This is a genomic window from Pseudonocardia charpentierae (assembly GCF_031845345.1).
In the GTDB taxonomy this organism is placed as follows: domain Bacteria; phylum Actinomycetota; class Actinomycetes; order Mycobacteriales; family Pseudonocardiaceae; genus Pseudonocardia; species Pseudonocardia charpentierae.
This window is the reverse complement of record NZ_JAVREJ010000006.1, coordinates 172,387-262,599: the sequence shown is the minus strand read 5'-3', so window position 1 is coordinate 262,599 and position 90,213 is coordinate 172,387. Positions and strand designations below refer to the sequence as shown.

Genomic DNA, 90,213 nt, shown 5'->3' with positions numbered 1-90,213 from the left:
GCTTGTCGTCCTCATTGAGCCCGTCCACGGGCCCGATCGTGTCGGTCATGCTGCCTGCTTCCCGCCAAGCCCAACGGCTCGGCGTGTCAGGCCGGATCAGCACTTACACCGAAGATCGGACAGTCCCGGTCGCGACGCTGTCGGTCATCGAAGGTCGCGGAGTTAGGTCAGCACTGCGCTCACTCGCCAGTGGCGGGCGAAGTGAGCGCGAGGTGAGGTCGGCGGCCCAGGGGTTGCCGTGGCGGGAGGCGGCGGCGAAGTCGTAGACCGCGTTGCGCAGCTGCTTGTCCGCGGCCCACCGGAATGCAGTGACATTGACCTTGCCGGACTGCGGGTCGAGGGGGTGAGGCCGGCCAGGGAGGCCAAGGATTCGGGGGTGGGGAACCGGGCGAACGCACTAAATCTCACGCCGTGGCTGGGCCGTCGTCGCGGTCCAGTATCTTCGGCGCCCCGGTCGGTGCGGCCTCACCACGGGCGGCCGCGGCGTCGTGGCTGTCGCGCGCGCGTTCGAGGAGCGCGATGAGGGCTGGTTCGTCGCGGACCTTCTGCCGGTACTTCGGCCCGAGAGCCACGATCTGGTCGCGCTCGGTGAGCAGTAGTCGGAAGATGCGTTCGCGTTCGGCCGGGTCGGCGGTGTACTCCGAGTCCAGGTACGACGCGGCGTGACGACGTGCGTTGGCGATCGCGTTTTGGGCCCTACCCGCGGGGCTGAGCAGGGATGCGGAGACGGTCACAACGAGGACCCCGAGGATCACGCTCAGGGAGAGCCCGGTGCTGATCTCGACCACCGGGACGGGCTCACCATCGTTGATGAACGGGACGGTGTTCTCGTGCAGCGCATGGAGGATGAGCTTGACGCCGATGAATCCGAGAATGGCGGCGAGGCCGTAGGAGAGGTAGATGAGGCGGTCCAGCAGCCCGTCGATGAGGAAGAAGAGCTGCCGCAGGCCGAGCAGGGAGAATGCGGTGGCGGTGAAGACGATGAAGGTGCTCTGGGTCAACCCGAAGATCGCTGGGATCGAGTCGAGAGCGAAGAGGACGTCGGTGCCCCCGATTGCCACCATCACCAGCAGCATCGGAGTCATCGCCCGCTTGCCCCCGTGCACGGTGAACAGCTTGTCGCCGTCGTAGTGAGGCGCGGTGTGGAACACCTTGCGGGCGAGCCGAATGATGACGTTGTCGGCGGAGTGGGACTCCTCACCCTCAGGCTTGAGCATGTTGCCGGCGGTGATCAACAGAATCAGTCCGAACAGGTAGAAGACCCAGGCGAAGGAGTTGATGAGCGCGGCGCCGAGGAAAATGAACCCGGTTCGGGCAATGAGCGAGAACACAATGCCGAACAGCAGGACCTTCTGCTGATCTTCGCGTGGCACCCGGAAACTGGTCATGATGATGAGGAAGACGAACAGGTTGTCGACCGAAAGCGCCTTCTCGGTGACGTAGCCCGCGAAGTACTCCGACCCGGCCTGAGCGCCACCCAAGACCAGGACACCGACGCCGAAGAGTAGCGCCAGGCCGACGTAGAGGCCCGACCAGATCGCAGCCTCACGCAGCGTCGGGACATGAGCCTTGCGGACGTGGAAGACGAAGTCGAACAGCAGGAGCCCGCCGATCGCTGCGATAGTCAGGCCCCAGACCAGCGGGGTCACCTCCATGAGGTACTCCTCCACACCTTGAGCCGGCGGCTACCCCATCAAGCTTGACACCCGACTGCCGCGGCGCCTCAGCACGGCGGAGGCGGCCCGCCTTGGTCGGGGTTTCGAGACAGGCTAGGGGTATCTCGGCCCTGGGTGCTCATAGAACCGCGGGCCGTCGCGCAGTCAGGGCGACCCCCCCTGTCGCGGCATGCCAGGCGGGACGCGACCTCGCGTGGGGCAAGGCGGAGCGAATCCGGAGCACACCGCTCGACACAGCCCCAAGCCGCACGAGCACGAACGCGCCGGTCAGGCAGCACGCGACGACACCAGACATCAGCACCCGCGATGGCGCATCGGCCTTGACAAGGAACAGGTCGCTGGTTCAATCCCAGTCTTGCCCATCACCCTGAACGGCCTGGTCAACGACTCCTGGAGAGCCCGGCAGGCCAGGCTGTTCATCATTACTGGCCCGGCTCCTCGAGCATTCCCAGGGGGAGAGCAGGGCCCGGAGGGTGGCGAGGTGACCGGGCAACTTTGGTGGTCATGCGTTCGGCGTCTCCTGGTGTCGCCGGATCCTGAAATCTGACCCCCTGGCGTTCCGCCGGACGGCATCGACGGCGGCGCGGTGGTGCCGGTGCTCTACGACCCGCAGGACCCGAGCCGGGGTCGCATCGCGACCGCGGGGTGGCCGGTGATGGACGTCCTGCTTCTGCTGCTCGGCGTCGGCGTGTCCGCGCTCCTGCCGGTGGCGATGCTGCGGGTGTGGTTGCAGGGCCGCCGGCGGCTGAGCGCTCGAACGGGGCGTCGGGAGCAACCAGCGCAGCAGGAGGCGAAGCATCTGTGGACCGGCCGCAGAGGCATCGCCGGAGGAATGACGACGCGGAGCGTGGTGGCTTGCTCCGGCAGCACGAGGAACGTACGGCCGGCGGCATGCCGTGGTTGGTTGCTCTTGGTCATGCGTCTGGGTCTCGTTCGGTCACCTGCAGCACAGCGGGGTCTAGCCCACCCGCCAGTTCGAGCATGGTGGCCAGCACCCCGTTGACGCCGGTCAGAGTCAGCGGCATCGTCTCAGGTGGCAGCGCGTCGGCGGCTGCGACAAGCGTGCGGACGCCGGCGACGTCGCAGAACAGCAGCTCTGAGACGTCCACTATGCGAACCCCGGCGCGGAAGGCGGCGTGCATCACGGAAGTGAGTCGGACGGCGTTGCTGAAGTCCAACTCCCCCCTGATCCGCAGCCGTTGGTCGACCACCCCGGCGGACCACACGTCATCTGTCACATCGCGGTAGTGCACCGCCAGCATGTCGTCCAGCAGGCCCGGGTGCTCGTGCAGTGCGTACCGGCACAGTGAACGCACTCCCGCGTCGGCCGCCAGCCGCTCGAGGGCGCGTTCATACCTTGCCAGCTCTCCTTCGTCGCGGGTGATGCTGTGCATCGCGGCCGCGTCGCCGGTCATCGCCAGTCCGGTGAATCCTCCCCGGTTTGCTTGATCCAATTGCTGCTCGTGCAGCGCGCACAGCGCCTCGTGGAGGCCGCCGGTCTCGATGTGAAGCTCGGCTGCGTCGGCCAGCTGCACCTGCCCCGACGCCAGAACGGCGGGATCCACGCCTACGGTCGGCAGTGAGCGCGCGAGCATGGTCGCCGCGTCCTCGCTGGGTGCGTGCTTGTACAGCACTTTCTCCCCACGACCGACCGCCTCAGCGATCCAGGCAGCGACCGCAGAGCAGTCCCGCCATGACGAGGCGGGCACCAGCAAGCGGTGCATCACGACCGTCCACTCGTGTCGGAAGACCCGCGCAGCCGTGACAGTACCTCCGCCTTCCGACACGCAGACAAGCCTGCCTCCGGGCCGGGGGACTGTAAAAAGGATCTTTTGACAGACCCCCGGCGGGTGAGCAGTGCGACGAGCAGGCGAGCTTCGTCAGGCCGGACGAGGTACGAGTTCGACCCACACGGTCTTGCCGTCGACGTGCTGCTCGACTCCCCATCGATGGCTCAGCGCCGCGACGAGGTGGAGTCCGGTGCCGCACCGCGGCGTGTGGCCGGTGTCGTCGATGAGAGCGGCGTGAACGGGACCTTGGTCCCGCACCGCGACGCGCAGGCCGCGGGCATCGAGCCGGATGTCGAGCCGGCACGACGTACGAGCGTGGCGAACGGCGTTCGTGACCAGTTCGTTCACAACCAGCGCAGCGTGGTCGTAGGCGTTGCCCAATGCCCAATCCATGCATGCTCTGCGGAACAGTGCTCGGGCCCGCCGCGGCGAAGCCAGGTGGGGGTCGAGGAGGTGGTATCGCGAGGTTGCGGCGGGTCTCGTTTCCAGCCGGGCCAGTGCGGCCGCAGGGTCGGCTGTCAGCGGCACCGTGTCCGGGACGTCGAGTGCATGAAGCAGTTCGGTGACCTCCGGCGAGGCCCCGCAGAGGGTCAGTCGGGCGAATGGCCAGCCTCCGGCCGCGGCAAGAGTCGAAGGGAACACTTGCAGCGCCGGAAGCCAGCCGATCTGAAGGCCCTCGAGGTCGACGATGACCCGTCCGACATCGAGGAGCAACTCCGCCAGGGTCTGGCTGATCGCGCCGACGCCGGCCCTGGTCAGCTCGCCGCTCAGCGTCACCGTGGCGTGGTCCGGTTGACGGTGCAGCGCGATCGTCAGCGTCTTGCCCGCGGATACGTCACCGCCTGATCGGCTCGATCCGGTGAGGGATGTCGTCGCGGTGTCACACTCGGGCAAGAGGCCGCGACAGGCGTGCAGACTGCTATTGAGTGAGGTGTGGACGAGCAACGCGTCCTCGCGGCAGACCCGGGACAGCACGCGGGTGATCTCGGCGTGCTCGCCGATCACTACGGAGAGGGCCAGCCCACGCTGACGAGCGCGCTCGGCCGCATACACCAGCGCGGCGACGCCGCGTACGCCGACGAACGACGACGTAGAAAGGTCGACCACGAGCCCGGCCAGCCGCGCGCTGATCTGGTTCACGAGGATCTCGTCGAGGGAAGCCATGCTGCCCGAGCCCAAGTCGCCGGTCACGCGGACCACTCGGATCCCCGCACCCTCCGCCGTAACCGCGATGTGCGCCTGCGCGTACGGGTCGACCATCCCGGAGACCTCGCTCCGCTGTGAGGTTCGACCAGCCTCGATCCAGTCAAGATCATTGGAGCCGGTGGAGCGCGACATATGCGAAGAGCCTCCAGTTGATGTCATTCAGGCCGTGCCAACAGAACGTCGTACTCCACCCGACGGTGCCGTTGTCCTTCTCCTCTGGCAGCTACCGGTATGTGATCGAGCAGCCCAACCCACCGAGGGCAACCTGGACCGAACCTGTACGCACCGTACCCCTCGACGCTCCGAGATATCGGGTTCCGAGTGAGGTAGGGCACCGCCGTTACCGCGGACCCGGAGGCCGGGCAGCGGACGTGATCGCCCGACACTCCCGGGACCTCGACGAGCAGTGCGCGCCCGTCTCCTTGGACACTGCCGATCGACGCTTCGTGCATCTCGTCGCCGTGCTCAGCTGCAGCCACAGCGAGTCGACGCCCCCGTAGCCCTGCAGGTAGGACTGTTGCTGAGCGACGGTGAACTCGATCCTCTTGTCCTTGATGCCGCCACGGCCTCGGGGCTGAGAACGTGTTTGAGAAGATCAACTGATGGTCGGGAAAGTGCGCCGTTGTTGCCGGGTCGCGGGCCGCCGCGAGCGATGCGTCGGGTGCGGCGCGCTGGTCGGCATCGCAGCGGCGCACGTGGCCGCTCTCGCGGTACGCGGTGGACCAGTTGCTGATGTTATCGCCGCAGCCGCCACGTTCGGCGCCTTTGTACTCCTCGCGCTGCGCTGAGCCGGCCCGCACGAGCCGGTGCGTGGACCCGATCATCGGATCAGCCGGACGCGGTTTCCGGCAGGGCCGCGAAGCGCCGCAGACGCAGGCTGTTCGAGACGACGAAGACCGAGCTCAGGGCCATCGCCGCGCCGGCGACCATGGGGTTGAGCAGGCCCGCCGCGGCGACCGGGAGAGCGAGGCAGTTGTAGGCGAAGGCCCAGAACAGGTTGGCCCTGACGACACCGAGGGTCCGGCGGGAGAGGCGGATGGCGTCGGCGGCCGCACGCAGGTCGGCGCGGACGAGGGTCAGGTCGGAGGCGTGGATGGCGGCGTCGGTCCCGGTTCCCATGGCGATGCCGAGGTCGGCCTGAGCCAGCGCCGCGGCGTCGTTGACGCCGTCGCCGACCACGGCGACCACTCGGCCGTCGGCCTGCAGGCTGCGGACGAGCGAGACCTTGTCGTCGGGAAGGGCGTCGGCGGACAGCATCGTGATCCCGACCTGGTGGGCCACGGCCTCCGCGGCTCCGCGGCCGTCGCCGGTGAGCAGGATTGGTTCGACGCCCAGCCGGCGCAGCGCGTCGACGGCGGCCCGGCTGGTGGGCCGGACGGTGTCGGCGAGGACGAGGACCGCTCGCGCCCGGCCCGACCATGCGACGACGACCCCTGTTCCGCCGTCCCGCTCGGCTGCGCCGAGGGCGGCTCCCAGGTCGTCGGGCAGGGCGATGTCGTGCCGCGAGAGCAGCAGGCGGCGGCCGATCACGGCGTCGCGGCCCTCGACGGTCCCGCGCACGCCGAGCCCGTCCAGCGCGGCGAAGCCGGTGACGGCAGGGAGCCCGCCGTGGTCCTGTTCAGGGCGGCCCCGTTCGGCGAGACGTTGTTCCGCCCGGCGCACGACGGCCCTGGCGATCGGGTGCGACGACGCGCTCTGCAGCCCGCCGGCGACGGCGAGGACCTCGTCGACGTCTTCACCGGGCGCGGCGACGATGTCCACGACCGTCATCTCGCCGGTGGTCACGGTGCCGGTCTTGTCGAGCAGCACGGTGTCGATCCGCCGCGTCGACTCCAGCACCTCCGGGCCCTTGATGACGATGCCCAGCTGCGCGCCGCGTCCGGTGCCGACCAGGAGGGCCGTCGGCGTGGCGAGCCCCAGCGCGCACGGGCACGCGACGATCAGGACGGCGGTCGCGGCGGTGAACGCCGTCGCGGCGAATGCGCCGACCCCGAGCCAGAAACCGAAGGTCCCGACGGCGAGCACGAGGACGACCGGTACGAAGACGCCCGCGACCCGGTCGGCGAGACGCTGTACGGCGGCTTTTCCCGTCTGTGCCTGCTCGACCAGAGCCGCGATCTGCGCGAGCCGGGTCTCGGCGCCGACCCGCGTGGCCTCGACGACGAGCCGGCCTCCGACGTTGACGCAGCCACCGGTGACGGCGTCGCCCTCGGCCACCTCGGCCGGCACCGCTTCGCCGGTCAGCATGCTCGCGTCGATCGCCGAGGCGCCCTCGACGACGACACCGTCGGTGGCCACCTTGTCGCCCGGCCGCACGACGAACCGGTCGCCGACCACCAGCCGGTCGACCGGCATCCGGACCTCGCGGCCGTGCCGGAGGACCGAGGCGTCCGTCGCCGCCAGCCCGAGCAGGGTCTGCAGCGCGGCACCGGATCGCCGCCGCGCGCGGGTCTCGGCGTAGCGGCCGGCCAGCACGAAGGTCGTGACGCCCGCGGCGACCTCCAGGTAGAGGTGCGCGGAGCCGTGCGTCCCGTCGAGGGTGAGGGCGAAGGGATGCTGCAGGCCCGGTGCACCGGCGTCACCGAGGAACAGGGCGTAGAGCGACCAGCCGAAGGCGGCGAGCGTCCCGATCGACACGAGGGTGTCCATCGTGGCGACGCCGTGTCGCAGGTTGGACCACGCGGCGCGGTGGAACGGCAGCGCGCCCCACACCGCCACCGGCGCGGCGAGCGTCAGTGACGCCCACTGCCACGAGGTGAACTGGAGCGCCGGAACCATCGCCATGGCGACAACCGGGACCGTGAGCGTCAGACAGACCAGCAGCCGGGTGCGCAACGCGGCGAGTGCGGGGTCCGGAACGGCGCCGTCCTGGTCCGGCTCGACCGGCGACGGCGGTGGCGCGGGCAGCGTCGCGGTGTAGCCGGCCCGCTCGACGGCGGCGATCACGTCGTCGACGGTCACCGGATCGGAGAAGCCGACCGAGGCCTTCTCCGTCGCGTAGTTCACGGTCGCCGACACGCCGTCGATCTTGTTCAGCTTGCGCTCGACCCGGTTGGCGCAGGCCCCGCAGGTCATGCCGCCGACGAGCAGTTCAACGGACGACTGCGGCGGTGCCTGCGGGCCGAGCGACGCGGCGGTCACGGAGCGCCGGCCTCGCGCACCGTGACCGCGTGGCCGGCCCCGACTACGTGCTCGTGGAAAGGGGCGGTCCCCGGAACGGACATCTGGGGGTCGACGAGCACGGCCATCTGGCCGAGAGCCCACCCGGCCACGAGCGCGACGACCAGACAGCCGAGATACAGAGCGAGCCGTGTCGCGACCTCCACCGCCACCTCCGTCATCGACCTGCTGCCCGGACGTCGGGACGCTAGATGCCGCCGCAGGAACGGTTGGCAAGGCTGAGCCGGTTCTCGGTCCGGCAGACGGGCAGATGCGCCGAGCGGAGTATCGCTCGCCCGAACACATGCACGGATTACGCCGAACGCCGCCCATCCGCTCTCAGGTACACGATCATCGGCGATCACGGGTCGGTCGTCGTCCGATTCGACCGCTGACGGCACACAGCCCGGTGGCCGGACAGTCAGAGCATGCTGAGGAACATCACGGCCATCAGCACGTCGAGCACCACGTGCGCGGCGGTCTCGGTGCGTACCCGGCTCACGGTCGCGGTGCCGTGGGCACCACCTACCGGGTCGGCTCGACGCGTGCCGGACGTGGTCTCCCACGCGTGCCAGGCGAAGTAGCCCGTGAGTGCCAGGCCGACGGCGACGGTGAGCAGCGACGACGAGCCCGGCAAGGCCGCGACATGCCCGGCGTGGCCGGTGGCGGCCTCGGCGGTCGAGGAAGGCGAGGACATTCCCAGGTACATGACGACCATGGCGGCGGCACCCACCGCGACGTGGGTGGCCTCGCCGGTCCCGTCCGGACCCTGGCGCAGTCGGACTGCCGCGAACCAGGCCCCGAGCACCGTGAACACCAGGATGCCGGCGAGGGTGGGGATCAGGTTCTGCCAGGGGGAGAACATGGCGGCCATGCCGGCCGCCATGAGCGTGTGAGACCAGCACGTCGCTCTGTCAGCACCGCGGCGAGCGGCGCCCTGCACCGCGAAGTAGACACCGACGGCAACGGCGACGACGGCGAGAACCGGGTACCACCAGGCCCATCCGGTCACGCGGTCCTCCTTCGTCGACGACGCCCGGTCGACCATAGGTCGCACACCTGCTCGGGCGGTATACCGATGCGGGGTACGGCCGGCCCACGTCGCCCTCCGGACCTGATGGCTGGCGGTGAGCCACGGGGCGCCGCGAACGGAACATCAGTAGGCGCCCGACCCGACTCCTGATCCGCTCACGGTGAGTGGAGTGAGACCGTCCGCCTGGTCGAGACGCCGCTCCGCCTGGCCGCGGCATCTGCGCCACGTTAGAACTACTCGACGAGAAGCGCTCAGACACCCAAGGGAGACCGGGATGACGATCGACGCACGGGTCGAGGAGCTGCTGTCCCGGATGACGCCTGCGGAGAAGGCGGGCCAGCTGACCCAGTACTTCTACTTCCGTCTGCCTCCCGGGGCGCCGGGGCCCGTGCTGGACATCGACCCCGACGAGCAGCCGCGGATGGTGGAGTCGCAGCTGGCGCAGAGCGCGGTCGGTTCGCTGTTGTTCGTCACCGACCCCGCCGAGACCAACCGCCTCCAGCGCCTCGCGGTCGAGGGGAACCGGTTGGGCATCCCCGCCCTGTTCGGCTTCGACGTGATCCACGGGCTGCGCACCGTCTTCCCGGTGCCGATCGCCATGGCCGCCTCCTGGGACCCGGAGACCATCGAGGCGGGCCAGGTCGTGGCTGCCCGGGAGGCCCGGGCGGTGGGTGTCCACTGGTCGTTCGCACCGATGGTCGACGTCGCCCGCGACCCGCGGTGGGGGCGGATCGTCGAGGGCGCCGGGGAGGACCCGTTCCTGGGTGCCGTCGTCGCTGCGGCGCAGGTCCGCGGCTTCCAGGGCCCGGAGCTGGGCACGCCGGAGCGGATCATCGCCGGCCCCAAGCACTTCGCGGGATACGGCTACGCCATCGGCGGCCGCGACTACGACGAGGTCAACATCTCCGACTCGGAGCTGTGGAACGTCGTGCTGCCGCCGTTCGTGGCGGCGATCGAGGCCGGCGCGGGCAACGTGATGACGGCCTACATGGACTTCAACGGCATCCCCGCGACCGGTAACCGGTGGCTGTTCGCCGACGTGCTGCGCGGCACGCTCGGCTTCGAGGGCTTCGTGGTCAGCGACGCCAACGCCGTGCGCAACCTGCTCACCCACGGGTTCGCCGCCGACCTGACCGATGCCGGAGCCCGCGCGGTCAACGCGGGGGTGGACCTGGAGATGGCCATCTCCGCGCCCGCCTACGCGCACCTGCCCGAGGCGCTGGAATCGGGGGCGACGGACATCGAGGCGATCGACGCGTGCGTGCGCCGCGTCCTCGAGGCGAAGATCCGGATGGGCCTGTTCGACGACCCGTACGTCGACGAGGACCGCGCGCGTGCGGTGCTCGCCGACCCCGCCCACCGCGACGTCGCCCGGGTCGCCGCCGAGCGGTCCGCGGTGCTGCTGCGCAACGAGGGCGGGCTGCTCCCGCTCGACGCGGACGCGCTCGGCTCGGTCGCGGTGATCGGGCCGCTGGCCGACTCGCCGCGCGACACCATCGGGCCGTGGGTCTTCGACTTCGACCTGGACGAGACGGTCACCGTGCTCGCCGGGATCCGAGCCCGCGCCGGAGGCAGTGACCAATCCGGCCACGACGCGTCCGCTCCGCACTCTGTGCGGAGCGGCCGCCCCGCGCCGGATCATGCTGTCCGGGTCGAGTACGCCCGCGGGGTGCCGGTCGTACAACGTGAGTTCCCCTCGCTGTTCGACATGTTCGGCGGCAACACCCCGTCCGACCCCGAGGGCTTCGACGAGGAGGCCGAGTTCCGACGGGCGGTCGATCTCGCCGCCGGGGCCGACGTCGCGGTCGTCGTGGTGGGGGAGTGGCAGAACATGATCGGCGAGATGGCCTCGCGGTCGTCGCTCGAGCTGCCCGGACGCCAGCTCGAGCTGCTGCAGGCCGTCGTCGCGACCGGCACCCCGGTCGTGCTGCTGGTGATGAACGGCCGTCCGCTGGACCTGCGCTGGGCGGCGGAGAACGTGCCGGCGATCCTCGACATCTGGTACCCCGGCACCCAGGGTGGGGCGGCCGTGGCGAACCTGCTGTTCGGCGACGTCTCGCCCGGCGGAAAGCTGCCGTTCACCTGGCCGCGGACCGTCGGCCAGGTCCCGATGACCTACGCCCACACGATCTCCCACGAGCCGGAGAACCAGGCCCGCCGGTACTGGGACGAGGCCAGCACGCCGCTGTTCCCGTTCGGGCATGGCCTGAGCTACGGCCGGTTCGCCTACACCGAGCTCACCGTCGACGAGCCCAGCACCACGACCGACGGGACCGTCACGGTGTCGGTGGAGGTCACCAACACCGGCGACCGCGAGGCAGACGAGGTCGTCCAGCTCTACCTCCACCAGCGCCACGGCACCGCATCACGGCCCGTGCGCGAGCTCAAGGGTTTCCGGCGGGTCACCCTCTCGGCGGGGGAGTCGCGGACGGTGTCGTTCCCGGTGGGCCCGGACGAGCGGCGGTACTGGAACGCGGCGGTCCGCGACTGGGTGACCGACACGTCCACCTTCGACGTCTGGGTCGGCGGCGACTCGACCGCGGAGCTCGGCGCCACCTTCGACATCACGACGTGATCGTCGATCGGGTGGGTCGCGGTCTCACTCGATCAGCAGGTGCACGACGGCGGCCACCCCGATGACGACGATCACCCCGCGCAGCACCTTGGGCGACAGCCGCTTGCCGACCGTCGCCCCGAGCAGCCCCCCGACCGTCGAGCTGACCGCCAGTACCGCGACGACCGGCCAGCTCACCGGGGCGACGAAGGCGTAGATCACCCCGGCCACGACGTTGACCACGGCCGCGAGCGCGTTCTTGAACGCGTTGAGCCGCTGCAGGGGGTCGGCCACCAACAGGCCCATAACCCCGACCAGCATGATCCCCTGCGCCGCGGTGAAGTACCCGCCGTAGATCCCCACCAGGAAGATCAGCACGTAGAGCAGCGGGGACGCCGTCCGGTTCACCGCGGTCCGGTTGCTCAGGCGGCGCGACAGCAGGGGCTGCACCAGGACGAGGATCACCGAGATCCCGACCAGGACGGGCACGATGGTCTCGAACGCGTCCGCCGGGAGCTTCAGCAGCAGGACGGCGCCGAGGATCGCCCCGAGGAGCGACGCCACCGCGTACCGCGTGAGCCGACGCCCCTGACCCTCCAGCTCGCTGCGGTACCCCACCGCGCCGGTGATGGATCCGGTGATCAGGCCGATCGCGTTGGACGTCGTCGCCGTGACCGGCGGGTATCCGAGCGCGACGAGCACGGGAAAGGTCACCAGCGTCCCGGAGCCGACGACCGCGTTGATCAGCCCGGCCCACAGCCCGGCCAGGGCGATGATCGCCCCTTCCCACCACTGCACGGCCCCACGCTAGGCGGGCACCGGGGTGTCGGGCCGGACGTGTGTCCGGGTCGAGGCCCGGCCCGGCCGGGAGACGGTCCCGGCCGGGCCTGTTCAGCGGGAGATCAGTCCGTCACGGCCGCGGTGGCCGCCGCGACCAACCGCAGGTTGTGCGGCAACGCCCCGTCGAAGCCCGGGGTGCTCATCGTCATGATCACGGTGTCGAGACGCGGGTTGTTGACGAACTTGGTGGAGAAGAACCCCTGCCAGCTGTACGCGCCCGGCCCACCCAGGTAGTGGATCGACCCCGACGGGGCGTTCTCGCCTTCCTGGATGTCGACCATGTAGCCCCACTTGTTCTGGGTCAGCTGCCAGTTCTTCAGATCGCCGATCTGGTTGGTGGTCATCAGCCGCACCGAGGCCGGGCTGAGCACCCGGGCGCCGTCGAGCTCACCCTTGTTCAGCAGCATCTGGGCGAAGCGGAAGTAGTCGGCGGTCGTGCCGTTCAGGCCGCCGGCCCCGCTGAAGTAGGTGTGGTGGGGGCTGAACGCACCCTGTGGGCCGAGCATCCCCAAGCCCAGCGGCCGCGCTTCGGTCACCTTCTCGTCGCGACCCGCCTCGTACACGGCGGCGATCCGGTGCTGCTGGTCCTCCGGGGTGAAGAACCAGGTCTCGTGCATCCGCAGAGGCTCGAGGATGTTGCGCCGCTGGTAGGTGTCGAAGTCGAGCCCGGACACCACCTCGACCAGCCGGCACAGCGTGTCCACGCTGTTGTTGGAGTAGTCGAACATCGCGCCGGGCTGCGCGATGAGCGGCATCTGCGCGAGCGTCTTGATGTTCTCCTCGAGCGTGGTGGCCGGCGCGCTCATGTCGTCGACGACGCCGGCGTCCTGGTAGAGCTGCGGCACGACCCCGTACACCGAGGGCTCGAACACGCGGTGCCACCAGGTGTTGGTCATCCCGGCGGTCATCGAGAGGAGGTCGTGCGCGGTGATCTCGCGCTCGGCCGTCACCAGCTGGGTGATCCCCCAGTCCTTCACGACGGCGACCTTCGGGTCGGCGAACTCCGGCAGGTAGGTGGAGATCGGCTCGTGCAGCGCGATCCGGCCCTGCTCGAACAGCTGCATCACGCACGCCGAGGCGACGACCTTCGACATGGACATGAGCCGGAAGATGCTGTCGGTGGCCATCGGCACGCCCTCGTCGGCCTTGCCGAAGGCCTTGAAGTAGCAGACCTTCCCGTGCCGGGCGACGAGCACGACCGAGCCTTGATAGGCGTTCTCGGCCAGGTAGCGCTCCTGGAGCGTGTCGATGTTGCGCAGGTACGCGCTGGACACTCCGACGTCTTCGGGATCGACCTGCTGGTACAGCTCCGAGCTCATATGACATTCCTCCAGGGGGCGACGTTGCCGCTTCAACCTCTCCCTGACCGTATGGTCTCGGGCTCCCGCCCGGAAGCCCAGGTGTTCGTCATTGTCGAACGGTGCCGCTTCATGAGCGGGGCGTGAGCACCTCGGACAGCACGTCGTGGACGTAGGTGTTGGGGTGCTCGCCGGTGAACCGGTCGGCGCCGGGGCCCTCCGCGGTGACGGGCACGGGAACGTCGGTGTGCTCGGTGGTGGTCCAGTCCATGACGAACGTCTGCGTGCTGCCCGCCACCGTGAAGGGGCCGTCCTCGCTGGACTCGGCGTCGCCGGTCTCGTCGTCGGAGACCGTCGGGCTCTCCAGCGTCAGGCCGCCGCACTCATGGTCACCGGTGACGACGAGCAGGGTGTCGGGATGGTCGGCGACGTACCGGCGGAGGACTCCGACGGTCGCGTCGAGCGAGCGCATCGACTGCAGCACGCGCGGGCCGTTGTTGTTGTGCGCGAACTCGTCGACGGCCTCCTCCTCGACGAACAGGAAGAACCCGTTCGGGGCGTCGTCGAGGGTGTCGAGGGCCTTGCGGGTCATGGTCGGCAGGTCCACGACCGGGCTGTAGACGTCGCCCTGGCCCTCCGGCTTCTGCTGGAACATCTCCTCGTTGGCGAACAGGCCCAGCAGCTTGGGTCCGGCGGCCTGCTGCAGTTCGGCGGCGCTACCGGCGTAGGTGTAGCCGAGCTGCCGGGCCCGGTCGACGAGATCGCCCTGCGTGCCCCTGCTGGCCTCCTCCGGGTCCTCGGCGGGTGCATCGGGGTACGTGCCGGGGACGCCGGCCGGGTGCCACCAGTCCTCGCCACCACCCAGGATCACGTCGGGCTTGGTCTCGTCGAGGTACTGGCCGGCGATCCGGTCCTGTTCGCCGCGGTCGGTGGTGTGCGAGAAGAACGCGGCGGGGCTGGCGTCGGTGACCTGAGCGGTGGTGACCAGCCCGGTCGCCTTGCCCGCGACCTTGGCCTGCACCCCGAAGATGGGTAGAGGGCGGCGGTCGAGGCCCACGGAGATCGCGCCGTTGTACGTCTTCTCGCCCGTGGCCCACGCGGTGGCCGCCGCGGCGGAGTCGGTGACCAGGGTGCTCGGGTCGCGGGAGTCGGTGGTGAGCAGACCGGCCACCGGCAGGCTGTCCATCTCGAGACGTCCGTCGAGCCCGGCGACGGCCAGCCGGCCAGCCTCACGGTGCGCGGCGGCCATGCCGTCGCCGTTGACGACGATGATGTTGCGCGCGGCGCCGGTCGACTCGGTCCTGATCGCTCCGGAGTCCGGTGCGCACGCCGTGGTCAGCACGGCGACGACACCGGTCGCCACCAGCGCCGCGACTGCTCGTGTCGCCGGGCTCGACGTGCGTGGAGTGCTCACCCGGCCAGTTCTACTGCCGGCGGGAGGTCGGGACGGGAACGCCGGGCGACGCAGGGGTGAACGGGCGCGGGCAGTCGGGTCGTCCGGTGCAGCGCGGTCCCGAATGCGAGCGAACGCGGCGTTGGGTAAGTCGGACGAATCCAACGCCGCGTTCGCTCCATCACGCCCGCGTCACCCCCCGGTCGGCGCGGGCGAAGAATCAGGCGGCGACCGCGGCCCGTTCGGCCAGCGCGCGGCCCGTCTCGGCGGCGAGCTCGTGCGCCCGCACCCGGAGCCGGTCGGCCTCGGGTACCAGCGACGCCATCGCGGGAACGACGGAGGCCAGCGTCAGCTCGGCCTCGACCACCGTCACGTCCGCGCCGAACACCGCACCGAAGATCTGCTGGAGGTACGGGGTGGCGTGGTCCCAGCCGGCGCGGGGGGTGCCCGGTCCGTACCCGCCACCGCGGGCGATCACCAGGGCGAGCGGCCGCCCGGCCAGCGGTGTGGTGCCGGGACCGAGCCGCGGATCGGTGATCAGCAGGTCGATCCACGTCTTGAGGTGCTGCGGGACGCCGAAGTTGTAGAGCGGTGCGGCGACGACGATCGCGTCGGCCGCGAGCAGCTCGTCGGCCAGGCCGGCGACGAACGCGACCGCGGCCCGCTGCTGCGGGGAGCGGTCGGCCCCGGGCGTGTACCCGGCCGTCACCGCGGCTGCCCATGCCTCGGCGGGGAGGGGGTCGCGGCCGAGGTCACGGCGGACGACCGGTCCCGGATGGTGACGCGACCAGGCCTCCTCGAGGGAGTCGGCGACCTCGCGGCTCACCGAGCCCTCGGTACGGATGCTGCTGTCGACGCGGAGCAGGGTCATCGAAGTCTCCTCGAAAGTGCGTGTCTCTCCAGATGTTCTGCTACGCAGACTATCTTGTCAACAGAGCATCTGCGACGCCGCGTTTGCCGCTATCCTCTGGGCATGACCACGCCTGCCGCCGTCGAGGCCGACCTTGGCTGGGCGTTGGGCGCTCTCATGCGGACCTATCTGCGCACCACCGCGGGCGCGCTCGCCGAGGTGCCGGGGGGCCCGCGCGGCTACCAGGTGCTCACGGCCTGCCTGCACGAGGAGCCGCCCACGCAGCTTGCGCTCGCCCGCCGCCTGGGCCTTGACCGCACGGTGATGACCCACCTGCTCGACGAGCTGGAGGGCGCCGGGCTGGTCGAGCGCCGGCCGGACCCGGCCGACCGGCGGGCGCGCCGGATCATCGCGACGAGTGCGGGCGCCGCACTGCTCGACGAGCTCGACGGGCGGCTCGCGACGGTCGAGGACACGGTGCTCACGGCCCTCGACCCCGCGGAGCGCGAGGCCCTGCGCGTGCTGCTGAGCAAGGCCGCCATCGCCGGGTGTCCGTCCGCGGACGCGTGCACGGTGGCCCGCGAGATGCAGGACGCCGGGCAGCTCGACGGCTGCTGAGCCTTCGTCAGCGCGGCATCTCGGCCGGCTGCAGGCCGTCCCACGACCAGTGCGGCATCGGCGCGGCGGTCGGTACCTCGGCGTCGACCGGGGAGTAGACGAGCACGTCGGCGACGGCCCACTCCATGTAGGCGCGCAGTGCGTCCCGGAACGCGGGATCGGCGGGCAGGCCGACGTCGTCCGCCGCCGCGACGAAGCACGCCACGAACCGCTTCCCCAGGTCGCCCATGTCGCCGTTGTGCGCGTGCATGAGCAGGACGGCGGAGTGGTCGCCGCACTCCTGCGAGAACCGCGGTGGGCCGCCGAGCACCTCCGCCCAGTACGCGCCGAGCCGCGCAACGTGCTGCGGGTGCTGGCCGGGATGGGAGAACGGGTGGTTCAACTCGGGGTCGGCGAGGCACCGCGCGTGATGCGCCGCTGCGAGGGCGAGGAACGCGGGCTCACCCCCGGCGAAGGCGAAGAGCGACGGGCGCACAGGGTGACCGTCCCACTCGGCGGCGGTCCTGTCACGGCACGGGGGAAATATCTGATCCAGAACAATTCTGAAACAGAGCTACAGTGAGGTCGTGTCCGCTCACGAACCCCTGATCGACGCGCTGCTTCCCGCGCTCGGTTCCGTACGCCGCACCCTGCGCCGGGTCGCCGGCTCCGCCGTCCGCGACGACGCCCTGACCGCCGCCGAGCGCGAGGTCGTCCTCCTCGTCGGGCGGCGACCGGCGCGGCCGGTCTCGGACGTGGCCCAGGACCTCGGGTTGGCGCCCAACACCGTCTCCACGATCGTCTCCCGGCTCGTCGCGCGTGGGCTGCTCGTGCGCGATACCGATCCCGCCGACCGGCGCGTGGGGCGGCTCAGCCTCACCCCGTCCGCGCAGGAGAGCGCGGACGCCGCGCGGGCCCGCCGCCGTGAGGTCCTCGCCGCGGCGCTCGACGCCCTCGACCCTGCACAGGTGGAACAGTTGCGGGCCGGCGTCACCGCACTGGGCGCGCTTGCGGAACAGCTGGAGCGGGCGGGGCGGCCCGACGAGGTCGGGGTGGGCGCACGATGACCACCCCTGCGGTCGAGATCACCGGACTCGTGCACCGCTTCGGCGGCGGGGCCGACGCTGCCGCCGCCGTCGACGGGCTCGACCTCACCGTCGCGGCCGGTGAGGTATTCGGGCTCCTCGGCCCCAACGGGGCAGGCAAGACCACCACGCTGCGGGTGGTCAACACCCTCCTGCCGGTGCAGCAGGGCGGGGTGACGGTGTTCGGCCTCGACGTCTCCCGGCACGCCACGCAGGTGCGCCGGCTGCTCGGCTACGTGCCGCAGCAGCTGTCGGTCGAGGGTGCACTGACGGGCCGGCAGAACGTCGCGTGGTTCGCCCGCCTCTACGACGTGCCGCGCCGCGACCGGGCCGCGCGTGTGGACGAGGCGCTGGCGGCCATGGACCTGTTCGACGTCGCGGACCGGCTCGCCGGCACCTACTCCGGCGGGATGATCCGCCGTCTCGAGCTCGCCCAGGCGCTCGTCGGCGACCCCGCGCTGCTCGTGCTCGACGAGCCGACGGTCGGGCTCGACCCGATCGCCCGCGACGGGGTGTGGGACCGCGTGCGGGCGATGCGCGCCGAGCGCGGCATGACCGTGCTGCTCACGACCCACTACATGGACGAGGCCGACGAGCTTTGCGACACCGTCGCGCTGATGCACCGCGGCCGCCTCGCCGCGGCCGGGTCGCCCGCGCAGCTCAAGGCCGACCTCGGACCGGACGCGTCGCTCGAAGACGTCTTCCGCCACCACGCCGGCATCGACCTCGCCGCTTCCGGGAAGGAGGGCCTCCGTGACGTCCGTCGCAGCCGTGCCACCGCGCGCAAGCTGGGTTGAGCCGCCGCTCACGCTGATCCGCCGCACTGCGGCGCTGAGCCTCGTCGAGCTGCAGAAACTCCGCCACGACCACACCGAGCTGCTCACCCGCACCGTGCAGCCCCTGCTGTGGCTGCTGGTGTTCGGCCAGATCTTCTCCCGGATCCGGGCGATCCCGACCGGACCGGTGTCGTACCTGGCCTACCTCACCCCGGGCATCCTCGCGCAGTCCGCGCTGTTCGTCGCGATCTTCTTCGGGATCCAGATCATCTGGGACCGCGACGCCGGGATCCTCACCAAGGTGATGGTCACGCCCACGCCGCGCCAGGCGATCGTCGCGGCCAAGGCCTTCGCGGCCGGGGTGCGGGGGCTGTCGCCGGTGGTGGTGCTGATCCCCGTGGCGCTGCTGCTCGGCGTCTCGGTCACCGCGAACCCCTTCAAGATCCTGGCCGCCGCGGTGGCGGTCATGCTCGGCGCCGGGTTCTTCGCCTGCCTGTCGATGGCGATCGCCGGGCTGGCCGGCACGCGCGACCGGCTCATGGGCTTCGGCCAGGTGCTCACGATGCCGCTGTTCTTCGCGTCGAACGCGCTGTACCCGATCGAGATCATGCCGACCTGGCTGCAGGTCGTCAGCCACGTCAACCCGCTGACCTATCTCGTCGACGCCCTGCGCGGCCTCCTGATCGGGACGCCCGCGCACCTCACGCTCGACTTCGCGGTGCTGCTCGGCGCGACCGCCGTGGGCATCTGGGTCTCCGGCGCGCTGCTGGGGCGCCTGGTGCGGTGAGAGCGGAACCGGGCGGGTAACCCGGACGTTGAGCGAACGATCGGTCCGGTTTGCGAACTTCGGGAGGACATCTCCAATGGGTCTGTTCGACAAGCTCAAGGAGCGGCTCGCGCCCTCCGCCCCGCCGCAGGCCCCCGCACCGCAGGGATCCGGTGGTCGGCGGCCGGGCGGCGCGGCGAAGGACCCGGACGAGGCCGCCGTCGAGCGCTACCGCTACATGCTGCGCACGGCGCCGCCGGAGACGATCGAGCAGGCCCACGCGGAGGCGTTCGCGAAGCTCACCCCTGAGCAGCGGCAGAAGGTGCTCGCCGACGTCTCGGCCGAGCTGCCGCCGTCGGAGCGCGCCATGTCGGACGACCCGCGGTCGCTGGCCCGGATGGCCACCCGCGCCGAGATGCGCAACCCCGGAACGATGGAGCGCACCCTCGGCGGCGGTCGGGGCGGCGGCATGGGGATGGGCGGGATGATCGCCGGGACGCTGCTCGCCAGCGTCGCGGGTGCGTTCATCGGCACGGCGATCGCCGACGCCTTCCTCGACGACGAGGGAGCCGGCGACGCGGGCGGCGAGGAGATGGCGGCCGCCGAGGACCCCGGCGTGGAGGACCCCGGAGCAGGCGACTTCGGCGGAGACTTCGGTGGCGGAGACTTCGGGGGCAACTTCTAGCCGCGCGCTCTAGTTCCGGGCTGCGGCGGCGACCCGCGCCAGCGCCGGTCCCCACGGGGCGTGCGTGCTCCAGCTGCGCACGCCCCACCGCCGCTCCCGCCGGGCCAGCTCCGCGGCGGCATCCTCCGCCGTCTCGGCGAACAGCACGAACGGGGTGTCGAGCAGCAGTTCGGGAGTCAGCCAGCCCATCCCGTGCTCCGTGGCCTCGCGCGACGCGCCCGTGGCCGTCTCCTCGGGATCCGCGTCGAGCACCACCTGCTGCAGCAGTACATCCAGCTCGGGTGCGCGGCCGTGCGCGGCCGCGACCTCGCGGACGAGCCCGACCCGCTCGTCGGTCGTGGCGGTGTCGGTCAGGGTGAACGTGCCGGCGGGGCGGCCCGCCACCTGCACGGCCCCTGCGAGGCCGACGATGTCGGCGTGCTCGGCCGCCACCCGCAGCGCGCGCTCGCCCATCCCGGCCACCAGCATCGGCACCGGCTGCTGGACGGGCGCGGGAACGTGGCTCTTGTCGGCGAGGCGCCGCCGGACCTCGGCGACCACCGCCGCCGTGTGCGCCCAGCGCTCGCCCACCGCCGGGAACGGCAGGCCGGCGTCGACGTGCTCGTGGCGCATGTGTCCCGCACCGATCCCCAGCTCGAGCCGCCCGCCGGAGAGCAGGTCCAGGGTGGCGGCCTCGCGGGCGAGCAGCGCCGGGTTCCAGAAGTAGGCGTCGAGCACGTAGGTGCGCAGGCGCACCCGTGACGTCACCGCCGCCGCGGCCGCCAGGACCGCGAACGGAGCGGTGTGGCCGAGGTGGTCCGCGACGGTGACGGTGTCGAATCCCGCCCTCTCCGCGGTCCGCGCCGCAGCCAGCAGAGCGGGGCCGTCGGACCAGCCCGCGAGCGACACCCCGAAGCGCAGATCGGCCATGTGGCGCATCCTTCCGCCCGTCGGGCGCACGCGTCGAGGGTGTGACGGAGGAGATCGTTTAGCACATTCCGGCGGCTGGTACAACGGGTCAAGATGACACCATCGTGCGGTGGGTAGGGGGTCCGCGGCGCAATGGGCCGGGTAACCGGGCTGTGCGGAGGGTGCCCAAGCAGATGCACAGAGTGATCGGCTTGGACAGCAGTCTCAGCACGAGGTCGTGCGTCGGCAAGCCCTGCGCGCACGGCCAACCCACGGTCTGCGTAGCGAACGGGACATGACATGGCCGCACCGGCACCCCCACGCATCGCCATCGACGGCGACGACGGAAGCACCCTCGCCGTCGCCACGATCGACTTCATCGACCCGGACGTGGTCCGGGCGGCACTGCACGTGAGCCCCGGGCACCTCCCGCCCGGCACCCGCACCCGCCTCGTCGACGCCGTGTTCGACGACCCGGACATCCGGTCCCGGCGTCAGGTGCAGGTCTCGCTGCCCCTGGGCGACACCGAGATCCTCGACCGGCTGCGCGAGCGCGGCGTGCTCACGACCTTCCGTGCGGCCGGCTCGACCTGCCTGGTCGAGGCCGACCTGCCTCTGGCCTGACCGGGCCGCGGGCGCGAGGATGCCTCCGTGCCGTCGCCCCGCACGACCTTCCTCGGCGCCGCCGCCGCAGTGGCCGGCCTCGTCGACACGATCCCCCCGACGGCCTGGGACGGCCCCGGCCTGGGTGTCTGGGACCTGCGCGCCCTCGTCGGCCACACCAGCCGCGCGCTGGTCACCGTGGTGACCTACCTGGCCCGGCCCGCGGCCGCGGAGGAGGTTGCGACCCCCGAGGCCTACTACGCCGTGATCCGCGCCGGCGGCGCCGACCCGGCGGCCGTCGCCGAACGCGGCCGGGCCGCCGGTGCCGCACTGGGTGCCGACCCCGCCGCCGGCTTCCGGGCCCTGCTCGCCGACGCCACCGCCGCGCTGGACCGTGCGGGCGACGACGACCTCGTGACGACCGTCGCGGGCGGCATGCGCCTCCTGGCCTACCTGCCGACGCGGACCTTCGAACTGGCGGTGCACGGCGCGGACATCGCCGCCGCGACCGGCCTGCCCGTGACGATCCCGCCCGCGGTACTCGCCGAGGCCGCGGCACTCGCCGCGCGGACCGCGGTGGAGGTCGGGCAGGGCCCGGTGGTGCTCGCGGCGCTCACCGGCCGGACCGTGCTCCCGCCGGGGTTCTCCGTGGTGTGACCTGACGCTGTGCCCTGACGAGATGCCCGGCCGCGCCGGTCGGCTAGATTCCCGGCGCGCCACCGAGGGCGCGCGGAGGGGAGCGGACCGTGATCGGACGGGGCGTGGTGGCCGCAGGCCACCCCGAGTCCGCGGCCGCGGGTGCCGCGGTGCTGCGGGCGGGCGGCAACGCCGTCGACGCCGCCGTCGCCGCTGTGCTCACCTCGTTCGTCGCGGAGCCGCTGCTCACGGGGCTCGGGTCGGGGGGCTACCTGCTGGTCGTGCCGCCGGGCGGCGAGGCGGTGCTGCTCGACTTCTTTGTCGAGACCCCCGGCCGCGATCGCGACCCGGCCGGCCGGGCCCCGCTGCGGGCGGTGACGGTCGACTTCGGTGACGCCACCCAGGTCTTCCACGCCGGCGCCGCGTCCTGCGGCACCTACGGCACGCCCGCAGGTCTTGCGGCCGCCGTCGCCGACTTCGGGCGGGCGCCACTGGCCGAGCTGACCGCGCCCGCCGCACGGCTGGCCCGCGCCGGGGTGCGGGTCACACCGATGCAGGAGTACCTCTACGCGCTGCTCGCCGAGATCAACGCCGCCACGCCGGCCGGGCGTGCCCGCTACCTGCCCGGCGGGCAGCCACCCCGCACCGGCGACGTGGTGACCGACCCCGAGTTGGCCGACGCCCTCGACCGCTTCGGCGCCGAGGGACCGGCACACTTCTACACCGGCGACGTCGCCGCGGCCGTGGTGGACGAGGTCCGTGTGCAGGGCGGCCTGCTCGGGACGGCGGACCTCGCCGGCTACGAGGTGCTGCGCCGGGATCCCGTCCACGTCCCCTACCGCGACACCGTGGTCTGCACGAATCCGCCGCCGAGCGCGGGCGGGGTGCTGGTGGGGCGGGCGTTGGCCGAGCTGGACGCTCGACCGGGGCCACCGGACGCCGCCGCACTGATCGCCGCCATGGCGGCGGCGGAGCGGGAGCGGACGCCGGAGTTCCTCGCAGGCCTCAGCAGCGCCACCCGGGCGGGCGCGAACCGGCTGGGGTCGACGACCCACGTCTCGGTGCTCGACGCCGACGGCTGGGCGTGCGCGGTGACGACGTCGAACGGCGAAGGCTCGGGAGTCGTCGTACCGGGCACCGGGGTCCACCTCAACAACGTGCTCGGCGAGGAGGACCTGTCGCCGCTGGGGTTCCACACGCAACTGCCCGGCTCCCGGCTGCCGTCGATGATGGCGCCGACGGTCGTGCTGCACGATGGCGCGGCCCGGCTCGTCGTCGGATCGGCGGGCAGCAACCGGATCCGCAGCGCGCTGCTCCAGGTGATCGTGAACGTGGTCGACCGGGGGCTCGCCGCGCAGGCCGCCGTCGACGCGCCGCGCGTGCACTACTCGCCCGAGGGGCTGTTCGCCGAGCCCGGGATCCCGACGGAGGACCTGGCCGCGACCGGGCTGCCCGTGACCCTGTTCCGCGACGCCAACCTCTACTTCGGCGGCTGCCAGGCGGTGGTGTGCGACCCGGCGACGGAGGTCCTGACCGGCGGGGCGGACCCGCGGCGCGGTGGCGGGGTCGCGGTCGCCTGACCGGGCTCAGGTCAGCCGGGCGAACACGACGACGTTGTCGCGGTAGTGGCGGGACACCTCGTCGAACTCGCCGCCGCAGGTGACGAGCCGGAGTTCGGGGCCGTCCGTGTTGCCGTACACCTCCGCGGTGGGGAACGCGGACTTGCTGAACCGCTCCACGCGGTAGGCCGTGAACCGGGCCGTGGCACCGTCGGACCGCGTCACCTCAGCCGTGTCGCCGACCTTCATCTCGCGCAACCGCGCGAACACCCCGGGCACCCTCTTGTAGTCGACGTGGGCGGCGAGGACAGCGGGGCCGACCTCGCCGGGAACCGGGCTCAGGGCGAACCAGCCCGCAGTGGCGGCGTCCTGGGGGACGTCCAACGCTCCGGACGGGGTGAGCCCCAGGTCGACGAGGCCGGTGGTGTGCACGTCGATGGCGGGCACGTCGAGGGCGACGGGCGTGCTGCGGGCCCGGACGTTCGTGGTCGCCGGCGCCGCGGACCGCGCGGCCGGCCTGGGCGCCGCCCCAGCGGCGCTGTCCGCCGGCGGCGCAGACGACCCGGTGCCGGCGTTCTGGCCGCACCCGGCGACGACGAGGAGGAGCAGGATCGCCGCGGCGCGGGTCGCCCACGCCCGCTCACGCATCGGCAGGCCCTCCGCCGGTGTCGACGCCGCCGCTGGGATGCACCTGGACCTGCTGGCCCGCGTTGCCGAAGTGGTCTTCGCAGGCGATCCCGTCGACGTCCGCGTCGAGGTGGTCGGGGTCGCTCAGGTCGGCGTCGAGCGCGGCCTGGGCGTCGGCCTGTGAGGCGAAGTCGCCGCAGTCGCGGTCGTCGCCGGAGGTGGCGGACGACGAGGAGTCGTCGTCGGCGTCAGAGTTCGACTCGGAGTCCGAGTCCGAGTTCGATCCGGCGTCGGAGTCGGACCCGGTGGTCGTGCTCGTCTTCGTGGAGGACGTCGTCTCCTCCGTGGTCGTCGTCGACGACGACGTCGTGGTCGTCGCGGTGCTGTAGCCCACGGGAGCGGCCGTCGCGGAGGTCGTCGTCGCCGTCGGGGTCGTCTTCGTGGTCGTCGTCGCCGTTGTCGGCCCGCCCGAGGAGCGACGCGGCAGCGACTCGCAGGCGATGCCATCACCCTCGTCGTCGAGGTGGTTCGGGTCGCTGCGGTCGGCGTCCAGGACGTCTTGCGCTTGCTCCTGGTAGGTGAAGTCCCGGCAGTTCAGGTCCTTCGCGTGTGCGATTCCGGGCAGGACGAGCAACACGATGACGGCAGCGAGCAGCGTGGCGACCGCCAGAGCGGCGGCGCTGCGCGCGGTGCGGACGATCATGCGGTCCGGAGGTCCTCTCCACAGGAGCGACGGGCCACAGCGTGATCACGTGCGGCACCCTTCGGAGTGTCGAGCCGCCAGGAGGCGCCGTTACCCCCGAAACCAGGGGGTGGCCTGGCACGATGTCGACATGGCGACGCGCCTGCTCGAACGCGACAGCGAGCTGCGGGTGCTCGATGCCGCCCTCGACGGTGCCGCCGGGGGAGCGGGATCCGTCGTGCTCGTCTCCGGTGAGGCGGGCATCGGCAAGACGAGCCTGGTACGGGCGTTCACCCGCTCGCTGCGGGCCGGGCGGGTGCTCGCGGGTGCCTGCGACGACCTGCTGACCCCGCGGGCGCTCGGTCCGTTGCGCGACGCGGCGCGGCACGTCCGCGGGCCGCTCGCCGCCGCGCTGGCCGCGGACGACCCCGGCGGGGTGTTCCCGGCCGTGCTCGAGGAGCTGGCCGACCCGCACGGTCCGACGGTGCTGGTCGTCGAAGACGTCCACTGGGCCGACAGCGCGACCCTCGACCTGCTGCGGCACGTCGGCAGGCGCGTCGACGACGTGCCCGCGCTGCTGCTCCTGACCTACCGGCCCGACGAGATCGGCCGCGAGCACCCGTTGCTCGGCGTGCTCGGCAGCCTGGCGGGGCGGGCGGTGCGCCGGCTGTCGCTGGGCGGGCTCTCCCCGGACGCCGTCGCGGAGCTCGCCGGGGGTTCGGCGGTCGACGCGCAGCGCCTGCACCGGGCCACCGCGGGCAATCCGTTCTTCGTCACCGAGGCACTCGCGTCCCCGGACGACCCGGTGCCGCGCACCGTCGTCGACGCCGTGCTGGCCCGGGTGCACCGGCTTTCCCCCGCGGCGCGGGCGGTCGTCGAACAGCTCGCGGTCGTGCCGTCGCGGGTCGAGCCGGCACTGCTGCGCGCTCTTTGCCCGGACCTCGTCCCCGTCACGGAGGCGGAACGGCTCGGGGTGCTGGAGGTCCGTACCGACGCGGTCGCCTTCCGCCACGAGCTGGCCCGGCGCGCCGTCGAGCAGTCGTTGCCGGTCACGATCCGGTTCGAGCGCAACGCCCGCGTCACCGCAGCGTTGCTGGACGCACCGACGCCCGACCGCGCGCGCGTGCTGCACCACTGCGTCGAGGCCGGCGACGACGCGGGCGTCGTCCGCCACGGGCCGTCGGTGGCACGGGAGGCGTCGCGGGCCGGGGCGCACCGGCAGGCCGTCGCCGCCTACGAGCAGGTGCTCGCCCGCTCGGCCCTGCTCGACCCGGCCGAACACGCCGCACTGCTCGACGCGCACGCCTGGAGCCTTTACAACGTCAACCGCCTGCACGACGCCGCCGCGGCGGCCCGCGCCGCCGTCGCGCTCGCGGACCGGCTCGGCGACCGGGCGCTGATCCGCTACCTGGTCACGTTGTCGCGCCAGCAGTGGTTGCTGCGGCACACGGCGGAGGCGCTGGCGGACGCCCGCCGCGCCGACGACCTCGCCGCCGCACCCGACGTCGCAACGGCCGACCGCGCGACGGCCCGGGTCAACCTCGGTGCGGTGCTGGTGCTGGTCGACCGTGAGGAGGAGGGCCTGTCCCACCTCGACCCGGACGGTGGCGACGCGGAGCTCGCCGTGCTGGCCCGCAACTACCGCGGCTCGGCGCTGCTGCAGCTGGGCGACCTCGGCGGGTGTGCCGCGCTGCTCGACAGCGTCGCGGTCGCGCGCGAGCTGGGGCAACACGAGTACGTCATGCGCGGGTACTACAACCTCGTCGAGGGCCTCTGGCGGCTCGGCCGCCACACCGAGGCGGCGCGGTACCTCGACGCGGCCGACGAGTACGGCCGCGACCGCGACTTCCAGGCCCACACCTACTTCTTCACGGCTCGTCGTCAGCGGCTGCTGCTCATGCGGGGGAAGTGGGGGCCGGCCGAGGACGTGCTGCGCAGCCTGCTCGCCGAGCGTCCCGACCCCGGCATGCTCGGGCGGGAGACGATGCCGGTGCTGGCCCGGCTGCTGGTCCGGCAGGGCGCGGACGAGGCGGCGCAGATGCTGGCGGCGGCCGACCGCGCGGCCCGCGAGGCCGACGTCCTGGAGTGGCTGGTGCCCACCGGCATGGCGCACCTCGAGCACGCCTGGCTCACGTCGGCGCCGCGCGCCCCGCTCTCGGGCGCCGCCGGCGCCTGGGCCGCCCTGCTGCGCGTGCGGACCGACCGGCCGGGCGCCGCGCACCTCCGCGGCGAGCTGCTGCGCTGGCTGTGCCGCCTGGGGGAGCCGGTCACGTCGTTCCCGGGCTGCCCGCCGGAGTTCGCGGCGGGGATCGGCGGCGACTGGCGGGCGGCCGCGGCGGAGTGGGAGCGCGTGGGCGACCCCTACGAGCGGGCCCTGGAGCTGCTCGAGTCCGGGGAGGCGGAGCCGACGCTCGAGGCGCTCACGGTGCTCGACGGGCTCGGTGCCCGGCCCGCGGCGACGCTGGCTCGGCGCCGGTTGCGCGAGCTCGGTGTCGTGCAGGTGCCGCGGGGCCCGGCGGCGGCGACGCGGACGAACCCGGCAGGGCTCACGGAGCGGCAGATGGAGATCCTGCGGCTGCTGGCGGCGGGGATGACCAACGCCGAGATCGCGGGGCGGCTGGTGGTGTCGGTGCGGACGGTGGACCACCACGTGTCGGCGGTGTTGCAGAAGCTCGGGGTCGCGACGCGCCGCGAGGCGGCGGCCGCCGTCGCGACCCTCGGGCTCGGCTGACTGCTCGTCCGCGTCAGGGCATGCTCGGGCGCATTGTGGCCGGAGGCAGGATCCGGGCGCCGAGCTGGAACAGCCGCTGGAGGTCCGCGGCGTTGCGCCAGATCCTCGCGACGAGCCCGTCGACGATCTGCATCGTGAACGTCGCGGTGAACACCTGGACGATCCCGCGGCCGGGGACGCCGAAGAAGCTGTCCTGCTCGCAGTGGTTGGTGGCGCGAACGACGACCTTGTCGCCCTCGGCGATGACGTCGTCGATCGTCCACCGCTGTTCGACCCCGCCGATGTGGGCGAAGAGCACCCGGATGCCCTCCTGGCCGGCGGGCAGGTCCGGCGGGCCGCCCTCCATCGTCCAGGTGGGGGTGATCATGGCGGTGAGCGCTGCGACGTCGCCGTCGCTGATCGCGTCCAGGAACGCCACCGCCAGACGCTTGTTCGCGGTGAGGGTGTCGGTGTCGGGTGTGGTCGTCGCGGTGATGGTCATTGCGGCCTCCTCGGTCGGGTGGACCGAGGATGGCGCGCCCGGGGCGGCGGGCGGATCGGGGAGCGATGCCCATCCCGCGCCGGGGATTGCCCATGCCGGGCCTGGTCGGCGTCGTGCTCAGGCCCAGGCGTAGCAGGTGACGGGGAACCGGTAGTGGCGGAAGAGCAGGTGCTGGGCCGCCGGGATGGCCTCCACGGGAGCGTCGACTCCGAGCAGCACGCCTCCGTCGCCGGTCGGTTCGACCATCCGGACCGTGACCCCCCGGCGGTGCCAGGTGAACAGGTCGCGGGCCACGGCGGCGACGGCGGTGGTGCACCGGTCGGTGGCGGCGGGTTCCCGCCACGGTGCGCCTGTCCGGGGCATCGCTAACTCCTTCGGTCGGTCGGCTTTCGGGGAGCCCGACGGGGGGAGAGGAACTGCTGGGGTCAGCTCCTTCCTCGATCGACAGTAGGGAACGCCGACACCGAGGGCCACGCCGCAAACACGGGGTGCTAGTACCTGGTGCCCTCCCCCTCATCCGGGGTGGGCTCAGATGTTCGAGTGGTCCGGGGGGACGTCCTCGGGCAGCTCGGCCGCGTCGTCCGGCCCGTCGCCGTCGACCTGGCAGGGCAGGTCGAGGGTGTAGGCGGTCATCGACAGCGAGCCGTAGGCGTAGCCGTCGACCAGCACATCGGTGCTCCCTCCGGCTGCCCGCCCCGCGTCGGCCAGCCCGGCGAGGTAGAGCAGGGGCAGGAAGTGGTCGGGGGTCGGGACGGCGGTGCCGAAGTCGCGGTGCGCGTCGAGCCCCGCGACGGCGGCGGGGTCGTCGAGCATGCGCTCGCGGGCGTCGTCGTCGAAGCGGTGGGCCCAGTCGTAGCCCTCATGGGCGAGCCGGCGGTCGATGCCGCCGAGGTTGTGGACGATGTTGCCGCTGGCGACGACGAGGACGCCGCTGTCGCGCAGCGGGGCGAGCTTCGCCCCGAGCCCGAGGTGGTAGTCGAACGGCTTCTCGGAGTTGATGCTCAGCTGCGCGACGGGGATGTCGGCCTCGGGGAAGGCGTGCACGAGCACGGACCAGGTGCCGTGGTCGATGCCCCAGGAGTCGACGTCCGCCCCCACCCAGGTCGGCTGCACGGCGTCGGAGACCTCGTGCACCAGCTCGGGCATCCCGGGCGCGGGGTAGTCGATGTCGAACAGGCGCTGGGGGAAGCCGAAGAAGTCGTGGATCGTCCGGGGGCGGTGCATGGCGGTGACGGCCGTGGCGTTGATGTACCAGTGCGCCGAGACCACCAGAATGGCCCGCGGCCGGGGAACGGCCTGTCCGAACGCCCGCCACGCCCGCGTGTAGCGGTTGTCGTCGAGAGCGTTCATCGGGTTGCCGTGGCCGAGGAAGGCGGCGGGCATCCTCGTGGGCGTTGCAGTGGTCACGGGCGAGATTGTGCGCTCAGCGGCGCGGCGTGTCGCCGTCCAGACGGCCCAGGATCGTGTCGCCGAGGGCGCTGAGCTGCCCCAGCTGCTCCGGGTCGAGCGCGTCGATCACGTAGGCGCGCACGGCGTCGACGTGCCCGGGGGCGGCCGAGGCGAGCTTGGCGAAGCCGTCGTCGGTCAGCGTGGCCAGGGTGGCGCGCCCGTCGTCGGGGCACGGGTCGCGACGCAGCCAGCCACGCCGCTCGAGGCGGGCGACCACGTGTGACAGGCGCGACAGCGAGGAGTGGCACAGCGCTGCGAGCTGGCTCATCCGCAGCACGTGGTCGTCGGCGTTGGAGAGGTTGACCATGACGGTGTACTCGAAGTGGCTCAGACCGGCGTCGCGCTGCAACTGGGCGTCGAGTGCGGCGGGGAGCCGGATGATGACGCCGATCAGGCTCAGCCAGGCGTCGCGCTCGATGCCTTCCAGCCAGCGCGGCTCCGGCGCCTGCGTCGGAGCCGCCAGGTCGGCGACGTCGTCCTGCTTCACAGCGTCCACTCCACCATGGTGTCATCCGGACGAGTGGGCGCGCGCCGCGCGGGCACGGACCGTGTGCCCGGCGACCGGTTTGTGCGTTGTGGATCAGTTGAGGTGGACGCGGCCGGCGGCGCCGTCGACCGTGACCCTGGCGCCGGTCTCGATCCGCGACGTGGCGTCCGGCACGCCCACGACCGCGGGGATGCCGTACTCGCGGGCCACGACCGCACCGTGCGAGTTGGCCCCGCCCATCTCCATCACCAGCGCGCCCGCCGTGAGGAACAGCGGGGTCCAGCCCGGGTCGGTGGACGGCGCGACCAGGACCTCGCCGGGCTCGAGCCGCGCGCCGACCGGGTCGAGGACGACGCGCGCCGGTGCCGTGACCGTGCCGGCCGAGGCCGGGGTGCCGATCAGCGCGCCGTCGTCCGGGACGTCGGCGCGGGCGAGCGCCTCGGGCTCGGTGCCGTCGGAGAGCAGCACCCGCGGGATGTGCCGGCGGCGCAGCTCCCGTGCGTACTCCTCGCGCCGGCCGGCGACGAGGTGGCGCTGGTCGACGCCGTCGATCGAGGCACGGATGGCGCGCAGGTCGAGGAAGAAGACGTCGCCGGGGGCGTCGAGGAGTTCGTGTTCGGCCAGTTCGGTGCCGACGGCGGCCAGCTCTGCGCGGGCGAGGGCGATCAGGCGCACGAGATGGTCCTTCGGGGCCTCGCGCAGCCCGACCAGCTCGCGCACGCGGCCGAGGGCGAAGCCGACGGCCCGGGCGCGCCACCGTGAGCGGCGGCCGACCCGGGCCACGACGTCCGCGAGGGCCTGCCGGGCGACGCGCTCGCCTGCGGCGAAGCGGGCGTCGGGGGCGGCGTCGGGGTCGTCCAGCCGCAGGTAGTTGGCCAGCGCGCCGAGCACGTGTTCGGGCTGCTCCGACCACCGCGGCATGCCGATGTCGATCTCGGCGACGGCCCGGTGGCCGTAACGGCGCAGGAAGCCGGCGAGCCCGTTCTGCAGGGCGGTCGGCAGGGTGCCGGCGCGGAACAGTGCGGCGAGTGCGGCGAGGTCGGCGGTGTCGCGCAGGGCGGCGGCCGACGTCGGGTCGGCGCGCACCTGCTGCGCCAGGGCCCACAGCTGCAGGTCCATCTCCGTGGTGACGTTGTTCGGCAGCGAACGCAACACCGCGTCCATGGTGACGTCGTCCAGGTCGTCGCCCGCCAGGCGGCGCGCGACCACCCGCATGAGGAACCCACCCGCGAAAGCGGGCGCGCTGCGCGGGAACACGTGGAGGGCGGTCGTGAGCGTCTGCGTCGCCCGGTCGACACGCTCGGTGGACGTGGCGTCCGGAGGGGAGGCGGGGACGCGCGCCGCCCGGGCGCCGAGCGCAGCGACGCGGTTGCGGGCGGCGGTGGGGGAGGCGACGGCCTGCAGCATCACCAGCGGCACACGGAAGCGCACGAGCACGGGAACGACCCGGCGGACCGCCCGCCACCGAGCTCGGGGCACCGGTGCGAACGCGGGATCGGCGAACAGGTCGCGCAGCACCACGCCGGTGCGTGCCTCCATGATGCCGAGGATGCGCGTGGCCGCCGCCCGCCCGACAGGGCTGCGCAGCCCCGCCGTGATGTCGACGAAAGCGCGTCCGCCGACCGCGGCGAAGGCGGGCGGGGGAGCGACGGGGTCGGTCGTGTGCGGGCCGGGGAGGCCGAACAGCCGGGCCGCCGTGCCGCCGATGACGCCGAACGCCGACAGCCCCATCGGCGTGATCGGCCGGGTCAGCCCCTGGGCCAGGCTGACGCAGACGAACGCGCGCAGCGCGCCGTCGCGCGACACGGGCACCGGGTAGAGGCTGGTGATCGGCCGGGCCTGGGTGAGCCAGATCGCGCCGGCACCGTCGAGCGCCCATTCGATGTCCTGGGGGACACCGAAGTGCCTCTCGACGCGGCGCCCGAGCGCGGCAAGCTCCAGGGCCTGCCGGTCGGTCACGCACGCGTCCGCCCCGCTCGCGAGCTCCACCCGCTCGGTCCCTCCGCCCGGCAGTGCCCGCACCGCGACGGCCTTGTCGCCGAGCCGCCGGTCGACGACCCGGCCGCGCTCGACCGCGAGGTGGTCGGGGTTGACCATCCCCGACACGACCGCCTCACCCAGGCCGGGGCTCGCGTCGAGCACCGCACGGGTACGCCGCCCGCTCACCGGGTCCGCGGTGAACAGCACCCCGGCCACCTGCGCGTCGACCATCCGCTGGACGACCACCGCGAGCCGCACCTCGGCGTCGTCGATCCCGAGCTCCGCCCGGTAGGCGACGGCGCGGTCGGTCCACAGCGACGCCCAGCAGCGGCGCACCGCGTCGAGCAACGCCTCGGTCCCGACGATATTGAGGTAGGTGTCCTGCTGCCCCGCGAAGCTGGCGGTCGGCAGGTCCTCCGCGGTCGCGGACGACCGGACCGCCACGGGCACGTCGCCGAGCGCCCGGTGCGCCGCCGTGATCGCGGCGGCGATGTCGTCGGGCACCGCGACCGTGCGCAGGAGGTCGCGGGCTCGGCCTGGATCGGTGGTGTCGACGTCCGCGGCGGCCCGCGCGTAGGCCTCGGTCGTCACGCAGAACCCGCCGGGCACCGGGAGCCCCGCGGAGATCAGCTCACCGAGGTTCGCCGCCTTCCCACCCACCCGTGGAAGGTCGGTGGACCGCAGCTCCCCGAGGTCGACCACCAGCGGCGAGCCGACGGGGGACGTCGCAGCGGAGCGCTCGGCAGTGGCCATACCCCACGCTAGCGCCGCCCGCCCCGGAACTCAACAGGCGATGAATAGCCCGCGGGTCCGTCGGTTCGTCAGCGCGAGTCCGCCGTTTTGGCACCGCGAGGACAACCCGCGGCCAGTCCCAGAATGGCGACTCGCGCTGACGAAGTCGCGGACTCGCGCTGACGAAGTCGCGGACTCGCGGGGGTCGGGCTCGCTCAGGTCCAGGGGCGGGCGGAGCGGGCGGCCCAGTAGGTGGCCGGGTCCTCGGCCAGGCCGGCGAGCTCGGCCGCCACTGCGTCGGGCAGGGCGAGGTCGGCCGCGGCGGCGTTGCTCGCCACCTGTGCGGGGTCGACGGCGCCCGACAGCACGCGCCAGGCCCACGGCTGCGCGAGGGCCGTTGCGATCGCGAGCCGGTCGACGGTGGTGCCGAGCTCCACCGCCAGGTCGGCAACGCGCTGCGTGGCGGGGGAGTCCGCGCCACCCGGGGCCAGCCGGCCGTTCGCCACCGACTCCTTGACGATCACGTACGCACCCGCGTCGGCGGCCTCGGCCAAGGCCGGCGCGGCGGAGGGCTCGAGGACGTTCCACGTGCTCTGGAACGACGTGAACAGCGGGGCGCCGTCGACCGTCACCGTCAACGCCTTCCGCACGGCGTCCGCCTGGTGCGGGCCCGACGTCGAGATCCCGACCCGCACGCCCCGGTCCCGCAGCCCGGCCAGCGCCCGGTGCACGGCGGCGTCGTCCAGCACGCCGCTGTCCAGCGTCGCCGAGTGCACGTGGTAGACCCCGACGCGCCCGCCCAGGAGCTCCGACGTCTGCGCCCACTGCGCCGTGAACGCCTCGAGCGAGTGGTCCTTGATCTCGTGCACCTCGGCGTCCATCCGCCAGTCGCCGACGTAGCGGTAGCCCCACTTCGAGCCCACCACCACGTCGTCGATCTCCGGACGGGCCACTAACCAGTCGGAGAGGAACTCTTCGGCCCGTCCGTACGAGCGGGCGGCGTCGACGTAGCGGATCCCGGCGGCGTAGGCGGCGTCGAGCACGGCGAAGGCGCGGTCACGGAAGGTGACAATGTCGCGCTCTGCGCCGAGATCCGAGGCCCTCCCGCCGGTGATGTACGCGGGACGACCGACTGCAGCGAGTCCGATCCCGAGCCGTTTCCGATCACTGGTTCCCGTCGCGGTCACGTCGGCGTAGCTTACGGATCGATCGTCGCCGAGAACGGGAGCTCCGATGAAGAAGCTGATCAACGATCCTGCCGACGTCGTCAGTGAGGCGTTGCGTGGGATAGAGCTCGCGCACCCCTCACTGCGGGTCGACCATGAACACAAGATCATCTACCGGGCGGACGCCCCCGTGCAGGGCAAGGTCGGGATCGTCTCCGGCGGCGGGTCGGGGCACGAGCCACTGCAGGGCGGCTACGTGGGCATGGGCGGCCTGGACGCGGCCTGCGCGGGCGAGGTGTTCACCTCGCCGGTACCCGACCAGATGCAGGCGGCGACGAAGGCCGTCGACAGCGGGGCCGGCGTGCTGCACTTCGTGCTCAACTACACCGGCGACATCATGAACTTCGAGATGGCCGCCGAGCTGGCTGCCGAGGACGGCGTCACGGTCGAAACCGTGATCATGAACGACGACGTCGCCGTCGAGGACAGCCTCTACACCGCGGGGCGCCGCGGCGTGGCCGGCGGGATCCTGCTCAACAAGATCGCCGGCGCGGCCGCCGAGGAGGGCCGCGACCTGTCCGCGGTCGCCGAGGTGTCACGGAAAGTGATCGGCAACGTGCGCAGCATGGGCATGGCGCTGACCTCGTGCACCGTGCCCGCGGCCGGTCGGCCGACCTTCGACCTCCCCGACGACCAGATGGAGGTCGGGATCGGCGTGCACGGCGAGCCCGGCCGGCGCCGGCTGCCGGTGGCCCCGGCCAAGGAGGTTGCCGCGATGCTGGTCGAGCCGGTGCTGGCCGACCTGGACTTCACCGCGGGCGACGGCGTGCTCGCCTTCGTCAACGGCCTGGGCGCCACTCCGTTGATCGAGCTCTACCTCATGTACGGCGAGGTGGCGGCGATCCTCGAGAAGGCCGGGGTCCGGGTGGCCCGCACGCTGGTCGGCAACTACTTCACCAGCCTGGACATGGCCGGCGCCTCGGTGTCCCTGCTCAAGCTGGACGACGAGCTGCTGCGTCTCTGGGACGCGCCGATCAACACCGTGGCGTTCCGGTGGGGGGTCTGAGCGTTGCCACAGGAAATCGGGCAGGAGACGGTGGGCTCGGCCGAGCTCGGGCGCTGGCTGCGGACGTTCGCCGACGAGGTGACCGACCACGCCGACGAGCTGACGAGGCTCGACTCGGAGATCGGCGACGCCGACCACGGCTCGAACATGCGCCGCGGGATGACCGCCGTGGTCGGCAAGCTCGACGCCGCCCCGGACGCCGCGCCGGCCGCGCTGCTCAAGTCCGCAGGGATGACGCTGGTCAGCACCGTCGGCGGAGCGAGCGGTCCGCTGTACGGCACGTTCTTCCTGCGCATGGGGACCTCGGCGGGCGACCGTGCCGAGTTCGACGGTGCGGCGTTCGCCGCAGCGCTGCGCGCCGGCCTCGAGGGCGTGCTCACCCGGGGGAAGGCGCAGCTCGGCGACAAGACGATGGTCGACGCGCTGACCCCGGCCGTCGACGCGCTGGACGCCGCGCTGGCCGACGGCGCGTCGCTCAAGGACGCGCTGCGGGCCGCGGCGACGGCCGCGCGTGAGGGCGCGGACGCCACCGTTCCGCTCGTGGCCCGCAAGGGCCGGGCCAGCTACCTGGGCGAGCGCAGCGCGGGGCACCGCGACCCCGGCGCGACCTCGACGACGCTGCTGCTCGAAGCGGCCGCGGAGAGCCTCGGGTGAGTACGCCGGAGACCACGCCCAGCGTGGGGATCGTCGTGGTGTCGCACAGCCGCGCGCTGGGCAACGCCGCCGTCGAACTCGCCCGCGAGGTGATCGGCGACGTCGACGTGCCCATCGCCGTCGCCGCGGGCCTCGACGAGATCACGCTCGGCACGGACGCCGCCGCCATCGCGACCGCGATCGCGACGTCGGACCGGGGCGCAGGGGTCGTCGTACTCATGGACCTGGGCAGCGCGGTGCTCTCGGCCGAGCTCGCCCTGGATCTGCTCGAGGACGTGGGTGCGGACCCCGCGACCCGTGGACGCACCGTGCTCAGCGCCGGGCCGCTGGTCGAGGGCCTGGTGGTGGCCGCGGCGACGGCGTCGACGGGCGCGGACCGGCACCAGGTGAGCGCGGACGCCGCGGCGGCGCTCGGACCGAAGCGCTCGCACCTGGGCCTGTCGTGGGAGCCGACGACCTGACCGGACGTCAGCGCCGGCGGGCGCCGTTCATCTCCTGGGTGCCGTTGATCCCGTAGGCGCCGCGGTAGAACAGCAGCGGGAGCGTGGCCGGGTCGGAGCCGAGGTCGTGCACGTGCCCGACGACGATCGTGTGATCGCCGCCGTCGTACTCCGACCACAGCGTGCAGTCGATCCAGGCGCTGACGCCCTCGATCACCGGCGCGCCCGAGGGCGCCGGGCACCAGTCGACGCCCGCGAACTTGTCGACCGCGGTGCCGGAGCGGGCGAAGCCGGCGCTGAGGTCGCGGTGGTCCGCGGCGAGGACGTTGACGCAGAAGTTCTTCACCTCGCGGATCCGCGGCCAGGTCGACGACGAGCGCGCCGGCGCGAAGCTGATCAGCGGCGGGTCGAGCGACAGCGACGCGAACGACTGGCAGGTGAAGCCGAGCAGGGTCCCGTCGGTCTGCCGCGCCGTCACCACGACGACGCCGGTCGCGAAGTGCCCGAGCACGTCACGCATGACGGCGGGGCTCACGGCAGGAGCGTTGGCAGGACCGGTCATGCCGTCGAGGTTAGGCCGCCCTGACCGCTCTTCGCCTGGCGGATGGCGGTGTCGTCGCCCACCGGCTCGGCGGCCCGCCGCGGATGTACCGAAAGCGGCTTTCGGTGCACTCAGTGCACCCGACGCCGCTTTCGCTACATCCGGGCCGACACACACCGGCGCCGTCCCCTCGGGGGGACGGCGCCGGTGTGGGTACAGCGCGTCAGCTGGCGTAGGAACGCAGGCGGTCCGCCCGCTCCCCGATGCGCAGCTTGGCCATCGTCTCGCGCTCGATCTGGCGCACCCGCTCGCGGGAGAGCCCGAAGCGGCGGCCGATCTGGTCGAGCGTGCGGGGCTGGCCGTCGTCCAGGCCGTAGCGCATGCGGATCACGTGCTGCTCGCGGTCCTCCAGCGTGCCGAGCACGCGGCGCAGGTCGTCGTGCAGCAGGCGCGAGATCACGGTGGTCTCGGCGTCGGCGGCCTCACCGTCTTCGATGAAGTCGCCGAGCGGGGCCTCCTCCTCGGCGCCGACCGGCATGTCGAGCGACACCGGGTCGCGCGCGTGGTCGAGCAGATCCGAGATCTTCTCGGCAGGCAGGCCGGACTCCTCGGCGAGCTCCTCGTGCGTGGCCTCGCGGCCCAGGCGCTGGTGCATGTCGCGCTTGATCCGGGCGAGCTTGTTGACCTGCTCCACCAGGTGCACCGGCAGCCGGATCGTCCGGGCCTGGTCCGCCATTCCGCGGGTGATGGCCTGACGGATCCACCACGTGGCGTAGGTGGAGAACTTGAAGCCCTTGGTGTAGTCGAACTTCTCGACGGCGCGGATCAGGCCCAGGTTGCCCTCCTGGATCAGGTCCAGCAGCGGCATCCCACGGCCCGTGTAGCGCTTGGCCAGCGAGACGACCAGCCGGAGGTTGGCCTCCAGCAGATGGTTGCGGGCGCGCTCGCCGTCGCGGACGACGAGGCGCAGGTCCTTGGCGTGGGCCGGGTCGAGCTCGACACCTTCGGCGGCCGCGCTGTCGAGGACGTGCTTGGCGAAGACGCCGGCCTCGATGCGCTTGGCGAGATCGACCTCCTGCGCTGCGGTCAGCAGGGCGGTCTTTCCGATACCATTGAGGTAGACGCGCACCAGGTCGGCGGCCGGGCTCTGGGCGTCGAGGTCCTCGGCGGACAACTCGACCGCCGCCTCGACGGCCTCGTCGCGCGTATCGTCGGTGTCTGCGCGCCGACCCGGAACGGTCTGCGGCACGGTCATTGGTTTCCTCCCCCATGGACCCGGGCGGTGGGCGTTCGGGGCACTCCGCCGGGGCTCTCGATCGGTCCAACGCCACGTCGTTCCCGAACGTTCCCTCGACGGGGGAACCATCGCGTGGGTGAGTCCCAACTCTCAGCGGGTTCTCAATCCGGACACCGCTTCGCCGCCGACTCCGACGGGTGTGTGGCCGAAAGCACGCCCCTGAGCCGGTGCGTCGGGTGGTCAATCGAGAACACCCCACCCACGCGGGGCGCCGTACCGGGATGATGGATGCATGACCGCTGCACGATCCGCCGCAGACGAGCCCGCCTCGGGTCCGGCCGACGAGACGCCGGCTGCCGCGAGCACGCCGCACAACGGCGCTGCGCCCTCGGGCTGGACCGTCCAGATGAACGCCCTGGGCGAGTTCATCCGCGCCCAACGCCAGCTGGCCAACCTGTCGCTGCGCGAGATGGCCTCGATGACCAGTGTCTCGAACGCCTACCTCAGCCAGGTGGAGCGAGGGCTGCACCAGCCCTCGCTGAAGGTGCTCCACTCGATCGCGGCCGCCCTGCAGCTGTCGACCGAGCAGCTCCTCGCGCAGGGGGGCTGGGCATCTGGTGCCAGAGAGGCCGCGGGGGGTGGCGGCGCCGAGGAGGCCATCCGCACGGACCCCCGGCTCTCTCCCGAGCAGCGTGCGGCCCTGCTGGGCGTATACCGCAGCTTCGTCGATCCCGAGTGAGTCGACGCGGTGGTGCAGACCACTAGGACCGGCGTCACACGAAACGTGATTGACATACTTAACGCTGGTGCATAGTTTGGTTAGCGACACCACCTACGATTCAGAGAGGACGTGGACGATGACCGCGCCCACCGACCAGTTCGTCGACATCGCCAACCGGAGCCAGGAGGCGGTCACGTCGGCCGTCCAGACCTGGGCCGACACCGTGCAGAGCTTCGCAAGCAAGGTGACCACCACCCCGGGCCAGCTCCCCGACCTGCCCAGCGTGGTCGAGACCTACTTCGACTTCGTCGAGAAGGTGCTCGCCAACCAGCGCGAGTTCGCCCAGCAGTGGGCGTCGGCCGCCACCAAGGCCACCGAGGCCGTGACCGAGCAGGCCCAGCGCGCCACCCAGTCCGTCACCGCGCACACGGTGAACGGCACCGAGGCGGTCGTGGACAACGCGACCGAGACCGTCAAGGTCGCCGGCGAGAAGGCGGCCTCGACCGCCCGCGCCGCCCGGAACGCCACCAAGGCCTGACCTTCGCGGGGCACCACGGCCCCCGTCCGGCATCGCCGGGCGGGGGCCGTTCCCGTCTTCACACCTCGAGCAGCACCGTGAACGGCCCGTCGTTCACCGACTCGACGGCCATCGCGGCACCGAACACCCCGGTCGCCACCGTCGCCCCTCGCGCCCGCAGCGCCGCGACCACCGCGTCGACCAGCGGCCGGGCCCGGTCTGGCGAGGCGGCCGCGGACCACGACGGCCTGCGGCCCTTGCGGGTGTCGCCGTAGAGCGTGAACTGGCTGACGACCAGCAGCGGCGCGTCCGTCTCGGCGCACGACCGCTCCCCGTCGAGGATGCGCAGCTCGTGCAGCTTGCGGGCCATGACGGCGACGGTCTCGTCGGGGTCGTCGCGGTGGACGCCGAGCAGCACCAGCAGGCCGGCGCCGATCTCGCCGACGGTCGCCCCGTCGACGACGACCGCGGCCCGCGTGACCCGGGCGACGACGGCCCTCATGCCGCGCCCGACCGGCCGAGGCGAGTGCAGCATGGTGGCTTTGCTGCGGTCGGAGTGCAGCAAAGCCACCACGCTGCGAACGCCGGCGCCACGGCCGGCCTCATGGGACCGGGACCAGCAGGCCGTGCCGCACCATCTCCCGCACCGCCGGCAGGGCCGCGCCGACCAGCGCGTCCACCGGACGGTCGTGGGCGAACGCGAGCAGCTCCACGAGCTCCCTCAACGGCAGCGCGCCCCGGCAGCCCGCCAACAGCGCGGCCGCCGGCTCGTCCACCTCGTGGCGCCACCGGGGTCCCTCCGCCCTGGCGACCGCGGCGCCCGCCTCGCTCCACCCCTCGTCGCCCGCCGTGGCGTACCGCTCGAGCAGCACGCCGTCGGTGAGCCGCAGCCGGGCATCGAGCAGAGCGTCGTCCGTCGCGTGCGCCTGCAGCCAGTCGACGCGGTCCAGCCAGCCCGCGACCTCGGGGCCCAGCGGGTCGGTGAGGTCGTCGGGCAGGTCCTCGACCACGACCGTCGGCGTCCCGGTCGTGCTGGCCCCATCGATCCGACGCAGGGTCAGGAACCCGAACCCCACGGCCTCGACCTTCTGGGCCGCCAACCAGTCGAGCCACGCCCCGGCCTGCGCACGGGCCTCGGCGGAGTGCAGGTCGAGCCCCGCGTCGCGTTGCCATGTGCCGACGTGCAGCGCCGGATCGGTCGTCTCCCGCTGCACGATCCACGCGTCGACGCCCTCGGGCAGCCACGAGCGGACGCGGTCCGGCCAGTCCTCCCCGCGGACGTGCAGCCACGACCCCAGCAGCTGCGCCACGCCACCGGGCTCCAGGTGCTCCGGGAGCGCGCGGACCAGCGCGGCGAGCGCGTCGTCGCCCGCCTGCCCGGAGTCGCGGTAGACGTAGTCGACCCGGGCCGGGCCGGGGACGAACGGCGGGTTGGAGACGATCAGGTCGAACCGGCGCCCGGCGACCGGAGCGAGCCACGGACCGTCGAGGAGCTCGACGTCGAGGTCGTTGAGCGCGAAGGTCGCGCGGGCCATCGCCAGCGCGCGGAGGGCGACGTCGGTGGCGGTGACGGCGCGGGCGTGCCGGGACGCATGCAGCGCCTGGACACCGCAGCCCGTGCCGAGGTCGAGCACGGTGCCCACGGGCGTGCGTGGCGTCGCGGATGCGAGGGTGAGGGACGCCCCGCCGACGCCGGTGACGTGGTCGCGCTCCTGGCGGCGGGCGTCGAGATCCGACAGCACCCACCACTCGCCGTCCCCCTCGTCGTCCCCGCTGTCCGCGCCGTGCGGCCGCAGATCGAGGGCGGCGGCCCAGCCGTCGTTCGCGCGGCGCAGCAGGCCGGCCGCCGCGGCGTCGACGGGCGTGAGCGGGGCGAGAGCCGCGGTGACGGCGGCATCGGGCTCGACCGCTCCCAACAGCAGCATCCGCACCAGCACCCCGAGCGCGCCGCCGTCCGCGGTGGCACGGAACGCGGGCTCGGGCTCGCCCCGCGTGAGCGCGGCGTGGGCGTCCCGGCCGAGCAGCGCCCGCACTCCGTCGGTGCGGTAGCCGGCGCGGTCCAGCGCGGTGCGCAGGGCGTCGGCGGTGGCGGGGGAGATCTCGGGCAGCACGCCCCGATCCTCGCCGACGCCCCGTCCGCGGCCTGCCGCCGGGGTGCGCACGGGTCTGGAAAGCCACGTTCCTGCAATGGCATTGCATGAAAGTGGCTTTCCTGCAACCACCGGGGCCACCGCTACGCTGGGGCTCCCCGCCGATCGGAGGAGCCGTGCTGCAGCTCGCGCAAGACCCCGACGCCGACGCGCTGCTCGACCGCGACCCGCTCGCCCTGCTGATCGGCATGCTGCTCGACCAGCAGTTCCCCATGGAACGCGCCTTCGCCGGACCCGCCGGCCTCGCCCGGCGCCTCGGCGTGGACCGGCTCGACGCGCGGGCGCTCGCCGAGTACGACCCCGAGGCCCTCGCCGCCGTGTTCACCGGCCCGCCGGCGCTGCACCGCTACCCCGCGGCGATGGCCGGGCGGGTGCAGGCGCTCGCCGCGCTGCTCGTCGACCATTACGACGGCGACGCCGCGGGCCTCTGGCGCGACGTCCCGGACGGTGCCACCCTCCTGCGCCGGATCAAGGCGCTGCCCGGATTCGGCGCGCAGAAGGCGCAGATCTTCGTCGCGCTGCTCGGCAAGCAGCGCGGGGTGACCCCGCCGGGCTGGCGGGAGGCCGCCGGGGCGTACGGCGACGACGGGTCGTTCCGGTCGGTCGCCGACGTGGTCGACGGGGCGTCGCTCGTCCGCGTCCGGGAGTTCAAGCAGGCGGCCAAGGCCCAGAAGAAGGCCGCCGCCACGACGTAGCCGCCCGCCGAGGTGGACGCGCGGTCACCCCACGACGGTGGCACGATGAATGAAGAGGGTGCAGAGCGCCGGCTTCGAGTCGTCGGAGCGGGCCCGCACCGACGAGGAGCAATCGTGTCCCATCCCCAGCGTCGGCCCGACTCGAGCTCCCCCGACGCCGTCCTGATCACCGACGCGGCGCAGTCGTACGAGGACGAGCTCAAGATCCGCAAGCGCCGTTACGGCCTGATGATGGGCATGCGGATCCCGTGCATGGTGGTCGCTGCGATCTTCTACCAGACCCCGTGGCTGGCGGTCACGCTTCTGATCATCTCGATCCCGCTTCCCTGGATGGCCGTGCTCATCGCGAACGACCGCCTGCCGCGCAAGCGCGAGACGGTCAACCGCTACGAGGTCGACCGGCGGGCGCTCGAGACACGCGCCCACCCCGTGATCGATCCCGGGACCCCGACGTTCGGCGGCTCGGTCGTCGACGGAGAGGTCCTCGACCCCGACGTCATACCCGGGAGCCGGGAGGACGTGCGCCGCGCCGGCTGACGGCCTCCGCACCCGCCGCGCAGCCCGCGTGCAGCGCGGCCTCGGGCCCGGCGCCCGAGAGCCATGCGGCGAGCAGCCCGGCGTCGAAGGCGTCGCCCGCGCCGGTCGCATCGACGACGTCCACGGCTGGAGCCGGCACCGTCCACGTGCCGTCCCGGCTCACCCAGGTGGCGCCCGCACGTCCCTCCGTGACGACCACGGCGGCGGCGATGTCCAGCAACGCCGCCGCAGACCGCGGGTCCGGTGAGCCGGTGAACGCCGCCAGCTCGGCGGCGTTCGGCAACAGCAGGTCGACGCCCCCGAGGTGGGCGAGCAGCCTGGTCGGGAAGGCGCCGGTGGCCTGCGGGTCGAGCGATGTGCTCGCCCCGGCGGTGCGTGCCGCGGCCACCGCCGCCAACCCTGCGCCACGCGACGACGCCGCACCCAGCACGTAACCCGACAGGTGCAGATGGTCGACGCCGTCGAGCGGCGGCAGGTCCGCGGGGGAGAGCCGGGCCGCGGCGCCGCGGTCCGACAGCATCGTCCGGTCGCCGCCCGATCCGACCAGCACGACGACCGTGGCGGTCGGGGCATCCGGGTCGACCGCCACCGCCGGACGCACCCCCACGGCCGCCAGCTCGGCGACCGCGGCGTGCCCCGCGAGGTCGTCGCCGACCCGTGCGACCAGCGTGACGTCGACACCGCGGGCAGCCAGCCAGGTGGCCGTGTTCGCCCCGGCCCCGCCCGCGGTCGTGACGATCCGGGCCGGCACGTCCGCCCCGGCGACCGGTGGCACCGCGGGTGTGACCAGGACGTCCACCGCCAGGTCGCCCACGACGACGACGCGCGGAACGGTCACCCTGCCAGCGCCACCGCGACCTGCGCGGCCAGCTCGGCGTTGGCCCGCACCAGCGCGAGGTTGGCCGTGAGGCTCACACCGCCGCTCGCCTCGTGGAAGTGCGCCAGCAGGGCGGGTGTGACGTCCTTGCCGACGATCCCGCGCTCCGCCACCAGCGCCAGGCCCTCGGCCAGCAGCCGGTCGTGCAACGCCGCATCCACCTCGTCCGCGGCCGGCACGGGCTGGGCCAGCACCATGCCCGCCCCACCGCCGACGTCGCGGTGGGCCCGCCACACCGCGGCCACCTGCGCCACGTCGTCCACCCGCCAGGGCACCGGGAACCCGGAGTCGCGGCGGTAGAACCCGGGGAAGGCGTCGGTGCCGAACCCGAGGACCGGCACGGACGACGTCTCCAGCAGCTCGAGCGTCGCCGCGACGTCCAGGATCGACTTGACCCCCGAGCACACGGTCAGCACGGGTGTGCGGGCCAGCGCCGCGAGGTCGGCCGAGACGTCCCAGCTCTCCCGCGCGCCGCGGTGCACCCCGCCCAGCCCGCCCGTCGCGAACAGCGCCACGCCGGCGGCCGCGGCCAGAGCGGCGGTCGCCGCGACGGTGGTCGCGCCGTCGCGGCGCAGGCCCACCGCGACGCCGAGGTCGCGGACCGAGAGCTTGACCAGGTCGCCGCCGCACACCCGGTCCAGCTCGGCCGCCGTCAGACCCACCCGGGGGACTCCGTCGAGCACGGCGACGGTCGCCGGCACGGCTCCTCGGGACCGGACGACCGCCTCGAGTTCGTCGGCCACCTCACGATTGCGGGGCGCGGGAAGCCCGTGTGCGAGCAGCGTGCTCTCGAGCGCGACGACGGGCGCGCCGTCGCGGAGCGCTGCGCGAACCTCGGGGAGGAGGACGGGACCGGTCACATGCGGCATCATGGACGACATGGCGACCCAGGTGCTGCCCGACGTCGAGACCCGCCCCGAGGGCACCGACACCACCGGCGACGACTCGCCGAAGATGTTCCACTACGTGCTCAAGGCGAAGATCGCCGAGAGCGCGGTGCTGGGGAACATGGTGGTGGCGCTGTGCGGCGAGACCTTCCCGGTCACCCGTTCCCCCAAGCCGGGGTCCCCGGTGTGCCCGGACTGCAAGAAGATCTACGAGTCGATGCCGCCCGGCGGCGACGAGTGATCTAGGGCGCGCCCAGGAACTCCGCCGCCACCCCGGCGAGCTCGCGCGCCTCGGTGATGATCGCCAGGTGCCCGCCCGGGTGGTGGTGCACGCGCGCGTCCGCGATCCCGCGTCCGAGGATCGTGGCGTTCGCGGCCGGGATGACCGGGTCGTCGGCACCCGCAATCACGAGCGTCCGCGCCCGGATCAGCCGGAGCACGGGAAGGCTCGTCCAGCCGACGGTCGCGGCGAGCTGCAGGGTGTAGCCGCGCCGGTGGCGGCGCAGGCCGTCGGCGATCTCCACCAGGGCCGCTGCGGCGCGCTCCGGGTGCGTCCGCAGGGTCCCGCCGTAGAGGTCGGCGGCGACGGCCAGCGCGGCCGTGAGGTCCCGCGGCCAGCGCGGCAGGAAGAACCGGCTGAGCACGCGCGGGCTCGCCGGCACCGAGAGCGCCCCGGTTGACGTGGCGACCAGTACGAGGCGGCGGACCTGCGCCGGACGGCAGAGGACGAGCTGCTGGGCCAGTTCGCCGCCCCACGAGTAGCCGAGCACGTCGACACGGTCGTGGCCGAGCTGCGCGACGAGATCGCCGACCACCGGGGCGAAGGTCGTAAGGTGATAGGGGAGCAGGACGTCCGGCGAGCCGCCGATGCCGGGCGGGTCGAGGCGGATGATCTCGCGGTCCGCCGACAGGGCGTCGACGAAGGGGTCGAGCAGGTCCAGCGTCGCGCCGATGCCGTTGAGGACCAGCAATGGCGGACCGGACGGCGCCTTCGGACGCCGCACCTGCACGCGCAGCCGGCGGCCCCGGACGGCCATGAGCCCGTCGGTGACGGCGGGCCGCTCGGTGCGTACGGAGATCGAGGGGCGGACCATGCGTCGAGCCTGACCGATCATCGCCGCCGGAGGGAGATCGACCGGCGGAGATCACAGGCGGCGGGCAGTCGCGCCGGTCCCGGCCCGCGCCGCGTCGTCGAGACGTCCCGCACGACCCGCAGGGGCGAGCGCACCGGCCGGACCGGCCAGACCTCCTGAACGGCGTTGTTGAGCTGAGCGCCCAGCACGATCGACAGCCCCAGCAGGAACGCGAACAGCAGGAACGCGATCGGCGTGGCGAGTGCGCCGTAGGTGTAGCCGGTGGCGGTCAGCACGGTGAGGTAGACGCGCAGCCCCGTCGCTGCGGCGATGAACACCGCCATCGCCAGCAGCGCTCCCGGCAGCAGGCGCCGCCACGGCGGGCTGTGCGGCAGGGCGGCCTGGTAGACGGTCGTGAGCATCAGCACCAGCAGCACCCCGACGCCGGGGTAGTAGAACGACTCGACGACTGCGGCGGCCGCCCCGCGCCACGTCTCGGGCAGCAGCCGGGGCAGCAGGTCCGGGCCGAGCGCGACCAGCGGCAACGTGAAGACCCCGACCACCAGCGCGGACAGGTAGATCAGCAGCGAGAACAGGCGCTGCCACACCGGGTGCCGCACGCCGTACTGACCGTGCGCCTCGGTGATCGAGTCCACGACCGACGCGATCGCCGACGATCCCGCCCACAGGGCGATGAGGAACCCGACGGAGGCCACGTCGGCCCGGCCGCGGGTGAGGATGCTCGAGGCCGTCGGGGCGATCAGCTGGTCGACCACCTCGGGGGTGAACACCCGCCGGGCGAACGCGATGATCTTGCCCTCGACGATGTCGACGGTCTCCGGCCCGAACCAGCCCCCGACGTAGCCCAGCGAACCGAGCAGACCCAGGAACAGCGGCGGCAGCGACAGGGCCTGCCAGAACGCGGCCTGCGCGGCCATCGAGAAGATGTTGTCGTCCCACGCCTTGCCCAGCGTGCGCCGCAGGACCCGCACCGCCCCGCTGCCGGCGCGGGGCGGTGCCGCCGGACCGGGCGGATCCGGCGGGTCGTCGGGATGCGGCATGGCGGTCATGGCGCGGTCCAGGATGGCCCACCGGATGCCCGCACCCGGCCGGACGGCTCCGCGACGCGCCGGATGATGCGCGACCGCAATGCCACGGCGACGCCCTCCCCGGCCCCGCCGTCCGCGCGGGTTACCCTGATGCGCCCGCCGCTCCCCCCGATCGAGCCTCCGGAGACGTGTGTCCCAGCCCGCCGTGTCGCCCGTTCAGGACCCGGCCGAACCCGGTGTCACCCCACCCGGCCGCCCGCTTCGCGCCTGGCAGCGCAGTGCGTTGGCCCGCTACCTCGCCGCGAAACCGCGCGACTTCCTCGCCGTCGCGACGCCCGGCGCCGGTAAGACCGCCTTCGCGCTCCGGGTGGCCGCTGAGCTGCTCGCGGACCGGACGATCACCGCTGTCACGGTCGTCACCCCCACCGAGCACCTCAAGCACCAGTGGGCGGCGGCAGCGGCGTCGGTCGGGATCGCGCTCGACCCTGCGTTCCGGAACTCGACGGGCTCGACGTCGTCGGACTACACCGGCATCGCGATCACCTACGCCGGCGTCGCCGCGCACCCGGTGCTGCACCGCAACCGGACCGAGACCCGGCGGACGTTGGTGATCCTCGACGAGGTGCACCACACGGGCGACGCGCGCTCGTGGGGCGAAGGGGTCCGCGAGGCGTTCGAGGGCGCCACGCGCCGGCTCACGCTCACGGGGACCCCGTTCCGCAGCGACGACAACCCGATCCCCTTCATCGACTACGTGCCGGACGCCGAAGGGCTCCTGCGCAGCCGCGCCGACCACGCCTACGGCTACTCCGAGGCGCTGGCCGACGGCGTGGTGCGCCCCGTGGTCTTCCTCGCCTACTCCGGCACGTCGAGCTGGCGGACGAGCGCGGGCGAGGAGATCACCGCGCGGCTCGGGGAGCCGCTGACGGCCGAGCAGACGGCACGGGCCTGGCGCACCGCGCTGGACCCCGGCGGCGAGTGGATCCCCGCCGTGCTGGCCGCCGCGGACCGGCGCCTGACCGGGCACCGCAACGGCGGTATGGATGACGCCGGGGGCCTGGTCATCGCCACGGACCAGACCACAGCGCGGGCCTACGCGGAGATCCTGCGCGACATCACCGGCACCCCGCCCGTCGTCGTGCTCTCCGACGAGGCGGGCGCGTCGGACCGGATCGCGGCGTTCAGCAAGTCGGACGACCGGTGGATGGTCGCCGTCCGCATGGTGTCCGAGGGCGTCGACGTGCCCCGCCTCGCCGTCGGCGTCTACGCCACCAGCGCGTCGACCCCGCTGTTCTTCGCCCAAGCCGTGGGCCGCTTCGTGCGGTCACGGCGGGCGGGGGAGACGGCGTCGGTGTTCCTGCCGAGCGTCCCGGTGCTGCTGGGGCTGGCGAGCGAGCTGGAGGCCCAGCGCGACCACGTGCTGGGCAAGCCGCACCGGGCCGCGGAGGAGTGGAACGACGAGGAGCTGGCGGCGGCGAACCGGCAGCAGGACGAACCGGGGGAGGACGAGAAGTCGTTCACCGCGCTGCACGCCGACGCCGAGCTGGACCAGCTGATCTACGACGGCACCTCGTTCAGCGCGGACGAGGAGGACTTCATCGGGCTGCCCGGCCTGCTGGCGCCCGACCAGGTGCGCAACCTGCTCAGCTCACGCCAGAAGGACTGGCTGTCGCGCCCGAAGGCCTCCTCGCCGGCCGCGGTCCCGGCGGCCCCACCGCTGCCGGCGGAGCGCCCCCAGCTCACCGTCCGCGAGCAGCTGAACAAGCTCCGGAAAGAGCTCAACACGCTGGTCGCCCTGCAGAACCACCGCACGAAGAAGCCGCACGGAATGATCCACAACGAGCTGCGGACGGCCTGCGGCGGCCCCCCGACCGCGATGGCGAGCATCGAACAGCTCGAGGAGCGCATCGCCACCCTGCGCTCCTGGCGCTGAAGCCCTGCCCCGCGAGTCCGCGACTTCGTCAGGCCGAGTGCACACCCCGGTCCGGTCGGACGCGCAGGTTCGCGCTGTCCACGTGACGGACTCGCGCTGTCGAACTGACGGACTCGCGGGGGACGGGCGCGTGGGTCATGCGGTGCGAACGGCGACGGGGCGGGAACCGGAATCGGTTCCCGCCCCGTCGGAGGTGTGCGGTGGGCTGGCGCGGATCAGCCCGACTGCACCTGGATGTCCAGTTCGCGCATCTTGTCGCCGTGGGCTCGTGCGTGGTGCCCGCAGAAGAGGAGCTCTCCACCGGAGGGCAGGACAGCACGGACCTTGGCAGCCGCGCCGCAGCGGTCGCAGCGGTCGGTAGCGGTCAACTCGGGCCGGGAAAGGGTTCCAGGCTGCACAGCGGTCTCCCTCCGTCTCGACACCGGGTGTCCCCGGTATCGCTCAATGCGACGAACCGCCTTCGCGGTACGTCCACTCTTGCAGACGCACAACACCCCGGCTCTGATTCCCGGCATGCGTCGCGACACCCGTCACGTTGTGACCCTATGGAGGTCCGGCCACCGACCGGGGATCGCCCGGGGGAGGTCCGGCCTCCAGATTCAGTTGACTACGGGTAAATGATGGGGTGCGCGATGTGACACCGCAAGGTGGGGAACGTAAACGCTGGTTACGGGCAGTGGCTACGGAGAGCGACAGAAGCGGCACCGTCACGCGGCGTGTCCCCGCGCCCGTCCTCTTCGTCCTGGGCGGGTTGTCGATGTACGTCGGCGCGGCGCTCGCCGTTGGCCTGTTCGACCGGCTGGCCCCCTCGGCGGTCGCGGTGCTGCGGTTGATCGGTGCGGCGGGCGTGCTGCTGGCCTGGCGCCGCCCGCCTGCTGCGGCCTGGCGGGGACGGAGGTTCGCGCGCGCCACCGCATTCGGTCTGGCCACCGGCCTGATGAACCTCGCCTTCTACGAGGCCATCGCGCAGCTTCCACTGGGCACGGCGGTGGCCGTGGAGTTCTGTGGACCGGTCGCCGTCGCGGCGGTCGCATCCCGGCGTCCACGCGACGTCGCGGCGGTCCTCCTAGCCGCCTGCGGTGTGCTACTCATCGCCGATGTCCGCTGGTCAGGGGCACCGTGGGGAGTGGTGTGGGCACTCGTGGCCGCGGCGATGTGGGCGGCCTACATCCTGCTCGGCGCGAGAGTGGCGACGGTCGGCAACGGGGTCGACGACATGGCGGTGGGCTTCGGTGCCGCGGCTGTGCTGCTCTCGCCGGTGCTGCTGCTGGGCAATCCCGGAGGGGTCGGAGCGCTCGTCGACCCGGTGGTGCTCGGACTGGGGATCGGCGTCGGCGTGCTCTCCAGCGTGGTGCCGTACGTGCTGGACCAGGTCGTGCTGCGGCGCGTGGGCACGGCCCGGTTCGCGGTGCTGCTCGCCCTGCTTCCCGCCACGGCCACGATCGTCGGCCTGGTGATGCTCGGCCAACTGCCCGGAGGGGCCGAGGCGCTGGGTATCGCGGCCGTCGTCGGCGCGGTCGCACTGCGGTCCCGCGACGGCGACCCGCCGTCACCACCGCCGAAAGCAACTACGGAGAGTAATACCTGACCGAGTGACGCTCTGTAGTCGCGATTACCCCCGTGTGGGTGACCGGCGAAGCCTCCGCTTCCTGGAGTCGGGTCCACGTGGTGCTCGTCGCAATCCTCGCACGAACCACGTTGGTCCACCTCGGGATGTGGTCCGGGACTGCGCCGTCGGTGGGACGCGGGACGGCGGCCTGTAGCGAGGATCACACGTTCGGAGGAGCCTGGCGACCGGCGGCCGGCCGGGGCGCGCGGCCTGCAGTTCCGCGGTCATGCACAACAAATCTGGTGCCGTGAGACCAAATCGTGATGCAATCGCGTCTACTTGAACGATCCAGTGTGGTTGGCACCACGTCATCGGACCGCATACGTTGCCGCTCACAACATTCCCGCGCCGCGGGCCCCAACGAAGTGGGAAAGGACGACGGATGCGCACGAGGACGACAGCCGTCAAGCGGACGGCGGTGCTCGCCGCCGGACTCGGCCTGACGATGGCACTCGCCGCCTGTGGACAGAATGCAGCAGCTCCGAGCAGCGGTGGCAGCGCGCCGAGCGCAGCGGCCCCGGCCGCCGGTGGCACCAAGGTGGGCGTGATCCTCCCCGAGACGCAGAGCTCGGCCCGGTGGGAGGGCTTCGACAAGCCGCTGCTCACCGCGGCGATGCAGGCCGAGGGCCTCGACGCCGACATCCAGAACGCCCAGGGCGACGAGCAGAAGTTCTCGACGTTGGCCGACGGCATGATCTCCAGTGGCGTCAAGGTGCTGGTCATCGCGTCGATCAGCAGCGAGTCCGGAGCAGCGGTGGCCGCGAAGGCCAAGGCACAGGGCATCCCGACGATCGACTACGACCGGCTGAGCCTGGGCGGCACGAGCGACTACTACGTCTCGTTCGACAACGAGAAGGTCGGCGCGCTGCAGGGCCAGGGCCTGGCGGACGCGCTGAAGGCCAAGCAGGGCGCACAGGTCATCGAGATCGCGGGCGCGCCGACGGACAACAACGCGACGCTGTTCTCCGACGGCGCGAACTCCGTCCTGAAGCCCCTCTACGACTCGGGCGCGCTCAAGCTCGTGCAGAAGCAGCCCATCCCGGACTGGGACAACCAGGTCGGCGGCACCACCTTCGAGCAGATCCTCACCGGCAACGGCGGCAAGGTGGACGGCGTCCTCGCGGCCAACGACGGCCTCGCAGGCGCAGTGATCACCGTGCTCACCAAGTACGGGCTCAACGGCCAGGTCCCGGTCACGGGCCAGGACGCCACCCCGGACGGCCTGCAGGCCATCCTGCGCGGCGACCAGTACATGACGGTCTACAAGCCGATCAAGCAGGAGGCCGACTCGACGGCCAAGCTGGCCGCCGCTCTCGCGAAGGGCGACACGGCCGCCGCGGACGCGCTCGCCACCGGCAGCGTGGACGACACGAAGGGCAACCGTCAGGTCAAGTCGGTGCTGCTCACCCCGCAGTCGATCACCAAGGACAACGTCAAGACGGTCATCGACGAGGGCCAGGTCAAGGCGTCGGAGGTCTGCGTCGGCGACCTGCAGGCCACCTGCCAGCAGCTGAGCATCAACGCCAGCTGACAGTGAGCGATCCGGCCACGACGCCACGGCGTGCGCCGGATCACCCCCCGGACCCGGGCGCGGTGAGCGGTAGGACCGCCCACCGCGCCCGTCCCACGGGTCCGGCACCGCCGCAGAGGAGGCCGCGATGCTGCTGCAGCTCAACAAGGTCAACAAGAGTTTCGGCGCCGTCCAGGTGCTGCACGACGTCGACTTCTCGGTACGGGCAGGCGAGGTCACCGCCCTCGTCGGCGACAACGGCGCCGGCAAGTCGACGCTGGTCAAGTGCGTCGCCGGGATCCACCCGATCGACGGGGGCGAGATCCTCTTCGACGACCAGCCGGTCGCGATCAACGGGCCGACCGACGCCTCGGCGCTCGGGATCGAGGTCGTCTACCAGGACCTCGCGCTCGCCGACAACCTCGACATCGTCCAGAACATGTTCCTCGGCCGCGAGCGCGGTAAGCCCTGGCTGCTCGACGAGGCCGACATGGAGCAGGCTGCGCGGCGCACGCTCGCGTCGCTGTCGGTCCGCACCGTGACGTCCGTGCGGATGCCCGTCGCCGCACTGTCCGGCGGCCAGCGACAGACCGTGGCGATCGCCAAGGCCGTGCTGTGGGACTCGAAGGTCGTGCTGCTCGACGAGCCGACGGCCGCACTCGGCGTCGCGCAGACCCGGCAGGTGCTCGACCTCGTCCGCCGTCTGGCCGAGCAGGGCCTGGGCGTGGTGCTGATCAGCCACAACATGGCCGACGTCTTCGAGGTCTCCGACCGCATCGCCTGCCTGTACCTGGGTCGGATGGTCGCCCAGGTGCCGACGCGCGACGTCACCCACGGCCAGATCGTCGAGCTGATCACCGCGGGCCGTTCGGGCGACCTCGGCCTCGCCCGGCCCGAGAACGTCGTGAGCATCTGATGGCCACCCACAGCACCCCCGAGGAAGGCACCGTGCCGCCCACCGACCCCGGACCGGGCCGCGCCGAGCCCGGGTCGACCCAGATCGACACCCAGGCCGACGCACCGACCGACACCCACCCCGTTCCTGGTCACGACGGCCCCGGCCGGCACGTCGCGGCCTCCACCGCCGACGCCGGCCACGTCTCGGCTGCCGAGCGTGCCGGGCCCGCGGCGTCGCGCGCCGCCGACTTCGGCATCGACACCACCACCAAGACCACCAGCGAGGCCGTCCGGGCCTACGTGCAGAACCTGCGCAACGGCGAGCTCGGCTCCCTGCCGGCGCTGCTCGGCCTCCTCGCGCTGTTCATCGTCTTCACCGCGCTCGACAGCGGCGGCACCTTCCCCAGCCTGCTGAACCTGGCCAACCTGCTCCAGCAGGGCGCAGGCCAGACGGTCATCGCGATGGGGCTGGTGTTCGTCCTGCTCATCGGCGAGATCGACCTCGCCGCCGGTACGGCGTCCGGGCTCGCCGCCTCGGTCCTCGCGCTGCACCTGGTGTCGGGCGGCAACCTGCTCGGTGCCATGGGCACCACGGTATTCGCCGTGTTCGTGGCGATCTTCGCCGTGGCGGTCGCGCTCGCGGCCTGGCTGCGCATCTGGACCGGCGCGGCGTTCGCGGGAATCGGGCTGCTGCTCCTGGTCGTCGGCTTCCCGCCCAACGCGTGGCTCGAGATACTGCTGGCGGTCTGCACCGGCGTGGTCATCGGTGTGCTGACCGGCTTCCTGGTCGCCAAGTTCGGCATGCCGGCCTTCGTGGTGACGTTGGCGCTGTTCATCGCCTGGCAGGGCGTGATCCTCCAGCTCATCGGCGACGGCGGCACGCTCGGCCTGCGCGACCCGGTGCTCGTCGCCGTGGCGAACGGCAGCATGTCCACCGCGGGCAGCTGGCTGCTGTTCCTCGTCGCCGCGGGCGGCTACGCAGGGGTGCTGCTGATGCGGCAGGTGCGCCGCCGGAAGCTGGGACTCGTCGCGCAGCCCACGGGCCTCGTGCTGATCAAGATCGCGGCGGTGGTGCTGCTCGCGGCGGTCATCACGTTCCTGCTCACGCTCGACCGCGGGCCGGGCACCATCCGCATCGCCGGAGTGCCCTACGTCGTCCCGATCGTGCTCGTGCTCCTCGTCGCCGGTACCTACCTGCTCGACCGGACCCGGTTCGGGCGGCACGTCTACGCGGTCGGCGGCAACCGGGAGGCCGCGCGCCGGGCGGGCATCAACGTCGTGCGCATCCGGGCGACGGTGTTCGTCATCTCCTCCGCGCTGGCGGCGATCGGCGCGATCATCTACTCGTCGAAGGTCGGCTCGGTGTCGCCCGCGTCCGGTGGCGGCAACACGCTGCTGTTCGCCGTCGGCGCGGCGGTGATCGGCGGAACCTCGCTCTTCGGTGGACGCGGCCGGATCAGCAACGCCGTCATCGGTGGTGCGGTGCTGGCGACCGTGAACAACGGTCTGGGCCTGCTGGGGCAGCCGGCGTCGGTGGTGTTCCTGGTCAACGGCGTCGTCCTGCTGCTCGCAGCCGGGGTCGACGTGCTGTCCCGCCGCCGATCGGCTGCCGCGGGGCGGTGAGCCGTACCTGGGTCGGAGGGGTCGCCGGCTCCCACGGCTCGGCGGTAACCACCGGGGCCCGGCCCGACGAGGCCCGTCGGCACAACCGCGCGGCGCTGCTGCGCCGGCTGCACGTCGACGGGCCCACCACCCGGGCGACCCTGGCGACCGAGCTCGGCCTCAACCGCAGCACGATCAAGGCGGTGGTCGACGGCCTGGCCGAGTCCGGGGTCGTCACCGAGGCCGTCCCGGTCCGCCGCACGGGGGCGGGACGGCCGTCGCTGATGGTGCTGCCCGATCCGCAGGCCGCCGTGGTGCTCTCGGTCGACGTGCGCGTCGACCAGGTGGCGATGGCGGTGGTCGGGCTCGGCGGCCAGATCCTCGGGCGGCACAGCTGGAACCTGCACCGCGGCACCCGCCTGCCGGGTGAGGTGATCACGCACATCGCGGAGTCGGCCGAGCTGCTGGCCGACGAGCTGGCGCTCGTGCCGCAGGCCGCGGGGGTGTCGGTGCCGGGGGTCGTACGCCGCGACGACGGCTTCGTGCACGAGGCCCCCAACCTCGGCTGGCGCGACGTCGCGCTCGGCACGCGCCTCGCGTCGGTGCTGAAGAAGCCGGTGCAGGTGGCCAACGACGCCGAGCTGGGCGCGCTGGCCGAGCACGTGCGCGGGCTCGCGCGCGACGTCGCGGACCTGGTCTGGGTGTCGGCGGACTACGGCGTCGGCGGCGGGGTGGTGTCCGGGGGCAGGCCACTGCGCGGGACGGCCGGCTACGTCGGCGAACTCGGGCACATGACCGTCCGCCACGACGGCCGCGTCTGCTACTGCGGCAACCGGGGCTGCTGGGAGACCGAGGTGGGGGAGCCGGCGCTGTGCCGGGCGTTGGGCCTGCCGGAGGGGACGACCCGCGGGGTGCTGGTCGCCGAGCTGCGGTCGCTGGCGACGGCGCCGGTGGCGGGGCCGCTCGACGAGTTCGCGGAGTGGCTGGCGACCGGGCTGGTGACCGTGGTGAACATGATGGCGCCGGAGCTCGTGGTGCTCGGCGACCTGTTCACGGCGCTGCCGCCGTGGGTCGTCGACCGCGTCCGGACGGCGGTGCACCGGCGGAGCCTGGTGAGCCGGGCGGTCGGGGGGACGCGGATCGAGACCTCGCCGCTGGGGCGCGACGCGAAGCTGGTGGGAGCGGCGGAGCTGGCGTTCGAGCAGGTGCTCGCGGCGGTGTGAGCGCGGCCCGGAACGAGCGAAAGCGGCGTTCGCTCCACTGGATCGAGCGAACGCCGCGTTCGGTCACCGCGGGAGTGGCGGGGTTCAGGGGGACGGCATTGAGATCAACTCGGGGCGTCACGCTGCCGTCAGCAGGGCGCGGCCCGAGTCGGTGAGGGCGACGGAGCCGGCCGTCGCCGTGATCAGGCCGGCGTCCACCAGCCGGAGCCCGGCGAACTGGTCGGCGAGCGCCATGCCGTCGACGGTCAGCGAGCTTGGTCCGGGGCATCCGCAGCGACCGGCAGCGACGGCGCGCAGGACGGAACGGTCCCGGTTGGTCAGGGAGGGGAGGGTGGTGACGGACATTGGAGGTCTCCTTCCGGGAACCGCGGTGGGCTGTCCTTGTGACTCCAAGAGTGCGCCGAACTCATCGGCGGACCCATACCGCTGCCCCCCGGGCCCGGGGGTGTGATCCCGCACACCTCAGGTGGTGCCAGCCCTACCCCGAGGTCACGCCGTGACGCGCACCTGACGGACTCCGCGCTTCAGGCCGACGCAGCCGATGCACAGCACGCAGCCCTCGCAGTCGACGCAGCCGATGCAGAGCACGCACCGGCGGCAGCCGACGCAGCCGAGGCAGCCCACGCACATGACCAGCGCCACCGAGAGCAGGCTCAGCACGGATCCCGCGATTCCGGCGCTGCCGGTCACGCCGGCGCTGCCCGCGACGGCCACGCTGCCGGAGACGGCGACGCTGCCGGCGACCGCCGCGGAGCCGGCGACCGCGACGCTGCCGGTCACGCCGGCGCTGCCCGCGACGGCCACGCTGCCGGAGACGGCCACGCCGCGGGTCACCGCGGTGCTTCCGGCGACGGCGACGCTGCCGCCCACGTCCGCGCTGCCCGCGACCGCCACGGTCCCCTCGACACCGGTGACGTCGTCCCCGTGGTCCTTCTGCACCTGACCGCCGTCGTCGTGCATGTGTCTCCTCCGCTCGTCGGGTCGGGCACAGCCTGCCGGATCCCGGCGCGCGTCACAGTCGGGTTGTCGACATCGACGCCGGGGAACATCGCCCGGCGTGCCCGCTCTCCTCTCCGCCGTCGAGGCCGCCTTCACCGCTCTCGCCCGCCTGCGTGCTGCTCGTGGCGTCCACCCGTCCGGTGCCCTGTTCGCCGGCCGGGTGGAACTCGACGCCCCGGCTTCGCCCACCGTCGCCGTGCTCGGCGCGACGATCCACCCGGCGCTCGTCCGCGTGTCGAAGGGCGCCGGCACGCGGGGCCGCCTCCCGGACCTGCTCGGCCTCGCCGTGCGGCTGACCGACCTGCCCGACGGTCCGGTCGACCTGCTGTACTCCACCGTCGGCCGGCACCGGTGCACCGGCGCGCTGTTGGCCCCGGCGTCGGGCTGGTGCACCCGGCCGTACAGCACGCTCCTGCCGTACCGGGCCGACGGCGAGCGGGTGACGTTGGGGCTGTGGCCGCAGCAGCCGGGCCGGGCGCACGGCGCCGACCCGCAGGTCGCGCGCGAGGCCGTGCGGCAGGAGCCGCTGGTGTTCGCGATGATGGAGAAGCGTGCCGGCGCCCCGTGGGCGCCGATCGGGCGTCTGCTGCTCGACCTGCCGATGCCCGACGGCGCCGTGGACGACGGCCCCCACGGCGCCGACCCCGTGACGTTCGACCCCGTCGTCCACGCGCACCCCCGACTGCGGCCGGTGCGGGCGCTCGCGAAGGTGCGGCTCGCCGCGTACACGGGGTCGCGGCGCGGCCGCGGTGCACCGGACGTCCTGCGTCCGGTGGTGAGGGCGCCCGGTCGCGGGATAGGGTCGGCCCGACCCACGGGAGCCTCGCGCCGAGGCTGAGAGGGCGGCAGGTCCGGCCGTCGACCGTTATCACCTGATCCGGTTCGCACCGGCGTAGGGAGGACACGTGGCCGTCGCGCCCATCCGCTTTGCACTGATCCTGGTCGTCACCCTCGTCCTCGCGGCTTGCGGCACGGGCGGCGCTCCGGCGTCGGGCCCGCCCGCCGGGGAGCGCACCCCGATCCGGATCGCGCTCGACTGGACCCCCAACACGAACCACACCGGCCTCTACGTCGCGCAGCAGGAGGGCTGGTTCAGCCAGGCCGGGCTGGACGTCGAGTTCGTGCCCTACAACAACACCCCGCCGGACACGCTGGTCGGCTCCGGGGCGGCCGAGTTCGGGATCAGCTTCCAGGACTCGTTCACCTACGCGAAGGCGAGCGGGGTCGACGCCGTCTCGGTGATGGCGATCGCGCAGCACTGGACGTCCCAGATCGCGGTGCGCGCCGACCGGGCCGACATCACGAGCCCCAAGGACCTCGATGGCAAGATCTACGGCGGCTTCGGCGCCGCGTACGAGGTGCCGAAGATGCAGGCCGTGATCAAGGACGCGGGCGGTGCCGGGCAGTTCCAGAACGTGGTGCTCGGCACCGCGGCGTACGAGGCGCTCTACGCCGGGCAGGTCGACTTCACCGAGCCGTTCGTGACGTGGGAGGCCATCGAGGCGCAGCTGCGCGGGCAGCCGCTCAAGACCTTCGACTACACCGACTACGGCTTCCCCGATTCCTACAACGTGCTGCTCATCGGCAACGGCGCCTGGCTGCACGCGCACCCGGACCAGGCGCGGGCGTTCGTGCAGGCCGCGCAGCGCGGGTACGAGTTCGCCGCGGACGACCCGGCGAAGGCCGCCGAGCTCCTGGAGAAGGCGAACCCGGGGGCGTTCACCGAGCCCGAACTGGTGAGCCGCAGCCAGCAGATGTTCAGCGAGCGCTACCTGCGCGACGAGTCGGGCGCGGTCGGGACGCAGACCCTCGACAAGTGGTCCGGGTTCTCGGGCTTCCTGTACGACACCGGCACGCTGGTCGGGCCGGACGGCAAGTCGTTGACGACGAGGCCGGACTTCGCGACGTGGTTCACCGACGAGTACCTGGCGGCGCCGTGACGGAGCCGCGCACGGTCCAGGCGCCGGACAGCTCCTCACGGGGCTCCGTGGTGGAGCCCGGTGCGCTTCGCGGACCGCAGCATGGTGGCTTTGCTGCACTCCGACCGCAGCAAAGCCACCATGCTGACGTCCCCCGGCGCCCGGCGGAACCGCCCGCCGTCGGCGCCCGGGGCGTCCGCCGCGCCCTCGCCGCCGTCCTGCCGTCCCTCGTCCTCGTCGCCGTCGGGCTGATCGCCTGGCAGTGGTTCGTCACCGCATCCGGGGTGCGCCCGCAGGTGCTGCCCTCCCCGCTGCGCGTCGCCGAGCAGGGGTGGGCCGCTCGCGAGCAGATCTGGGCGAACACCCTCCCGACGCTGCAGGTCACCGCCGTCGGATTCGCGGTGTCGCTGGCCATCGGCTGGGCCGTCGCGATCGCGATCGACTTCTCGCCGTGGCTGCGGCGCGCCCTGACCCCGCTCCTGGTCGCCTCGCAGACCCTGCCGATCATCGCGATCGCCCCGCTGCTGATCATCTGGTTCGGCTTCGGGTTGCTGCCCAAGGTCGTGGTGATCGCCCTCGTGACGTTCTTCCCGGTGGCCGTCGGGCTGATCGAAGGCTTCGCCTCGACGCCGCCCGCCGCCACGAACCTCCTGCGCAGCATGGGTGCGTCGCGCTGGCAGCGGTTCCGGCTGGTTCGATTGCCCCAGGCCATGCCGTCGTTCTTCACCGCGCTGCGGATCGGCATCACCTACGCCGTGACCGGGGCGATCTTCGCCGAGTACGTCGGTGCGACGGCCGGCCTGGGCATCTACATGAGCCTGCAGAAGAACTCGTTCCGCACCGACCTCGTCCTCGCCGCGGTCGTCGTCACCGCCGTGTTGTCGGTGACGCTGTTCGCCCTCACCTTCGTCGTCGAGCGCCTGGTGATCCCGTGGCACCGGCGCGCCTGACCCTCGACGGCCTGACCAAGGCCTACGGCGACCTGCCCGTGCTCGACGACGTCTCCTTCGAGGTCGGCCACGGCGAGTTCGTCGCCGTCGTCGGGCCGAGCGGCTGCGGGAAGAGCACGTTGTTCGACGTCGTCGCCGGGCTCGAGCCGCCCGACGGGGGCCGCGTGCTCGTCGACGGCATCGACGTCAGCGGCCGCACCGACGCCTTCGCCTACATGCCGCAGCAGGACCTCCTCTTCCCCTGGCGCACGGTGCTCGACAACACCACCCTCGGGCTGGAGGTCGCCGGCATGCGCCGCCGGGAGGCGCGCGAGCGGGCCCGGCCGCTGTTCGTCGAGTTCGGGCTGGCCGGGTTCGAGGGGGCGCGGCCGGGGGAGCTGTCGGGCGGGATGCGGCAGCGCGCCGCGCTGCTGCGCACCGTCGTCCAGGAGCGACCGGTGCTGCTGCTCGACGAGCCGTTCGGTGCCCTGGACGCGCTGACCCGCGCCGACCTGCAGCTGTGGCTCTCGGGCGTGCGGGCCCGGTTCGACTGGACGGTCGTCCTGGTCACCCACGACATCCGGGAGGCGGTCTTCCTCGCCGACCGGGTCGTCGTCCTCGGCCCCCGCCCGACGAGCGTGCGCCAGGAGGTGAGCGTCGAGCTGCCGCGGCCCCGCGACCTCTCGACGATCACCGACCCGGTCTTCGCGCGCGCCGAGGCCGAACTGCTCGGCGCCCTCGTGCGCTGACGGACGGAGAGAAATGGCCCGCTACTGCTTCCAGCTCCAGGTCCGACCCGAGCGGCTGGACGAGTACAAGGCCCGCCACCGGGCCGTGTGGCCCGAGATGCTGGCCGCGCTGCGCGACACCGGCTGGGGCAACTACTCGCTTTTCCTGCGCGACGACGGCCTCCTGATCGGCTACGTCGAGGCCGACGACCTGCAGGCGGCGCAGGCCGGCATGGCGGCGACGGCTGTGAACGCCCGCTGGCAGGCGGAGATGGCCCCCTTCTTCGTCGACCTCGAAGGCCGGGCGGACGAGGGCTTCCTGCTGCTGGAGGAGGTCTTCTACCTGGAAGACCAGCTCCGCACGCCTCCGCGCGGCTGACCGGCCGTCAGGCCGTCCGCGCGCTTCCCGCGGCGAGCTGCTCCACCACCGTCGCGGTGTCGAGGTGCCTGCCGCGCGACCGCATCAGCCGCAGCGACCCACCCGCCCCGGTGTGGGCCCGGTCGACGGTGCTGCGCAGGAAGTACTGGTCGGTGTCGTCGTCGACGAGCACCAGGATGCGGCTCAGTGGTACCAGTTGCGTGAGCTGCGTGATGTCGGCGGTGACCCGCTCGTGCCCGCGGGTGAAGCCGCGCAGGTCCACCAGGATGCAGTCGCTGCGGCGCACCAGTTCCTGCAGCGCCTCGCGCCACAGGTCGTCGTGGCAGAACAGCTGGTTGACCCGGTACCCCCCGTCGGGGTCGGGATCCTGGTCGAGTTCGACGACCCGCTTGCGCAGCTCCCCGGCGTTCTCCATGACCGGGCGGGCGGGCCGGCCGCGGAGCAGGTCGAGGAACTCGCGGGGCTCGAGTGCGGCGTACGCGACGTCCGTCGTGGCGATCGTCGAGATGGTGCCGACGTGGCTCCAGTACGCGCCGAGCCGGTTCAGGAGGGTTCCGCTGTACCGCCGGGCGCCGGGCGTGCGCAGGAGCAGCAGCCGGTGGGGCGGGTCGACCGGGCGGGGCCGCAGGCGCATCGCGGCGGCCAGCACGAGCCGGAACACCAGGTGGGCCGTCCAGACCGCGAGCGCCGCGCGGACCCCCGACGGGACCAGCACGACGCAGTGCCAGGCGGTGGCGAAGAGCCACCACTGGGAGATGGTCACCGTCTGGTCGCCCGCACGCTTGCGGGCGTACTGCCGCGCACTCCGCACCAGGTGCCCGGCGCCTGCGAGGCCGATCACCGCCGTGGCCAGCACTGCGAGGAACGTGCCGACCTCGGCCGAGGCGCCGAACCACACCGCCCACTGCGCCGTCGAGGGGTACAGGAACAGCGCCGTGGCGGTGAGCAGCACCGGAGTGGCGAGGAAGGGGCCGACGGCGTGGAAGGCCGGGCCGCTCAGGGTGAGGAGCGCGAGCGCGGGCGGCACGACGACGACGCCGATCAGCACGACGGTCACGGACGGCGTGATCCCGGTGCCGATCGTCGAGAGCGGGACCAGCACGCCGTACCCGACCCAGACCTGCACGCGGGTCGACCGGGACGCCGCGAGCACCGACAGCACGGTCGGGACCAGCGGCCAGGCGAACAGCACCATCAGGCCGAGCAGGTTGCGCGGCCCGATCTCCACGCGTCCCGCTGTGAGCCACACGGCTCCGTCGACCAGGCCGCAGGCGAGCCCCGCCACGACGTAGGCGGTGACGGTGGCGTGCAGGCGACGACGGGCGCGCCGCCACGGGTCGTCCGGCGGTCCGCCTCCGGCGGGCCGGTGCGCCGCGTCGAGCCGCACCACCGGTGCGGGCCGGACACGGTGGTACGTCCCGGCAGGCGCACCGACCGGGACGGGCGGGGCCGCGACCGGCAGGCGCCTCGCCCTGCTGTGCACCGAGCGGCCGACGGCTCGGCGGTGGTGCCACAGCACGAGCAGGGACAACGCCGGGGTCACGACGACCGTGGCGCTCATCGCGACGAGGAGCAGGCCGAGCGGGTCCGGGGGGTGCGGGGCCATCGTGCGTCGACTTCTCCTCCGGGTGCCAGGCCGACGCAGACGCCGATCCACGAGGAAGAGCGACCGTCGAGACACGGTGATACGCCGTTTCTAACACGTCTCGAAAGGTGCTCTGTTTCGAACGAAAGGAAAGCACTTTCGTTTCCTGGCACTTCATTGACGGTTTCCTTCGCGCCGGTTAGCTTTCCTCCACCGAGGTGACCTGAAGCACCTCACGCCGGAGCCGGCAGACGGGGGTGAGCAGGTGGCTTCGCTGGACGAGTTCTCCCGGGAGCAGGTCATCCTCTCGGCCCTGCGCACCACCGGGCGGGTGGCCGTCGCCGACCTCGCCACGCGGTTCGGCGTCTCATCGGTGACGGTCCGCAAGGACCTCGACGCGCTGGAGCGCCGGTCGCTGCTGCGCCGGGTCCGCGGCGGCGCGGTGAGCCTCGGAGCGAGCGACGAAGGGTCGTTCGAGGCGCGGTTCACCGACTCCCGCGACCGCAAGCAGGCCATCGCGAAGGCCGCCGCGACGTCGGTGCGCGACGGCGACGTGATCGCGATCGACTCCTCGACCACGGCGTTCTACCTGGCCCAGGAGATCGTGGACCGGCGCGGCCTGGTCGTCGTCACCAACGGGCTGCGGCTCGCGACGCTGCTGATGGAGCAGTCGTCGGCCCCGGTGCTGGTGCTCGGCGGGGTGCTGCGCCGGTCTGCAGGGTCGCTCGTCGGCCCGATCGGCGACGTCCTGTCGAGCCGCGGCCGGATCGCGAAGGGGTTCTTCGGCCTCGTCGGCCTGTCGGTCGTGCACGGGCTGATGGACATCTCGGCCGAGGAGGCCCAGACCAAGCAGGTCATGGCCGCGGCCTGCGACGAGGTGCACGGTCTGTTCGACTCGACCAAGATCACTGGATTCGGCCTGCACCCCTTCGCCGGCTCGGAGCGCGTCGCCGCGCTCTGGACCGACGACGAGGCGCCGGCCGGGTTCGTCACCGAATGGCGCGACCAGGGTGTCGCGGTGCACACCGCGGCCTTCCGACATCGCATCGCAGACGTCGTTCCCCTCGGCGTGCACGGCCCCGGGCACCACGGTCCCGGACGCCACCCGCAGACCACGGGCAGCGGCTGAGTCCGCACCGCAGTTCCTGAAGTTCCGCGCTCCACCCTTGCCCCGACAAAGGAGTCTTGATGCGTCCTGCACGGAAACTGACCGCCGTGGTCGCGCTCGGCGCCGCCGCCGTGTTCGCGCTGGCCGGTTGTACGAAGAAGAACGAGGAGGCCCCCGCGGCCGGCGGTGCGAGCACCGGCGCGGCATCCGGCCAGACCTACAAGGTCGCGTTCGTGCCCAAGCTGCAGGGTGTGCCCTACTTCGAGGCGATGAACGAGGGCGGCAAGAAGGCCGCCGCCGCGCTGGGCAACGTGGAGTGGCTCTACCAGGGCCCGACCCAGGCCGACGCCGCGGCGCAGGCCGACATCGTGCGGTCCTACATCCAGCAGAAGGTCAACACGCTGATCGTGGCGCCCAACGACCCCGACTCGATGGCCCCGCTGCTCCAGCAGGCCAAGGACGCCGGGATCCACGTCGCGACCGCCGACACCGACGCCCCCAGCTCGGTCCGCGAGGCGTTCGTCAACCAGGCCACCGCCGAGGGCATCGGCCAGGGACTCACGGACTCGCTGCTGCAGGCGATGGGCGGCCAGGGCAAGTACGCGATCGTCTCCTGCGGCCAGACCGCGGAGAACCTGAACTCCTGGATCGAGGTCCAGAAGTCCTACACCGCGTCGAAGTACCCGAACGCGCAGATCGTCGACATCGTCTACGCCGGTGAGGACCAGGCCAAGGCGACCCAGATGGCGACCGACCTGATGAACGCCCACCCGGACCTGACCGGTCTCGTCGGCGAGTGCACCTCGTCGGCCCCGGGCGTCGCGCAGGCCGTGCAGGACGCGAACAAGGTCGGGCAGGTCTTCACCGTGGGCCTCGGCACCCCGCAGTCGATGAAGCCCTACCTGGAGAACGGCTCGTCGACGGCGGCGATCCTGTGGGACGTCCAGAACCTGGGCTACCTGACCGCGTGGACCGGTGCCCAGCTCGCGGAGGGCAAGCCGTTCGCCGCGACGAACGACGTCAGCCCGGACCTGTCGTCGATCGCGTACGACGAGAGCAGCAAGACCCTGCTCCTCGGCCCGCCGCTGGCGATCACCAAGGACAACGTGGACCAGTTCAACTACTGAGCCGGCCCGGTCCCGGCGGGCGGCGCGTCCGCCGGGACCGGCCCTCATCCGACGACGGAGTCCGAGGACGATGACAGTCGACCAGCCCTCCCGGGCGCCGGAGGCACCGGCACCTCAGGCCGATCCCGCAGCACGCCTGCAGCTCACGGGCATCTCGAAGCGCTTCGGTGCCGTGCGGGCGATCCGCAACGCGGACATCACCATCCGGTCGGGCCGCGTGCACGCCCTCGTGGGGGAGAACGGCGCAGGCAAGTCCACGATGATCAAGATCATCTCCGGGGTGGAGTCCGCGGACACCGGGACGATCGAGTTCGAGGGGCGCCCGGTCGCCATCTCGACCACCGGCGACGCCATGGCTCTCGGCATCGCGACCGTGTACCAGGAACCGCAGCTGTTCCCCGAGCTGACCGTCTCGGAGAACATCTTCACCGGTCGCGAGATCCGCAAGGGCGGCCGGATCGCCTGGGCGGAGCAGAACGCCAAGGTCGTCGAGCTCCTCGAGCTGCTCGGCCTCCCGGCCCGCTACGCCACCGTGCCCGTCGGCGACCTCTCGATCGCCGAGCAGCAGCAGGTCTCGATCGCGAAGGCCCTCGCAGGCGACGCGACGGTGCTGATCCTCGACGAACCGTCGGCGATCCTGACCGACACCGAGATCGAGGTGCTCTTCGGCGTCGTCCGCCGGCTGACGGAGTCCGGGGTGTCGGTCATCTACATCTCCCACCGGCTCGACGAGCTGTTCCGGATCGCCGACGAGGTGACGGTGATGCGCGACGGGCAGACCATCGGCACGTACCCGATCGGCGACCTGACCGTCCGCAAGGTCGCCGAGCTCATGGTCGGCGGCATCCTGTCCGACGAGCGCCCGCAGCGCGAGATCCCGGACGGGCCCGCCGTGCTCGAGCTCGACGGCCTGGGTCGCGCGGGCAAGTTCGACGACGTCAACGTGTCGGTCCGGCGCGGCGAGATCGTCGGCCTGTACGGGCTGGTCGGCTCCGGTGTCTCCGAGATCGCCGCGTGCATCTACGGCATCGACCGCGCCACGAGCGGGGAGATGCGGCTCGACGGCAAGAGGATCGCGCCGCGGTCGCCGGGTGAGGCGCAGAAGCTCGGCATCGCCCTGCTGCCCGCCAACCGCAAGCTCGAGGGGATGTTCGGCTTCCAGTCCATCGCCTTCAACATCTCGGCCGGGCACCTCCCGCTGCTGTCGCGCTTCGGCACCTTCATCGACCGGGCACGCGAGCGGACCGTCGCCACGGACATGATCAAGCGTCTCGCCGTGCGTACGCCGCACGAGCGCCAGCCGATCAGCGCGATGTCGGGCGGCAACGCCCAGAAGGTGGTCCTGGCCCGCCAGCTCGTGGAGCGGCCGGAGGTCCTGGTGCTGGCCGAGCCGACCCAGGGCGTCGACGTCGGGGCCAAGGAGGAGATCCACCGGATCATCCGGGAGCTGGCCGACAACGGCACCGCCGTGCTGGTGGTGACCTCGGACCTGCCCGAGGCGCTGCGCATCTCCGACCGCCTCCAGGTCGTGCGCGGCGGCACCACGACCGTCGAGTTCGGACCGGACGCCACGCAGGTCGACGTGCTGGCTGCGGCCGCGGGCGCCGAGTTCGGAGCAGATACGACCGCCACCCAGGTCGACGTGCTCGCTGCCGCCGCGGGTGCGGAGCACGGGGACGAGGAGAAGACCGCATGACCGCCACGCTGACCTCGCCGCCCGCAGGCGGCCCGCCGGCGGTGCCGAAGACGCGCCGCAGCCGCATCCTGCCCTCCCCGGTGACCGGCCAGGAGCTGGTCCTGCTCGGCGTGATCGCCGTGATCTGGGTCGGCCTCGCGCTCGCCACGCCGGCCTTCCTCACCGCGGGGTCGATCCGCCCGCTGCTGGTGGCCACCGCCCCGATCGCCCTCATCGGCGTCGGCATGACGATCATCATCATCACCGGCGGCATCGACGTCTCCGTCGGTGGCGCGATCATGGTCTGCTCGGTGATCACTGCGAAGGCGCTGGTCGCGGACATGTCGCTGGTCCCGGCCGTGCTGATCTCGGTCGCCGTCGGCGGGCTGCTCGGCCTGGTCAACGGCGTGCTGATCGCCTACGGGCGGGTGCACGCGATCATCATCACGTTCGGCACCGCGAACCTCTTCCTGTTCGTCGGCCTGCAGATCTTCGGCTCGAACACGGTCAACGGCATCCCGCAGACGTTCGACATCTTCGGTCGCGGCGCGGCCGGGCAGATCCTCGGGATCCCCACCGCCTTCCTGATCACCGCGATCATCAGCGCGGCCGCCTGGTGGTACCTGCGGCACACCGCGGGCGGGCGCCACTTCTACGCCATCGGCGGCGACGCCCACGCCGCCCGCCTGGCCGGTGTGAAGGTGCAGCGCCGTCAGCTGCTGGCCTACCTCGTCACCGGCCTGCTGGTCGGGCTGGCGTCGTGCTTCGTCATCGCCCAGGGCACCTCGACGCTCGACCAGTCGGTCGGCAGCGGCAAGGAGCTCGCCGTCATCGCGGCGGTCGTCATCGGCGGCACGTCGATCATGGGTGGCCGGGGCTCGGTGCTCGGCACGTTCCTCGGTGCGCTGCTGGTGCAGTCGGTGACCTCGGGCGTCACCCAGCTCGGCTGGAAGTCGCAGCTGGCGGACCTGTTCGTCGGCATCTTCATCATCATCGCGGTGGGCACGGACCTGCTGCGCGAGCGCGCGAGGAGGACCCGATGACCGCCACCCCGACCGCGACCCCGCCCGCCGAGGCAGCGCAGAAGGAGAACGGGGCGAACGGCGAGAGCACGGGCTCCCGCATCCTGCGGGCGCTGCTCACCCAGCGCATCGCGCTGCTGGCGGTGCTGATCGTCGTCGTCATCGCCTGGTTCTTCGCCCTCGACGCGGGCGGCTACCTCACCGCGACCTACGACTTCGACTACATGTCGTCGTCGCTGATCAACGCCGTGCCGCTGGCGATGCTCGGCCTCGCCGAGCTGCTGGTGATCCTCTCGGGCCGCGGCGGGATCGACCTGTCCGTCGGGGCCATCGTGTCGCTCGCGGGCATGGTCTTCGGCTTCGCCTACGGCGAGTGGGGCTGGCCGCTGCTGCCGGCGATCCTGTTCACGGCGGTCTTCGGCGCGCTCTGCGGAGCGCTCAACGGGTTTCTCGTGGCCTACGTCGGGTTCCCCGCGCTCATCGCCACGCTCGCGACGTTCTACGGCTTCAAGTCGCTCGCCATCGTCATCAACAACCAGAGCCCGATCAGCACGCCGCCGATCCAGGCCCTGTTCTCGATCACGAAGTCGGTCGAGCTGCCGGTGTTCGGCGCCTACGTGCCCGACGTCCCGCTCGGCCTGTTCACCTTCCTGCTGCCGGCGGCCGTGGTCGTGTGGCTGCTGCTCGCGCGCACGACCTACGGCCGCAGGCTCTACGCCGTCGGCACGAACGACGTCGCCGGCCGGTGGGCGGGGCTGCCCGTGCGGGGCACCCGGTTCAAGGCCTACGTCTACGCCGGACTGATCTCGGGGCTCGTCGCCGTGGTGACGGTCGCGCAGTTCGCGTCGGCCCGGCCGGACGCCGGCGTCTCCGGCAACGGGATGGCCCTGCCGGCCATCACGATCGCGGTGCTGGGCGGCGTGGCGATCACCGGCGGCATCGGCCGCGTGGCCGGTGTGGTGCTTGCGACCCTGCTGATCGTCTGGCTCAACGCCGGGATCCTGCTCGCCTTCGTCGGCAACGAGGGGTCGCAGTACCAGCTGCTCGCCCTCGGTGTCGTGCTGATCTTCGCTGCCCTGCTCAACGGCCTCACAACCCGCCGCTACGGCGGGACGAAGTGAGGATTCGGGACCGGAAGGACCTCGCATGACCCTCGCACCCGACACGGCCCTCGCGGGCCTGGACGACTTCACCATCGAGGTCCCGAGCTGGGCCTACGGCAACTCGGGCACCCGGTTCAAGGTGTTCCACACCGCGGGCGTGCCCCGCAACCCGTTCGAGAAGATCTCGGACGCAGCCCAGGTCAACGCCGTGACGGGGCTGGCGCCGCGGGTGTCGCTGCACATCCCGTGGGACAAGGTCGACGACTACGGCGCCCTGGCGACCCACGCCAAGGAGCTGGGGGTGTCGATCGGGGCGATCAACTCCAACCTGTTCCAGGAGGAGGACTACAAGCTCGGCTCGCTCACCCACGTCGACGAGCGGATCCGCGCCAAGGCCGTGCAGCACCACCTCGACTGCATCGCGATCATGCGGGAGACCGGGTCGCGGGACCTGAAGATCTGGCTGCCGGACGGCACGAACTACGCGGGTCAGGACTCGCTGCGGGAGCGGCAGGAGCGGCTGGCCGACTCGCTGCGGCAGATCTACGCGGCCATGGACGACGACCAGCGGCTGCTGCTGGAGTACAAGTTCTTCGAGCCCTACTTCTACGCGATGGACATCCCGGACTGGGGCACCTCGCTGGTGCACTGCCAGGCGCTGGGGGAGCGGGCGCAGGTAGTGCTCGACACCGGGCACCACGCGCCGGGAACGAACATCGAGTTCATCGTGATGCAGCTGCAGCGGGTCGGGAAGCTGGGGGCGTTCGACTTCAACTCCCGCTACTACGCCGACGACGACCTGGTGGTCGGCTCGGCGGACCCGTTCCAGCTGTTCCGCATCCTGGACCAGATCGTCGACGTCAGCGGGCACCTGCCGTCGTCGGGCATCAACTTCATGCTCGACCAGTGCCACAACATCGAGGAGAAGATCCCGGGCCAGATCCGGTCGGTGCTCAACGTCGAGCAGGCGCTGGCGAAGGCGCTGCTGGTCGACCGGGAGGCCCTGGCCGCGGCCGCGCGGGCCGGTGACGTGCTCGGGGCGAACGCGGTGCTGATGGACGCCTACGACACCGACGTCCGCGGGGTGCTCGCGGACCGCCGCGAGGCCCGCGGCCTGCCGCGCGACCCGATGGCCGCGTACGCGGCGTCGGGCTACGGGCAGCGGATCGCCGAGGAGCGCGTGGGCGGCACCCAGGCCTCCTGGGGCTCCTGACCGGCGCTCGTCCCTTGCAGGAAAGCCACTTTCCTGCAACGACCCTGCATGAACGTGGCTTTCCTGCAACTCCCGAGAACCCCTGGAAGGACGTCATGACCTCCGAGGCCGTGCGTGAGCTGATCGCCCGCTCGAACCGCCTGGGCTCCGACCCGCGCAACACCAACTACGCCGGCGGCAACACCTCCGCCAAGGGCACGGAGACCGATCCCGTCACCGGGCAACCGACCGAGCTCATCTGGGTCAAGGGATCCGGGGGCGACCTGGGCACGCTGACGGAGAAGAACCTGGCGGTGCTGCGGCTGGACCGGCTGCGCTCCCTGGTGGACGTGTACCCGGGGGTGGAGCGCGAGGACGAGATGGTGGCCGCGTTCGACTTCTGCCTGCACGGCAAGGGCGGCGCCGCGCCGTCGATCGACACCACCATGCACGGGCTGGTCGACGCCGCGCACGTCGACCACCTGCACCCCGACTCGGGGATCGCGCTGGCGACCGCGGCGGACGGGGAGAAGCTGACCGAGGAGTGCTTCGGCGACCGCGTCGCCTGGGTGCCGTGGCGGCGCCCGGGTTTCCAGCTGGGCCTGGACATCGCGGCGATCAAGAAGGACAACCCGCAGGCGATCGGGGTCGTCCTCGGCGGGCACGGCATCACCGCGTGGGGTGACACCAGCGAAGCGGCCGAGGCGAACTCGCTGGAGATCATCCGCACGGCGCAGGCCTTCCTCGACGAGCGGGGCAGCGCCGAGCCCTTCGGCCCGGTCGTAGCGGGCTACGAGCCGCTGCCGGAGGCGGAGCGCCGCGCGAGGGCCGCGGCGATCTTCCCGACGCTCCGCGGGCTGGCCTCCACCGACAACCCGCAGGTCGGGCACTTCACCGACAGCGACGCCGTGCTGGAGTTCCTGTCGCGCGAGAAGCTCGCCCCGTTGGCCGAGCTCGGCACCTCGTGCCCGGACCACTTCCTGCGCACCAAGGTCAAGCCGCTGGTCGTCGACATGCCGGGCACGGCGTCGGTGGAGGAGATCCTCGCCCGGCTGCCCGAGCTGCACCAGGCGTACCGCGCCGGCTACCAGGCCTACTACGACCGCCACGCGACCCCGGACTCCCCGGCGATCCGGGGCGCGGACCCGGCGATCGTGCTCGTCCCGGGCGTCGGGATGTTCTCCTTCGGCAAGGACAAGCAGACCGCCCGGGTGGCCGGCGAGTTCTACGTCAACGCGATCAACGTGATGCGCGGCGCCGAGTCGGTGTCGACCTACGCGCCGATCGCGGAGTCGGAGAAGTTCCGCATCGAGTACTGGGCTCTCGAGGAGGCCAAGCTCCAGCGCCTGCCGAAGCCCAAGGCGCTGGCGACCCGGATCGCGTTCGTCACCGGCGCCGGATCAGGGATCGGCAAGGCCATCGCCCGCCGGGTCTCGGCCGAGGGCGCCTGCGTCGTCGTCGCCGATCTGAACCTGGACAACGCGCAGGCCGTCGCGGACGAGCTGGGCGGGCCGGACAAGGCCGTCGCGGTGAAGGTGGACGTGTCCGATGAAGGTGCAGTGGACGCGGCGATCAGCGAGGGCGTGCTCGCGTTCGGCGGGGTGGACCTGGTGGTCAACAACGCCGGGCTGTCGCTGTCCAAGCCGCTGCTCGAGACCACCGTCGCCGATTGGGACCTGCAGCACGACGTGATGGCCAAGGGATCGTTCCTGGTCTCCCGCGAGGCGGCGCGGGCGATGATCGCCCAGGACCTCGGCGGCGACATCATCTACATCTCCAGCAAGAACTCGGTCTTCGCCGGCCCGAACAACATCGCCTACTCCGCCGTCAAGGCCGACCAGGCCCACCAGGTCCGGCTCCTCGCCGCCGAACTGGGTGGCCACGGGATCCGGGTCAACGGCATCAACCCCGACGGAGTGGTCCGCGGCTCGGGGATCTTCGCCGGCGGGTGGGGCGCCAAGCGCGCTGAGGTCTACGGGGTCAAGGAGGAAGACCTGGGCGCCTACTACGCCAAGCGCACCCTGCTGGGTCGCGAGGTGCTGCCCGAACACGTCGCCGACGCCGTCTTCGCGTTGACCGGCGGGGACCTGTCGCAGACCACCGGCCTGCACGTGCCGGTCGACTCCGGCGTCGCCGCGGCGTTCCTGCGATGAGTGCGGCGGCGTTCGCGGCCGTCGACCTCGGGGCGTCCAGCGGACGGGTCATGCTCGGCCGGGTCGGGCCCGACACCCTCGAGCTGACCGAGGTCAACCGGTTCCGCAACGGCGCGATCCGGCTGCCCGACGGCATGTACTGGGACGTCCTCGGTCTCTACCAGGACATCGTCACCGGCCTGCGCGGCGCGGTGCGGCAGACCGATGTGCTGGCCGGCCTGGGCATCGACACCTGGGGCGTCGACTACGGCCTGCTCGACGCGAACGGCGCGCTGCGCGGCAACCCGCACTCCTACCGCGACCCGCGCAGCGAGGCGGCGATCGAGAAGGTCCACCAGCAGATCGACCCGACGCGGCTGTACGCCGTGAGCGGGCTGCAGGTCATCTCGATCAACAGCATCTACCAGCTGGCGGCCGAACCCGACCTCCAGCACGCGCACCGCTTCCTCCTGATCCCGGACCTGCTCGGCTACTGGCTCACCGGCCGCGAGGCCGCCGAGGAGACGATCGCCTCCACCACCGGCCTCGTCGACGCCCGCACCGGCCTCTGGGCGCCGGAGCTGGTCGAGGCGCTGGGCCTGCCCGCCGGATTGCTGCCCGAGATCGTCCCCGCCGGGCAGGTCCTGGCGCCGCTGTCGCCGACCGTGCGCGAGGAGCTGGGGACGGACCAGGAGCCGCTGCTCACCACCGTCGGCTCGCACGACACCGCCTCGGCGGTCGTCGGCGTGCCCGCCACCGGCCCGAACTTCGGGTACGTCTCCTGCGGGACGTGGGCGCTCGTCGGCATCGAGCTGGATGCGCCCGTGCTGACCGAGGACAGCAGGCGGGCCAACTTCACCAACGAGCGCGGCGTCGACGGGACCATCCGCTACCTGCGCAACGTCATGGGGCTCTGGCTCCTGTCGGAGTCGATCCGGTGGTGGAACCTGCGCGGCGGTGAGCTCGACCTGCAGGACCTCCTCGACGCGGCCGCGACCCTCCCGCCGGGCCCGCGGATCGACCTGACCGACCCGGCCCTCCTCCAACCGGGCGACATGCCGGGCCGCATCGTGCGGGCCTGCCGCGAGGCGGGGGAGCGGGTCCCGGAGGGCCCGGCCGAGGTCGTCCGGTGCATCCTCGACAACCTCGCTGCGGCGTTCGCCGAGTCCATCGACCAGGTCGAGCGGCTCTCCGGACAGCCCGTCGAGGTCGTCCACGTCGTCGGCGGCGGTTCGCGGAACGCGCTGCTGTGCCAGCTCACCGCGGACGCGTGCCGGCGTCCGGTGGTGGCGGGCCCGGTCGAGGCGACGGCGCTGGGGAACCTGCTGGTGCAGGCGCGGACGCACGGGGTCGTGTCGGGCGACCTGGCCGCCCTGCGGGAGCGGATCCGGAGCACCGTGACGCTGACCCGGTACGAGCCGCGCACCGGCTGATCGCACCCGCAGCGGGGCCCGTGCGGCGGTTCGGGAGTGCAGCATGGTGGCTTTGCTGCACTCCGACCGCAGCAAAGCCACCATGCTGAGCACCCCGCCGCGTCGCAGATCGCGTGGTGCGTCGGTCCTACCTGCCGCGCGCCGGACCGCTCACGCGTGCCCCCGTCATCCGCGCCGGGTCGGCCTGCACCGTGGCGCGTGCCGCGCGGTGTGCCGTCCACGCGAGCATCCCCAGGCTCGCGACCGCGACGACCGCGGTGCCGATCAGCGACGACTGGCTGTCCCACAGGGTGTGCAGGACCACGGCGACGACGAACGCGCCGACGAACCGGAGGATCTGCCGGCGGCGCGGGGTGGCGGCCGCCGCGTACAGGGCCGCCGCGGCGATGCCGGTCCAGGCCATGTGCCCGGCCGGGCTCAGGAATCCGCGCAGCAGCAGGATGTCGACGGTGTCGGTGATGTCGCCGCCGCTCTTGATCAGCGTGGTGAAGGCGTAGCCCATGGTCTCCAGTGCGGCGAACCCGGCGCCGCAGGCGACGCCGATGAGCAGGCCGTCCGCGGGCGTGCGGTAGCGCCGCAGCGGAATCAGCAGGGCCAGCGGGACCAGCAGCTTGCTGGTCTCCTCGATCAGCCCGACGCCGAGCATGGGTAGGCCGCCCAGCGCCCGCAGGACGTCGAACTCGAGGGTGGCGGCGACGATCGTCCCGATGACGCCGCCGAGGAACGCCGATGCCGCGACGGCCGGCCCGGGCACGCGGTAGGGCAGGCGCCGGCCGTAGACGAACGCGACGAAGGCCAGCGGGACGATGCTCGCCCCGAGCAGGATCGCCGACGGGACGAGGTTCGGGTTCTGAGTCGCGACGAGCGTGCGCTCCTCGGCGATGAACAGGGCCGTACCGACGACGAGCACCACGAGCCAGGCATGGCGGCGGGCGAAGGTCGTGGGGGGCGGGGCGGCGGGGGTACCTGCGACGGACACGGTCTCTTCTCCCAGCGGGTGGACGATGGCGGCGCACCGACGATCGCGCGGCCGGCTCCAAGCGCGGTCCAACCCGCGCGTCGACGGCGTCAGCCGGGCCGCAGCGGTGCCCGCTCGACGACGGTCACCCCGAGGTCGTCCAGGCTCATGCGGCCGCCCTGCTGCCAGGCGTCCTCGAACTCGACGCGGTCCAGTGCATCCGTGGCGCGGGCCACGAGCTCGGTGGTGATCTCCCGACTCGGCCACCGCAGTCCGGCACGCTGGCTGTGAGCGCGGGCGGCGGCGAACAGCCGCACCGCGGCGGGGGCGTCGTCGGCCAGCGCGAGCAGGTCCGCGCGGAGCTCGAGCAGCGTCGGGCCTTCGCGGACCCGCAGCGCGCGGTGCTGGGACACCATCCGGTCCGACCAGCGCAGACCGCTCTCGACGTCGCCGCCCGCCAGGGCGGCGTTCACAGCCGCCTCCGACGCCATCCATGCCACGAAGCTGTTGTCGCCGGCGACGGCGTCGTCGTAAACGGCGCTCGCCCGATCGATCACCTGCTCCGGCTGCGCCGTGCCGGCGCCGGAGAGCAGGGTGCTGAGGTCGGCGAGCAGGTCCAGGCTGCCGTCCGGGGTGGCCACGGCGATCTCCCGCACGTCGGCGGTGTTCGCCCGGCCCGCCTCGTCCTGCTCGGCGACGAACAGCGCACCCGACAGGATGGCCAGCACCTCGCCGCGCAGCGGCGCGTGCTCGTCCGGCGTACCGCGGACGGCATCGTGGCCTGCGGCGATCAGGGGGAGACCGAGGTCGGGCCGGCCGTCCATGGCCAGCGAGCCGCCGAGCATGTACCGCACCAGCGCCCGGTCCAGCGGCATGCCGTCGGCGACCGACGTCGCCCGCTCCTGCCAGTGCCGGGCCTCGACCATCATCCCGCGGTAGTACCAGTAGAGCCCGAGGCGCGAGGCGATCCGGACGCCGCACCGCGACGGGGCGTCGACGAGGTTGCGGTGCAAGGTGGCGCGCAGGGCCACCAGGTCGTCGTCGAGTGCTGCGAACCAGCCGACCTCCCCCGGACGGCCCAGCCGCGGATGCGCGGTGACGAGCTCCTCGACCCAGCGGTCGCGGCGGGCGGTCAGCGCGTCCGGGTCGGCCACCGGATCCTGCCCAGCGGCGTGGGCGGCGTGCCCGCGGACCGTCGCGAGCTGCGCGAACCGGGTGGGCCGTCCCGGACCGGCCGGGCCCAGCGAGACCAGCAACGAGCGGTGCACGAGGCGGGCGAGCAGCTCGTGGGTGTCGCCGATCGGCAGCGCCGCGAGTGCGGCGGCGAGCGCCGGTGTGAACGGACCCGGGACGACCGAGACCGCCCGGTGCAGCGCGGCCTCGTCCGCGGGCAGCACGCGGTAGCTCTGCTCGACGGCGAATCGAACCGTGCGGTGGTGGTCGGCCTTGCGGTGCTCGGGGCGGCCACGGCCGATGCGCGCCAGAGCGCTGGCGTCGGTGCCGACCTGCTCGGCGATCTCGTCGAGCGTGAACGCCCGGGCGCGTGCGGCCGCGAGCTCCATCGCGAGCGGGACGCCGTCGACGGCGCGGCAGATCCGGACGGCCAGCTCCAGGCACTGCGGATCGTCGAGGACGGTGGCGCCGAGGGCGCGGTCCGCCGCGCCGAGCCGCTCGAGGAACAGTGCGACGGCGGGGGAGGTGCGCGCGTCGGCGTCGGGATCCGGCAGGGGCAGAGGGGCGAGGCTCCAGACGACTTCGCCGTCGATGTCGAGCGGCTCGCGGCTCGTGCACAGCACGGCGAGCTCCGTGCCGTCGACGAGCAGGGAGTCGACGAGCTCGGCGACGTCGTCGAGGACGTGCTCGCCGTTGTCGAGCAGCAGCAGCATCCGCCGCCCGCGGCTGAACGCGCGCAGGGCGTCGGCGAAGGTGCCGGCGGTCGGGACGGCGAGGCCGACGGCGGACGCGATCGTCGGCAGGACCTGGTCGCCGCCCTCCGCGGTGGTCAGGTCGACGGCCCAGACGCCGTCGGGGAACCGGGGAGCAACAGCCCGCGCGGCCTCGATCGCGAGCCGGGTCTTGCCGCATCCGGCGGTGCCGACGATCGTCACGAGCGGATGCGCGGCCAGGAGCGCGGCGATGCGGTCGCGCTCGTCGTCGCGCCCGATCATCCGGGTGTGCCGGACCGGGAGGTGCACCTCGACCGCACGGTCGGGCGCCGTCTCCTGCGGTCGTTGCCGCCCGGCGACGGTGCGGGCGGGCCCGAGCAGCGCGGGATCCTCGGCCAGGATCCGGGCCTGAAGCCCCCGCAGCTCCGGACCGGGCTCGACACCGACCTCGTCGAGCAGCAGCTCGCGAGCCGCGCGGAAGGCCGCGAGGGCCTGCTCGGTGCGTCCGCAGCGGTAGGCGGCGAGCATGCGGTGGGCCCACAGCCGCTCGCGCAACGGCGCGGCGGCGATCGCGGGCTCGAGATCGGCCAGGGCGCGCTCGGGATCGCCCACGGCGATCAGCGCCTCGATCCGCCGCTCGCGCACCTGGGCGTGCAGCTCCTCGAGCCGGGCGACCGCGGGGCGGGCCCACGGCTCGTCCGAGACGGGGGTGAAGGGCGTGCCCCGCCACAGTGCGAGGGCCTCGTCGGTGCGCCGCAGGACGCGTTCGGGCTGTCCGTCGGCGAGCAGGGCGACGGCCTCGTCGGCCAGCCGGGCGAAGCGCATCGAGTCGACCTGGTCGGTGGTGGCGAGCAGCCGGTAGCCGGCGGCGTCGCGCAGCAGCAACTCGGCGGGGGCGCCGCGGCCGCGGTCCGGCTCGAGGAGCCGGCGCAGCCGCCAGATGTGCGAGTCGAGCGTCGAGGCCGACCGCGGCGTGGCCTGGCCGCCCCACATGGCCTCGGCCAGTGCGTCCACGCTGACGTGCCGTCCGGCGTGGACGAGCAGCAGGGCGAGGGCGGCGACGAGCCGGATACCGTTGACCGGCAGCGGCGTGTCCTCGCGATCCAGGACGAGGGTGCCCAGATCCCGGAACCGCACCGTGCCCGTCACGTGTGCCCCCCGAACCACATCCCGCCCCGGCTGATCGAGCGTACCGACCGGAATCGCCTGCGTAAGCACTCCGAACGGACCAGAGACGTGGGGGCGCAGCCGGGCGGGAGCGGAACCGTGCCACGATCGGCGCATGCCGTCCTTCCGTCGTCGCAGCGGCCGAGCCGGTGTGGCGGTGCTCGGCGCCGCGCTGCTGGTCGCGCTGGCGTCGTGCTCGGGGCCGTCGGCTCCCGCGCCGTCCGCGCCCGCTCCTGCCGGACCCGTGCCGCCGGCGGCGGCGACGATGCTCGACGGATGGCAGCTCACGCTGCCCGTGCCGGGGTCGAAGGGCGACGCCGAGATCGTGAAACCGGCGACCCTGACGCCGCCCTGGCTCACCGTCGACGACCGCGGCCACCTGGTCTTCTGGGCGCCGGTGAACGGCGTGACGACGAAGAACTCCGAGCACGCGCGCACCGAGCTGGGCCGGCTGGAGAACTTCGCCGCCGGCAGCGGACGGCACACGATGACCGCGTCGCTGACCGTGGCGCAGGTGCCCACCGAGGTGCCCGAGGTCATCGTCGGTCAGATCCACGGCGCCGCGGACATCAGCTCGGTGCCGTTCGTGATGCTGTTCTACGACGGCGGCACGGTGAAGGCCGTGGTCAAACAGGAGCAGTCGGGCAACGCCCACACCGACGTTCCGCTGCTCGACGGCGTCCCCGTCGGCGCCCCGTTCGACTACTCGATCACCGACGGCGGCGACGGCACCCTCACCGTGACCGCGACCTACCAGGGGCGGACCGTGTCCGGGAGCGCGCCGGTCCCGGCGGCGTTCGCGGGGGCGACGGTGCGCTTCCAGGCGGGTGCCTACCAGCAGGCTCCGTCGGGCGGTGACGCGGCGGCGCCCGACGACGGCGCGCGCGTCACCTTCTCGTCGCTCGACGTCGGAACGGGGGCCGCGCCGTCGTCGTCGTGACAGCACGGCCTCCGCAGGCGGGAGTTCAGCGGGAGAACCGCGGGCGCAGCGCCGCGTAGAGCGCGAAGGCCAGCGCGATGCCCACCTCGAAGGTGAGGTCGCCGAGGCCGGGGAACGCCCGGACCAGCAGGCCGAGTAGGCGGTCTGGTTGCAGAACAGGGCGATCGAGACGACGGCGGCCACGGTCATCGCGATGGGGCCTGCCCAGTTGCGGTGCGTGCGGTCGGTCAGCACCGGCAGGGCGTCGCCCGGGATGCGCCCCAGCAGCCGGTCGGCGAGCACGACGCCCAGCCACGGGCCGATCCAGTAGGCGGTCACCAGCAGGAAGTTGCCGAACGACGAGGTGTCGTGCACCACCGCCAGCGCGACGGTGAGGCTGACCAGCCCGATGACCACGGCGATCGCGGCGCGGGCGAACGCCGTGGGGAGCCGCACGCCCATGGCGGCGAACGACAGCGCGCTGGAGTAGAGGTTGACCGAGTTCGCCGACAGGGCACCGATGAAGATCGCGATCAGGGTCAGGTGGCCGAGCCAGCCAGGCATCAGCGAGGCGTAGGAGGCGGCGGGGTCGTCGTTGTTCCAGCTCGCGACGCCGACGGCGGTGACGGCGGCGGCACCGGCGATCTGCAGCACCGTGGAAGAGGTGAAATTGCCCAGTGCCGCGAACACACCGGCGCTGCGGGCCTGGTCGGGACGCAGGTAGCGGGCGTAGTCGGCGGCGTTGACCATCCAGCCGCCGGTGTAGCCGAACGACGAGCCGACGACGATCCAGAAGGCGCCCGGAACGGCCTGGTGGGCGGCGCCGGGATCGGCCTTGAGCAGGACGAGGACCGCGCCGGCCGCGAAGATGACGGTCAGCACGGGGAAGGCGACCCGCTCGACCATCTGCACCACGTCGTGGCCGAAGAACGCGATCACCAGAGTGATCGCCATGGCGACGACCAGCGACAGGTACGGGTTCCAGCCCGTCAGTGTCGAGAGCGCGAGCGCCCCGCTGACGCTGTTCACCGAGAGCCAGCCGACACCGCCGAGGATCGAGTTGCACCCGGCCGGGAGCAGGTTGCCCCAGAAGCCGAAGGCCTTGCGGTCCAGTGCCATCTGACCGAGACCCGTCTGCCGGGGGTGGGGCCGAGGTGACCCGCGCAGCGTGCGTGGTCGAGATCCAAAGGCCCGCCAACCGACGTTGGAGTGTGCGTGAAGCGTCAACGCACGACGGCCCGCGCACCCCCTTGGCGCGGGCCGTCGTACGTCGGTTGCTCAGGAGCCCATCTGGTTGTTGCCCTGAGCGAGCATCGTGGCCAGGGCCTGCTGGGTGGCGGCGTTCATCGTGCCGGTCTGGGGCAGGCCCGCGTCGCGCTGCAGGTAGGTGATCGCGACGACGGTCTGGTTGTTCATCGTGCCGGTGAACGAACCCTCGTAGTAGTCGAGCCGGGCCAGCTCGCGCTGCAGCGTCTCGACCGCGGCCGACGGCGCTGTCGGGGCCACGCGGCTCGACGGGATCGCAGGCGCCCTGTGCGGGACGACGGCCGTGGCGTGTGCGGCCGGCGCCGGAGCCGGCGTCGACTGCTGCGCGGAGCCGATGCCCATGCCCAGGACCACGGCGGTGGCGATCCCGGCGCCGGCGAGGACGCCGACCGCGGCGACGACGGCGGCCCGGCCCCGAGAGGAACGGGCCGGGGAGTCGGTGGTGCCGACCGGGGTGGTGGGCGTGGTGGTGGTCATTTCCTTATCTCCTTTATCTGCTTTCGGGCTGCTGCCCTGATGTCCCAAGAATGGCCGGGCATGGTCACCCGCACCGTCGATCGATCCGTGGACGGGGCGGCTGACCTGCATGTCCGTCGATCGGTGGACACGGGTTCAGCCGGCGCCACCACCACCTGGCCGATCCCGGTTCCCGACACGTTGGAGTGCCATTGGAGTCGGCGGGCCCATGATGGGCGGGCGCACGAACCGACAAGAGGAGCGCAATTGTGAACGGCGAGATCTACCTGGAGGCGCTTGTCGCCACGTTGAAGGAGGCCGGTGACCGCACCGTCCTGGAGCACGACGGCGTGGCGACGACGGCGGCGGACCTCCTGGCGTCGGCCTACCGCTATGCCCGTGCCCTCGACGGCCTCGGGGTAGGCCGCGGCGACCTCGTCGCCCTCCACGCGCCGAACAGCCCGGACGCGCTCGCCGTCCGTTACGCCGCGCACCTCGTCGGCGCCGCCACCATGTACCTGCCGGCGCTACCCGAGGCGCAGCAGCGTGCGGCACTCCTGGAGTTCATCGCGCCGGACCTGCTGGTCGCGTTCCCCAAGACCGCGCACCTGCTCCCGCTCGCCGACACCGTGCGCGTCGCCGTGGTCGGCTGCGACGCGCCGGGCGCACGGCTGCGGCTCGACCGGCGGGCGTACGGGGCGTCGTCGGCGCCGCTGCCCTGCCGGGCCCGCCCCGACGACCTCGCCGTCGTCATCTCCTCAGGCGGCTCCACCGGGGTCCCGAAGGGCAGCCTCCGGTCGTTCGCGACGTACACCACCACCGTCACCGCGCCCGTCGACCCCGCACGGCGGCAGCTTGCGAACGGCCCCCTGGCCCACCTGACGCAGCTGCTCGTCGACACGACGCTGCTCGGTGGCGGCACGGTCGTGCTGCAGGACGAGGTGGAGCCCGCCCCGACGCTCGCGGCGATCGAGTCGGCCCGCATCACCGACCTGTTCCTCGTCGAGCCGCAGCTGTTCGAGGTGATCGACCACCCGGACGTCGCGACGCGCGACCTGTCGTCGCTGCGGACGGTCGTGCACATCGGCGCCTCGGCGCCCGCCACCCTGCGCCGGCGTGCCCGGGCCCGGCTCGGCGCCGTGGTCGCGCACACCTACGGCGCGAGCGAGACCGGCATCGTCAGCGCGCTGTCGCCCGCCGAGCACGACCGGCCCGAGCGGTTCACCTGTGCAGGCCGGGTCCGTCCCGGCGTCGAGGTCCGGTTCCGGCGCAGCGACGGCTCGCTCGCCGGGCCGAGGGAGCCGGGCGTGGTGGAGGTCCGCTCGCCGCAGGTCGCCTCGGGCTACCGCAACCGGCCCGACGAGGCGGCCGCGGCCTTCGTCGACGGCTGGTACTGCACGGGTGACGTCGCGCGCCTGGACGCCGAGGGCTACCTGTACATCCTCGGCCGGGCCGGTGACCTGGCCACCGCTCCCGTCCGCGCCGACGGCACCGTCGTCACCCCGACCGCGGTGCAGGACACCCTGTGCGGCCTGCCGGGCATCCGCTACGCGGTCGTCGTCCCCGACCGCGACACCGGACGCTGGGTCGCCGCCGTCGTCACCACCGCCACCCCCGTCGCGCCGACGGTCCGGACGGCGGTCGCGGCAGCGCACGGCGCGGAGGCTGCCGACATGCTGGTCGTCGTGCCCGTCGAGCAGATGCCGCTGACGGAGCAGGGCAAGCCGGACCGCCCGGCCATCCGCCGGCTCGGCGTCCTCGCGGCGGCGTGAGGCGTCAGCGCCGGGCGAGCAGTGGGCGCAGCACCGCGTACAGGGCGAAGGCCAGCACGAGGCCGACCTCCAGCGTGAGGTCACCGACCTCCGGGAACGCCCGAGGAATCGGCCCGACGTACGCGGCCTGGTTGCCGAAGAGGGCGACCGAGACGACGAGCGCGACGGCCATGGCGATTGGGCCCGCGCGGTTCACGTGGCTGCGGTCGGTGAACACGTGGAGGTCGCCGTCGGGGTGGCGCCACAGCAGCCGGTCGGCGAGCACGACCCCGATCCACGGGGCCGTCCAGTACGACACCACCAGCAGGTAGTCGGTGAACCGGTTGACCTCCTGCAGCACCAGCACGCCGATCACCAGCGCGACCAGGCCCATGACCAGCGCGAGCACGGCGCGGCCGAACGCGGTGGGCAGCCGCACGCCCAGTGCGGCGAGCGACAGCGAGCTGGAGTAGAGGTTCAACGAGTTCGCCGCGAGGGAGCCGAGGAAGACGCCGAGCAGGGTCACCGTGCCGAGCCAGCCGGGCAGCAGGGAGACGTACGAGGCGACCGGGTCGGCGTCGTTCCAGGCCGCCGCGCCCACGGCCGTCACGGCGGCGGCGCCGGCGACCTGCAGGAGCGTGACCGAGGTGAAGAGTCCGAGAGCGGCGGACAGCCCGGCTCGGCGGGCCTGGCCGGGCCGCAGGTAGCGGGCGTAGTCCGCGGCGCAGGTGCACCACCCGCCCGACTGCCCGAACGCCGTGCCCGCGACGATCAGGACGGCGCCCGGCACCGGGGAACCGCCGGTGTCCGTCCGGACCTGCGCGAGGATGAGCGCCACCCCGACCAGGAAGACCACCGCGAGGATCGGGAAGGCGACCTTCTCGAACACCTGCACCAGGTTGTGCCCGAACACCGCGATGCACAGGGTGATCACCATCGCGAGGCCGAGACAGAAGTAGGGGCTCCAGCCGGTCAGTGTGGCGAGCGCCAGCGCCCCGCTGATGCTGTTCACGGCCAGCCAGCCCAGGCCGCCCAGAACGGCGTTGAGGCCGGCGGGAAGCAGGTTGCCGCGGAAGCCGAACGGCTTGCGGCTCAGCGCCATCTGGGCCAGCCCCGTCCGTGGCCCCCACGAGGCGAACACACCGTGGAACACCGCGCCGAGTGCGTTGCCCAGCACCAGCGCGGCGACGGCCTGCCAGAAGGTCAGCCCGAAGACGAGCACGGCGAGGACCCCGACGAGCACGGTGGCGAACTCCATGTTCGGCGACGTCCAGATCCACGCCTGCTGGTAGGCGCTCCCGTGGCGCTCCTCGATCGGGATCGGCTCGGCGCCGCCCGGCTCAACGGCCGTGATCCTGGTGCCGTACTCGCGCTGCAGGGTCTCGAGTGAGGGGCTCGCGACCATCGGCGCGCCTTTCCCGCCGGGCCGGTCGGCCGGGAGCGTGACCGTGGAGAACTTAATGATTCCTGAGGAGGGTGTCGACGGTTCGTCCGGAACGTGCGAGCTGTCCGTCCACGCCGGGCAGCGGAAGGTCGACCGTGGCGACGGTGCCCGCTGTGGGCGCCGGGGTCACGGTGAGGGAGCCACCCGCCGCCTCCACCCGCAGCACGTGCGACGTGAGGCCGACGTGACCCTCGCCCAGCCGGTGCGCGACCTGCGTGTCGTCCACGCCCACGCCGTCGTCGGTCACCACGAGGCGGGCGTGCCCGTCGGCCAGTGCCAGGTCGACCGCGACGTGCGTGGCCTCAGCGTGCTTGACGACGTTGCCCAGCAGCTCGCGGGCGGTCCGGTAGAGCAGCCCGTCGACCGGCGTTCGGTCGTCGGCCGGCCATCGGTCCAGGTCGAGCTCGGCGGTGAACCCGCCACGGGCGGCGGCCGACGCGACCAGGTCGCGCAGCGCGGCGGGCAGTCCGGCGCGCTCCAGGACCGCCGGATGCAGCTCCGCCACCGTCGATCGCAGGAGCCGCGACGACTCCAGGAGTGCCTCCTCCAGCCGGTCGAAGGCTTCGGCCGCGCCGGTGTCGCGGGCCTCGTCGAGGTCCTGGCGGGCCGCGAGCACGTACTGCAGCGCGCCGTCGTGCAACTGCTCGGAGAGCGTCCGCCGCTCGCTCCGTTCCAGATCGGTCAGCTCGGCGAGCAGATCGGTACGGGCCTGCACCAGCCGGCCGATCGTCTCCACCCGCGAGCGCTGGATCCACGACAGGGCCACACACGCCGCCCCGACGCCCGCCATCACGAGCGTGCGCAGCAGCAATGACGGCCACGGCTCGTCGTTCGAGGTCTGCGTCGCGATGCCCGCCACCAGGTAGACCAGTACGGCGGGCACGACCACGGCGGCGCACACGCGCGGCCGCAGCGTCGCCGAGGCGAGCACCGGGACGAGCAGGAAGCCGGTGGTCAGCACGTACGCCGTCCAGCTCTGAGGTGCGGAGATCCCGGTGAGCAGGGTGAGCAGGGTGAGGACCGCGAGGTCGAGGAACAGCGCCAGCCACGCCCAGCGCGCGACGGCGAGGCCGCCGTCGCGCGCCCACACCGCGACGCCGAGCGCGGCGATCGCGTACCCGATGGCCACCGCGGCGCACCCGGCGCGGTGATCCGCGGGCGGGATCGCCAGCACCGTGACCGCGACGAACACCACGAGCACGCCGCGGACCGCGAGCTGCAGCCGCACCCCGAGCCCGGCGTGCTCGGAGGCGATCGCCACGACGTCCGGTCCGAGGGGTTGGTCCGCTGCGGTCGGTGTCGCGGCGGGTGCGGACACGGATACCTCCGGGGTGGTGGGGTGCGCCGAGATTGCACCACGGGGCACCGACGATCCCTATGCTGCGCCGGGGTGAGCGAGCTTGCGAGCGAACCAGTGTCACAGCGCCTGTGCGAAGCGCCGACCGAGCGCAGCGAGGGAGAGCGATGAGTTCCTCCGACGCGCGGGTCCGGGTCGTGGTGGCCGACGACCATCCCTTCTTCCGCGACGGGGTGAGCCGGGGGCTGACCATGAGCGGCCGGATCGAAGTCGTCGCGGAGGCCGACGACGGCCGCGCGGCACTCGAGGCGATCCGTCGCGAGAAGCCGGACGTCGCTCTCGTCGACCACGAGATGCCCGACATCGACGGGCTGGGCGTGGTCAGGGCGACGGTCCGCGACGGGCTGCCGACCCGGGTGCTGCTGCTGTCCGCGCACACGGACAGCAGCATCGTGTTCCAGGCGGTGGAGGCCGGCGCTGCCGGCTACCTCAGCAAGGACGCGCGCCGGGCGGAGATCGTCGAGGCGGTGCTGGACGTGGCGCGCGGGAAGACGGTCCTCCCGCCTGGGGTCGCCGCCGGCCTGGCGGGGGAGATCCGGATGCGGGCGCAGACGTCCGGGCCGGCGCTGAGCGAGCGCGAGCGGCAGGTGCTGCAGGGGTTCGCACGCGGGTTGTCCGTGCCGCAGATGGCGGCGGAGCTGTTCCTCGGGGTGAGCACGGTCAAAACCCACACCCAGCGGCTGTACGAGAAGCTGGGGGTCTCCGACCGCGCGGCGGCGGTGGCGGAGGGCATGCGAAGGGGTCTTGTCGAGTGACCAGCAGCGTGAACGACGGCGCCGCGCCCACCCGGTAGGGCGGACGCGGCGCGGGTTTCCCGGACGCACCCGGGTCACCGGGTGGCGGGCCGGCGGGCGGACATCGCGGTGCCGACCACCAGGCTGCCGATCGCGAGCCCGATCACCAGGTTCACCACCGCGATCGCGACGGCGGCGGCCGTCGGCACGCTGCTCAGTAGGGGCAGGACGACCGCGGCGGCCGTCGAGAGGCCGATGATCCAGCCGAGGTAGGACAGCGGCTCCGGGGTGGAGACCATCAGCAGGTGCGCGATCCCGGTGGCGGCGAGCGCGGCGACGGCGGCGAACAGGCACAGCAGGCCGGCGTTGCCGGCATTGACGGCGTGGGCGGCGGACGCACCGACCGGCGCGTGCTCGAAGAGGACCCGGATCACGAGGGTGCCGACCAGGCCGACGAGCGCGGCGACCGCGGCGGTGGCCAGTCCGCCGGTCCACAGGCGGGTCGGGTTGAGCACCAGCCCGGTCGAATGCCGGTCGGCGGGGCGGTCGGTGTGCTCGGCGGTCGGCAGCGGCATGCGGAGCGTGTCGTCGTCGGCGGTGGCGAAAGTGTCGTAGTAGGGGGTGTCCGCATAAGAGGTGGTCGCGGTGGTCATCTCGCTGCTCCGTCCGGTCTGCCGGGCTTGTTGTCCGACACCCCTGACGATGCCCCGCGGGAAGCCGCGGCACAGTCGACGGATTGGCCCCTGTGCCGGTCGACGTGGCCGTCCACCGATCGGTGGACAGGGGTCAGGCGGTCCGCCGGTCGGCGGGCGGGGCGGAGGGCGATCCGACCCCGCCGACGGTCCTCGGCACGAGCAGCTCCCCGATTCCGGGCAGCGCGAGGAAGCCCTCGGCGCCGGCGTAACGCAGTCCCACCCGCGGCAGGTCCCTCCGGCGGCGGTAGGCGAGCACCCGCGGCAGCCACTCCGGGTCGAACTTCGCGTTGAAGTCGTGCAGCGACCTGATCTGGAAGAACGGGTTGAGCACGCCGACCGCCCACCGGGCCGCACGCTGGGCGGCGGTGAACGGCACGTCGTCGGCGAACAGCCGCCCCCACATCGCGAAGTTCATCGACAGCCGCGCCACCCCCCGGTCGCGCAGCGCCCCGGCGGTGGAGGCGATGAGGAACTCCGTCATCCCGTTGGGGGCGTCGGGGTCGTGCCGCATGAGGTCGAGCGTGTAGCCGAACGAGGGCCCGTAGGCGGGTACCAGCCGCAGGAACCCCGACGGCGTGCCGTCGTCGCGCAGCGCCACGCACAGCAGGAACTCCGGGTTCGCCCCGGCGCCGCGGACGTCCTGCGAGAGCGACATCGTGAAGCCGCGCTCGGGGTTCTTGCCCCGCCAGCGCGCGCTGATGGCGTTGAGCTGCTCCACGAGCGGCGCAGAGGCGTTCGACTCCGCCACGAGCTGGAAGCGGTGCGTCCGCCCCACCCGCCGCACGGCCGCCCGCAGGCTCTTGTGCCGCGCGCCCTCCAGGGAGAACCGGCGGCAGTCGACGATCGCCTCGTCGCCCAGGTAGAACGCCGAGAACCCGCGCGACGCGTAGAGCGGCATGCTGGCCTCGCGTGCGGCGAGCAGCGCGGGGGTCCAGGCCCGCTCGTCGCACATCTCGAGGAACTCGTCGAACACCGCCACCACCGATCCCTGCGCGCCGATCGGGTCGCCGGACACCAGCGCGTAGCCGCCGATGTAGGTGTAGGCGAGGAACGCCTCGCCGTCGCGGGCGAAGAAGAAGTTCTTGTCGTCGCGCAGGGCGAAGTAGGCCAGCGTGTCCCAGCCGTAGGTGTGCACGAGGCGCGTGGCGTGCTCCCAGTCGCCCTCGGTGTGCTCGGTGCGCGCTGCCAGGGGGCGAAACAGCAGGATCGCGAGCACGATCAGGCCGACGACGCCCAGGGCGAGCAGTGCCGCCGTGAAGTAGGCGGCGAAGAACGGCGACCGGTACGTGTACGGGCCGTCGAGTCCGACAAGCCCGCCGAACACCGTCTCCAGCACGCCCCCGGGCGTGAGGTCCGGGTCGAGCCGACTCCGCTCCGCCCACAGCGCGACGACGCCGAAGACGAGCACGGCCGCCAGGTACACCGGCACGAACCGGACGAGGCGGAACAGCGACGGCGGGTCGACGGGCGCTCCGAAGGACTTCCGGTACGCCAGCAGCGCAACGAACATACCGACGCAGAACGCCAGCGCTATCGGGTGCGGGCCCCTGACCAGGTGCGCGACCGCGCCCAGCACGAACAGTGCCACGGCCACCCGCCACGCCGAGTGCTTGCCCTTGCCGAGCTGGTCGGCGAGCAGGATCAGCAGCAGCCCGGCGATCACCGACACGACGTGGCCGGCGACCGGCACCCACAGCGGCCCGAAGGCGTCTTCGCGGGTGTCGAACCGCGACGCCACGTTCGGGATCATGCTCAACAGCTGCAGCACGCCGCACAGCGCGGTCAGGGCGGCGATCGTCGTGACCGCGCGCGGCTGCAGCCCCGTCCGGCGCTCGGGCGGGGTGATGGGGTGCGTCGACGGGGCCATCGACGGCAGGGTGGCCACCGAGGAGGTCGACGCCAGGTCGCCGGCGGGGTCCGCAGAGCCGGCGACGCTGCCCGAGGCGATCGGGGTGGGCGCCGCGAGCGGGCGTGGGGCGCCGCCGGGCCCACCGCCCGGGGGCGGAACGAACTCCGGGCGCAGCGTCGGGAAGAGGATCACCTCGCGGATCGAGTCGACGCCGGCCAGCAGCATGACCAGCCGGTCGATCCCGATGCCGAGCCCGCCCGTCGGCGGCATGCCGTGCTCCAGCGCGCGGATGTGGCTGCGGTGGCGTCGGTGGCGTACCGGTACGGGTAGCTGGCGCGCGCGTCGTCGGCCTTGCGCAGGCGCTGCGCGCGTTGGCTGCCGGCAGGGGCGGGCGTGCCGCCGGCAGGGAGATCGGCATCCGAGGCCACCTGGCCGACGATAGGAGCGCAGCGCACGCGCGGCGCACCGCGGTCCACAAATCCTGCGAGTCCTGCGTCGGCGGACACGAGGTTCGCGCTTCCGCACGGCGGATGAGGTCCCGCCCGGCGTTGCCCCCGCCGGTCGGGCCGGGTACGCATCGGTCACACGGAAGGAGACGACCGGATGACCCAGTCGCACAACCCCCCGATCGACCCGGACACCGTCGCGGAGATCGCTCCTGGTGAGGGACCCGGAGCCGGCTCCGTCGAGTACGGCGGCAGCGAGATCCACGCGGACGGCGCCGGATCGGGCGCAGGATCGGGCGCCGACACGGCCGGGGGCGGCGGGGCCGTCACGACCGAGGCCGGCACCTTCGAGGACCTGCCTCCCGGTGAGGAGGACCAGGGGGAGTAGCCGTCCCCGGTCCGTTTCCCTGGATCAACGTAGGTACACGGCCGTGAGCGGGGTGAGGGTGCGGGTCGGAGCCGGCACGGCGGTCGATCCGTCGGCGGCGCCGAGCAGGGTGAGGTCGTCCGCCCAGCGGCGCATCGACGGGCCGTAGCGGACCACCGCGGGGGCCAGCCCGGCGACGGCACGCTCCCGCCCGGCGTCGAGCGCGCCGGCCACCCGCGCGTGCACGAGGGCGCGCTGCGGCGTCGCGTACAGGCTCAGAGCCCCGGCAACCGCCGCGAGCAGCGACACCGTGGTCAGCGCGGCCGGCAGGCCCACGCCGCCGACGAGCAGCCCGATCAGGGGCGGGCCGCCGAGCAGTCCGGTGTAGCCGACCGTCGAGGCCAGGGCCACCCCCTTCGACCCGCCGAGAGCACCCGCACGGGCGATCGCGAGCGGGAACACGTTGGCCAGACCCAGCCCGACCAGCGCGAAGCCGGCCAGCGCCACCTCGGCGGACGGGGCGAGGGCGGCGGCGAGCATGCCGATCGCGGCGAGTGCGGAGCCGAGGACGAGGACGTGCGTCGCCCCGAAGGACCGCACCAACCGGCTGCCGAGGAGGCGCCCGCAGGCCATCGCCAGCGAGAACGCGGCGTATCCGGCGGCAGCCATGGCCGGGGTCGCCGCCAAGGTCTCCCGCAGGTGCAGGGCGCCCCAGTCGGTGATCGCGCCCTCGCCGTAGGCCGTGCAGCCGGCGATCAGGCCGAGCACGACGAGCAGGCGACGAGGAGCGGTCGACGCGTGTCGCGGCTCGGCGGCCGGCGCGACGGACACCTGCCGGCCCGCATCACCGGCGACGAGCACCGGCGCGATCGCGGCGGTGAGCAGCACTCCGACCGCGCCCACGGCCAGCAGGTGCGTGGCCACCCCGCCGAGCCCGGACGCGACGCCGCCGACGGCCGCCCCGAAGAGCCCGCCGAAGCTGAACGCGGCGTGCAGCCCGGGCATGATCGGGCGGTCGCCCGCGGCCTCGAGCCGGACGCCGGCGCTGTTGGCGGCCACGTTGACCGCTCCGGTCGCCGCGCCGAAGGCGAGCAGCGCCGCGCCGAGCTCGGGCAGCGTCCGGGCGAGGCCGGGCAGGGTGACCGCCACGCAGATCAGCACCGCGGACACGCTGGCGACCAGCCCGGCACCCAGGCGGGCGCACAGTGCCCCGGCGAGCTGCATGCTCGCCAGCGCACCGATCGAGACGCACAGCAGAGCGAGGCCGAGCGCCGTGTGCGAGGCGCCGACCTGCGTGGTGACGTCGGGGATGCGTGCGGCCCAGCTGCCGAAGACGGCGCCGTCGAAGGCGAAGAGGGCGGCGACGGCGGTCAGCAGCCTCGTGGGCGACGGGATGGAGCCGCGGCGCGCACGGCGCGGGCGGTCCAGGAGGACGGACATGACTCAACCTCGGTGGTGGTGGGACGGGACGTGCACGCCGTCGGGCACCTACCCCAGTATCGTCGGAATCGATTCAGACGTTAGGAGGAATCACGTGAGTGCACTCACGTGACAGGCCTCTCACCGGCAACTTCGTCGACGAACGCGGCCCGTCGGCCGGCGACGTGCCGGCGCTGGGCTTCGCTGAGGGGCAGGGCCAGCGCCTCGTCGAACGCCGTACGTGCCTCGTCCACGCGTTCCAGCCGGACCAGCAATTCGGCGCGGGTCGCGTGCCAGAGCGGGTAGCCGCCCAGAGTCGCGAGGGCGTCCAGCTCCGCCATCGCCGCCTGCGGACCGCGGCACTCGCCGACCGCGACGGCCCGGTTGAGCCGCACCACCGGTGTGTCGTGCACGGTGAGCAACACGTCGTACCACGACAGGATCGCCGACCAGTCGGTGTCGCACGAGGCGGGGGCCAGAGCGTGGCAGGCGGCGATGGCGGCCTGGACCACGTACGGATCGGGGCGCCCGGGGCTGCGGCGCAGCCCTTCGCCGACGAGCACCACGCCCTCGGTGATCGACGGACGATGCCACTGCGCGCGGTCCTGCTCGGCCAGCGGCACGGCGTCGCCGGCTGCGGTGAAACGGGTGGAGCGCCGCGAGTCCTGCAGCAGCAGCAGTGCCAGCAGGCCGAGCACCGCCGGCTCGTCCGGCATCAGCCCGTGCAACAGCCGGGCCAGGCGCAGGGCCTCGTCGGCGGCCGTCGCGCCGTCGGCCCGTCCGTAGCCCTCGGTGAACAGCAGGTACACCGTCGCCGCGACCCCGTGCAGCCGGTCGGGCAGCTCCGCGGCGTCCGGCACCCGGTACGGGATGTGGGCCCGAGCGATCTTCTGCTTCGCCCGAATCAGGCGTTTGGACATCGTCGCCTCGGGGACGAGCAGCGCACGGCCCACCTCGGCGGTGGACAGCCCGCAGAGCGTGTGCAGGGCCAGTGCGACCTGTGTCTCGAGCGCCAGCGCCGGATGGCAGCAGGTGAACACCAGCCGCAACTGGTCGTCGCGCAGCATCTCGGGTGGCTCGTCGGCGGGCGGCTCCAGCAGACGCACGGCCTCGGCCTCCTTCCCGGTTCGGGCGGACTCCCGACGGACGAGGTCGACGGCCCGGTTGCGCGCGGTGAGCGTCATCCACGCCCGCGGCTGCGGCGGGACGCCGGTGCGCGGC

General features: G+C 72.7%; 81 protein-coding genes, 2 pseudogenes and 1 riboswitch (1 of these 84 only partly in view). Of the genes and pseudogenes, 41 read left to right on the top strand and 42 right to left on the bottom strand.

Going from position 1 to position 90,213, the window contains the following annotated elements; genetic code table 11:
- Positions 1-404: 404 nt before the first annotated feature.
- From RM445_RS11920 to RM445_RS11895, 6 genes are all read right to left on the bottom strand, one after another.
- A complete protein-coding gene (locus tag RM445_RS11920; RefSeq protein WP_311556247.1) occupies positions 405-1,655 on the bottom strand; it encodes a TerC family protein in 1,251 nt (416 codons plus the stop codon).
- 935 nt (positions 1,656-2,590) lie between these two features.
- Positions 2,591-3,400 carry an MEDS domain-containing protein gene (locus tag RM445_RS11915; RefSeq protein WP_311556246.1) on the bottom strand — a complete coding sequence of 270 codons (810 nt, stop codon included), beginning with the start codon at positions 3,398-3,400 and terminating at the stop codon, positions 2,591-2,593.
- Between the two features lie 156 nt (positions 3,401-3,556).
- Positions 3,557-4,726: an ATP-binding protein gene (locus RM445_RS11910; RefSeq protein WP_311556245.1), complete on the bottom strand. Its 1,170-nt coding sequence runs from the start codon at positions 4,724-4,726 to the stop codon at positions 3,557-3,559.
- 774 nt (positions 4,727-5,500) lie between these two features.
- Positions 5,501-7,813 carry a heavy metal translocating P-type ATPase gene (locus RM445_RS11905; protein ID WP_449619178.1) on the bottom strand — a complete coding sequence of 771 codons (2,313 nt, stop codon included), beginning with the start codon at positions 7,811-7,813 and terminating at the stop codon, positions 5,501-5,503.
- Entirely contained in the window at positions 7,810-7,998 is a 189-nt protein-coding gene (locus RM445_RS11900) for a hypothetical protein (protein WP_311556244.1), read from the bottom strand. Before RM445_RS11900 ends, RM445_RS11905 begins: the two co-directional genes overlap by 4 nt.
- A gap of 254 nt (positions 7,999-8,252) precedes the next feature.
- Entirely contained in the window at positions 8,253-8,843 is a 591-nt protein-coding gene (locus tag RM445_RS11895) for a DUF5134 domain-containing protein (RefSeq protein WP_311556243.1), read from the bottom strand.
- A 295-nt stretch (positions 8,844-9,138) separates the two neighbouring features.
- Between RM445_RS11895 and RM445_RS11890 the strand changes: the two genes are divergently transcribed.
- Positions 9,139-11,439, top strand: a complete 2,301-nt coding sequence (locus RM445_RS11890; RefSeq protein WP_311556242.1) for a glycoside hydrolase family 3 N-terminal domain-containing protein — start codon at positions 9,139-9,141, stop codon at positions 11,437-11,439.
- A 24-nt stretch (positions 11,440-11,463) separates the two neighbouring features.
- On the opposite strand, the gene RM445_RS11885 is transcribed toward RM445_RS11890, so the two are convergent.
- From RM445_RS11885 to RM445_RS11870, 4 genes are all read right to left on the bottom strand, one after another.
- Positions 11,464-12,216, bottom strand: coding sequence for a sulfite exporter TauE/SafE family protein (locus tag RM445_RS11885; RefSeq protein WP_311556241.1), 753 nt, complete (start codon positions 12,214-12,216; stop codon positions 11,464-11,466).
- Positions 12,217-12,320: 104 nt separating this feature from the next.
- Positions 12,321-13,577 carry a serine hydrolase domain-containing protein gene (locus RM445_RS11880; RefSeq protein ID WP_311556240.1) on the bottom strand — a complete coding sequence of 419 codons (1,257 nt, stop codon included), beginning with the start codon at positions 13,575-13,577 and terminating at the stop codon, positions 12,321-12,323.
- Between the two features lie 109 nt (positions 13,578-13,686).
- Complete coding sequence (locus RM445_RS11875; protein ID WP_311556239.1) at positions 13,687-14,970, bottom strand: alkaline phosphatase; 1,284 nt, start codon at positions 14,968-14,970, stop codon at positions 13,687-13,689.
- 199 nt (positions 14,971-15,169) lie between these two features.
- Positions 15,170-15,820, bottom strand: coding sequence for an FMN-dependent NADH-azoreductase (locus RM445_RS11870; protein WP_311556238.1), 651 nt, complete (start codon positions 15,818-15,820; stop codon positions 15,170-15,172).
- Between the two features lie 102 nt (positions 15,821-15,922).
- On the opposite strand from RM445_RS11870, the gene RM445_RS11865 reads away from it, so the two are divergent.
- A complete protein-coding gene (locus RM445_RS11865) occupies positions 15,923-16,417 on the top strand; it encodes a MarR family winged helix-turn-helix transcriptional regulator (RefSeq protein WP_311556237.1) in 495 nt (164 codons plus the stop codon).
- A gap of 7 nt (positions 16,418-16,424) precedes the next feature.
- Here the strand turns inward: RM445_RS11865 and RM445_RS11860 are convergent, their stop codons facing one another.
- Positions 16,425-16,892: a globin domain-containing protein gene (locus tag RM445_RS11860; protein WP_311556236.1), complete on the bottom strand. Its 468-nt coding sequence runs from the start codon at positions 16,890-16,892 to the stop codon at positions 16,425-16,427.
- A gap of 91 nt (positions 16,893-16,983) precedes the next feature.
- Here RM445_RS11860 and RM445_RS11855 point away from each other — a divergent pair, with 91 nt between their 5' ends.
- The 4 genes from RM445_RS11855 to RM445_RS11840 all read left to right on the top strand — a co-directional run bounded on the left by RM445_RS11855 (position 16,984) and on the right by RM445_RS11840 (position 19,708).
- Complete coding sequence (locus tag RM445_RS11855) at positions 16,984-17,463, top strand: MarR family winged helix-turn-helix transcriptional regulator (protein WP_311556235.1); 480 nt, start codon at positions 16,984-16,986, stop codon at positions 17,461-17,463.
- A complete protein-coding gene (locus tag RM445_RS11850; protein ID WP_311556234.1) occupies positions 17,460-18,278 on the top strand; it encodes an ATP-binding cassette domain-containing protein in 819 nt (272 codons plus the stop codon). Before RM445_RS11855 ends, RM445_RS11850 begins: the two co-directional genes overlap by 4 nt.
- Entirely contained in the window at positions 18,235-19,044 is an 810-nt protein-coding gene (locus RM445_RS11845) for an ABC transporter permease (protein ID WP_397469279.1), read from the top strand. Before RM445_RS11850 ends, RM445_RS11845 begins: the two co-directional genes overlap by 44 nt.
- A 76-nt stretch (positions 19,045-19,120) precedes the next feature.
- Positions 19,121-19,708 (top strand): hypothetical protein, encoded by a 588-nt coding sequence (locus RM445_RS11840; protein ID WP_311556233.1) that lies wholly within the window; start codon positions 19,121-19,123, stop codon positions 19,706-19,708.
- Between the two features lie 9 nt (positions 19,709-19,717).
- Here RM445_RS11840 and RM445_RS11835 read toward each other — a convergent pair whose 3' ends face one another.
- A complete protein-coding gene (locus RM445_RS11835) occupies positions 19,718-20,617 on the bottom strand; it encodes a TIGR03621 family F420-dependent LLM class oxidoreductase (RefSeq protein ID WP_311556232.1) in 900 nt (299 codons plus the stop codon).
- Between the two features lie 279 nt (positions 20,618-20,896).
- On the opposite strand from RM445_RS11835, the gene RM445_RS11830 reads away from it, so the two are divergent.
- The 3 genes from RM445_RS11830 (at position 20,897) to RM445_RS11820 (ending at position 23,415) form a co-directional block, all read left to right on the top strand.
- Positions 20,897-21,220 carry a hypothetical protein gene (locus RM445_RS11830; RefSeq protein WP_311556231.1) on the top strand — a complete coding sequence of 108 codons (324 nt, stop codon included), beginning with the start codon at positions 20,897-20,899 and terminating at the stop codon, positions 21,218-21,220.
- Positions 21,221-21,247: 27 nt separating this feature from the next.
- Positions 21,248-21,856 (top strand): maleylpyruvate isomerase N-terminal domain-containing protein, encoded by a 609-nt coding sequence (locus RM445_RS11825; RefSeq protein ID WP_311556230.1) that lies wholly within the window; start codon positions 21,248-21,250, stop codon positions 21,854-21,856.
- Between the two features lie 89 nt (positions 21,857-21,945).
- Complete coding sequence (locus RM445_RS11820; protein ID WP_311556229.1) at positions 21,946-23,415, top strand: gamma-glutamyltransferase; 1,470 nt, start codon at positions 21,946-21,948, stop codon at positions 23,413-23,415.
- 6 nt (positions 23,416-23,421) lie between these two features.
- Here RM445_RS11820 and RM445_RS11815 read toward each other — a convergent pair whose 3' ends face one another.
- Together RM445_RS11815 and RM445_RS11810 are read right to left on the bottom strand one after the other, a co-directional pair.
- Positions 23,422-24,042, bottom strand: coding sequence for a class F sortase (locus RM445_RS11815; RefSeq protein WP_311556228.1), 621 nt, complete (start codon positions 24,040-24,042; stop codon positions 23,422-23,424).
- Positions 24,035-24,724, bottom strand: a complete 690-nt coding sequence (locus tag RM445_RS11810; protein WP_311556227.1) for a hypothetical protein — start codon at positions 24,722-24,724, stop codon at positions 24,035-24,037. Before RM445_RS11810 ends, RM445_RS11815 begins: the two co-directional genes overlap by 8 nt.
- Before the next feature lie 130 nt (positions 24,725-24,854).
- Between RM445_RS11810 and RM445_RS11805 the strand changes: the two genes are divergently transcribed.
- The gene (locus RM445_RS11805; protein ID WP_311556226.1) at positions 24,855-27,434 is read left to right on the top strand and encodes an ATP-binding protein; all 2,580 of its coding nucleotides are present in this window, start codon (positions 24,855-24,857) and stop codon (positions 27,432-27,434) included.
- 13 nt (positions 27,435-27,447) lie between these two features.
- On the opposite strand, the gene RM445_RS11800 is transcribed toward RM445_RS11805, so the two are convergent.
- From RM445_RS11800 to RM445_RS11775, 6 genes are all read right to left on the bottom strand, one after another.
- Positions 27,448-27,915: an ester cyclase gene (locus RM445_RS11800; protein WP_311556225.1), complete on the bottom strand. Its 468-nt coding sequence runs from the start codon at positions 27,913-27,915 to the stop codon at positions 27,448-27,450.
- 117 nt (positions 27,916-28,032) lie between these two features.
- Complete coding sequence (locus RM445_RS11795; protein ID WP_311556224.1) at positions 28,033-28,278, bottom strand: hypothetical protein; 246 nt, start codon at positions 28,276-28,278, stop codon at positions 28,033-28,035.
- Between the two features lie 165 nt (positions 28,279-28,443).
- Positions 28,444-29,322, bottom strand: a complete 879-nt coding sequence (gene ygiD / locus RM445_RS11790; protein ID WP_311556223.1) for a 4,5-DOPA-extradiol-dioxygenase — start codon at positions 29,320-29,322, stop codon at positions 28,444-28,446.
- A gap of 16 nt (positions 29,323-29,338) precedes the next feature.
- Positions 29,339-29,860: a MarR family winged helix-turn-helix transcriptional regulator gene (locus RM445_RS11785; protein ID WP_311556222.1), complete on the bottom strand. Its 522-nt coding sequence runs from the start codon at positions 29,858-29,860 to the stop codon at positions 29,339-29,341.
- Positions 29,861-29,944: 84 nt separating this feature from the next.
- Positions 29,945-32,584 carry a PEP/pyruvate-binding domain-containing protein gene (locus tag RM445_RS11780; protein WP_311556221.1) on the bottom strand — a complete coding sequence of 880 codons (2,640 nt, stop codon included), beginning with the start codon at positions 32,582-32,584 and terminating at the stop codon, positions 29,945-29,947.
- A gap of 194 nt (positions 32,585-32,778) precedes the next feature.
- The gene (locus RM445_RS11775) at positions 32,779-33,750 is read right to left on the bottom strand and encodes an aldo/keto reductase (RefSeq protein WP_311556220.1); all 972 of its coding nucleotides are present in this window, start codon (positions 33,748-33,750) and stop codon (positions 32,779-32,781) included.
- Positions 33,751-33,796: 46 nt separating this feature from the next.
- Between RM445_RS11775 and dhaK the strand changes: the two genes are divergently transcribed.
- From dhaK to dhaM, 3 genes are read left to right on the top strand one after another with little or no spacing between them, the layout of a single operon-like run.
- Entirely contained in the window at positions 33,797-34,795 is a 999-nt protein-coding gene (dhaK, locus tag RM445_RS11770) for a dihydroxyacetone kinase subunit DhaK (protein WP_311556219.1), read from the top strand.
- A 3-nt stretch (positions 34,796-34,798) separates the two neighbouring features.
- Positions 34,799-35,449 carry a dihydroxyacetone kinase subunit DhaL gene (dhaL, locus tag RM445_RS11765; RefSeq protein WP_311556218.1) on the top strand — a complete coding sequence of 217 codons (651 nt, stop codon included), beginning with the start codon at positions 34,799-34,801 and terminating at the stop codon, positions 35,447-35,449.
- Positions 35,446-35,910 (top strand): dihydroxyacetone kinase phosphoryl donor subunit DhaM, encoded by a 465-nt coding sequence (gene dhaM, locus RM445_RS11760; protein ID WP_311556217.1) that lies wholly within the window; start codon positions 35,446-35,448, stop codon positions 35,908-35,910. The genes dhaL and dhaM overlap by 4 nt, the downstream gene beginning before the upstream one ends.
- 7 nt (positions 35,911-35,917) lie before the next feature.
- Here dhaM and RM445_RS11755 read toward each other — a convergent pair whose 3' ends face one another.
- Together RM445_RS11755 and RM445_RS11750 are read right to left on the bottom strand one after the other, a co-directional pair.
- Complete coding sequence (locus RM445_RS11755) at positions 35,918-36,451, bottom strand: flavin reductase family protein (protein WP_311556216.1); 534 nt, start codon at positions 36,449-36,451, stop codon at positions 35,918-35,920.
- A gap of 202 nt (positions 36,452-36,653) precedes the next feature.
- Positions 36,654-37,685 (bottom strand): sigma-70 family RNA polymerase sigma factor, encoded by a 1,032-nt coding sequence (locus tag RM445_RS11750; protein WP_311556215.1) that lies wholly within the window; start codon positions 37,683-37,685, stop codon positions 36,654-36,656.
- Between the two features lie 274 nt (positions 37,686-37,959).
- Here RM445_RS11750 and RM445_RS11745 point away from each other — a divergent pair, with 274 nt between their 5' ends.
- Positions 37,960-38,406 (top strand): helix-turn-helix domain-containing protein, encoded by a 447-nt coding sequence (locus tag RM445_RS11745; protein WP_311556214.1) that lies wholly within the window; start codon positions 37,960-37,962, stop codon positions 38,404-38,406.
- A gap of 118 nt (positions 38,407-38,524) precedes the next feature.
- Entirely contained in the window at positions 38,525-38,926 is a 402-nt protein-coding gene (locus RM445_RS11740) for a hypothetical protein (RefSeq protein WP_311556213.1), read from the top strand.
- Positions 38,927-38,984: 58 nt separating this feature from the next.
- Here RM445_RS11740 and dtd read toward each other — a convergent pair whose 3' ends face one another.
- On the bottom strand, positions 38,985-39,407 hold the full coding sequence (gene dtd, locus RM445_RS11735; protein WP_311556263.1) for a D-aminoacyl-tRNA deacylase: 423 nt from the start codon (positions 39,405-39,407) through the stop codon (positions 38,985-38,987).
- 100 nt (positions 39,408-39,507) lie between these two features.
- A complete protein-coding gene (locus RM445_RS11730; RefSeq protein ID WP_397469285.1) occupies positions 39,508-41,013 on the bottom strand; it encodes a DUF7782 domain-containing protein in 1,506 nt (501 codons plus the stop codon).
- Positions 41,014-41,171: 158 nt separating this feature from the next.
- Between RM445_RS11730 and RM445_RS11725 the strand changes: the two genes are divergently transcribed.
- Positions 41,172-41,750, top strand: a complete 579-nt coding sequence (locus tag RM445_RS11725) for an HhH-GPD-type base excision DNA repair protein (RefSeq protein WP_311556211.1) — start codon at positions 41,172-41,174, stop codon at positions 41,748-41,750.
- Positions 41,751-41,864: 114 nt separating this feature from the next.
- A complete protein-coding gene (locus RM445_RS11720) occupies positions 41,865-42,287 on the top strand; it encodes a DUF3099 domain-containing protein (RefSeq protein WP_397469278.1) in 423 nt (140 codons plus the stop codon).
- Here RM445_RS11720 and RM445_RS11715 read toward each other — a convergent pair.
- Positions 42,247-43,125: a carbohydrate kinase family protein gene (locus tag RM445_RS11715; protein WP_311556210.1), complete on the bottom strand. Its 879-nt coding sequence runs from the start codon at positions 43,123-43,125 to the stop codon at positions 42,247-42,249. The genes RM445_RS11720 and RM445_RS11715 overlap by 41 nt on opposite strands.
- Positions 43,122-44,033, bottom strand: coding sequence for a pseudouridine-5'-phosphate glycosidase (locus RM445_RS11710; RefSeq protein ID WP_397469284.1), 912 nt, complete (start codon positions 44,031-44,033; stop codon positions 43,122-43,124). Before RM445_RS11710 ends, RM445_RS11715 begins: the two co-directional genes overlap by 4 nt.
- A gap of 10 nt (positions 44,034-44,043) precedes the next feature.
- Between RM445_RS11710 and RM445_RS11705 the strand changes: the two genes are divergently transcribed.
- The gene (locus tag RM445_RS11705; protein WP_311556208.1) at positions 44,044-44,292 is read left to right on the top strand and encodes a DUF3039 domain-containing protein; all 249 of its coding nucleotides are present in this window, start codon (positions 44,044-44,046) and stop codon (positions 44,290-44,292) included.
- Position 44,293: 1 nt separating this feature from the next.
- Here the strand turns inward: RM445_RS11705 and RM445_RS11700 are convergent, their stop codons facing one another.
- Both RM445_RS11700 and RM445_RS11695 read right to left on the bottom strand, forming a co-directional pair.
- A complete protein-coding gene (locus RM445_RS11700; RefSeq protein WP_311556207.1) occupies positions 44,294-45,145 on the bottom strand; it encodes an alpha/beta fold hydrolase in 852 nt (283 codons plus the stop codon).
- A gap of 17 nt (positions 45,146-45,162) precedes the next feature.
- Positions 45,163-46,194 carry a YihY/virulence factor BrkB family protein gene (locus RM445_RS11695; RefSeq protein WP_311556206.1) on the bottom strand — a complete coding sequence of 344 codons (1,032 nt, stop codon included), beginning with the start codon at positions 46,192-46,194 and terminating at the stop codon, positions 45,163-45,165.
- A 169-nt stretch (positions 46,195-46,363) separates the two neighbouring features.
- Between RM445_RS11695 and RM445_RS11690 the strand changes: the two genes are divergently transcribed.
- Positions 46,364-48,106 (top strand): DEAD/DEAH box helicase, encoded by a 1,743-nt coding sequence (locus RM445_RS11690; protein WP_397469277.1) that lies wholly within the window; start codon positions 46,364-46,366, stop codon positions 48,104-48,106.
- 215 nt (positions 48,107-48,321) lie between these two features.
- Here the strand turns inward: RM445_RS11690 and RM445_RS11685 are convergent, their stop codons facing one another.
- On the bottom strand, positions 48,322-48,504 hold the full coding sequence (locus tag RM445_RS11685) for a DUF7455 domain-containing protein (RefSeq protein WP_311556205.1): 183 nt from the start codon (positions 48,502-48,504) through the stop codon (positions 48,322-48,324).
- A gap of 359 nt (positions 48,505-48,863) precedes the next feature.
- Between RM445_RS11685 and RM445_RS11680 the strand changes: the two genes are divergently transcribed.
- From RM445_RS11680 to RM445_RS11660, 5 genes are all read left to right on the top strand, one after another.
- Positions 48,864-49,694: an EamA family transporter gene (locus tag RM445_RS11680; protein WP_397469283.1), complete on the top strand. Its 831-nt coding sequence runs from the start codon at positions 48,864-48,866 to the stop codon at positions 49,692-49,694.
- A 403-nt stretch (positions 49,695-50,097) separates the two neighbouring features.
- The gene (locus RM445_RS11675; RefSeq protein WP_311556203.1) at positions 50,098-51,246 is read left to right on the top strand and encodes a sugar ABC transporter substrate-binding protein; all 1,149 of its coding nucleotides are present in this window, start codon (positions 50,098-50,100) and stop codon (positions 51,244-51,246) included.
- A 127-nt stretch (positions 51,247-51,373) separates the two neighbouring features.
- Positions 51,374-52,141: an ATP-binding cassette domain-containing protein gene (locus RM445_RS11670; protein WP_311556202.1), complete on the top strand. Its 768-nt coding sequence runs from the start codon at positions 51,374-51,376 to the stop codon at positions 52,139-52,141.
- Positions 52,141-53,745 carry a sugar ABC transporter permease gene (locus tag RM445_RS11665; protein ID WP_311556201.1) on the top strand — a complete coding sequence of 535 codons (1,605 nt, stop codon included), beginning with the start codon at positions 52,141-52,143 and terminating at the stop codon, positions 53,743-53,745. The genes RM445_RS11670 and RM445_RS11665 overlap by 1 nt, the downstream gene beginning before the upstream one ends.
- Complete coding sequence (locus tag RM445_RS11660) at positions 53,742-54,947, top strand: ROK family protein (RefSeq protein WP_311556200.1); 1,206 nt, start codon at positions 53,742-53,744, stop codon at positions 54,945-54,947. Before RM445_RS11665 ends, RM445_RS11660 begins: the two co-directional genes overlap by 4 nt.
- 117 nt (positions 54,948-55,064) lie before the next feature.
- Here RM445_RS11660 and RM445_RS11655 read toward each other — a convergent pair whose 3' ends face one another.
- The gene (locus RM445_RS11655; RefSeq protein WP_311556199.1) at positions 55,065-55,292 is read right to left on the bottom strand and encodes a hypothetical protein; all 228 of its coding nucleotides are present in this window, start codon (positions 55,290-55,292) and stop codon (positions 55,065-55,067) included.
- A gap of 144 nt (positions 55,293-55,436) precedes the next feature.
- On the bottom strand, positions 55,437-55,907 hold the full coding sequence (locus tag RM445_RS11650; RefSeq protein ID WP_311556198.1) for a hypothetical protein: 471 nt from the start codon (positions 55,905-55,907) through the stop codon (positions 55,437-55,439).
- Positions 55,908-56,004: 97 nt separating this feature from the next.
- Between RM445_RS11650 and RM445_RS11645 the strand changes: the two genes are divergently transcribed.
- The 5 genes from RM445_RS11645 to RM445_RS11625 all read left to right on the top strand — a co-directional run bounded on the left by RM445_RS11645 (position 56,005) and on the right by RM445_RS11625 (position 59,901).
- Positions 56,005-56,784: a hypothetical protein gene (locus RM445_RS11645; protein ID WP_311556197.1), complete on the top strand. Its 780-nt coding sequence runs from the start codon at positions 56,005-56,007 to the stop codon at positions 56,782-56,784.
- A riboswitch (TPP riboswitch) is annotated at positions 56,759-56,847 on the top strand. (Overlaps the previous gene by 26 nt.)
- Before the next feature lie 4 nt (positions 56,848-56,851).
- Positions 56,852-57,886 carry an ABC transporter substrate-binding protein gene (locus RM445_RS11640; RefSeq protein WP_311556196.1) on the top strand — a complete coding sequence of 345 codons (1,035 nt, stop codon included), beginning with the start codon at positions 56,852-56,854 and terminating at the stop codon, positions 57,884-57,886.
- Positions 57,883-58,815: an ABC transporter permease gene (locus RM445_RS11635; protein WP_311556195.1), complete on the top strand. Its 933-nt coding sequence runs from the start codon at positions 57,883-57,885 to the stop codon at positions 58,813-58,815. The genes RM445_RS11640 and RM445_RS11635 overlap by 4 nt, the downstream gene beginning before the upstream one ends.
- The gene (locus RM445_RS11630; RefSeq protein ID WP_311556194.1) at positions 58,797-59,543 is read left to right on the top strand and encodes an ABC transporter ATP-binding protein; all 747 of its coding nucleotides are present in this window, start codon (positions 58,797-58,799) and stop codon (positions 59,541-59,543) included. Before RM445_RS11635 ends, RM445_RS11630 begins: the two co-directional genes overlap by 19 nt.
- A gap of 13 nt (positions 59,544-59,556) precedes the next feature.
- Complete coding sequence (locus tag RM445_RS11625) at positions 59,557-59,901, top strand: L-rhamnose mutarotase (protein ID WP_311556193.1); 345 nt, start codon at positions 59,557-59,559, stop codon at positions 59,899-59,901.
- Between the two features lie 7 nt (positions 59,902-59,908).
- Here RM445_RS11625 and RM445_RS11620 read toward each other — a convergent pair whose 3' ends face one another.
- Positions 59,909-61,507: a hypothetical protein gene (locus RM445_RS11620; protein ID WP_311556192.1), complete on the bottom strand. Its 1,599-nt coding sequence runs from the start codon at positions 61,505-61,507 to the stop codon at positions 59,909-59,911.
- A 244-nt stretch (positions 61,508-61,751) separates the two neighbouring features.
- On the opposite strand from RM445_RS11620, the gene RM445_RS11615 reads away from it, so the two are divergent.
- The 8 genes from RM445_RS11615 (at position 61,752) to RM445_RS11580 (ending at position 72,278) form a co-directional block, all read left to right on the top strand.
- On the top strand, positions 61,752-62,615 hold the full coding sequence (locus tag RM445_RS11615) for a DeoR/GlpR family DNA-binding transcription regulator (protein ID WP_311556191.1): 864 nt from the start codon (positions 61,752-61,754) through the stop codon (positions 62,613-62,615).
- A gap of 59 nt (positions 62,616-62,674) precedes the next feature.
- Entirely contained in the window at positions 62,675-63,721 is a 1,047-nt protein-coding gene (locus RM445_RS11610) for an autoinducer 2 ABC transporter substrate-binding protein (protein WP_311556190.1), read from the top strand.
- Positions 63,722-63,791: 70 nt separating this feature from the next.
- On the top strand, positions 63,792-65,417 hold the full coding sequence (locus RM445_RS11605; RefSeq protein WP_311556189.1) for a sugar ABC transporter ATP-binding protein: 1,626 nt from the start codon (positions 63,792-63,794) through the stop codon (positions 65,415-65,417).
- Positions 65,414-66,439: an ABC transporter permease gene (locus RM445_RS11600; protein WP_311556188.1), complete on the top strand. Its 1,026-nt coding sequence runs from the start codon at positions 65,414-65,416 to the stop codon at positions 66,437-66,439. Before RM445_RS11605 ends, RM445_RS11600 begins: the two co-directional genes overlap by 4 nt.
- Positions 66,436-67,539, top strand: a complete 1,104-nt coding sequence (locus RM445_RS11595; RefSeq protein WP_311556187.1) for an ABC transporter permease — start codon at positions 66,436-66,438, stop codon at positions 67,537-67,539. The genes RM445_RS11600 and RM445_RS11595 overlap by 4 nt, the downstream gene beginning before the upstream one ends.
- A 25-nt stretch (positions 67,540-67,564) precedes the next feature.
- Positions 67,565-68,734, top strand: a complete 1,170-nt coding sequence (gene rhaI / locus RM445_RS11590; RefSeq protein ID WP_311556186.1) for an L-rhamnose isomerase — start codon at positions 67,565-67,567, stop codon at positions 68,732-68,734.
- Positions 68,735-68,829: 95 nt separating this feature from the next.
- Positions 68,830-70,866, top strand: a complete 2,037-nt coding sequence (locus tag RM445_RS11585; RefSeq protein ID WP_311556185.1) for a bifunctional aldolase/short-chain dehydrogenase — start codon at positions 68,830-68,832, stop codon at positions 70,864-70,866.
- Entirely contained in the window at positions 70,863-72,278 is a 1,416-nt protein-coding gene (locus RM445_RS11580) for a rhamnulokinase (RefSeq protein ID WP_311556184.1), read from the top strand. Before RM445_RS11585 ends, RM445_RS11580 begins: the two co-directional genes overlap by 4 nt.
- A 127-nt stretch (positions 72,279-72,405) precedes the next feature.
- On the opposite strand, the gene RM445_RS11575 is transcribed toward RM445_RS11580, so the two are convergent.
- Both RM445_RS11575 and RM445_RS11570 read right to left on the bottom strand, forming a co-directional pair.
- Positions 72,406-73,257, bottom strand: a complete 852-nt coding sequence (locus RM445_RS11575; RefSeq protein WP_311556183.1) for a PrsW family intramembrane metalloprotease — start codon at positions 73,255-73,257, stop codon at positions 72,406-72,408.
- Positions 73,258-73,346: 89 nt separating this feature from the next.
- The gene (locus tag RM445_RS11570) at positions 73,347-76,271 is read right to left on the bottom strand and encodes a BTAD domain-containing putative transcriptional regulator (protein WP_311556182.1); all 2,925 of its coding nucleotides are present in this window, start codon (positions 76,269-76,271) and stop codon (positions 73,347-73,349) included.
- Positions 76,272-76,404: 133 nt separating this feature from the next.
- On the opposite strand from RM445_RS11570, the gene RM445_RS11565 reads away from it, so the two are divergent.
- Positions 76,405-77,229, top strand: a complete 825-nt coding sequence (locus RM445_RS11565) for a polysaccharide lyase family 7 protein (protein ID WP_311556181.1) — start codon at positions 76,405-76,407, stop codon at positions 77,227-77,229.
- 216 nt (positions 77,230-77,445) lie between these two features.
- Here the strand turns inward: RM445_RS11565 and RM445_RS32370 are convergent.
- Together RM445_RS32370 and RM445_RS11555 are read right to left on the bottom strand one after the other, a co-directional pair.
- Positions 77,446-78,327 (bottom strand): annotated as a pseudogene (locus tag RM445_RS32370) (purine-cytosine permease family protein); the annotation flags it as partial.
- 159 nt (positions 78,328-78,486) lie between these two features.
- Complete coding sequence (locus RM445_RS11555) at positions 78,487-78,951, bottom strand: peptidoglycan-binding domain-containing protein (RefSeq protein WP_311556179.1); 465 nt, start codon at positions 78,949-78,951, stop codon at positions 78,487-78,489.
- Positions 78,952-79,199: 248 nt separating this feature from the next.
- Between RM445_RS11555 and RM445_RS11550 the strand changes: the two genes are divergently transcribed.
- Entirely contained in the window at positions 79,200-80,702 is a 1,503-nt protein-coding gene (locus RM445_RS11550) for a class I adenylate-forming enzyme family protein (protein ID WP_311556178.1), read from the top strand.
- 4 nt (positions 80,703-80,706) lie between these two features.
- On the opposite strand, the gene RM445_RS11545 is transcribed toward RM445_RS11550, so the two are convergent.
- Together RM445_RS11545 and RM445_RS11540 are read right to left on the bottom strand one after the other, a co-directional pair.
- Positions 80,707-82,086: a purine-cytosine permease family protein gene (locus RM445_RS11545; protein ID WP_311556177.1), complete on the bottom strand. Its 1,380-nt coding sequence runs from the start codon at positions 82,084-82,086 to the stop codon at positions 80,707-80,709.
- 52 nt (positions 82,087-82,138) lie between these two features.
- The gene (locus RM445_RS11540; protein ID WP_311556176.1) at positions 82,139-83,443 is read right to left on the bottom strand and encodes a sensor histidine kinase; all 1,305 of its coding nucleotides are present in this window, start codon (positions 83,441-83,443) and stop codon (positions 82,139-82,141) included.
- 146 nt (positions 83,444-83,589) lie between these two features.
- Between RM445_RS11540 and RM445_RS11535 the strand changes: the two genes are divergently transcribed.
- Positions 83,590-84,237 (top strand): response regulator transcription factor, encoded by a 648-nt coding sequence (locus RM445_RS11535; protein WP_311556175.1) that lies wholly within the window; start codon positions 83,590-83,592, stop codon positions 84,235-84,237.
- Positions 84,238-84,311: 74 nt separating this feature from the next.
- Here the strand turns inward: RM445_RS11535 and RM445_RS11530 are convergent, their stop codons facing one another.
- Together RM445_RS11530 and RM445_RS11525 are read right to left on the bottom strand one after the other, a co-directional pair.
- A complete protein-coding gene (locus tag RM445_RS11530) occupies positions 84,312-84,869 on the bottom strand; it encodes a hypothetical protein (RefSeq protein WP_311556174.1) in 558 nt (185 codons plus the stop codon).
- Positions 84,870-85,002: 133 nt separating this feature from the next.
- Positions 85,003-87,051, bottom strand: a pseudogene (locus tag RM445_RS11525) (phosphatidylglycerol lysyltransferase domain-containing protein); the annotation flags it as partial.
- 312 nt (positions 87,052-87,363) lie between these two features.
- Here RM445_RS11525 and RM445_RS11515 point away from each other — a divergent pair.
- Entirely contained in the window at positions 87,364-87,594 is a 231-nt protein-coding gene (locus RM445_RS11515; protein ID WP_311556173.1) for a hypothetical protein, read from the top strand.
- A gap of 24 nt (positions 87,595-87,618) precedes the next feature.
- On the opposite strand, the gene RM445_RS11510 is transcribed toward RM445_RS11515, so the two are convergent.
- Both RM445_RS11510 and RM445_RS11505 read right to left on the bottom strand, forming a co-directional pair.
- A complete protein-coding gene (locus RM445_RS11510; protein ID WP_311556172.1) occupies positions 87,619-89,013 on the bottom strand; it encodes an MFS transporter in 1,395 nt (464 codons plus the stop codon).
- A gap of 104 nt (positions 89,014-89,117) precedes the next feature.
- Positions 89,118-90,213, bottom strand: partial view of an RNA polymerase sigma factor gene (locus RM445_RS11505; protein WP_311556171.1) — the 3' portion only. The gene runs 152 nt beyond the window's last position; the window shows 1,096 of its 1,248 coding nt (coding positions 153-1,248); the start codon falls outside the window, past its right edge; the stop codon is at positions 89,118-89,120.

Excerpts from the sequence above, each read along its gene's own strand:
- RM445_RS11920 (WP_311556247.1), bottom strand. The coding sequence starts at position 1,655 with ATGGAGGTGACCCCGCTGGTCTGGGGCCTGACTATCGCAGCGATCGGC.
- RM445_RS11915 (WP_311556246.1), bottom strand. The coding sequence starts at position 3,400 with ATGCACCGCTTGCTGGTGCCCGCCTCGTCATGGCGGGACTGCTCTGCG.
- RM445_RS11910 (WP_311556245.1), bottom strand. The coding sequence starts at position 4,726 with ATGGTCGACCCGTACGCGCAGGCGCACATCGCGGTTACGGCGGAGGGT.
- RM445_RS11890 (WP_311556242.1), top strand. The coding sequence starts at position 9,139 with ATGACGATCGACGCACGGGTCGAGGAGCTGCTGTCCCGGATGACGCCT.
- RM445_RS11880 (WP_311556240.1), bottom strand. The coding sequence starts at position 13,577 with ATGAGCTCGGAGCTGTACCAGCAGGTCGATCCCGAAGACGTCGGAGTG.
- RM445_RS11870 (WP_311556238.1), bottom strand. The coding sequence starts at position 15,820 with ATGACCCTGCTCCGCGTCGACAGCAGCATCCGTACCGAGGGCTCGGTG.
- RM445_RS11865 (WP_311556237.1), top strand. The coding sequence starts at position 15,923 with ATGACCACGCCTGCCGCCGTCGAGGCCGACCTTGGCTGGGCGTTGGGC.
- RM445_RS11850 (WP_311556234.1), top strand. The coding sequence starts at position 17,460 with ATGACCACCCCTGCGGTCGAGATCACCGGACTCGTGCACCGCTTCGGC.
- RM445_RS11840 (WP_311556233.1), top strand. The coding sequence starts at position 19,121 with ATGGGTCTGTTCGACAAGCTCAAGGAGCGGCTCGCGCCCTCCGCCCCG.
- RM445_RS11835 (WP_311556232.1), bottom strand. The coding sequence starts at position 20,617 with ATGGCCGATCTGCGCTTCGGGGTGTCGCTCGCGGGCTGGTCCGACGGC.
- RM445_RS11830 (WP_311556231.1), top strand. The coding sequence starts at position 20,897 with ATGGCCGCACCGGCACCCCCACGCATCGCCATCGACGGCGACGACGGA.
- RM445_RS11815 (WP_311556228.1), bottom strand. The coding sequence starts at position 24,042 with ATGCGTGAGCGGGCGTGGGCGACCCGCGCCGCGGCGATCCTGCTCCTC.
- RM445_RS11810 (WP_311556227.1), bottom strand. The coding sequence starts at position 24,724 with ATGATCGTCCGCACCGCGCGCAGCGCCGCCGCTCTGGCGGTCGCCACG.
- RM445_RS11805 (WP_311556226.1), top strand. The coding sequence starts at position 24,855 with ATGGCGACGCGCCTGCTCGAACGCGACAGCGAGCTGCGGGTGCTCGAT.
- RM445_RS11800 (WP_311556225.1), bottom strand. The coding sequence starts at position 27,915 with ATGACCATCACCGCGACGACCACACCCGACACCGACACCCTCACCGCG.
- RM445_RS11795 (WP_311556224.1), bottom strand. The coding sequence starts at position 28,278 with ATGCCCCGGACAGGCGCACCGTGGCGGGAACCCGCCGCCACCGACCGG.
- RM445_RS11780 (WP_311556221.1), bottom strand. The coding sequence starts at position 32,584 with ATGGCCACTGCCGAGCGCTCCGCTGCGACGTCCCCCGTCGGCTCGCCG.
- dhaK (WP_311556219.1), top strand. The coding sequence starts at position 33,797 with ATGAAGAAGCTGATCAACGATCCTGCCGACGTCGTCAGTGAGGCGTTG.
- RM445_RS11755 (WP_311556216.1), bottom strand. The coding sequence starts at position 36,451 with ATGACCGGTCCTGCCAACGCTCCTGCCGTGAGCCCCGCCGTCATGCGT.
- RM445_RS11750 (WP_311556215.1), bottom strand. The coding sequence starts at position 37,685 with ATGACCGTGCCGCAGACCGTTCCGGGTCGGCGCGCAGACACCGACGAT.
- RM445_RS11745 (WP_311556214.1), top strand. The coding sequence starts at position 37,960 with ATGACCGCTGCACGATCCGCCGCAGACGAGCCCGCCTCGGGTCCGGCC.
- RM445_RS11740 (WP_311556213.1), top strand. The coding sequence starts at position 38,525 with ATGACCGCGCCCACCGACCAGTTCGTCGACATCGCCAACCGGAGCCAG.
- dtd (WP_311556263.1), bottom strand. The coding sequence starts at position 39,407 with ATGAGGGCCGTCGTCGCCCGGGTCACGCGGGCCGCGGTCGTCGTCGAC.
- RM445_RS11710 (WP_397469284.1), bottom strand. The coding sequence starts at position 44,033 with ATGCCGCATGTGACCGGTCCCGTCCTCCTCCCCGAGGTTCGCGCAGCG.
- RM445_RS11705 (WP_311556208.1), top strand. The coding sequence starts at position 44,044 with ATGGCGACCCAGGTGCTGCCCGACGTCGAGACCCGCCCCGAGGGCACC.
- RM445_RS11700 (WP_311556207.1), bottom strand. The coding sequence starts at position 45,145 with ATGGTCCGCCCCTCGATCTCCGTACGCACCGAGCGGCCCGCCGTCACC.
- RM445_RS11695 (WP_311556206.1), bottom strand. The coding sequence starts at position 46,194 with ATGACCGCCATGCCGCATCCCGACGACCCGCCGGATCCGCCCGGTCCG.
- RM445_RS11680 (WP_397469283.1), top strand. The coding sequence starts at position 48,864 with ATGTACGTCGGCGCGGCGCTCGCCGTTGGCCTGTTCGACCGGCTGGCC.
- RM445_RS11675 (WP_311556203.1), top strand. The coding sequence starts at position 50,098 with ATGCGCACGAGGACGACAGCCGTCAAGCGGACGGCGGTGCTCGCCGCC.
- RM445_RS11670 (WP_311556202.1), top strand. The coding sequence starts at position 51,374 with ATGCTGCTGCAGCTCAACAAGGTCAACAAGAGTTTCGGCGCCGTCCAG.
- RM445_RS11665 (WP_311556201.1), top strand. The coding sequence starts at position 52,141 with ATGGCCACCCACAGCACCCCCGAGGAAGGCACCGTGCCGCCCACCGAC.
- RM445_RS11655 (WP_311556199.1), bottom strand. The coding sequence starts at position 55,292 with ATGTCCGTCACCACCCTCCCCTCCCTGACCAACCGGGACCGTTCCGTC.
- RM445_RS11650 (WP_311556198.1), bottom strand. The coding sequence starts at position 55,907 with ATGCACGACGACGGCGGTCAGGTGCAGAAGGACCACGGGGACGACGTC.
- RM445_RS11625 (WP_311556193.1), top strand. The coding sequence starts at position 59,557 with ATGGCCCGCTACTGCTTCCAGCTCCAGGTCCGACCCGAGCGGCTGGAC.
- RM445_RS11620 (WP_311556192.1), bottom strand. The coding sequence starts at position 61,507 with ATGGCCCCGCACCCCCCGGACCCGCTCGGCCTGCTCCTCGTCGCGATG.
- RM445_RS11610 (WP_311556190.1), top strand. The coding sequence starts at position 62,675 with ATGCGTCCTGCACGGAAACTGACCGCCGTGGTCGCGCTCGGCGCCGCC.
- RM445_RS11605 (WP_311556189.1), top strand. The coding sequence starts at position 63,792 with ATGACAGTCGACCAGCCCTCCCGGGCGCCGGAGGCACCGGCACCTCAG.
- RM445_RS11600 (WP_311556188.1), top strand. The coding sequence starts at position 65,414 with ATGACCGCCACGCTGACCTCGCCGCCCGCAGGCGGCCCGCCGGCGGTG.
- RM445_RS11595 (WP_311556187.1), top strand. The coding sequence starts at position 66,436 with ATGACCGCCACCCCGACCGCGACCCCGCCCGCCGAGGCAGCGCAGAAG.
- rhaI (WP_311556186.1), top strand. The coding sequence starts at position 67,565 with ATGACCCTCGCACCCGACACGGCCCTCGCGGGCCTGGACGACTTCACC.
- RM445_RS11585 (WP_311556185.1), top strand. The coding sequence starts at position 68,830 with ATGACCTCCGAGGCCGTGCGTGAGCTGATCGCCCGCTCGAACCGCCTG.
- RM445_RS11580 (WP_311556184.1), top strand. The coding sequence starts at position 70,863 with ATGAGTGCGGCGGCGTTCGCGGCCGTCGACCTCGGGGCGTCCAGCGGA.
- RM445_RS11565 (WP_311556181.1), top strand. The coding sequence starts at position 76,405 with ATGCCGTCCTTCCGTCGTCGCAGCGGCCGAGCCGGTGTGGCGGTGCTC.
- RM445_RS11555 (WP_311556179.1), bottom strand. The coding sequence starts at position 78,951 with ATGACCACCACCACGCCCACCACCCCGGTCGGCACCACCGACTCCCCG.
- RM445_RS11545 (WP_311556177.1), bottom strand. The coding sequence starts at position 82,086 with ATGGTCGCGAGCCCCTCACTCGAGACCCTGCAGCGCGAGTACGGCACC.
- RM445_RS11535 (WP_311556175.1), top strand. The coding sequence starts at position 83,590 with ATGAGTTCCTCCGACGCGCGGGTCCGGGTCGTGGTGGCCGACGACCAT.
- RM445_RS11530 (WP_311556174.1), bottom strand. The coding sequence starts at position 84,869 with ATGACCACCGCGACCACCTCTTATGCGGACACCCCCTACTACGACACT.
- RM445_RS11515 (WP_311556173.1), top strand. The coding sequence starts at position 87,364 with ATGACCCAGTCGCACAACCCCCCGATCGACCCGGACACCGTCGCGGAG.
- RM445_RS11510 (WP_311556172.1), bottom strand. The coding sequence starts at position 89,013 with ATGTCCGTCCTCCTGGACCGCCCGCGCCGTGCGCGCCGCGGCTCCATC.